We start from the raw sequence: 115,343 nt of genomic DNA on the forward strand, positions 1-115,343 counted from the left end.
CGAAGGTGTCCAAACCCTGATTTTGCTGCACGTCAGCTGCGGCCGCCGCGTTGCTGGGGTCCAAGCCGTTGGCTTCCAGCAGCATGCGATCCAGCGACGGGTCGGATGCCGGTTCGCTCAAGGGCGCCTGCAGGCCAGATGTCAGGGGGTTGCGGCTACCCGACACGTTGGCGGCGATTTCAGCGACACGGCTCTGGTTCTCAACCGTGGTCTGCAGCGCCTCGTTGTCGCGCGTCAGTGCGTCGATCTGCGACTGCATTTCGCGCAGCTTTTCAGCCATCTGCATTGCGTCGGCGTTGCCTTGGCTGATCTGCAGCCAGTCGATTGCCTTCTGGCGCAACTTGCCGCCGCCCATGCCCAAATCCATCAACTGACCATCAGACAGATTTGCCAGCTGTTCGACGGTCAGGATATTCATCAGCTTGAGGGTTTCGGCGGTCGCGCGGTCGATGCTGGGCCATTCGGTCAACGCCGTGCCATCAGGAACCTGTGCGTTCTGCGTCTTGAACGCGCGGTATTGCGGCGCATATGCTTTCTGATCTTCCGGCAACACCTTGCGGCGAATGCTTTGGTTGTTGCTGCCAGCGAACAATAGCAGAACCATTTCCACGTTCTTGTGGATGATGCGGCCCTGTCGGCGGCTGGCGTTGCCGTCAATTTCGGTGCCCATGTAAAACTGCGGGATCACGCCAACCGCTTGGGTCGGTACGCCTGCGTTGCTGCCCAAGAAGGCAGTGCCAGCTTCGGGTGCCTCAAAGTTTTGGCGAAGGGTGTTCATGTCATGCTCTCCAATAAAAGCCCCACCGGCGCGAACCGGAGGGGCTGGTTGATTTCTTGCGATGTGTCGGGGGTTAGCCCTTCACATACACCTCACCGAAGCCAATGCCGTAGGACGGCAGGTTGTCGGGAACCGAAACGGTGTCGGGCACGGTTGCGGTGTCCGACATTGCCACGGCGCCCAGATCCACGGCGCCAGCGGCCATGCCCAGACCCAGATTGCCGGGGGCGTTTTTCAATTCCGTACCGTTGGTGACGCCTGCATCCAGACGCGCGATGGTACGGCCTTCGATGATAATCCAGCCATACAGATCCTTGGTCAGATTGTTGCGCTGGGGATCAACCGAAGCGGTGCAGACGCCGATACGGACGCCGGCATTTGCCCCATCCAGACGGGTAGTGGTGAAGTCGTCACCGTTCAGCGCCAGAAAGTCGCCATACTTTGCGTCAGTCGGCAGTTTCACCAGCATGGCGCGGGCGGAACTGTTGCGGAAGGTGCAGTCGATGATCTGACCCGCGGAGGCCAGATAGCGTTCGTTGATGAAGTCATCCGCATCATGGACGCGGTTCATTGCCGGCAGGCCAGCAACCGTTTCGACGGGATGAAACTTCTCAGTGATCGGGGTGGCAGTCATGATACTGTCCTCTGATTTGAGATTACGATGAGGCGGGGCCGAAGCCCCTACCCCTTAGCTGACGATCCGGCCCTGCAAGATCCGGTTGCTGATGCACATGTTCCCCGCCCAGGTGATCAGCTGAGTTTCAGCGTCCTGATTGATGGAACCGCGCTTATCCAGCGGGGTGAAGTCCCGATCTTTGTGGGTGCAGAAGTAGATGTAGTCGGTGTTCAGGAAGTACATGCCCGGAGGCGCGTATCCCCAGAGGCCGCCGTCGAACATCACATCCGCACCCATGAATTTCAGGCTTTCAAAACCTGCTTGGGCGGTGCCATTTGCAGAGGTGATCCGCTGGATCTGCTGCAGGCTTTCCCAATAATAGGAGTAGTAGGTGTTGTCGCAGACGATCAGGTCGGTGCGATCCGAACCACGGGTGGTGTTCAGATACATCGAGTTCATTGCGGACTGGATGCGGTTCTGACCGGGGGTCACACCGTTTGCCGCAAACGAATACACACCGTTACGCCAGAAGTCCCACACGTTCGCGTCGATGCCGCCTACGTTGTTGAGCGGGTTGTCGGGCACCAGCAGCTGCAAGCCGCCGATCTGCTTGCCACCATCGGCCGTGCCATCCGAATAAATATCGGACGCAATGGCGTTTGTCATGGACTTGATCGCATTGTCGATCCGGCGGCCCCACTGGTTGTAGCGCGCGCTGTCCCCACTGTTGATCAGTCCTTCCAGACCGGACATGGTGACGGCAACAGCCATCTGACGCCACGGGAAGGTCACGGCGGTGAACACTTCGGACGGGCTGATGTCCAGTTGTTGATAGCCAGAGTACCGCTTTACGGTCTGGTTTTCGGCGTATTCGATGTCAAGCTGGATCTCACGGCCACCGTCTTCCTTCATCATGTTGCCCTTGGATTTCAGGCGACGAAGCAGCGCAGCGTGACTGGTCACGTTGTCGTAGATCTTTTTTTTCAGCTTGTTCAGGGTCATTACGGTAGCTTCACCGTAGTTGACGTTTGGCGCAGACATGGCCGTTCTCCTAAACGAGAGTTATCAGCGACCGCCTTGCGCGAAATGCTCAAAGATTTCGGCAGAGGACATGTCGTCAAAATTTGGTGCTGTCGGGGCTGCCGGCTCAGATGAGGCAACGGAGGATGCCGTCTGTGCGCGCGCTGCTGCTTTGCGGGCTGCCTCAAACTCATCGCCCTGCGCTGCAGGGAGGGACGGCGGGGCTTCCGCGATAAGGCTCCGGCCGAGGCAGGCTTTCCGATACAATTCAGAAAGGTCATCGCCCGGATAAACATTCGCAAGTGCTGCCATGTCCTGACGGACCATGTTGAAATGCGGATGTTTCAGAACGCCATTTTCCATAGCATTCTGAAATTCTTGTACCTGCGCAAGGGCTGGATTGTCAACTTGATTAGCCGTATTGGCGAATGACATTTGCTGTTGCGGCTGTTGTGGCGCCGGCTGAGGGGTCGCTTGGGGCTGCTGTGCGGGTGCTGGCGCCTGAGGTGCCGCGGGCGCGTCAACGCCCCAGAAATCATCTGGTTCGTCGCTCTTGGTCTTGCCGCCCAGCCGCTCAATCAGCTTGGTCTTGTCAATATTCAAGTTGTCCAAGATAAAATCGACATAGCCATCAGGGTTATTTGACGCCATTTGATCCAGATCGGTCAGGCGCTTGATGTAGGTGAACGGCGTTGCTCCCATCTGGCGCAGCTGATCCATGTGCGGTTTAAACATGTCCTGCAACGGTTGATAATCGCGGCGCAGATCCGCAATATCCATCGTCTTTTTCTGAAAACCGCGCTCCATATCGGCTTCACGCCGCTTGATGAAATCCACCACTGGCGCCTGCGCCTCAGCGGGCAGCTTTGCCAGCGCCTCGCGCTCCTCGTTATTGAGCGATTTCAGCCCTGCCAGAAGATCATTCTCAGTATTGGCCGGCGTATCTTCGGGTTGCTGCCCCTTATCGGGGTCTGCGGCGGGCGCTTCCTCGGTCTGAGCCGGCGTTTCGGGCGCTTCCTGCGCTGGAACCTCTGCGTCGGGCGCAGGGGTTTCTGCTGGCACCGGATCTGCCGCTTTGGCGGGGGCTGGCTCATTGCCAGCGGCCAGTTCAGCCGCGCTTTCTTCCATCAACTTGGTGGCTTCTTCTGCCATCGACATCTGCGGCTCGTTGTTGCTCTCTGCTTGGGTGTCCATTGTTTCGCTCTCCATAAAAAAAGCGCCCCAAAAGGGCGCGTCATTCATTCAAAAAGGCGCGAACGCCTTATCGGTTCAATTCTGCCACTGACTGCTCAAAGGCGTTCTTTACGTCTTCGGTCGTCACAACCGGCTTGTCCTCGATCACCGGCTGTTCAGGCTTGGCATCCACGATCTCCAGACCATCGCGTTTCAGGTGCTGGTAGTAGGCGGATTTGCTGTCATAAGTCTGGCCGTCGCCTTGGGAGACAATCGGGTCCATTTGGTCGCGGACCAGACGCGGGGCGCCAATTGAACGCGACCGCTTGTCATAGCTGCCACGGGCTTTGCGCGCAGGCGGCGCAGGCACCGGATTGGCGAAGATGCGGCCGAACTTATCTGGATCACACAAGCGGCTCATTGCGGCACCACCATTGCGTTCAGTTGGTTGTCGTGCACGCCGGTGTTGGGGGTTAAGCGATACTCGAAACCCTCCAGCTCAAAACCGTGCGCTGATTTCGCCACGGCGCTCTCGTGCATGATCAGAACTTGACGCCCATCGGGCAGAAAACCACGGTCACGGCCACGCGCCTGCAGGTTGTTGTTCTGCTCCAAGTCACGGCGGGCGCCGTCAATATCAGCTGTTACCACCAGATACAGGGGCATTGCTTCTCTCCTTTTGCTGTTGAGCCTGTGTTGCCATCTGCTCACGTTGGATGTTGATGTCTGCGGCCTTCTCATGGGCGCGCAGCCCTCGCTCCTTGCCGCCCTCCACGGCGCGGATCTGCTCAGCGGCCACCTGCGCAGCGCGTTCTTTGTCGCCCTCTGCTGCTTGGAATTGGTGGTCGCGCGCTTGCTTCAATAGGTCGATCTGACCTTTCAGCTGCTCCAACTGCATCTTCATTTCTGCATCGCTTGGGCCTTGATCCGGCTGCTGCGGTGGCTGCATGTCCTCCAGAACCTGTTCCAGATCCCGCGCTTGGCTAAAGCCGCGGACTGAGAACATGATGATCTCCTTCGCCATATCGAAGGTCATAGCCCCACCGGCGACCACCGCGTTCATGGCCTGCATCAGCTGGACAAAGGCCGTCAGGAACTCAATGCGCTGCTGCTTATCGGCCTGACGGTCCACCTCAATGGTGTCTTCTGTCTCAATACGGATCGCGAAGGATCGGCGGTAATCGTCGCGCAACAGCTGCACCACGTCCTCCCACGTCGGGTCATTCGACATGCGCTGTGCGGCAGCCTGATCCCCAGCCAAAGCCAGACGGGTGATTTCCGCCTGCTTCCGCATCTGATTTTCGGCCATTTCCACACCGGAGATAGCGGCTAAAATATGCGCCTCGAAATGCTCTGCGACCAACTCGCCCATGATCCCGCAAGCCTCTGCGATCATCTGGGCGATGAGGCGCTTGCGTTCATCCAGACGCAGGGTGGCAAACTGGCCCTTGATCCGCTGTGCCGTCGCGGTTTCTGCTGCGTCAGACGCGCCGCGCACCACATCCGAAATACCGGACACCTCATACAGATCCTGCTTTGCGACATCACGGCTCTGCTGCAGCTGGTGCAGCGTTTCCACCATTTCACGGATCGGCGCCCATTCGATGTGGTTGCGCAGGCCGCGCCCCTCCATCATCGACATCCAGTTGTCGATGGGCACCAGTGTGCCGTCCTCTTGGGTCAGGATTTTCGATAGCTTTTCGTGGTGTTGACCTGCAAAAGCACCAACTGCGCGGATCTTGTCCGAAAGCGAATAGATCCGGTTTGTCAGTCGGTTCACCTCGGCCGCCTGATCCTCATACAGCGTGTATTCGGGCACCGGCGTTGCGTCTGTGGATGTCTCGATCACTTGGATTGGCTTGGGGCACGGAAAGAAATTCTCCAACCCGTATGGGTCGTCTTTCTCGTCCAGTGGCCCCATAGTGTAGCCGTCAGTGATCCAGATCACCTTGCGCTCTTCGCGATCCCAGATTTCCCAAACATCCACTTCTTGAAACATCTGGGCGGCTGGGTTGTTCTCATTTTCTGTCTGCGACAGGCGGCTTTGGTTCAAGGAAACCACCTCGCCCTTCTTGCCAAACCGTGCCACCAGCTTTTTGCGGTTCATCCGCGACCGGAACGCAACCCAGCGCTTCTTGCGCCAAACGCCCTCTGGACTGCAGAGAAAATCGTTCCACGCGACATGCTCAAGGCGCACGGTCTGGCTCTTGATGCTGGGCGGCACCGGCTGGGGCGGCTCCTGCCCGCTTAGAATGGCGCTGTAGATCTCCTGTTCGGTAGGCTGGCGCCCCTCATCAACCTTCGCCCGATAGATCACCTTGAGGACGCCCCGACCAGTGATCAAATAGTCGTCGCGGCATGCCTTCACATGACCCTCTGCGTCGTGTTTGTCGGCCATGAATGCAATGCCGCGCTCCAGTACAGTCGAAGCCATGAGCGATACGGCGTCACGCTGTTTCCAGCGGCGCTCCACGGCTGGGTTCGGCATCTTCTGGAACAACGCCGGCTGCAGCGTGGACACATTCGACCAGAACAGGTTCATTTGGTTGCGGCCGCGCTGCTTCTTCTCACCACGGTAACGCTTCACCAGATCAGCGGACTGATTGAACCATTGCGAATGCGCGCGCTTCGCCAGTTCAATCTCTGTTATCCAGTATTTGTGCGTGCTGGCGGCGTCGGTGCCATAGGCATCCTCACGGGTATCAATGCCGGTTTCGCCCGTCGTGACGGCTACGTTCATCTATCCAGATCCTTTTGGGGTGCCTGCCAGCCTTCGGGGGTGCCGAGAGGCGGCGCAATCATAGTTCCGCTTTCGACATGCCCCGCCCGCGGTGCGCGGGGTTTGTCTTGCGGCCGCTTGATGATGATCGGACGGCTCATGCAAGCGTACCGAACCTCGTCCGCGCAATGGTCTTCCATGTCTGTGTTCAGATCCTCCGGCCGGTCCTCATCGTGGATAAGCGCGGGGATTGTGCGGATCGCATGGATATTGTTCTGAAACAAATACAACATCGGGCGCTTCTGCCCGTCGCTGCACATCTGGCCGTTAAGCCTCGCCCGCATCTGATCCCAGCCGCCAGATGGGTTCTGGCCCGTGCCGACACGCGCGTTATTCGCCTTTTTCAGCGACTTGATGCCCTTTCCGCCCTCGTTATAGAGGGTTTCGGCGGGCGGCGGGCCGCTCTGACTGCCCCACATCGCGGGGTCGCACACGGTATAGGCAAACTGTTCGCCCTTGGATCGGGCCAAGATGCCGTCGCGGACCTCCTCCACATCGAGGCGCACACCTTTGTCGTCCTCAAATTTGCCATGCTCATCTGTCTTGATCCCGTACCACTCCCGATACCGGATCAAAGCACCGCGCGGGAACGCGCCGTATCTGCCGTCAGCGATAGCGTACCAGCCCACAGAGAATGGCTTTGCATAGCCCCAGTCCATCGCACGAAAGCGCGTCCATTCCGCCGGAATGCGGAACGGCTTGATCACATGCGTATCTTCATCCCAGCGGTCGAAGAATGCGCCGTCGATCACGTTCCAGTCGCCATCCCGCATAGCCTTCACCAGCGCGTCAGACCCCAAACCAGACAGACGATCCATGTAATTCGGGTCGGCCTTTAACAGTTCCTTGTTGTCGTCCAGACGCGCCGGAATGTACTGGCGCATCATGCCGCCCTCTGACGGGGCCGTGCGGTAGATACGCAGAGGCTCTTGCCCGTCGATGAAGGTCTTCTTCACGAACAAATGCCCGACGTTGCCGGGGTTCGATCCGCACAATATGCGAGGGAAACGCCCCTCGTATTTCTTGGGCAACTTGATGTTTGTCATGCGAACACGGTTGCGTAGGAAGCGGTAGATTTTATCCGTGAACAGCGTCAACTCATCAATCAACAGGACATGTATTTCAGCGCCCTGATATTTGAAGCGGTGCTTTTCCTGCTGACAGTGACACAGGTGGATCTTGCTGCCGTTCCAAAACCGGATTTCCGTTTCGATGATCTCGACCTTGCCGCGCTCGACCCACGGATGCAGCAGGTTTCGGTATCCGGTCGGACCCTCTACGTGGTTCTTCACCAGATCATCGAAGATACGGCGGAACAGATAGATTTGCAGACCTGGGATTTCCATTGCCCAAGCGATTGAGGCCACGCGCATCAGGTGGCTTTTCCCGCCACCAGCGGCCCCCCCATACAAAATCTCTGTTGCCTTTGAATTGAATGCTTGGATTTGCTTTGGTTGTAAGCCCAAGGCAACGGTCTGCATCCTACTCGTCTTCCTCGTCGTCTTGCGTGGCGGCCGCCAGATCCTCGCGATTTTGCAGATCCTCCAGCTCAGCCTGAATGTCGCCGTTCTCGCTGTTGAACAGGGTCAGCACCGGCACATCATCGTCGCCATCACCGCCGGTTTTGTTTCCCTGCAGTGCTGGGTGGGTCAGCGCCAGTTTATTCAGCGCAGCCAGCTTGTCGTGCATCTCAATCGCAAGGCCATACTTGGTCTGCTTGATGCTCTTGATCGACGCCGAAACCTTGGGCGACAACTCGTCGCTGTCGATCAGCTGAAGGTGCGAAACCATCTGTTGATTGCCTGCGTCGTCCACAATCGGCATGCCCTCATCATCCAGTAATTCCTTGGTTTCCCAAGTCGCCACATCGGTGATTTTGGCAAAGGCGATTGCCTCAAACTCATGACGGACACGGCTTTCGCTTGCCATCGACCGCTGGGACAGCAACTCGTTGATACGCGGCTTGACGCCTTTCCGGCGCATCATGTTTTCATGGCGTCGCCCCACGCCGCCGTTGGCATCAAAGAACTCACCCGCGACATTGCTGAAAGCGTGGATATATGCCTTTTTGGCATCCAGCATTTGAGCGTAGGCTTGGCAAAACGCCTCTGCCATCGTGTCGGGGTGCTTACCCATCTGCATCCTCCGCAGGGTGCCCCAGAGCGCCGTCGCGCCCTTCACGGAATGCTTGGCTGATTTCGACCTTGCGCAATCGCTCGTCGTGATCGTGAGACACACGCTTCAATTCCAGAATATCCTCGTGGATAGACTTGAAACCGCGCTCCACGATTTCACGGACGCTGGCGATGTCTGTCTTGATGCCCTTCACAGCGATAGCCACGCCGACGCCCCCGACAATGGCGGTCCCCGCCAGATATGGCAAAAGCTGATCTGTCATTTCTTGGAAGGTCATGCGCGTTCAAACCTCAAATTTCCGGCGTTCACGCGGACAAAATAGTTCGCGCTTGGTGCGGTCGGGGCGCCTACCCCCAGAGTGACCATGTTGCCTGCGGGGATAACCACATCCGCCAGCGTTGGTCCGCCAATGTCGGAGGTGGTTGTGGTGACACTGGTGCGCTGCTTGGACGGGTTCTGATAATCGCGCAGCCCGAAGCCGGTTGAGCATTCATTCAGAAGGAACCCCTGAAACGCCTCGTTGTTGCTGTTGAATGAAAAGCTAGTGTGCCAGATCATCCAGCCCCACGCCTCTGCCAGCCCGTTGGAATTGTCGTGGATTGCATCAACGCCGGTCAGCTTCACATCAAACGGGAAGATCCAGCCCCCCAGAGAGTTTGTCATTCCCGCGCCTATTGCCAGGTTGTTCAGCGCAGTCACGTCGCCCAAGTCGGCCGTCTGGCTCTGATCGTTGGGGCCAAGCACCCCCACACCGTTGACCTCGTTAGGGTCCAGCAAATACTGGCCCGTGAAGTCGCGCAGGTAAGGCGCATGCTGGTTCAGCATGGCCTTAACTGTCTCGGTGTAATAAGTACCGCTATCCCCATCCCCAACTACGCCATTGCGGTTCAGAGATAGGCGATCCTCAAGCTGCCAAGGCATTTATCAGATACCTTACGGCGCCGTGGGGGCGCTCATCCAAGCGGTTTTCTTGACCACAGTGCTGCCGCCAGCGGACGCCAGCGTCACGGTGCCAGCCGCTTGGTTGTCGGTCACACTGTTGATGTAAGAAGACAGGTCAACGGTGATGTCAGCGGTGCCGCCATCGTTGTCGGTCAGTACAAGTTGACCTGCGCCGTTAATGCTGGCGCCATTCACATAGACATCGGTGGTCAGCGCAGACAGATCAATAGTCGTCGGGGCGCCGTTGTGGTCGGTGAAAGTCAGGATATTGGTGCCAGCGTTATAGGCCAGAGTGGCGGCGTCCACGGCCGCCTCAACGGCCGCCTTGTTCAAAAACACGCCATCATCGGTGCCGTTGGTCAGCAGGTTCCCTGCATCCGCGGAAATGGCCGCGATCAGCTTTTTCAGTTCAGTAACGGTTTCGACATAGTAGTCGCCGCTGTCGCCGTCGCCTGGGGTGCCACCACGGTTAAGGGGCAGTCGGTCTGTAAGTTGAAACGCCATCGTTCAGATCCTCACGGTGCAGTTGGTAGAGACATGAACCCAGCCGCCTTGCCGCCCCAGTGAACGCACTTCCAATCAGCGCCAGCACCAAGGACGAACAGCCAAGTTTCGCCAGTAGAGATTTTGAAATTGGGGTTGCCCCCGTTGATCGTGGTGCCACCCGCAGGGGCAACCATCACTACGCCGCCAAATGCTGTGACCAAGACCTCATCAGCACTGGCGGGGGCCGAGGGCAACAGCATGCTGCCCGCCGACATCATTTTGACTCGCTCACCTACCGCAGCATTGGTGCTGCCGAAGGTGACACGGGTGTATTGTGTAACATCCTCTTTCTTGAGGAAATATCGACCATCCGAGCCAGTCGATAGGAGGTTGCCGGCGTCGCTTGAGGGCGGCGCGGGCGCGGTGGAGGCGAGGTTCGCACGAAACTCTTTTCCATCCACCAGCGTCAAGACCAGATGATTGCCATCGACCCTGACGTTTTCGACCTCTGCGCTGTCCTGCATCGGCGGAAATATACTTCCGCCGACGATGTTTTGAGCCACTGCCATCAAATAGATCGCTTACGGCTTGTCGCCAATTGCTGTCCAGTTGAGTTGCGCACTATTCACATCGTCGTCGCGATCAACTTGAAACTGCGTCGTGGTTTTGCTGCCGGATACAATCCAATAGGTGAAGTCTACATCACCTCCAGATGAAATGGCGATGCCGGGGGAGCCTACGCTTTCAAGTGCGAAGCTGAGTGAGTAGTTTGCGTTCGCGAAGGGTTGAGGCAGAGCAATGGTATCCGCGCTGTCGCTACCCGGCTGAATGCCCCACTGGATGCGCTTATTGCCAATATCCAGATAGTTGTTCTGATCATGAACAACGGTTGCTTCGCTTTCTGGGATCACAACTTGCTGGGCGCGTTTTGCCACCATTTTAACCCGAGTAGGTGTGGCCCAATTCCGCAGGTCGATCACTAGGCCGTCGGTTGTCATATCTGCGATGCTGAACGCCGCCTTATAGTCCGCGTTTTGTATGCCGTCTACAGCGTGGAAAAACCCGCCAGTCTTCAAGTCTTCAACTCGAACGCTGACTTCTTGGAAGTAAAATGTGGAGCCGACGTGACCTTCAAAATAGACAGTCACTTCCTGAAATTCGGGCGATAGCGTATTCCAGACTTTGCCCGTCGCGACGGTCCCGCCATTGGCTACATCGGTCCAATCTAGGACAATCTCAGTCACTGCTTGACTGGTGGTGCTGGGCGCCGGATCTGCCGCCTTTTCCGGCTCAAACAGACCTACGGACCATTCACCAACGCCAGCGTCAACAATGATTGCCATGCCGCCTGTCGTAGGAATGTCAAAGGTGCCGTCTGTCACGCCATTCAGCTTCTGGCCGGAAGGCACGGAAATGGTTGTATCTGTGGCTTCGATGGTGGCGCCAGCATTATACTTAAACTCAACAGCAAGCTGCTGCCCGGCAACCGGCGAGCCATTCGGCCCGATAACATCAAATCCGGTGAAGGGTGCTGGGTTTGTGTTTGTGGTCCGCATCTCGAAGATCGGCCCCGTGACTTTCACATACTCAATCACCATCGTGTAGGTCTGACCCTGAACAGTATCCCACTCCCCCGGCGAAGCCCCGCCGCCAAGCGATGATGCAAGGTATCGTGTGCTTCCAAAATTACCGTTGCTGCTTTGCGAAATCAGGGTGCCGCCAGTCCCTTCGCCTTCATAAAGCGATACCTGAAACGTATTGCTGCTGGCACCCGGGCTATTTCCTGCGTCCTCATCACCATAAATCTCCATAGTGATGACGCGACCTGTGTATTCAGCCACGAAAGACTGAATGATCGTCTGACCGTTTGCGTTCAACGTGATGTCGGACGCGGGATCAAATGGCGTTGGCGATCCACTATTAACCGACGCGCCGCCATTCGCGGGGATACCCTCCCCATCACCGGAGGTCACAATTCGCACTTCTTGAGAACCCACAGCATCAGGCAGAGTGATCGAATACGACGCATCGTCGTTGTGGTCGAGCCGGTAAACGCCCTCACGAGCAAGGGTTTCGGATACAGCGGTATTGCCGCGCGGGGTGAGGGAGCGCGTTTCTACACGCGACACGTTGCCGGAGGCGTCCACATGCCATGCGTGCGTCACTGGATCTGTGGCGGTGTCGGTGCCGGTGTAGTATGCCAGCACATCCACTGCCGCGCCAATGGCGGTGATCGCCTCTGCATCTGTTGGCTGTAGGCGAGTGTCGGGGTCAACGGTCGTGTTGCTCAAAAACACGCGGTCTTTTGCGGAGGTGGTCGGCTCCAGAATACGGGTCAATTTCCCGTTGGTTGGATCGGACAGCCACGCATAGGTGGCATCATTGGTACTGTCATCTGTCCCGTTGTAATAGAAAACGCGGTCATAGTTTGCCGCACCACCAGCATTCACAACGGCCTGAGCTTCTGCATCTGTCGGCGCCCCAGACGCGCTGGGGTTCATCCCAGAGTTAGGGATGAAGACGCGGGTTTTCCCTGCGGCCTTGACGTGCGTCAGAGATGTTTGCCAGCCAGCGGGGAGAGGTGGTGTGTCGTAATATTCAAACCAGCGCACCCCATCATCGTAGGCTTCAACATGGATGTCGCCTTCTTTGGCACCAGTTGGCGCATTTGCGGGAACCGCCCCCAAGTTTGATCCCGCTGCATTATGAAAGGTAATTTTGCGGTCTTCCGGCACAAACAACTTGCCGTCAGAACCTTTAACCAGATCATTGTCTGCGTCTACAGAGATCAGGTCATCAGGGTCCAACATGTGCAGGCCGTCTGATCCAGCCTTAAGCAACTGCTCTGCATCGCCAGACGGCGCCTGTGCTGGGTGCTTATGGTCCTCACGGGCATATCGCGCCACGGTGCCCACGGCGCCGGCAGCGTCGTCAGATGCAGGACTAATGCCCGTGGCCGGAGACACTGCCGCCATGCCGGTGAACGACGCGGAAACTGCCCACGAACCATTGGTGCGAGTAAACCAACGCGCGCCATCATCGTAGACCTCAAGGTGGACATCGCCGTCGTCTGGCGATGCAGGTGCCGACAGAGGGGCAAGCCCCATGTCATTTCCTGCCGCATCCGCAACAGTCAGGTTCATGTCCACAGTGGCCGTCGGCACGGGCTGCCAATTGCCGGACGGGTCAACAAAAAACGCGGCGCCGGTGGCAATGTTCACGCCCCATTCAGTACCCGCTGGCGCGGCACCCGTCAGGTTGGTGGTGGATCGTACCACCTCATCTGGGATGGTGACGAAATGCAGGCCGTCAGTGCCCACGGTGATTGCGTTGTTGGCATCGCCAGACGGCGCCTGCGCCGCGTGTTTGTGGTCGGCGTGCGCGGCATTGGTGGATGATCCGCCGGCGCCGGTAGCGTCGTCGGCTGCCGTAGTGGCTGCACCAAAAGTGGTTTGCAGGCCAGACAGATCCACGGTGACATCGCTTGTGTCGTCGCGGGTCAGGGTCAGGGTTACCCCTGTCAGTGAGGCGGAGGTGATGCGCGCCAGATTGGTGTCGTCCATCAACGATGCGACGTTCACGGTAATGACGCTTCCATCGTTGGCGGTCAGCGTCAGCGTGTTGCCCGACAGGGCGCCAGAGGCAAGGCCGGTGGTACCGCCACCTGCCCCGCCCGCCAACGGGTCGGCCTGATCGGGAATGATGTCAACGGGGATGAGGTTAGTGTCAGCCATCGGTAAATCCTCGCTTACTGTTCGCTGCCACGGCGGGCCATCGCCATGTAGACGGCCTCATCAGCGGGGTCTTTGGTGAGAATGCGCAGACGCACGTAGTCGCCCAGTTCGGCCATGACCATGTTTTTGGCGTAGTCGGGGCCGGTGATGGTGGTCAGGACGCGCGCCTGATCGTCGTCCTCATAGGACTGCTTGGTTTCGATCACGACGCTGGAAGCGATAGAGCCTGCGTCACAGCGGTAGTGCGCCACCTCGCGGCTCTGTGCGCTCTGGTCGGTTTCATAGCGCGTTCCGTTGATGGTCGCGCCGTAGACAGCAAAGGTCACTTCGCCGTCGCCAAGGGGCATCCATGCGGTTGCATCACCAGCGGCGTTACCAACAGCCACATCACGCACAACGGGCTTTGCCGAGGTGCCTTTCTTTTCGGACTTGGAATACACCACAGTCATGACAATTCTCCTGAATTTTGGGGGATCAGTACGGGTCGTCCACGATCAGCTGGATGGCATATTGGCCGCTGTTGAGCGACAAGCATTCGACGGCATAGAAGCCGTAGCCGGCCGCCCCGTCGCTTTCATCGACAATTGAGACCAAGCCCTGCGCCATCACAGTGTCATAACGGGCGACTTCGATGCGCTCTGCATCTGTGATGTCTTCCCATCGCTTGAACACCACGGCAAATTCGGCGTCGATGGTGCCGTCTGTGATTAGCTGAACGCGCTTCTTGCTGCCCATTGCTCCGGTCAATCCGGCGACGTCTGCCCACGGACCCCCGATATTGGCGGCAATGATTTTTTCGGATCGCACAATGACGCCCTGACGGATGCGGCGGATACCGACGCGCAGGATCTCATCCTTGCGGTCAGTGCGGGTTCCTGTGGCGAAGCCGTTTTTGCGGGTCACATCCTCACTGATACCGACGCCGACAAATGGCGTCACATCGCCCACGGCGTCGATAACGGCCACCACGCGCTGTGGGCCGGCTTCATAATATTGGACTGTCATGGATGTTCTCCAAAAGAAAACCCCCGCCTACGTTTTCACGCGGGCGGGGGTTCGTTGTAAACCAAAAGAAACCAAATCTTCCGATGATTAACTTCTGCCCAATATGCCGGAAAAAATCAAGCCTTTTGGATCATGTTATTATCTAAATCCGATCCATTATTGTCTTTTGAAGCAAATCAAAAGGCGCCGTTCCTACACGGCATGCGGGCATTACCCCCTCTTGCTCGATCACCAGCGTTGGGATCTCATGGATGTGATTGTGGATTGCGGCAATCGGCTCCCCTGCCAGATCAACGATGTTGAGTTCGATACCGGCTGTGTCCGCGATGCGCTTAACGTTGGTCACGAATGCCTCAATGTCTGGTTCGGAATTGCCGTGCGTGAACAGTTTCAGACTGATGGCCATGCCAAATTATCCCCCGATTGACTTGAACGACTTTTGACACGACTTTTGACACGAAAAATGAAAATTTACCAAATTATATTTAAGACACCATGTCTTTTAAGCGGTTGTTTTAATTGGTCAATTTGTCCATTTTTCGCCAAATCTAAACATCAAGTACGCATCCCTGTCTCTCCGCCATTATCTTTTTATTGATAGAAAACCCCTCTAACACCTTGAATGGTAAGGTGGTTTTTGGTGTTCGAAGTCCGTTTTCACGTGAGTATGAAATCCGATCTGCAAAGGCCAATCGTAGCACGTTCTTACGCCCTAGCAGATTTTCACTTTCCCAGAGTTTCCAAGGGTTTGAGAGGAATTGCATGGCGTGTTCGAACAATTGTTCAAAGGTATGCGCCTTTGCTGGCTGTTTTTCCAGTTTTTCGTCTAAAATCAACTTCGTGCGCTCCATCTTTTCGATGCGTTTTTCATAGGCTGTGATGATTGTAGGACTATCCGCCTCGACGATGCGGTCCATGAACGCTTCAATCTGCTTCGTGAGTTGATCACGTTCATTGCGCAATATGCGCCTGTTCGCTTCGGCCTGTGCCGAGCGTTGAGACCATGCATCTTTGAACATGCCCTTAGCATAGGCAAAGATGCCCTCAGAGGGGGCAAGACCCTGCATCAAAGTCGCAAACTCCCCTTCCAGAACATCGCGACGGATCGACTTGCGGTAGCTTGGACAGCCTTTGGCATGGCAGAGATAATAAGGATGTTTCTTTCCTGATTTGCTGGTGGACCAGCAGGCGGTCAAAGGCGTGCCGCAGTCGTCACAGCAGACAAAACCACGCAAAGGGAAATCGGCATTGATATCCTTGCGTGCGGGCGCTCGTGCGCCTTCCTTGATGCGTTGCTGGATTGTCTCGTAGGTCTCAAGCGAAATCAGCCCTTCATGATGGCCTTTGCGCAAAGACACATCCCAATCGGGAATTTCAATATAGCCTGCAAAGTGAATGCGGGTCATGAGGCGGATCACCCGCTCAAACCGAATGGTGCCATCGTCGAAGTCTTTAGGAAAGATCGGCTGGCTTTCCAGAAACCGTTTCACCTCGGCCTGTGTCTCAAATCTGCGGGAAGCAAAGCCTTCTAAAGCCTCCTGAATAATGGAGGCCATGGGTTCATCGCGCACCAGCATATTCCCGTGTCCAGAAACACGCTGGAATTTATATCCAATCGGGGCGCGGAACACCCAGTACCCGTTGAGCGCACGTCCCCGCATACGGTTTTTCGTCTGCTCACCGTTTTTCTGGCGTTGATGTTGCGATACCGAGGCCAGCAGGTTCTCCACCAAAATGCTGTCGCTGTCCTCGCCAAACTCAATTGACGGGCTTTCCAATTTGCCCCCTGCTTCCGCCAACATGGCACGAAGCTGCCAATGTCCAACAACGTCCCGCGCGAAACGGTTGATGTCATCAATGATCACGACGCTGGTTTCAGATTGCTTAGACAGGAAGTCTAGCAAGGCCATCATGGCTGGGCGGTCTGCATCGCCGCCCGATTTGTTATCTTGAAAGACTTCCACGACCTCATAGCCCTTGAAGCGGGCGTATTCCCGACATCGGCTTTCTTGCGAAGCGAGGCCGTCGCCCTTCTTCAATTGTGCCAGACTGGACACACGCGCATAGATGACTGCTCTTTGGTTTGCTTCCATTATCGACTCCTTTCTTGATGCGCGTCCCCATCTGGACGCGCGGCGTTTTCAAATGTTGTTTTGGTATGGGATGAGTTTACCACATCACCCTTGGGCAATTCAGGCAAACTCACCTCTTGTCCACAGGCTTGCTGGACTGGGTGAATGCCAAATCCCAGATCGACGAAGCTGACCATGATCGTCCACAGCGCCTCAATCAACTCGCGTTTATGTTCTTCTGAAATGTCTTCATTCTCAAAGAACGGCAGATAGGCATCCCAATCAATCGTCAGCGCAGGTGGTGCGGTCTCGGGGTTAAATTCTGGGGGTGTCTCGGTCATAGCCTGTCTCTTTCTGCCGTCTGGCGTTTCTCTGATTTTTAGGTCTCCTTTTAATCCCTCACTACGAGAGAACATAAGTGGAACACTATGGGATATTATTCCCAAGACCCAAAGCTCGAATGTTCTGGCTTCGTGATCTGGATACCCTAGAATAACCGTGTATTGGCCGTAGGTTGCGGGTAAAATCGGGTAGTTTTTAGGCAAGGATTTTGATGTGAATATTAATTGGAAGACAGCCACTAAAGCCGACCGCGCTGCCCTTTACCTCGTGGCTCGCGCGATTGCAGACGCCGCCAACACGAGTGTGGAAGCCATTATGGAGCAAGCCTTCGGACACGAATTGGTGGCCGGAACGGACTATCTATCTAATTTCCGAAGCGGAACAATTGGACGACCCAAGGCCAAGCTCATCCATGCATGGATCGCCGAACATCATCTATCAGCAGCGAACGCGGTCGATCCCAATTTATTTCCTAAACCGCATACGAATGCATGGGATGAACATCTCAACCAAAATGCGATAAGTGGTAGATTGAAGCTGGTGAGGTTTTCACAATCGTCGTTTGGGTTAGTGGAACGTGCCCGCGAGACTACCGCATCAGATGAGACGATTAAGTTAGGTGAACCGTTCTGTTTACAGCTTAGTTGCGTAGATGCTGGATATTCGGCTGCCTTCCAAATCTACGCTGGAAAGTGGCACAGCCTTCCGCTTGTCTCTGATGGCAGCCTGACGATCCAGCTTGAGGCCGGAGACCAACTTCTACCCATCGCTGCAGACGCTAAACCAGACCCGATTGTAGAGCGCCATGACGCTGGGCCACATAAGTTCGTGGTCTTGATCGCACCAGAGCGCGACGCTTTGCCAAAACGAGATGAGGTTCCGTCTGCGTCTGACAATTGTGAATGGCATCTTCTAAGTGTTCAGGTGGATGCTAAGTAATTCGGCAAAAGCGGCAGCAAAAGTTCATTCACAGACTTAAGGCTCGCCCATTCCTGCGCCCCGGATGTTATCAGGGCATCCCATCGCCGCAACTTGGCGTTTGCAATGTCGGCAAAGAACGCTTCAGGCGACCCAAGGTCGGCGGTGATGGCTTCGGCTCCCGCTGCCTTGGCCAGAGAGACTGCATCAAAATATGCAGGCAAGATCACGTCTTTGCTGAACGCTTGTATCTGTTGTTCGGGAGGCAACGGCGCACCGTTCACTTGCGTTGGGATCGCCCACATTTCGCCGACATGACCAAGCAGTTGAAAAATGCGCGTGGCCGCCTTTGGATGGGTGATGAGATCAGCTTCACGACCGGCGCCGGCTTGCTCTATTAGAACAATGGCGGCTGTAATACTGGCGACGAGTTCGCGCAGTTCACTCGCATCCAACTCATCGAATGAACCCAGCATCATTTCCATTGCATCATGATCGGCTTGCAGTTCAAGGCATGGTGCGATCTTTGGCCAATCATCTTGAGGCAGGGTGTTGAGGCATACGGGTTGCGCCTCAGCACGGGCTACGAGATTGAGGGTAGGCACGCCCCGCATCATCTCAAAATGCCCAAGATCAGCGTGATGCAATTCATGTAGGATCAGCCATTGCAGAGCGGTTTCTAGATTGAATGTGACTGATGTCTCAGCTTGCAATTCCTCCAGAGCGGTTAGGCAACCTGTCGAAACCTGCACAACCAAGTCAGGTGTCTGCGTCACCGAAGAAAAGAAACCAACGTGGCCCACGATGTTCAAAACTGGGTCTTGTGCCCAAGGTTGATCAAAACATTCCTGTATTCGAGCCATAGATCTTGTAAAGGCACGCTCAATCACTTGATTTATGATCATTGATGTTGACTGAAGAATTCCTCCACTGAGCCAACAAATGTGTCGTCCAGTGCCTTACTCTTTGAGAACTGCATGGGCACCACGCCGCTACAGATCAAACAAGAAACGATCTCTGGATTTTCTTTGCCACAGAATTTCGCAATTTTTGTAGTATTTTCCTTGGCGAGATTAACGCGATCAAGGTGTTTTCTAAGTTTATCTTTCTTACCTTCGCCTTGATAATCAGAGAGTTGGGCTGCAATCTCGGAATAGTTTCGCGCAGCAGACAAATCCTTGCATTCCATAAGATACACTTTGTTTGCGGTATCATTCCAAGCCAGCACATCTACATCGCCATAGTTTTTGTCCAACTTTGTGTTCAAAATCTCTTCTAGCTTGATCTCTTTGCGAACATGCCATCCTTGGTCAGCAACTTTCTGTGCCACTCCTTCATTGAAGGTATGACCTTCGCTTGCCACACCCCACCAGTCATTTCGCATTTTGGGAGTTTTGAAAAAGTCTTGATCCAAGGAGCCATTGAAAGCCCCATCAAATACATAAGCAAAGCCACGACGCAAAATAGTTGGCGCAATCACAGCCTTTTCAAATCCGTCTACATCCATTCCCAAGATTGGACGTGTAACAATTGACAGCCTTCGGCCATACTTCCAAGGATAGATATCCTTTAAGTGATAACCGTCCGGAGTGGTCTCCCAATTGTCACGAGACGGCAACAAGAAGGCTGACCAAAATGCCCTAGCTACGGCTTCCGATACTTGGCCTGAGACCACGTTCTCAACGAATTCACCTTCAGTTAGCTCCAAAACCAAGCTCCCCTCACTGAGACCAATGTCTTCTAAAGCGCCTATTATGTTTCTGGCTTCATCCAAGTTGAATCCGAATTCGTCTGTCCAAATTTTCCAAAAGTCAGCATCGATCTTGCTCTCAGTTTCAGGGACTATTTCGGCCTCATCGTAGTTTTTGGCTTGCTTCGCTGATGCCGCAACAAAGTTCTCGCCTACGACCCTTTCCAGCATGGGTTCGACCACAAAATTTCCAAAGTCGTCTTCAACTAGAACATCTCCTAGAGGTGAGATTTTCAGCTCTGGTTTCAGAGCGTTGAAGCGTATTGCGTCAGAAAGGCCTCCAAAGCGCACTATCAAAGCAATTTTTGCAATTAGGTGTTCTAGTTCGATGTCTGAGATTTGCTCATCGCCATTCTTGGGGCAAACGCAAATCGCCATCTCAATGAGTATTCGACAGGCGACACTAGCACCGACACATTGCGAATTGTGCTCTACAAATTTTGCTAAAGTGCTGGGAGTATTTCCATTCAGACCAAGTATGGCCGCGGATGTGCGCCTCCATTGTGCGGAACTCTCCTCAGCCTTGAGCGTGTTGTAAAGCAATCGATGAATGAGAGGCCGACGTTCAAATTTTTTTAAGGCACCTTTTACATCTTCAATCAGTTCGTCGACCAATGAGGCAAGGAATTTACAACACTCGCTTACGCCAGAGACATTCCCATCCTGCGAGACACCTTTACCACGCCAGCCAAGACCGATCTTGGTCGCTGCATCAGGAATTTTTTCGATAGTTATGACGTCTTTTGGAAGATCGTGTCGAAGAAAATCACCAAAATTTTGGGCCACGAACAGATGGAAGCAACGAGCATCCTCGTTGGGAACTATTTCATCTAAAAGCTCTCCCAATCGGAGAGGTGAAGCTTGATCACTTGAGTATGAAAGAACCGCATCTAAAATCGTCCTGACAATGGTTGCTTCGGCCACGTTTTCAGATGACCTGAAACCGAGCAGAAATCCACTTCCAAATGTTATTTCGATCTTGTTGTTAGCCTTATCGGAGCTGACTTTTATTAGTGCTTCCAGATCGAGACGACCAGCCTTCAGAGCGGTGTCCTCTGGTGTTTCGGCATCCAAGAATGCCAACGTAATTTCAATATCGTTTTGGTTCTGCCCATCGCTATCCAACGCGGTTCCAATGCGTCCAAGCCACTCGTTGCACATCTCCCATAGCCGGTATTCTAGATCACGGTCCGTAGTGTTTGGGCAATGCACGCCTAACCAGATGTCGTGATGCCCACGATGCACAGACAAGAGTTTTGCCTGCCTTAAGGCTCGCAGTGAGACGTAAACTTTTTCCTTAGTTTCATTGGACCAGTACGAGTTGGCAAAAAATTTCTTTAGGCCATGCAAGTTACCTTGAACGTCAATGGCAACGTGCTCATCGTACAACGTGTCACCTTCAGCCCTTACATCTCTAAGTAGGTTCGAGGGCATCATCAACTGAAGTGGCCTTCGAGGGCTGATGCGATCTCCATCCAAGGATGCATGTGGAACGAGATGCCCATTATTGGATCGAACCCAGCCAATTAGGTTTGCAATCCCGTTAACATTCCATAGGTTTACACCTGCATCCAACAGTGTGCTTTCTGCTGACAAAAGCTGATATAGATACCGCAAGCTAATTTCTGGCAGCCCACTTAGTCTAATGAGGTCCGATGCGGGAAAATGGGCAAGATGCCAACCGTCATGTCGGAAAGTTATGCTTTCGGTTGCCAAACCTGGCCCCCAGCCGCACCCAACGAGGATGACCAACCCACCTTTTGTCCCTTCTTTGGATTTGAATGAGCTGACTGATTTATCAATATCCTCTTGCAGAACCTTTGCGATCTCACCGTCAGTATCTCTGATTACATCTTTGAAGCGCTTTGAATGGTTTAGTTCTATTTTCGGCAGGAAGAGGTGGAACGTGGCGAAATGGCCCTCATCAAATTGCAGACCGAAAGTTGCGATTTTGACCTGTTCGTGATCTCGCCAAAGAATCGGCGCACCTACTGGGCCTCCCAGTAGAGATGTGCTGCTGATTGCATCAGAAAAGGATTTTGCCAACCTAATACCAAGAGTTGGCAGCTGCTCCATTGCATGACAGAAATCTAGTATATAGCGTCGTATTGTTACCGATATGGCTGTTGGCATGGCTACAAGTAGATTTTCCTCATCGAAAACCATTATCGGGTGCGAAATCAGTGAATTGTCATCGATCTCTTGCGTTCCGATATCCAACAGTTTCTCTGGTGGAATAATGAATGGTCCCAGATCATTCGGGGTAATACCTGCCGCATCCAATTGAGATATTGGTATAAGTGTTCGACTGCGCAGTTCACCTTCAGGAGGAAGAAATTTGCTTTCCAACGTTGCAAATTTCTGTTCGGAACCAAGTGTATATCTCTTAATTCCAGAGTTTTTGCACACCAGCTCGGACACAAAGAGTAGTGCGTGAACGGATTTTTTGACCTGAGAAAAGCTTCCCTCATCTGGCATAGTGTCCAGTATGTCAATCATGCGCTGAGTATTGAAACCAGAGGCTTCCCAAAGCCCTTCAAGCAGACGAAAATTCCCTTTGGGGCTTGTGACTTGAGAAACAAATACGTCCTCAGCAGGGTCTTCACCTAAAACGCTTGGCGATTTACCGATCTCGCGAAACCATCGTGCTGCCTGTCCAATTCGCGGGCGTTTTCTCCCTGCACAGTGGATCGCAGCCAACAAGACCAGAGCCTCAAATCTCAGGTTGTGTGACTGGTACATGGGTACTGTAATTAACCCGCTCAATAATGCCACAGTCATTGATCTGTCGTATTTGGCTAGGTCTCTTACTAGAGGTTTGCTTTTGTGACCAATGTCTTGGAGCGTTACATTTAGGTGCGCCCAATCCATTTGCTCTCCCAGCAATTTCTTAAACTCTTCAGGAACTTGGTCTAAAATATCCAAATTAATCTCTTTCAAAGTCGGCCTGCACGAAATTGGACTTCGGCGTAACTATTCATATTCTAGAGAACTATTGTGCCACAGCTTAAGGTTGAATCTATACTAAAATGTGAAAATCAATCGAGTGTCGCAGCATATACCTCTCTTTAACATTTGGAGTTTGTACTGTCCTGCCTATTAGCGCACAGGCTCAACTATGTTCACTGTCTTCACAAGTTCGTAGGCTATAAAAAATAAAGCATCTTATTGAAAACAAAGGCAGACCGTATTCAAAATCAGAAAAACGCTCTTTTCAGCGTTGCCCCCATATTGTATAGTGAAGACAATCTACAACAATATGTAGGTATATTGAAAAACAAAAAACACGAGGGGGCATTGACATTATGCGGGCATTTATTACCTTTAATTCAGAAGCGAAACAGCTAGAGATCAAGAAGATGGCTAAGCGCAAAAAGCCAACACGTGATCTCCTTCAAAAACCTTGTTGGAAACCGTGCTGGTAAATTGAAAAAAGCCCGACTCTTAAGTCGGGCTTTTTTCACGACAAATTCAATCTGCCCTGTTTGCTGAATTCAAGTAAGACACCATCGGAAAACTCCTTAGTAGGGGCAGGAAGGTGGAATGACGGTCTTTTACGTTTTATTAGATCTACAATGATTTTTTTCCCTTCCGATACCATGGCATCATCATTTTTCATTATTCCAATGTGGAATTTATAGAATCCGACTGTTTCCCAAACTTCATACCAAGGAAATGGATTTCCTTCCGATCCAAGGCTTTTGTGTTTACTTAGTTCAAGAAGTTCATCAGATTGTTTGTCCAATTCAGACATGAACACGTCGCTCTCGCATGCTTCGGTAATCACAAACTTTGCCGCGTTGCTGTAAACAAATTGATTTATCAAATGGACGTATGACCTAAACATTAGAGTTTCGCTTTGCAACGTTCGAAGGATTTCCTCTTTAGAGGAACCCAACGGAGCTACGGATCCTATTCCTCGATGTGCCGCATGAATGGCGTTGCTTATTGCATTAAGCGCAGTAGATTTTTCGATCTCAGAAATCTGAAGTCCATCTAGTTTTTTTTGAAGAATACCCTCGTAAGCTACCCACCAAGTGTATGCAAACTCGTTAAATGACCAAGTAATTGTCGTCGCTTTTGCAATTTCAACTTTTTTGTCCAAATTTGTCTCAATTGGACGTATTATTTTTGTTGAAATTGATGCTTTAATTCCGCTGTAAATTCCGATGCCCAAAACAGCGGTAATTGCTGATGTTATAGCCACTATTTGTGTGACAATTTTAGACACCTCAGATTTTATTTGAATTTCGCGTTCTAGCTCAGAAATTGATTTAGCAAGTTCGGATACCGAGGCATTCAAATCTGTGTTTCCGCCCCCACCGTTCGTTGCATTGGCTAAATCTGGAAACAACACGCAAAATGTTGAAATAGCGATCAATGCAACAGAAATAAAATTTCTCAAATCTAAATTTCCTTTCAAAACTAAGATGTTAAATCTGCATAGGTTGAAACAAACAAATTCAGTCGAATCTTAATCGAACTCTTTAAAAAGCAATAGATGAAATCACACCGCCTTTATACATCATCTCGCTAGAGCGCCGCCGTAAAGTTCTACGAAAGCGCCAAAAAAAACTTGATATCATTCTATGTGAACAAAATAGCTAAACTCTATTCCTGCGGCCATCTTACCTTGATTACCCTTCTTCCGATGTGGGTCATGTGACCCGTTTACGCTGCGATCCCTGCGGGCCATCTTACGGTCTAAGGGTGACCGCAAGTTGTGTGCGGTAGTACCGCACAACTTGACAAGGGGGCTGCTGCGCTCCCCCGTTGTATCCCCCAAAGCTAATAGCTGAGATCGGCATTGAACCCATCCCAGCCATGCAAACATATCGTTGTTTGATCACTCGTCGGGGAGAAGCCATCTCTCCCCAACACCCCATAGGTCAACCGTCCGCCGATTGAAGGCCGCCAGCTTGTCGAAGCTGAACCCGACCAAAGGGCGAGATCGCCGCCCCTTGGAACCCGCTCGCTAGACCTGGAGATTTGCTTCTCCACCAGCACCGAACCATGCACAATCCTTTGGTGATTGATCGCCAATCAGGGGCGCTTGCCTGCCCCCCAATACCCCCTTGGCTCTAGGGCTGCTGCCCTCACGCGGATCAAAGGGTGGGTCCTCGCCATGCTCGGTTCACTGTGCTGCACCTGTGCGTGGCTCTGGTCCTGCGGAACGCACCTTTGCCCCTTGCACCCCGGCCCCTCGGCGGGAGCCAGACGGTTGCATGCACAACCCGTCAGGACAAAGAAACATTCAAACCAGTTATAAAAAAACATCAGAACTAAATGAGTTTTCAGCTTAGTCTCTCATATGTACAGTAATAGGTGTTTTATGGGCCATTTCAAATTTAGATATTGAGGTAATTATGACTGAAGTAGACGATACTAATTCGCGAAAAACAGTTTTTGGATGGTTAGCTGAATCTAAGCCGACAGATTGGCTAACCGTGGGCGTTTCTATCGTAACATTGCTGGTGACGCTTAATGTCGTCAAACCTGCCGCTGACCAAGCCAAAGATAGCGCCAATGAGGCTGTGAAGATCGCAACCGAAACTGGGATCGAAGCTGTTACGGTTGAGGGAGTGAAGAAAGAATATGTTGTGCAACTTGCCAGCTACCAACGCCAAAATTGTTCAATTGCACAGGAAGAATTAAATTCTTATGCTTCGCGCTTTGAAACTAGCCCAGCACTTTTCGAAACCGCAGATAATCGCTTCATCGTCATCGGCGTCGAAGCTGAGAACGAACAAGAGGCCATAGCCATACAGGAACTGGCATTTCAACTTTCTGAGCTTCCTGAGTACAGCAAAGAAAGCCTTGATCAAGCACGGCGTCGCCACGATCCCAATTGGAAAAAAGTTAGCTGCTAGAGCAAATTGCCTGTGACTGGTTCTTACGCTGGTAACGAATTCAACAATTGTATGTTGTCAGAGTGTGTGTAGGAAAATTTAGTGTAATGCTGCGGTCACTGAGGTGACCGCATTCTGCATCTATGCCTTAAAAACCCTGCGTGTCCTCGCGAGACCAGTGCGTTAGGTTTTGGAATATCTCAATCGGTGAAATAAACAACAAAATACCAAGGCTTACAAAGCCCACGCCGATTGTGACTACCGCCAACGTTGTTTCCCAGAAGACGATAATGCTGTCACCGTTGCCAAGAGTGGCTGCAACCGCGCTAACGAATACGCCGACAATTGCATAACGCGATAGAGCCGACAGCTTATTTGGATTTTCAAATTTCTTGTTAAGCGCCAAATAAAGACGGCAGCCAACAAAAAAACTGACGGTGACAGCTATAATTGCGATGAGGGACAGAGCAAGAAGCCCTTGAACAACGCTAAGCGGTGGAATGTCCCCAACGAGAACCCCATAACCCCAGAATGCGAGCCAGCCGCAAATCAGGACAACTAGGTTTAAACGAAGCGCCATCTTTTTAAATTGTTGCCAAGTCATATTTGCGCCTTCCCGACCTAAGTTTGGCGCAGTTTCAAAAGGCTTCCCTTTTGATATTATTGTCATAATTGGATTACGGTGTCACTCTGTGATTGGTTATCCACAGTTTTCTTAGCGTTGAAATCGCTTCAATACGTTGATCCGCGCGGGTTCAAAAGGGAACCCTTTTGAAAAGCCCCAATTCCCCTAAATTCAGGGTTTTTCGAAGATTGCGACGAGGCATAATAGGACGATGGAAGACGTTGATTTCGAGGGTGACACAAAAGGTCGCCGCATTGGTTATGTGCGAGTTTCGGACAAGGACCAGAGCCAAGATTTACAGGTAGATGCGTTGAAGCATGCGGGCTGTGACGTGATCTATGGCGATCTGGGTATGTCTGGTGCGGACGTTACGCGGCGCTCGCTTGAGACCTTGCTACGCGATCTAACCAAGGGTGACACACTTGTCGTTTGGAAATTGGATCGCCTTAGTCGTTCAACGCTGCATTTGCTTGAATTACTCGATGATCTGCGAGTGAACGGCGTGGATTTTATTGCGCTCACACAGGGCATCGACACGACCACCGCCGTGGGGCGTATGGTCTTTGGTCACCTTGCTGTTTTTGCCGAGTTTGAACGTGAACAAATCCGCGAACGCACCAAAGCAGGAATGGCCGCCGCCAAAGCGCGGGGCGTGCATATCGGACGGCCGCGCGCGATTTCTGATGACATGGCGAGATTGATCAAACACCGCCTCGCTATCGGTGAGGCGTCTGTATCGCAGCTGGCCGAAGAGTTGGACATCTCGCAACAGACAATTGTCAGAGCGATGAAAAACATCGAATAGGGGAAAGCTATTCAGGCCAATCAAGATGCATTTTATACTATACGATGCGGGTTGATATGCAGCGGCACATCATCGCCCGCGCGATGGCGACGGGCCTCGTCTCTGACCAGCATTTTTTCTACATATCCTGAAAAGGTTATCATATATGGCTGATCAATGTGGCGGTTCACATCGCATTCCATCGTAAATTGGTCCATGTCTGCGCCAATCGATGCAAGCCAATCGAAATGCTTCCAATGAGATTGAGGAAGCCGAATAGGTTCATCAATGCCAAAGGCATTCTTGACGTTTTTCGCTACCCACTCCCCATCTGGCAAAAAGTCTCTATTTAAAATATTCACCCATATATTTTGTCATGACTACTGACTTAAATCTAGTTTTATCGCGACTTTCCCTTGTCCTTTTTGGCGTTAATATCATGTTGGCGTTCGATTTCTTGCTCCTCCTTTTGCCGCTGTTCTTCGAAAAATTCACCGTCGTATTCCTGAACCGCATCCATGACGGCTTGACGTTCTGGGGTCGCCTCAGGTTGCTTTTCCCAATCGCCGTCTTTGAAATGTGCAACCTCCAATTCGTGACCATATTCTCCCTGTGTCACCACAATTTTGTTTAGGTGCCCGCCTTCATAACCATCTTTAGTCGGATGCTCCGCTCGCCATGCCCTGACACGAAACCCATTAAATTCGCCTTCCAATGTATGATTGCCATTGCGCAATGCATGTTGCCATTCATCATCCGAAGGTTGTTTCTCCGTAGTGGCGGGTTGAGATGGTGTTTGCCACTGATCTTGGGAGCGGGGTGGCGGAAAGAAATTTCCCGTCCCTGAAGGAGTCAGGCTTGGATTTTTTACATTTGCAGGGTCGTGTTTTGGATCGGTGTTGCTGCGAAGGGGTTCGTCATCTTCTTCAAGGTCAATATCGGCTTCAAAAACAATCTCAACTTCAGGTTTTTGAGCCGCCACATTGAACGGCTTTTGGGGACGCTTGTCGTTATCTTGGGCCATGCTTAGGCTCTTTCATGAAAAGGAGTGCACGGGCAGCGATTACCGCCCGTGCAATTGTTTAATCGTGTAGGCTGCGGCCAAGTGCTTTGAGTTCGGTATCTTCAAACCATTTCACCTTGGTTGCACGCAGCGGGTGCATGTTTTCAAGGAAGGCAATTTGGTGGGTTTGCGGAAAACGCATTAGTTCATCTGGAAAGGCCAACTTCCGTTGAGCGGGCGTATATGTCGAAGATTCAGAGCTACTATTGCTACCTGCTCCAAAGGTATTCGAAACAGCGCTGCTAAACGACCACACTGTGGTTTCGCCGCACAGGCTTGAGAAATAGTCGGCTGTCATTTTGTCACTCGACCCAAAGTAGTTGATCATACCTGAATTTGAGACAAAGCTCTGCCACCCTTTGTCGTAGATACGGTCTAACTGGTTGAAGTCCTGCACAATGCCCCAAAGCTGCATACCGTAACCCGCCATAAGGCCATAGGCTTGCTCAACCATTGTTAGACGCCCCAGTGCCGCAAACTCATCCAGCAAGAACAGAATTGAATTATCTGGTTTGGTTTCTAGGTTTCGTGCATTCACGGTGATAGCCTGTTGCACCAACAGACGCAGCCAACGACCAAATGTGTTCAATCGATCTGAGGGCAAGACGAGATAGATCGTCATCGGTTTGGTTTTCAGGTCTTCAAACTTGAAGCTTGAAACCTTCATGTTCTTCGCGATGCGATCACTATCCAAGAAGTGAGTATGCGCTTGTGCTGTCGCAATAACACTCGCCTTTAGCTTTTCTTCCTTTTGCAAGCTTCTCGCCCCCGTGCTTTTGACAATCGGGTGCATTGATTTTTTCATCTTTGTGAAAGTCTTATCCAGCTCCGTTACATCTTGAACAAGCAATTCACGCACGCGTGGCAAATGGCGTCCGCCATCTTCTTCGGGGTCTGTCGCAACATGCATAATTAGACCTTGGAGTAAGGCCTTGGAGTAAGGCCTTGGCTTCCTCATCCCAAAACGGGTCTTTGCTATTGCCCTCAACGACCAATGCGGATGCCAACAACATCGCGTTTTCAGGTAGATCAGGATCGGTTGTATCCAACCAATCAAGTGGATTGAAGGACGACACTTGCAAATCATCCAGTGGGGTAATCGCCCACGGATCTACAATCTGAATTTCTTGCCCCATCTGCTGACGGCGTTCTGCCGTTGCAAAAGCGTTTTCTCCCTTTGGATCGATCACTAAGGCTGAACCTCCATAGGTCAAAAGATTTGGAATGATCTGTGTGGTGCCTTTGCCAGCGCGAGTTGGGGCTACCGTTAGCAAATGACGATCACCTTTATAGGAGACCCAATCCATTTCACCCTCAGCATTTTTAAATTTCCCGATGCGAATACCGTCAGTTCCAAAGGCATCTTTACTCGCCACATCTTCATGTGTCGCCCAGCGGCTTGAGCCGAAAGTTGTCGGTTTGTCAAAGAATCCAGAGGCCAATCCACCAAGCCAATACGCAAGGCCAAAGACAAATGCGATAATCGCCAACAAAACAGCGGCATTCCAGCCAAGAAGATTGTTCAGGAATATGGTCGCAAACACGAGCACGCCAACAATGATGTAGAGGGCCATTTTGCGGAAAGAGGCTGATTTTGGGGAGAATAGCCATCCCAATAAAAAGCCAATTCCAAATGATGCGACCACCATGACAATACGCACAATTGTCATGCCGAAATAATAAATTAGTTCATCCATTTCGGAATATTCCTTTTAAAAACTATCTTGAAAAACCTAGATCGCGCCCGCGTCGTTTAACTGTTTGGGGCGATGTCTTGGGGGGATTGAGAGATTGTCGTATTTTTGAAGCCAGCAATCGTCGCTCTTCGGCCTGACTGCGACGTAGCTTTATAAACTCGCGCTGCAATAGGCGACGCTCTTTCATCTGCTCAACGACCATAAAATCGCGCTGATCTTGATCTCGTTTTGCAAATTTCTGAGCTTCAAACTCATTTTGCCGACGAATGGAATTAGCTTTTCCCGTCAGGCGATCAAACAGGCCGCGCAAGCCTTTGTTCAGTCGATCAGAACGAACCTTGGTTTCCACCAGCCAACGCTGCTCTTGCCCGGTTTTGAGTTTCTGGCGCTCCGCGCGATGTGCCGTGTTCATATCCCGTAGTTTGTCGCGCAGCGGATCAAGGTCGCTTCTCTGACGATCTTTAATGTCATTGATATAGCCGCGCATTTGATCCGTAACTTTGGACCGAATGATTGATCGCGTTTCATCAACCGAAGGAAGGCTATCTGGCGATCCAAGTTTAGCGTTCACATCTTTGGTTTTAAGCGCTGCCCATTTGGCAATCGAATAGACTTTGCCATCAGCATCCAAGGCAACGAAGCCACGCCGATCACCACGGGCGAGGAAATAGCCGCGCTCTTCGAGCGCATTCTTGAAACCAATCTGGCTATCACAACGTTTCCAAGCCTGCTGAAACGCTTGTTTAATTTCTCGCGGATCAAGCCCTTGGCGCTTGGCCTGCTGCCATTCATCCAGCGTGAAGTTCAGGGGCGATTTGTTCCCATAGGTCGCAAGACCATCAGGCAATTGCCACCCATGATCCAAGAACAGATCGCGCGATAAGTCCCGCAGCTTGTTTTTGAAGTGGGGCAGATTGATAGCGGTTATGGTTTCCGCATCAATGCGCGACCACACCGCGTGCGCGTGGCGTCGGCCTTCTTTCTCATGCACGACAATCGCACGGGGTTGCCCCTCAAGACCAAGTGCTTTCTCGGCGCGATCAGCCGCTTCCAAGAACTCTTGCTCAGTGGCCACATGGTCTTGTGGCGGGTTCAAACTCAACGAAAACATATACTGCTTACAAAAGGTTGCTTTAGAAATGGCGTGGGCCTCAGACAAAGCCCCGTGCAAATGCTCAGATAAAAATCCACGCAACTCTAAGCAGTTTACATGATCGTTGTCACGATCATTCATCAGGTGATCGGCCAGCGCTTTTGCACCCGCCCGTTGGGAGCCTTTGAGGATCATTGCTTCACCCCCAAAGCTTCCATGATGGTTGCTCTAATCCATGCCACCTCAGCAACGGCACGTTTGAGGTCTTCCTCCAATTCAGGATCGACAATCAACGTGCCTTGGTTCAGATGCTTGGCGATCTGATTGAGATTGTTCGCCTGTCGTGTTTGGCCCAATCGTGCCAATACCTCAGCTAAGAGCTGTTGCTCCGCAACAGGTGGTTTCCGCCGCTTCCGATATTTGGGAGCTTCAGCGGCAAAAACCACGGACTTGATATAAGCCGACAGCGACATACCCCCAGCCTGAGATTCAAGCTGTGATCGTTCCGCAGAGGTTAGGCGCAATGAAAAGGGTGAGAGGCGGCTCATGGGCGAGGCCCTCGCAACTGGTGTTTATGCTCTTCAAGAACCTTGTTCCAGTTCTCCAATTCGTCGAACAAAGTGTTCGAACAAACTGGCTCACTGTCCGCCATTCTCTTCTTTTCGCAAGAAAACCCCTCTAAAACCCTGATTATAAATGTGTTTTTGGGTTTCGAGCTCCTGTTTCTCAGGAGTAGGAAATTCGCACAGCAAACGCCAGCTTAAGGACGGTGCGGCGCAACGTTAGATGACCCGAATCCCATAGTTTTCAAGGATTTGCGAAGAAGGTGCAGGCGAGTTCGCACACTTCGTCAAACCTGGTCTGAGCTGGTAAGCTAGCGGCTTGTTTTTCCTGCAATGCGATCTTATCGCGTTCAAACTGACCAAGGCGCTTTTCATAGGCTTTGATCACGGCTGAGCTGTCGGCATCTTTGCTCCTGCTGATCGGGTTGCATGTCATCTTTCCCTAACCAGTAAACCACAGTGGGCGGTTTGCCGCCATGGGCGCTGTGAGGGCGTTTGTGGTTGTAGAACTCGACCCACTTGGCGCTTCCGGCTCGGGCATCCGATCCGGTTTTCCATGCATGCAGGTAGACACATTCGTATTTCAGGGACCGCCCTATGCCATCCATGGAGATGCGTCTGCCGGATCGGCGTAATCGATCTGCCCATGCGAACAACGTATATTGCGGTCCTTGATCCGTGTTCATAATCTCGGGTTCGCCGTATTTGGCCATCGCCTCGTTCAACACATCGACGCAGAAGTCGGCTTCCCGCGTGTTTGATATCCGCCATGCCAATACTTTACGCGTATACCAGTCAATGATCACAAGCAGATAAAGGAGCCCGCGCCGCATGGGGATGTAGGTGATGTCCGACGCCCAAACCTGGACGCCCAAACCTGATTGGGCAGCGTTACGCGCAAACCCTTTAGCAGATACGGGTAAGTCATGTGTCCTTTTACAGGTTTGTTCGTATTGAGATTTTGATAAATTGGCATGAGGCCGGTCAACCGCATGAGCCAACGGATGCGCTTCTCGTTCACCTGCGGGGGGCCTTCTTTCCACCACGATCAAGGACACCGGATGCCCTTCCAGCAGCGCCCGCTTCAAACTGTGGATCATCGTGGGGTGAACGCCAAACCGGCTCGACAGCTCGACGACCGTGCGTTCACCCTTCAATGCCTCAAGCGCGACTTTGGCCTTAAAATCAGGGCTGCGGTTCTTCCGCTTCTTCATTTTGGATCGTCACTTTCGTCATGCGACCCACCTTATACACTGGTCCGAATTTGCGCCGCCCCCTCTCACCTTACCTTAAATATCGCATTCTGATGCGGCGGTTGGCACTTCGGAGTCTTAGAGTTGATCCATTAAAGACTGTTACGCGTAGAAGACTTCATGAGGTCCCAGCGAACATAGACTGAAAAAACATGAAGTTAGTATTGATACTAGGAGATCAGCTTTCACGCTCAATCGCCTCATTGCGCACGCTTCAGGATGGGGACGTGGTGATGATGGCAGAGGTTTGTGAAGAGGCGACCTATGTACGCCATCACAAAAAGAAGCTCGTCTTTGTGTTTTCTGCAATGCGCCATTTTGCAGAACAACTTGCGACCGAAGGCCTGACGATCCACTACACAAAATATGACGATGCGGATAACCGCGGATCGTTATATGGCGAGATCAAAAAGGCCGCTGACTGTTTCAGTCCAGATGAAGTTGTTGTAACCGCCCCGGGCGAATTTCGCTTGCTCGAAGAAATCCGTGGCTGGTCTAAACAGCTCGGATTACCCGTTTCCATCCTCGAAGATGACCGTTTTCTAGCCAGCCAATCAGAATTTGCCAAATGGGCCGCAGATCGCAAAAGCCTTAGAATGGAATACTTCTATCGGGATATGCGCAAAAAATGGTCTGTTTTAATGGAGCCGCATGGTCCTACAGGGGGGCAGTGGAATTTTGATGCCGACAATCGCAAAGCCCCTGACCCCACCCTGAAAGTACCGCCGACTTATACCTGCGATCCTGATGACATAACCTTAGAGGTCATAAGCTTGGTGGAGCGTGTTTTTCCCAAGCACTTTGGCGACATCCATCCGTTCAACTACGCCGTCACCCGCAGCGGTGCGCTGGACGCTTTAGAGCTGTTTATTCGTGATCGGCTGCCCGGCTTCGGAGACTGGCAAGATGCAATGTTGCAGGGTGAGCCCTGGATGTATCACAGTCATATTGCCCTGTATCTCAACAGCGGGCTACTCGAACCACTAGAATGCATTCAGCGCGCTGAGGCCGCTTATCGCCAAGGGAGTGCGCCCTTGAACGCTGTCGAGGGATTTATCCGTCAGATACTCGGCTGGCGGGAATATGTACGCTGCCTCTATTGGTTAAAAATGCCAGCTTACAAAACCAGTAATTTTCTAGACGCATCTCGCGACCTACCTGACCTCTTCTGGACAGCAGAAACCCGCATGAACTGCATGCGACAATCGGTATTAGAAACACAACAAAACGCCTATGCCCATCACATTCAACGCTTAATGGTTCTGGGCAACTTCGCTCTGTTGGCAGGATTAGATCCTCAGCAAGTTGGTGATTGGTTCTTGCTGGTTTACGCGGACGCCTATGAGTGGGTTGAACTCCCGAATGTCCACGGTATGGCGCTGTTTGCGGACGGTGGCGTTCTGGCATCTAAGCCCTACGCTGCCAGCGGGTCTTACATAAATAAGATGTCGAACTACTGCGCCCAATGTTCCTATAGCGCATCCGTAAAAAACGGGGCCAAAGCGTGTCCGTTCAACTTCCTTTATTGGGATTTCATCGATCGCAACGCCGCGCGGCTACGCAGCAATTCCCGTATGGGTTTCGCCTTTAGGACACTGGAACGCATGTCACCGCAAAAACTTAACGCTGTGCGTGATGATGCCAAACGATTTTTGAGAGCTCTAGAAAATGGCGAGAAAGTCTGATCTCCCCGAAAAACTCTGCCCTGTATGCCAGCGCCCCTTCACCTGGCGCAAGAAATGGGCGCGGGTTTGGGATGACGTGCGCTATTGTTCGGCGCGGTGTCGGTCTGCACGCAACTCAACGACGGTCAGAGGTCAGCATGACAGGGTTTGAACCGACCCGCGCCGCAGCCTTGCACCGTCTGGCGGCCTTTGTCCCTGATGCGGGGCGCAGCTACGGGGTGAAGCGGAACCATGACCTGGCGGGCGGGGCGCCATCAGAACAGCCCGCCGTATCGCAGCTTTCCCCCTATCTGCGACATCGCTTGATCGCGGAGCGCGAGGTGATCGACGCTGTGCTCAGCCGGCACGCCCCGCAAGAGGCGATGCCGTTTCTGCAACAGCTGTTCTGGCGCAGCTACTTCAAGGGGTGGTTGGAACAACATCCCAGCGTCTGGAACAGCTATCAAACGGGTTTAGACACTGCCCGCCAGCAGTCGCACGACGGCTACAATGCTGCGATATCTGGGCGCAGCGGAATCGCCTGCTTTGACCACTGGTGTCGCCAGCTATGCGACACCGGCTATCTGCACAATCACGCGCGCCTTTGGTTTGCCTCGATCTGGATTTTCAGCCTGCGCCTGCCGTGGCAATTGGGGGCGGATCTGTTCCTGCGGCATCTGGCGGATGCCGATCCGGCCTCAAACACGCTCAGCTGGCGCTGGGTCGCGGGCCTGCACACCAAGGGCAAACACTACCTTGCCACTGCGGACAACATCGCCCGTTTCACCGACGGGCGGTTCCATCCCGTAGGGGAGCTGGACGAAACCGCGCCGCCCTTGACGGAAGACGACGACCATACCCTTGCCGCCTGCCCCACGCCCATGGCCACACCCGCGGCACGCACCCTTTGGCTGATCACCGAAGAGGACAGCCTGTCGCCCCCTGCGGGATTGAAGGTCGCGGGGGTTTTAGGGATCGCATCACATGACGCATCCGACTTTGCGCAGCAGGCGGTGCGGAACAGCGCGGCTGCGGCTGGCGGGGTCTACTATCTTGGCCACTGTTGGAGCACGGCAATCCTGCGTGCCGCAGAAACTGCAGGGGTGCGTGATGTCGCCTGCGCCTATCTGCCAGTGGGACCAACCGCCGATGGCTTCGCTGCCACGCACCAACGTCTGGCCGCAGCGGGCCTAAGGCTGCACCTCCACCAACGGACCTATGACCGGCTGGTCTGGCCCCACGCGACCAAGGGCTACTTCAAGCTGAAGAAGCAGATCCCATCGCTGATTGACGGGCTGGCACAATGAGCGAACCGCCCCATATCGTCTGGTTCAAGCGGGATCTGCGCGTGCATGATCATCAACCGCTTTACCAAGCGGCCCAAAGCGGCAGCGCGGTGATCCCGCTGTATATTGTTGAGCCAGAGCTGTGGCAGCAACCCTTCGCCTCCTCCCGCCACTGGCAGTTCGTGCATGATTGCCTGCGCGACCTCAACGACAGTCTAGATGCCCTGGGCCAGCCGTTGATCATCCGCATCGGTGACGCCTGCGAGGTGCTGGCACAGATCGCAGAAAGCACTGGCGCGCGGACCATTTGGGCGCATGAAGAAACTGGCGATGGCTGGACCTATGATCGGGATCTGACCGTGCATCGAATGTGCCGCGACCATAGGCTGGCCTTTCACGAACTGCCCGCTAACGGAGTGGTCCGGCGCCTTGGCAGTCGCGATGATTGGAGTGCGCTGCGCAATCAGCGTATGGCCACGCCCATCACCCCAAAACCCACACCGCTCACGCCAGTGCCACAGTGTCACACGGATGCGCTGCCAGCCAAGGATCACCCGATGTTCGGCGCCCCCCTACCCGCCCCACAGCGCGGCGGACGGCGCGCGGCGGTCGCGGATCTGCGCAGTTTTCTGGAACAACGGGCGACGGGGTATCTGCGCCACATCTCTTCGCCGCTTGGGTCCGAACGCCACTGTTCACGCCTGTCTGCGCATCTGACATGGGGCAGCCTGTCCACCCGTGAGGTGGTGCAGGCGCTGGCACGGCGGCGCGCGCAGCTGAGCCCGATGGAGAGACAGGGTATGGGGCGTGACCTCAGCGCGTTTGGGTCGCGATTGGCGTGGCGCTGTCATTTCATCCAAAAACTCGAAGATCAGCCCACGATCGAAACCCACTGCATGCATGCTGCCTTTGACGGCCTGCGCGAGGGGGATCATGATCCCGCACGCTTTCAGGCCTGGGCGACGGGACAGACCGGATTTCCATTCATCGACGCCTGCATGCGGTCGCTGATACAAACCGGCTGGATCACATTTCGGATGCGGGCGCTGTTGGTCAGTTTTGCCAGCTATCAACTGTGGCTCGACTGGCGGCGCACGGCCCCCTATATGGCGCGGCTGTTTACAGATTATGAACCGGGCATTCATTACAGCCAGTTCCAGATGCAATCAGGCGTCACAGGGATCAACGCCCTGCGCGTCTATAACCCCATCAAGCAAAGCCGTGATCAGGACCCGCAGGGGCGCTTTATCCGCAAATGGGTGCCGGAATTGCGTCAGCTCAGCGATGATCAGATACACTGGCCGTGGGCGGATGATCTGACCCTGTTTCAGGCGGGGCAGACGATGGACTACCCGCCCCCCGTTGTCGATCATGAGACAGCCGCGCGACAGGCCAAAGAGCGGATCGCGGCGGTGCGCAACGGTGCGGGGTTTCGCGATCATTCCAAACAGGTCTATCGCAAACACGGCAGCCGCAAACGCACCGCGCGCAAGGCGCTCAGACATGGTGATGACAAGGGACAGCTGTCCCTGTTTAGCGACTAATCTGCGGCCACCTTTACCCGTATCACCAAGTCCTTAGTCATAGCGCAGCGCCGTCGCTTTCCCACGGAAAATTGTGTAGGACAGCACGCTATAACCCGCGATCACCGGCAGCACGAAGATGGTGCCGACCAGAATGATAAACAGACTTTCCGGCGCGCTGGCGGCCTCATAGATGGTCAGTTGTTCGGGCACCACGTAGGGGTAGAAACTGTAGGACAGCCCGAAAAACGCCAGCGTGAACAGCGCGATGGCTGCGACAAAGGGAAACCAAGCCCAGCGGTCGTTGCGTGTGGGTAACTGACGCAGCCCAAACCACAAAAGCGCGATCAGTAACGCCGACATCAACGGCAGAGGCAGCAACAACACCACCTCGGGGAAGGTGAACCATTTGGCAAAAATCCTCTCGCTCACCAGCGGGGTTGCGATGGAAATCAGCGCAATACCAATGATCAGCCCCCAGATACCCCCCCGCGCCCAAGCGACCGCCTTGCGCTGCAATGCACCGTCGGTTTTCAGGATCAGCCAGCACGCGCCGATAAAGGAATACCCCACCGCCAGAAAAACCGAGGTCATCACCGCAAAAATCCAGATGCCCAGCGTGCTCTCCAGACCCATAATGTATTTGCCCAGCATGAAGCCCTGCGACAGCGCGGTGATCAGGGATCCAACGTAGAAGGCGGCGTTCCAGTAGACCTTGTGGTGCCCCGGCGCCTTTACCCGAAATTCAAACGCCACACCGCGCAGGATCAGACCCACCAGCATGATCGCCACCGGCAGATATAGCGCTGTCAGAATCGCACCATGCGCCGCAGGGAAGGCAACCAGCAACAGCCCGATGGCCAGCACCAGCCACGTTTCATTGGCGTCCCAAAACGGCCCGATGGAGGCGACCATGCGGTCCTTCTCTGCCTCATCAGCGAAGGGAAACAGGATCCCAACGCCCAGATCGAACCCATCTAAGATCACATAGATCAGGATCGACACCCCCATCAGGGTGGCAAAGGCGACGGGCAGCCATTGGGCGGGGTCTCCGAACAGGGTCATCATGGCGCTTACTCCGCAGGAACGGGTTGGGATTTGGGCGCGCTTGGGGCGGGGCCATCGTGGCTGCCCGCCTTGCGCGCCAAATAGAACAGGACGCTGATGTAGGCGATCAGCAATAACACATAGAGGCTGAGGTAGATCGCCAAGGTGCTGGCCACCATCGGCGCAGGCACATCCGCAACCGCCTGTTTGGTGGTCAGCACCCCCTGAACCAGCCACGGCTGGCGGCCAATTTCAGTTGTGTACCAGCCAGACAGCGTTGCCACCCAACCGGAAAAGGCCATCGGCACCAGCGCCAGCTGCATCAGTTTCGGCACCCCCGCGGGGCCACGACCACGGCGCATGAACCACAGTACTGACCAGCTAAGGACCAGCATCGCCATGCCTGTGCCCACCATGATGCGGAAGGACCAGAACACCGGTGCCACGGGCGGGTGCTGGGGCGTGCCATCCTCGGCCACAAAATCGTTCAGACCGGGGACCACGCCCTCTGCCTTATGGGTCAGGATGATCGACGCCACGTTGGGCACCGCCACCTCAAACCTGTTTTCGCGCGCTGCCTCATCCGGCAGGGCAAAGAGCAAGAGCGGCACGTTGGATTGCGTGTCCCAGTTGCCCTCCATCGCGGCGACTTTCTGCGGTTGGTATTTCAGCGTGTTCAGCCCGTGCATGTCCCCCATGTAGATCTGCACAGGGATCAACAAGGCCGCCAGCCATGCACCGGTTTTAAACACCGCGCGCGCATCTGCGCCACGATCGCCGCGCAGCCAGCGAAAGGCCGACAGGCCAAGGATCAGGAAGGCCACGGTCAACCCGCTGGCCATCAGCATATGCGCCAGACGGTAGGGCATCGACGGGTTAAAGATGATCGCCCACCAATCGGTTGCATGGGCCACCCCATCGCGCAGTTCAAACCCTGCGGGGGTGTGCATCCAACTGTTCAGCACCAAGATCCAGAAGGCCGACATCGTGGTCCCGAAGGCCACCAGAAAGGTCGCCAATGAGTGCAGCCAGTTGGGCACCTTGGAAAATCCGAACAGCATGATGCCAAGGAACACCGCCTCTAGGAAAAACGCGGTCAGCACCTCATAGGCCAAAAGCGGCCCTGCGATATTGCCGACGGTTTCCATAAACCCGGGCCAGTTGGTGCCGAACTGAAACGACATGGTGATGCCCGACACAACACCCATGGCAAAGGACAGGGCAAAGACCTTTACCCAGAACCGATAGGCGTCCATCCATTTCACATCACCCGTCGCGTTGAAGCGCAGCTTGAAGAACAACAGAACCCACCCCAGCGCGATGGTGATCGTCGGGAACAAGATGTGGAAAGAGATATTCGCCCCGAACTGAATGCGGGACAGCAGAAGCGTATCCATGGGAACACCTATTGAACCTGTGTGTCAGAACTTATGTCTAAGATATACCTATGATGCCGCGCGCAGTGCATAAGGGGGATGCGACCGTGTAGCGCGCGACATTCTGTGACGTCTTGCGGCGATGACCGACGGGTGAGCCTCCCCAACGGAACTGGTCCGCCCCTATGTTTAGGAAACGGAGGACCCAAAACTGGCAAACAAGCGACCGAAGCCAGAAGAGAGAGTTTCGAAGTTACGGCAAGTAGAGGTGTTGATGGGGCAAGGCATGTCTCGTCTTGATGCGAATAGACAGATCGGTGTTGTTGAACAAACCTATTACCGCTGGCGAAAGAAATGAGCCATTGTAGGCGCCATTGGTTCGAGCCCAATGGGCGACGGCAAAGTCTTTCGCACGCTGAACATTTTTGATGAGCACAGCCGTGAATGCCTGGCAATCAAGGTGCAGCGCAAATTGCGCTCTGCAGATGTCATCGACGCCTTGACGGATCTGTGCATCCTGCGTGGACCACCAGCATTCATTCGGTCGGACAATGGCCCGGAGTTCGCCGCCAAGGCCGTCCGCGATTGGATTGCAGTGGTCAGCGCTAAGACCGCCTACATTGAGCCGGGATCACCTTGGGAGAACAGATACTGCGAAAGCTTCAATGCAAGGCTTCGGGATGAACTGCCGAACGGCGAGGTCTTCTACAGCTTACGGGAAGCGCAAATCCTGATTGAACAATGGAGGAAACACTATAACACGAAACGACCATACAGTGCCTTGGGCTACCGCCCACCGGCCCCGGAAACCATCGTCCCGATGAAACCCAGGCCAATAATGCACGAACATTCAAACTGGACCACTTAGGTGGGGCTGATCAGCATGTTTTTGGATACTAAGCCGTATGCCATCACTTGTTTCATCACAAAAACTGCGCGCAGCACGGGCGCAGGTTCTGTTGAAAAACCGGCAACGCCTGTTGTTGGGCGGCGTCTTATTTTTGCAGATTGCCGCACCCCTGCCAGCATCTGCCGGCACATCCGCGACGGATCAGGAACAGCCCGTGCAGACGGCGGATCATACGGTCCAGATGTGCGTCGGCGGGCACCAGTTTAATGTACCGATCATCCGGTAATTGTCTGTAAGGTCGCTTGAATCTGAGATCAGCCACTGTCTTACTGGCAATCAATGCACTTTCCCTGACGAGCCAGTGCAAACTGGGGCAGCCAACTTTCACCAGTACAAAAACGCCTATGGCACGCCTCTGTTGGTTTCCATTCTGGGGCGCGCATCTGCGTATCAGGTTGACTATCTTTACCTCCGCACCACGCCGCTCAATTCTAGGCCGCTTGATAATGTGACTGCCCCATTCTACCACGTTTCAGGGCCGAATGAGATCACGCTTGTTCCAGACAGTCTTCAATTCATGGGTGCAAACGTCAAAATGCACTGTTTTCGCGGATTGCCTGCATATAGCACAGATGAGAACCGAGCGGTGTGTATTGTCATCGCACAGGCCCCGCCGGAGTTGCGAATACTTTTTTCTTTTGCAGTGGGATCTGACCTTGAGGGGCAATGGGCCATCGACGCCGATGCATGGGACAGACGAGATTGGTCTGTTTGGAAAAAACCCTTGGCCGAGGTTGAGGCGGCCGTTCGGTCAATGAGAAATAGTAGTAAGGAAGTAAATTTATGCAGTTCAGAGCTGATCAAGTAGCGTTTTTGGATGCTGCAATAAACGGTACCCTGAAAGAATTCATTGTCAATGGACCGCATGGCGCTGATTTGATAGGCGTATATGTAACCCTAGAGCTGCACATAGGCGCTCCGATTGGCATCAATTAATACGCCACGGGAGTTGGAGTTCCCCCGGTTTTGTGGACGGTTATGGGCTTAGAGATTTCAGCCCTTCAGCGGTGATCCTTTCGTCGTTGACGGGTGACTTGTAACCCAAAGCCGAATGCCTGCGCGAGGGGGTGTACCAGGCTTCAATGAACTCGAAGCAGGCGATGCGGGCCTCAGCTTTGGTCTTGAACTTCCGTCGAGCCAGCAATTCACATTCGGGCGTGGCGAAGAAGCTCTCGCACATGACGTTGTCATAACAATCACCAACCGATCCCATCGACAGGCGTACCCCCATTTCTTTGCAGCGCAGGCCAAAAGCCATCGGTGTGTACTGCGATCCCTGGTCGCTATGAGGAATGACGCTGTCGGGTTTGCCTTGTGTTACCGCCATGTTCATTGCGTCGATGACAAGCTGCGCCTTCTGGTCATTCCCCATAGCCAGCCAGTGATCCGCCGACTGAAGGCATTCAGGACGACAGCTAGATACAGAAAGCCCGCCCAAGTTGGCGCATACGTTATGTCTGCGACCCACAGCACGTTTGGCGCATCCGCATAGAAGTTCCGGTCCACCAGATCGCTTGCGGGCCGGGCCCATAGATCGCGCTCTGTCGTGACCACGAACTTGCGGCGACTGACAGACCGCAAGCCTTTAGCTTTCATCAATCTCTCAATGCGCTTGCGCCCCACATGGTCGCCTTCGTCAGCGAGTTCAGCGTGAATGCGTGGCGCAGCCTCATGGATGGCGGCAATCCGGTCGCTTAACGCGTCATCGGCAACCTGTCGGACACTGGGCGTGCGGTTGTGATAGGCATAGAAACCGCTGCGGGATACGCCCAAGGTATGCGACATCAACTGGATCGAATACTCGGCCTGATTTGCGGTCATGAACTTGAAGACCTCCGCGATGTCACGTCGCTTTGTGCAAACCAAGCCGCGGCCTTTGATAAGATGTCCCGCTCTTGGCGAAGCTGCCTGACTTCTTTGCGAAGTTGACGCAGCTCCGCCAATTCCGTGCTGGTCAGGCGATCATCGCGTTCACCATCGTCGGCACCAGCCTGCTTGACCCAGTCATGGATCGTTGCGGCGCATGGCTCATACTCCCGCGCAATGCTTTCAACACTGCGACCAGCTCGCACCAGCGCACCCAATTGCTCCCTGAATTCCGTCAGCTACGGGGTCCTCGTTCTCGGCGTGAAAAACACTCTCCTTCATCAGTGAAAAAGTGTCCATCAAACCGGGGGAGCTCCAACTCCAGGCTGAGGTGCTGCGCTTTTTGAGTGCCAAGCCAGATTTTCCACGTGGCAACAACGGTGAGGTCCGCCCGAAGCGCGTGGCGGATATGTTGGTGAACCCGCTTTATGCAAGCTGCATTTGCAGTGAGGTTTATGAGTTGAACTGGCTGCGTGGGCACCACCAGCCGCTGATCTCATTGGAAACCTATGACAAGGTTCAAACCCGCCTGCATGGCACGGCCTATGCGCCAGCACGCAAGAATATCAGCGATGATTTCACTTTGCGCGGTTTTGTGACCTGCGGGGATTGTGGAAAGAAATTGCGCTCGTCGTGGGCAAAAGGGAAGTACAAGCACTACGCTTATTACCTTTGCCAGACCAAGGGCTGTGACAGCTACGGCAAATCCATTCCCCGGGCACGCGTTGAGGATGCCTTTGGGGATGTCGTTAGAACGCTGCAGACCACACCCGGTTTGTTGCAAATGGCTGAAACCATGTTCCGTGATGCGTGGGCGGCGCGGTTGGATCAGGTGAAGGACGTCACAAAATCGGTCCGCCGTCAGATCAGAGGGGGATAAGCAAATCGAATCCCTTTTGGATCGGATCATGAATGCGACCAATGACGCGGTGATTTCAGCTTATGAACAGAAGATCGGCCTGCTCGAAAAAGACAAAACCCGCCTGCACGATACGCTGATTCATCAGGCCCCTGCGCCCAAGCGATATGACGAGGCGCCAGAACTCTCCCTGAGGTTCCTGTCAAGCCCTTGGAAACTCTGGAAAAGCGGCCAGATTTTATTGCACAGAACGCTGCTCAGACTGGCGTTTACAGAAGGATTTTCTGACCATCGCACTGAGGGGGCTAGAACACCAAAAAACCTTATTATTCAAGACTTTAGGGGTGGCTTGAGGTGTTGAATATAAAAGTGGTGCGGGTGAAGGGACTTGAACCCCCACGCCTTGCGGCGCCAGAACCTAAATCTGGTGCGTCTACCAATTCCGCCACACCCGCATCCGATCAATGAAACACGCCGATTCAGCCTGTTTCGCAGAGCCGCTACTTAGCAAACCCTTTCAAGAGATGCGAGAGGAAAATTTCACTAAAAAACAGAAGACAAGTGACGTTATCCACAGTAAGCTGCTTGTATAAAAAAAATACAGGCAGAGCAGTAGGACATAGCCCATGAAACCGAAAACGGTCAGGGCGCGGCGTGGCGGTAACGTCATCGAAGCCCATTCGGAAACGACCTTTGGCATTTTGCCGGGGACGCAAATCCTCACCTTGGACGGCGCATTGCCGATTGAGGTCTTGTCGCCAGGCGACAAAATCATCACCCGCAGCAGTGGTGTTGCGATGCTGAAAGGCATCGAATGCGGTTACAAGACGTGTGAAACGGTGCGTGTGCGCGCTGGTTCGCTGGGTCACGACCGCCCCGGGATGGACACCATCCTTCCTTCTAAACAGAAGATTCTGATCCGCGATTGGCGTGCGCAGGCTCTCTATAATGAACCGCAGAAGCTGATCGAGGCACAGAACCTCATTGACGGCGAATACCTGCGCCTGCAACCTGCGGCGCGTCATATGGTGTTCCGCATGTTCTTTGATGAGCCGCAAGTGGTTTATGCAGACGGGCTTGAGGTGGATTGCGCCACCGCCAGCATCCGCATGATGGCCTAAACAACACCAGAAAAGATGATGAACGGGCCTGCGATTTGCGGGCCCTTTTCTGTTACCTCAAACCTTGAAGAGATCCCGCAGCACGATGGGCAGTTGCTCCGGCAGATCTTCGGCGATCAAACCGGGACCAAAGGTGCGGGCGCATTCCACATGCAGATAGGCAGCGGTCGTGGTGGCCTCATGCGGTGCGAATCCCCGCGCCAAAAGGCCGGTGGTGAAGCCCGCGAACACATCCCCTGCCCCAGCGGTCGCCAACCAAGGCGCGGCGCGGCCGTAATGGGCGGAATGGACACTGGTGCGGCCATCAGGAGTAGCGATGACGGTATCCGCCCCCTTGAATAGCACAGTGCAGCCTGCCCGTTTTGCCGCCGCGCGGGTGGCGTCAACCTTGGAATAGGCCGGGCCTTTGGTCGGCGGCTCTGCCAGTTCGGCAGCGATGTCTGGGAACAGGCGGGCGAATTCACCACCGTGCGGCGTCAGTACACAGGTGTCATGAAGCATGTCGAAAAGCGTCTGAGGGTCATCCGCATAGGCGCTGAGCCCATCTGCATCCAGAACACAAGCCCGTTTTGAGGCGAGCGCAACAGGCACCAGACACCGTGCCCGGTCATGCCCCAGCCCCGGCCCGAGACACAGCGCGTTGAGGCGCGTGTCCTCCAGCACCTTTGCCAACGCATCGCCGTCGCACACACGAGTCAGCATCAAGGCGGTGATTTGCGCCGCCACCTCCATCTGGGCAGACGGCGGCACCCCCACTGTGACCAGCCCCGCCCCGATCCGCAAAGCCCCGCGCGCCGCAAGCCGCGCCGCACCGGTTTTTCCAGAACCGCCAGAAAGGATGAGGGCGTGACCGTGAGAGAATTTATGCGCGCCGTGTTTGTCCAACAGATCTGGCACAGCCTCTACCTTATGAACCACACCGTCCGGCATAGCCGGACAGCCCCCGACCGCCCCCATGGGCGGGGGCTTCACCCCCACCCGCGGTCTGGGGCCATTCTCAATCGCAGTGCCCTGCAATCCAATGCCCTTAATGACAGTCTTGCCGGATAGGTAAGCACCATCCTGAAGGACGTGCCCCAGTTTCATACGGTGAAATGTCACGCTTAAATCTGCGCGTAGCGAAAGGTCACCGCCCAATGATCGCCCACTGTCCGCGCAAAGCCCCGAGGGCAGATCGACAGCAACAATAGGTACCTGTCCTTTATTGAAGATCTCTCGCACGACGGGCAAATCCAAAAACGGGCGCGTCAATCCTGTGCCGAACAGGGCATCCACGACGATATCCGCCTTCGGCAAACCAGAATCTGCCAACGGAAAAACGACCCCACTCTCACACCACCGATCATAATTCACCCGCGCATCCGGCGGCAGTTTTTCGGCATCACCGTATAGATACACCTCCATCGACCAGCCCCTCGCGGCCAGCAGGCGCGCAACGACAAATCCGTCGCCGCCATTATTGCCAGGACCGCACAGAACGACCGCGCGCCCCGGCGCATCCGCCAGTGCGGGCCATTCCTCAAAAATCGCCTCAACCACGCCTGCGCCGGCGCGCTCCATCAGCTCTAACCCGGTGACCTCACCGGACTGAATCGCCGCCTGTTCAATGGCGCGCATTTGTGCGGCTGTTAGCAGTTCCGTCATCTTTGCCTCATGGTAATGTCGCATTTGACCGCTATTGTGACGCTCTCTCCAGCGGGTATCACGCCTTAAAAATCAGCGCTTCAGGTAATTCGCCGGTGCGCAAATTTTCATTTCGCACATTATTTGGGCAGTTAGCACAAAATTTAAACGGCCTCCAAAAAACCGCCCGAATTTTAGGCCCCTCCTACTCTATCCGTTTGAGCCAAGGCAGGGAAAGTGATCTGTCAAATTTCAACGCAATACGGTTGGCGGCGGGGAGGCCTGCCAAGAACCCCAGTTAAGCCCGGTCGCGAGACCCGGTTGGTGAGGAGACACTGGCGATGAAAAAGATCGAAGCGATCATCAAGCCGTTCAAGCTGGACGAGGTGAAGGAAGCCCTGCAAGACGCAGGTATTCAGGGCCTGAGCGTGATCGAAGTTAAAGGTTTCGGTCGTCAGAAGGGCCACACAGAATTGTACCGCGGTGCGGAATATGTGGTCGATTTCCTGCCCAAGGTGAAAATCGAAGTTGTGCTGGACGACGACATGGTCGAAAGCGCGATTGAGGCCATCATCGACGCGGCGAAAACAGACAAAATCGGCGACGGCAAGATCTTTGTCAGCCCCGTCGAGCAAGCCATCCGCATCCGTACCGGCGAATCCGGCTCGGACGCACTGTAATTACCCATTTATCTTAAACGAAGGGACAAGAGCATGAGCGCAGAATCCGTTCTCAAGCTGATCAAAGACGAAGATGCGGCCTACGTCGACATCCGTTTCACCGACACGCGCGGCAAACTGCAGCACGTGACCGTTGATGTGGACCTGGTTGACGAAGACTTCCTCGAAGAAGGCTTCATGTTTGACGGCTCCTCCATCGCTGGCTGGAAATCGATCGAAAACTCGGACATGAAACTGATGCCCGACACCCTGTCGGCCTACATTGATCCGTTCTACGCCGAAAAAACCATCGCGATCCATTGTTCGATCGTTGAGCCCGACACCGGCGAAGCCTACGAGCGTGACCCGCGCGGCACCGCCCAAAAGGCCGAAGCCTACCTGAAATCTTCGGGCATTGGTGATGTTGCTTACATGGGCCCGGAAGCTGAATTCTTCCTGTTCGACAACGTACGTTTCTCTAACTCCATCAACAAAGTATCCTACGAAGTTGATGCGGTAGACGCGTCCTGGAACACCGACACCGAATACGAAATGGGCAACACCGGCCACCGTCCGGGCCTCAAGGGCGGTTACTTCCCGGTCAACCCGATCGACGATGCACAGGAAATCCGTTCCGAGATGCTGTCGACCATGAAGCGCACCGGCATGAAAGTGGACAAGCACCACCACGAGGTTGCGTCCTGTCAGCACGAGCTGGGTCTGATCTTTGACAGCCTGACCAAACAGGCCGACGAGCTGCAGAAGTACAAGTACATCATCCACAACGTTGCCCACGCCTACGGCAAATCGGCCACCTTCATGCCGAAGCCGATCTACGGTGATAACGGCACCGGCATGCACGTAAACATGTCGATCTGGAAAGACGGCAAGCCGCTGTTCGCTGGCGACAAATACGCTGATCTGTCGCAGGAAGCGCTGTATTTCATCGGTGGTGTGCTGAAGCACGCAAAAACCCTGAACGCCTTCACCAACCCGTCGACCAACTCTTACAAGCGTTTGATCCCGGGTTTTGAAGCACCTGTTCTGCGCGCCTACTCGGCACGTAACCGTTCGGGTTGTGTTCGTATCCCATGGACCGAATCGCCGAAAGCGAAACGTGTTGAAGCACGCTTCCCCGATCCTTCGGCCAACCCCTACCTGTGCTTCGCAGCACTGCTGATGGCTGGTCTGGACGGCATCAAGAACAAGATCGATCCCGGCGAAGCCATGGATAAGAACCTGTACGATCTGCCGGCCGAAGAATTGGCTGACATCCCGACCGTATGTGGTTCGCTGCGCGAAGCGCTGGATGCGCTGGCGGCAGACCATGACTTCCTGCTGGCCGGTGACGTGTTCACCAAAGACCAGATCGACGGTTATATCGACCTGAAGATGGAAGAGGTTGAAACCTACGAACACACCCCTCACCCGGTTGAGTTCGGCATGTACTACAGCTGCTAATTCGGGCTCCGAATTAACGGTTTGAATTGGAAGGGCGCTCCTCTGGGGCGCCCTTTTTTCATGGCAGCTTAATCACCACCACCGCGTCCGAACCGAGGGGTGAAAGCGAAGCGCTCGCCCCGTGGGGGCGGTTCGGGTGCTGAAAATCAGAGATTTGGCATAATAGACAAACTCTTAGTGGCGACAACGGTGCTTGCATTGATCAACGGCAGGCACCATTGTGACCTGCGAAACAGAGGCACCTGAGAAAAGACCACCCGCATGAAGATTGATCCGCTCTGGGACTTTGATGATCTGGCCGCCACCAAGGCGCGGTTTGAGGCAGCCTTTGCTGCCGCCACCGCACCGGAGGATCAGATCATCTGCCTCAGCCAGTTGGCGCGCATTGCAGGCCTTGATCAGGATTTCACCCTTGGTGAATCTCTGTTGGGTCAGGCGCGGGCGATCGGGCCGTCACCGGCAACAAACGCGCGGATCACGCTGGAAGCCGCCCGGCTGGCGCAGGCAGAGGGGCGCGCCGCAATGGCGGCAACGCTTTATCATCAGGCCGCCACTCAGGCCCGCGCAGCCGCAGCATTGAACGTAGCACTGGAGGCGCTGAATGAACAGACCAAAGGTGTACCAACAGCGGTGGCCCTCGCGATTGTCGATCAGGCGGAGAACCTGACCCGCAACACGCCTGCGCTACGCCACTATCTGGGACCGCTTTATCAGCAAACCGGCTGGTCTCTGTTTGAAGAGGGTGATCTAAACAGCGCGCTGACGATGTTTCAGCGCGACCACGCCCTGCGCCGTTCGCTGGGACAGGCAGCCGAGCGTCACACGGCCGGACTGCATATCGCACGGACATTACGAATGCTCGGGCGGTTTGCCGAAACGTCGGATCAGTTGCAGAATTTGGTGGTGGAGCTGGGGCCACATGGTCGCGGGTTGGGTGAGGTGTTTGAGGAACGCGCTGAACTGGCCTACGCCACCGATAAACCCGACGAGGCGCGCCAATACGCGCAGGATGCACGCGCACGTTTTGAGGCACGGGGGATGAGCGCGGACACTCACCCCTCCCGCTTTATGCGTCTGGCAATGCTGGCTGGTGAGGCGCCGGACGCGATCTAATCGGCGGTCAATTCACGCCCCAAATCACCGCTCACCATATAAGTATGGATCGAAAACACCGTCGCGCCGGTTTTCGGCAGGCGCAAGATCGCCTGTTTTTCTGAGCGCAGGAACGCCGCATCTTCACGGCTAACATAAGCGCGGGTGTCATATTCAGGGCGGGGGAAGTGTAATTCGCTGGTGTCATACCACAGGATATTAAATCGCCACAAAGGCCGCCCTGCCCGCACCCCGTCAAACAGCCGCTGCACCCGTTTGCCGATGTTGTCATCATAACTGTCTACCGGCACGTGGATCGCCAACAAAGGCTTCCCCAGTTTCTGCGCCAGCGTCCAACTGGACGGAAAACACAAAACAGCCGCCGTCAACACATGCTCATCGCCCTGTTTTTGCAGGATACACAGATCTTCCTGCACCAGCAGGCCAAGCGTTGCCAATGGATCGGCCATATCCAGTCCCACCACACCCCCGTCAGGCCGCAGCACGCTATCGGCCCTTACCTTATAGGCAGGGTTGGCGCGCAACTGATCCAACACCAGCGCTAATAATTCCTGCAAAGGCGCCTCGGCTTCGGGCAATGCGCCAATGACGGCATCGCGTTTGCCCGCAATCAAGGTCGTCCTATAGGCCATCTGGCCTAGAAATGCGTCGTCCACATGTAGCCAATTGGCCATGTCCAGTGGCTGTATACCCGGAAGTGGGCGCTGCGCCCGCAGATCGTAAGGCAATTTTTGTTGTAAAATCTGTACCATAGCCGCCATTAAACAAAATTCGAAAATATTTGAAAAGAGGCCTAACAGACAGATGGCCTAGGCCGTTAGATATACTAAGCCGCCACAGACAAAGAATGGCGGATGGTATGAGGCTTGCACACCCCTATCGCATGCAAGTGGTCAAACGCCCCTCAGCTGGGGCGCGGAAACCTGCGCTTTTGGCGCCTCACTCTGGTGAGCGAATCTGATTCCTTGCCTGAGTCGCATTGGCATGCCTTTTGCACAGCGATCCCGAAATCGGGGGCGCAAAAACTGACATGGGCACGACGGTACCCTGTCTGGTTTTAGGATTTTATTTTCGGCTCTTTCGGCGAAATGCCACCTCCTTTGGGGGGTATCCGACATCGAATAAGTCGGCATTTTCCACATCGCGTGGACTCCCACTGGTCCGAGTCGCAGTTTCTTCTCAGCAAAACTTTTCAGGCAGCTTCCCCGCCTATCGAGCACACCAAAAAACACTCAGGGGACGCGTCAGAAACATCGCTAGACGACAGCAACCACCTTTTCGACAGAAGAGAGGGAACGATAATGATCACTCTGAACGCACATGGCCTTGGCGCCAATGAGTACACTGAAGAACTGTTTGGTGCCAATATCTTAGCCAGCCGTGACCAGATCGGTGCAGACGGGACCTTTGACGAAAAGGTTGCGGCTCTGGGGATTGATCACATCCGTTATCCGGGTGGTTCGTTGACTGAGGACTATTTTGATCTGACCGATCCTGACAAGGCAAGCGCCATTGATCCCGACACCGGTCGCGAGGTCGAACTGCTGCCTTACAGCGAGTTTATGGCTTACGCCGAAGAGAACGATATCGACGTCACGGTCGTACTGCCAACCCGCAACTATCTGAGTGCCGAAGATGACGCCAGTGGCCACCGCACCGCCGAGGTGGATGAGGACGCGTTGCGCACCTTCGTGCGTGACACGCTGAACGGCGAATACGGTGATCCCACCATTCGTGGCTTTGAGATTGGCAACGAGTACTGGGGCAGCGGCGAAATGGACGCGCTGGAATATGGCCGTGTTTCATCACGGATGGCAGAAATCGTAAATGACGAAATCAACAACCATCCCCAGTCGGAGCTGTTTCAAGACATCGACATTCTGGTGCAGAACGGCCAGAACTATGGCTCTTCGCGCCTGTCGGACAGCTATGACCACATCCTCGAAGGCAATGACCAGCTGGCCGCTGTGATGAGCGACTACGGTCTGGATCTGGACCCAGATGTCTTCATGTACAACAATGGTGAAGTCGCCTGGCCCAAAGTGATGAACGAAATCATCATCTCGGAATTTGACACACAGGCTGAAATGGACGCCGTCGACGGTCTGGCCTTTCACATCTATTCCAAGGGCGCAGACAACGTAAACAGCCGCGACTTCGATCTGCGGTCGGCGGAACAGACCTGGGACGAACACTTTGACGGTCTGGAAAAGCACGTCACTGAGTGGAACCTCAAAGCCAGCCGCAGCTGGGAGGTTGAGGAAGAATATGGCCTGAAACAGGCCCATGAAATGCTGAACATGACCGAAGAGTTCACCGAACACGGTGTTGAAAGCGGTTTTGTCTGGGCGGTTCAACAAAACAACCTGACCAACCTTGCTGGCAATGAAGGTGACGAAGGACCGCTGAATGTGCCGGGCGAAATGTTCCGCATGATGAATGAAGTTCTGCCCAACACCACAGCAATTGATCTGAGCCCGGCCGACGGCACCGAACATGAAGTGGTCGAAGAAGATACCGCCGTACACTCGTTTTACAGCGACGACACCTTTGTCACCTTCATCGCCTCAAACAGCGAAGAGCCTCATCAGACACAGATTGATTTCTCGCAGATCCTAGATGCCGGCGGTACCATGCGGGTTGAGGTTCTGGGCGTCGAAGACGGCTATAACCCCACCGACAGCCGCAGCCCGGCCGAAGTGACAGAGCTGGATCCGGCAGATGTATTCAAAGACGGCGTTTTCACCGCTGATCTGGATGCTTATGAAATCATGCGTGTGGTGGTCGACAACCCCAATTACACGGAAGAATTCGAAAGGGCCGTGGCCCCTGAACCGGACGATCCTGATCCGGAGGCCGTGGGCGACAGCGTCCCCGACCCGGGCGACCCGATAATCCCCACGATACCCGACAATAACAGCGACCTTAACTACCCAGACGACACAGAGGAAAATCAACAACTCGCCGACGAAAGCCCAGACGATGACGGCGGGATGGCAGGAGGATTAGGCGGACTACTTGGCCTCCTCCCGCTGCTGGCTCTTCTGGGCGGCTTCTAAGACAAAGACTTGACGACATAGGGTGCTGACCCTGACTTCGGTTAAACACAGAAAACATAGGATCTCTGGATCTCTTCGACGTAACATTCCGAAGATTGAGAAGGTGGATCCCAGCAATACGCGGCCTCACCCCGGCACGCCTCAGCCAAGCTGAAGCAGGATGATCCGGAAGACCGCAGAAAAAAATCCAAACATTCTAAATCTGCGCCGAAGTGTGTCTAAGTGCGACCTATACTTTGGATAGATTTTTACCCCCCTCCGCCTCTTAACTTACCCCCCTCTGCCAGCGCCTTGGTGGCCCAAGGATATCCCCCATGCCCGATCTGATACGCAGGCGCGCGTAGGGGGATATATGCATGTAAAAAGGAAGAAAACGGGCCCATTTAGACAATTCTTTGCTGATGCCTGGGCAAGTCCGGTGACGCCTTGTGGCGCCTTCATGCCACGCGCCAAAACTGCCTTCGAACTCCATAGACACCTTTTGAACAGGTGACATGACCGAAGTCGTATGTGATTGGTAAAAGGTCATTCACAATCTTCGCAGTCGCACGATCATCGTGGGCGCTGATCGGTCACATTAAACGCATGCGGCTCAGGCACAGAAAGTGCAATCAAGGAATGGGTTGCCGAGCTACCGAATATAGCGTGACCGCATCACATAATCCTTGCGCGGGCCCTGCACTGTCCATGTGGCCCGCCAGTCAGGCCAGCGGGTGAAATCCATCACCACGTCATATTGATCAGGGCTGCACCAGTGTGCCGCGGCGGTCTCTCCGTCAGGGCGAAACTGGAAAAAGGCGCGCCCATCAGCGAAGAAGGTCGCGATCGCTGCGCCATCGGGGCGCCAGATATAGCGTTGGCTGCCCTGCATCGGCGGTTGGCCTGCCACCTCCAGCGTCCCCTCTTCGACCAGCATCAGACCGTCCTCATAACGTCGAAAGGTGGCGGTTCCGACCAGCGTCATATCGGGGCCGACCGCGTTTTCCACCAAGCGGGTCAGCTGCCAGACACCTTCAAAGGACCAAAGATCAAGATTTACGGGGGTCTGCGTCACGTTATGCCCTCTCCTACCCTTGTCGTAGAGCTGTCACATCGCTAAGCAATGCGCAAGTTCCAGCAGATCAAGGAAAAGCCGATGATCCCTCGTTATGCCCGCCCCGAAATGACCGCTATCTGGTCGCCGGAAACCAAATTCCGCATCTGGTATGAGATCGAGGCACACGCCTGTGACGCTCAGGCCAAACTGGGGGTGATCCCGCAGGAAAACGCCGACGCCGTTTGGAAAGCCAAGGACGTTGAATTTGACGTCGCCCGCATTGATGAGATTGAGGCCGTCACCAAACACGACGTCATCGCCTTCCTGACCCATCTGGCCGAACATGTCGGTTCCGAGGAAGCGCGTTTTGTGCATCAGGGCATGACCTCCTCGGACGTGCTGGACACCTGCCTGAACGTGCAGCTGGTGCGTGCCGCGGACATCCTGCTGGCCGATATGGATCGCCTGCTGGCGGCGCTGAAAACCCGCGCGCTGGAACACAAGGACACCGTCCGCGTTGGCCGCAGCCACGGCATCCACGCTGAACCCACCACCATGGGTCTGACCTTTGCCCGTTTCTACGCTGAAATGGACCGCAACAAGGCGCGTCTGCAACAAGCGCGTGAAGAGATCGCCACTGGCGCGATTTCCGGCGCGGTTGGTACCTTTGCCAACATTGATCCGGCGGTTGAAGAGCATGTTTGTGCCGAACTGGGCCTGAAACCCGAACCGATCAGCACACAGGTGATCCCCCGCGACCGTCACGCAATGTTCTTTGCCGTGCTGGGCGTAATCGCATCGTCTATCGAAAACGTCGCAATCGAAATCCGCCACATGCAGCGGACCGAGGTTCTGGAAGGTGCCGAGTTTTTCTCGATGGGCCAAAAGGGCTCGTCCGCGATGCCGCACAAGAAGAACCCTGTTCTGACCGAAAACCTGACCGGTCTGGCCCGTCTGGTGCGCATGACCGTGATCCCCGCAATGGAAAACGTCGCGCTGTGGCACGAGCGTGACATTTCGCATTCCTCCGTGGAACGTGGCATTGGACCGGATGCGACCGTGACGCTGGATTTTGCCCTGAACCGTCTGGCTGGCGTGGTCGAGAAAATGCTGATTTTCCCCGATAACATGCTGGACAACATGAACAAATTCCCCGGTCTGGTGATGTCGCAGCGCGTGCTTCTGGCCCTGACCCAAGCGGGTGTCAGCCGTGAAGGTGCCTATTCCATGGTGCAGCGCAACGCCCTGAAAGTTTGGGAAGAGCGTCTGGATTTCCGCGAGCTGCTGCTGGCAGACGAAGAAGTGGTTGCCGCCCTTGGCGTTGATGGCATCAACGAAAAATTCGACATGGGCTATCACACCAAACATGTCGACACGATCTTCAAGCGCGTTTTCGGCGAAAGCTAAGCCCCTGTTGACATGGGATTTAAACCGCCCTCCTGTCGGGGGGCGGTTTTTCTATGTCTGGGGGCGTTTCAGCGCACGACAAAAGGCGCATCATGGATGATCGGATCAATCGGGGTGCCGTCGTTTTCTGCCGCGTGACGATCATAGGTTTTCACGCCCGCAGGCAGAATGGTGTCACTACGCGCTTCTGAGACGAAGATGTGTTTGCTGTTCTCCGCCGTCACCTTGACCCCGTTCGGATCATCCAGCGTCCCAAGGTAAAGGCCGATTTTATCCGGCCAACGGTCAAACCCCAGTGCCAGCTTGGTGCCACAGCGGGCACAGAAATGCACATGCACGTCCTTGCCGCTACCGGCGGAGGGTTGCGAATAGATCTTGGGCGCCACCCCGCTGAAATGGAAGGCGTCCAGATCAAAGATCGGCTCTACCATACCATCCGCCCCTGTTGCCCGTTGGCAAAAGGTGCAGTGGCAGATCGTCACCCAGAGCGGATCTACGTCAATTTCATAGCGTGTATCACCGCAAAGGCAGCCGCCGGTGTGTCTAATGCTCATAAGGCGTTCCTTTCTTAGGTTTCGTCCGCAAGGTCGGGCAGTGGGCAGTCATGCCCTGCAGCCTGCAAATAACGCGCGGCGGCACCCGCCTTGATCGTAGGAATCAGCACATGTTCGCCGTCAAAGGTGCAGACAACAAAGACCCCGATCCCATTGTCAGACAGCGGCGCGATCAGCGATTGCACGATGCCTGCCGCCTCAAACGGGAACGGACCGACTGTGCGCAGACAGGTCCACCCGCCTTCGCTTTGCACCGTATCCGGCACGCGATCCTCAAGACAAATCAATGTGGTTTCGTCGTCTGAACAGACCAGCGCCCTGAAGCCCGACCCCGCAAACCAATCGGGCACTTGCGCATCAGCGGGCAAACGGCTGATCGTATAGCGCCCTGGAACAAAACGGATTTTTAAACGATGTGTCATCACGTCCTCCATGAATTCTTGAAGAAGGACATTCCAGCGATGGCAGGCCAGCCCGCTGGAGCTTCATCTTCCGATGATATGCTGAAAGGCTACACACCAGCCTCCCCTGACGCAAGCCCCCCAGCTCTGCCGCCGTCAGCGAACGCGCCCACTACCGTAAAACCCCCGCGTGACAGCGCCGCTACCTTCGGTTAGGTCGGTGGGCACAGTTTCAAAACCACACAGGCGCCCAATGTCCCAGAACAACAAAGCCATCCTACTGATGATCACGGCGGTGTTCTGTTTCACCGTGATGGATGCCACCGCCAAAGAGTTGGGCCGTCATCTGGGGATCATGCAAGCAATTTGGGCACGTTATGCAGGTCAGGCGCTAATGGTGTTCCTGATAGTACTGCCACGTCTCCAAACCGTGGCGCGGACGCGATATCCGGGACTGCAACTCTTACGCTCTGTGATCCTCCTCGGGGCGACGGGCAGTTTCTTTACAGGTATCAGCTACATTGATTTGGCAGAGGCAACTGCGATCATGAACGTCAATCCGGTACTGATTACGCTGGGGGCTGCGCTTTTCCTGGGCGAAGGGCTGGGCCCCCGCCGCGCGGTTGGCATTGGCGTGGCGCTGATTGGGGCGTTGATCATCATACGCCCCGGCAGTGGCGTGTTCACCGCCTATGCGCTGCTGCCGCTGATGGCCGCCCTATGCTACAGCTGCTACAATCTGGTGACCCGCTATGTGGGCGCGCATGAGGATGCGTGGACCTCCCTCCTCTATACGGCCGCGTTTGGTGCGGTGATCCTCAGCGTGATTGTACCGTTCCATTGGCAGCCGGTGGATGGGCGCGCGTTGGTACTTATGGGGATCTTGGCCGTCGCAGGCACAGTCGCGCAATTGCTGTTGATCAAATCGCTGAGGATTGGCGAGGCCGGTATGCTTGCCCCCTTTGCCTATGTCAGCCTGATCTTTGCCACCCTGTGGGGCCTGCTGTTCTTTGACGAATATCCGGATTTCTGGACAATTGTCGGCGCTCTTGTGATTGTGGCGGCGGGGATTTATGTCTGGCATCGAGAGACCGCGTCTGAGAAAGCCGAAGCGCGCGCGAAACAACGCGCTGAGCAAGGAACCTGACCCCCGCCATGGCCAAATCCACCCCGACCCGTTTGCAAGAAGCCGGCGCCTATCTGGCCAACATGGTGCTGAGTGCGCCATTAAAGCTGGCGCTGGGGCTGCCCTATCACACCCGTGTGCGGTTGATGGGGGCGGTGATGTCGCGGGGACTGGCGCCGCTGCTGGGCTATCGCAAGCGGGTGATCAACAACCTCAATCTGGTTTGGTCCGACCTGCCAGAAGCAGAGAAGAAACGGCTGGCCCGCGCGGTGCCCGATAATTTCGGCCGCACCTTGGTGGAAATTTATTCTGGAAGCGATTTCAAAGAGCATCTGGCCACGACCCAACCCGAAGGTCCGGGCCTGCCTGCCTTGCGACAGGCCCAAGCCGACGGGCGCCCTGTCATTCTGGTGTCGGGCCATTTTGGCAACCATGATGCGGTGCGTGCCACCGTGTCACGGGATTTCTCGCCCGTTGGTGCGCTCTACCGGCCGCTGGACAACAGCTACTTCAACGACCATTGGGAACAGGCAATCGAAGGCATCGCTGCCCCCGCCTTTGCACGTGGCCGTCGCGGGTTGGCACAGATGGTAAAATACCTGCGCGGCGGCGGAATCATCGCGCTCTTGGTCGACCAGCATGTCCGTGACGGCGCGCCGCTGACCTTCTTTGGCCATCCGGCAAAAACCACTTTGTCGACGGCGGAGATGGCGGTGAAATACAACGCACTGGTATTGCCGGTTTTTGGGCTGCGTCAGCCGGATGGCTTCAGCTTTCGCGCGATCATTCAGGAAGAGATTCCCCATGACACGCCAGAAGTGATGGCACAGGCGATGAATGACGCCCTCGAGGCGATGGTGCGTAAACATCCCGAACAATGGTTCTGGGTTCACCGCCGCTGGAAGGGTTAAGAGCGAAAGATAACATGTTGATAAAAAAGAACAGCCAGCGAGTGATCGCTGGCTTTCTGTTTTGTCGCGTCGGGTAACGCTGATCAGCGCAGGCGCGCTGCGGCGACGATGCGACCGGGGCCACGTTCCTGCAGGATCACCACGACGGGATCATCGCCAGACACTTTGGTCTGCAGCGACAGCGGCTTGCGCATGTCCCAGTCGCCCACACGTTCCCACGAGGTGACGATGTTGTGGTATTCAATGCTGCGACCCGCGTTTTCGCCAGACCGGATGTTGACCATTTCCTCGGGCGTGTAGCGCACCAATTGCACAACCAGACGCTCCCGGTCCCCGCCCAATGCTTTGGCAGAGATGGTCAGTTGGTTGCCCGACCGATTCAGGCCCAAGTCAACCTCTGCCGCTTTGGCACCATGCTGGCTGATCAAGGCATTAACATTCTTGGGATGGTTGCCGACCACATGTTCCTGACCCTGCACAATCATCTGCGGGGTATAGACGGTGCGGCGGCCTGCCTCTTGTGCGTAGCTGTGCTGACGCTTGGTGTATTGGGGCGAAGCGAACTGATCCTTCCAGCCGATGTAGTCCCAATAGTCCACATGCAGCGCCAGCGGAATCACATCCGAGCGCATTGCCAACTGCCCCAGAAACGCATCCGCGGGTGGGCAGCTAGAACAACCTTGTGAGGTAAAGAGCTCAACGACAACGGGATGATCAACGCTCTGGGCGGTGGCGGCTTGGCCGCCACTCCAGATGGAGGCAGCAGCGGCAAGGATAGTCAGCATTTTACGCATGTTTCGGCGGATTCCTTAACGTGTCTTTAAGTCTGTAATAAGCGCTCGGGCGGCGTATGACCAATCAATGATTGCTCACAAGTGAGTGAAGAAATGCGACAATCCTAATGCTGCACATGCACCCGGGAAAACACGCGCAGTGCTGCGGCCCGCCCTTAAAAACAAGAGATTTCCCGTCACAAATCCTCTTACTGCGTTGCAGCACTTTGAGCTTCGGCGATGGCTGGCGCTAAAACACCTTCGATCACGCGCTGGGTTACGGGGCCAGCGTGACGCACAACAATACGTCCTTTTCCGTCCACAACGTAGGTTTCCGGCACGCCGTAAACACCCCAATCCAACGCCATCCGACCCTGTGCATCCTGTCCAACAGCCTCATAGGGGTTGCCCAATTCTGCAAGGAAACCTAATGCGTTCTCAGGCTTGTCCTTGTAGTTCACGCCGTAGATTGGCAGGCCACCTTCCGCCAGCTCCTCTAGGTTGGGGTGCTCCACACGACAGGGCGCACACCAGCTGGCCCAGTAGTTGACCAGCTTGACCCGCCCATCCTGCATCGCCGCCAGATCAAACACCGGCAAGTCACCCAGCGGCGTTACGCTAACGCTGGGCACCGCGCGTCCTGCCAGTGCGGTGGGCAGCGCATCGGGATTGTCGCGTTGCATGCCGGTGTAAAACATCACCGCCAGACCGCCGAACAGAACCGGCGGCAGCACCATAAGCCAATTGGTTTTAGCCATGTTTCTTCACCCGTGCCTCAACTTCTTCCAATGCGGTGCGGACGCGGCGCGCCCGCGCCACAGACAGCACCACCAGCGCTAAGATCAGCCCCAGCGACACTGCATAGGACGACAAAACAGCATCCGCGTATTTTCCCAGATCAGGCATCATTGCATCCTTTCACGCGCCAGAAGCGCTCGCATGCGGCGGGCGCGGATTTCGGTTTGGGTGCGCAGGAAAACCAGCGCAATAAACAGCATGACAAATCCCGCCATTGAAATGAACAGCGGCGTGGCAAAGACGTTGCTGACACGCTCTTCGGTATCTCCCATCAGCGCACCGGCTCGCAGGACCGACGAGCCCTGATGCAGGCCCTGATTCCAGAAGTTCACCGCATAGCGGCTGAGGATCGCAAAAACTGATCCCACCAAACACAGGATGGAGGTCAGATCAGCGGCCGTATCATCCTCCTCAATCGCGGACCACAGTGCGATATAGCCGAGGTAGAACAGAAACAGGATCAGGAAAGACGTGAGGCGCGGATCCCATTCCCACCACGTGCCCCACATAGGCTGCCCCCAAATCGCACCGGTGGCCAGCGCAATCACCGTCATCACCGCCCCGATAGGTGCCGCCGCGCGAGCCGCCAGTGCAGACACGTGATGGCGGCGTACGATCCACACCAGCGAAGTGACCAGCATCATCGCCCATGTATTGATCGCCATCATCGCCGCAGGCACGTGGATATAGATGATCTTCACCGTGGATCCCTGGCGGAAATCATCCGGCGTAAAGAAAAAGCCCCAGACCAAACCAACAGCCATCAGCACCACGGCCAAACCAGTCACCCACGGCAACAGGCGGTTGGTGGTTGCAATGAATTTTTTGGGGTTGGCATATTCCCAGATCGAGCTCATGACCCTCTCCTATCCGTCCTGACGCCCATTGCAAGAGCGTGGGTATTCATGTCTTGGTCTCTTGGCCGCATGTTGTCATCCCCTATCTAAGGTTCACCCGCAGCACAGCCGCTGAGGCAAATGGCAGCAGGGCAATGACAGCAAAGGTAATGCCCGCCAGCATTAACAGTGATGTCTGTGCCGTCAGCCCCTCGATCGAACGACGCGCCATTTCGGCGCCGAAGATTAGCGTCGGCACATATAGCGGCAGCACAAGGAGGCTGAGCAGTAGCCCCCCCCGTTTCAGCCCAACTGTCAGCGCCGCACCAAAAGTGCCTATGACACTGAGCGCCGGTGTGCCAATGAGCAGTGATATCACAAGTGGGCCATAGCCAGCCGCAGGCAGATTGAGCAGCACACCGAACACTGGCGCAGCAATCACCAATGGCAGACCTGTGGTCAGCCAATGGGCCAGCGCCTTCACACTGACAATCGCCTCCAACGGCAACGGCGCGGTGGCCAAGAGGTCCAGCGATCCATCCTCCCAATCAAGAGCAAAGATGCGGTCAAGTGACAACAGACAGGCCAGCAGCGCGCCCAGCCACAGGATGCCCGGCGCAATCTTGCTCAAGAGGCTAGAGTTCGGTCCAACCCCGAAAGGCACCAGAACCACCACGATCAGAAAGAACGCCAAGCCAAGGCCAAAGCCACCGCCCGCACGGATCGCAAGGCGCAGGTCACGGAGCAGAAGGGCAATCACAGGAACGCTCCATCAAAGTCGTCGATCGTGGGCGGTTTGGCCTTGAACGGACCAACATCCATCACCCGCGCCTCTGACAGCCCAAGGTCGATATGGGTCGCCAACAACGCCAGACCGCCGCCCGCCAGATGGGCGCGCACGGCTTCGGCGAACATTGCAACCGCGTCGGTGTCCAGCGACACAGTGGGTTCATCCATCACCCACACGGGCCGTCCAGTGACAACCATCCGCGCCAGCCCCAGCCGCCGTTTTTGCCCAGCAGACAGCCCTCCCGCAGGACGAGCCGCCAGTGGGTCCAACTGGAACGCGGCCAGTGCCGCGTCAATGGAGCCGGTGCCAAAGACCGACGCCCAGAAGGTCAGGTTTTCGGCCACCGTTAACGGTGCTTTGATCCCGTCGGCATGACCGGAATAGGCCATCTGTTCGCGGTCCAGGCTGACAGTGCCCAAAAGCGCGGGTTGCAAGCCAGCAATGGTGCGCAACAGCGTGGTTTTGCCGATCCCATTGGGTCCGCGCAACACCAGCGCCGCACCGGCGCTGACGGCGAGGTTGACCCCCTCCAGCACGGCAATGCCGCCACGGGTCACAGTCAGGTCTGAGACTTGCAATTCCATAAGGCGGTCCTACCGCATTGTTCACGCTTCGCAAAGTCGCTTAACGCAGATGTCAGCGGTGCAGTTTGACCTGCATCATGAACTTGGGGATTTCATACATCTTTTGGCCCTGCGTCTACATCAGAGCGGCAGCACCGCCAGCGCCACACGCCGTCCTTCGGACAACAGCACATTGTAGGTCCGGCAGGCGGACGGCGATGACATCACCTCTACCCCCACACCTGTTTCTTCCAGCGCCTCACGCAGGGGGCGCGGCAGATGGGCAATCTCTGCCCCCATGCCAACAAAAATCACATCTGCCTGATCCGCCAGCGCAATCAATGCGGCCTCATCCGGCAGGCCCGCCCAGGTGCGCGCCTGCGCCTCTACCGCAATCATCGCGCCATTAATCACCTCTCCGCCAATGCGAAAAAAGCCCGGCCCGTAGCTGTCTACCGGCACAGCGCCGTCAAAGTTCACTTCGTTCAACTGCATGCGCGGCGTCCTTTCGGTTCGCGGTGTCGTGGTCCCAAAGAGGCAGGCTGCTGAGGCCCACCGCCATCATAACGCCCAGACCGAACATCCGGTAGAGGCGCTGGCGTTCAGGGCGGAACATAGCGGCCCCGGCCAGATTGCCCAGCACATTCGGTACCGCCAGCACAACACCCAGCACCACTGGCACCGCAGACATCTGCCCACTGACCGACAGGATCGCGATAAAGGCCAGATCAATCGCCACCAGATACAGCAGGATATTCGCCCGCGTCATCGCCGCCGTCGCCCCTGACGCCATATACAGCAAGATCACTGGTGGCCCCGGCAGGCCTGCAAAACCACCGACGAAACCCGACATAACACCAGTGCCATATTGCAAAGGGCGCGTGATTGGCCCGGGCAGGCGAACACCGTAGAGGAGTAAGATCGGCAGGATCAGCACCAGCGCACTGACCAGATAGCGAAACACCTCAGGCTCCACCGCCAAGAGGAGGGTAAGGCCCACCGGCATCGCGACAATCGCACCGATCGAAATCCGTGCGACCTGCCCACGGTTCGCGCTGCGCCATGCAGAGGGTAAGAGGGGCAGCGGGCCGAAGATTTCCATCACCACCAGCGTGATCAGTGCCCAAAGCGGCGGCAGGAATTGACCGGCGATGGGCATATAAACAAGGGCGGCGCCGAACCCTGAAAAGCCCCGCACCGCCCCTGCCAGAAACACCCCTGCGATCAGCCATCCCAGCCCCTCAAGGGCCAGGATGTCAGATACGATCTCAGGCATCGATATTGCCGAACTGGTTGCCCTGATTGTTGTCAGGTTTCGACCAGTCGCGTTTGACGCCCAGCATCAGAACCACATTTTTCGCCACGTAAACAGACGAGTAGGTCCCAACGATAACGCCCCAAGTGATCGCAAAAACAAAGCCACGGATCACATCACCGCCCAGCACCAACAGCGCGATCAGCGCCAGCAGTGTGGTGCCAGAGGTCATGATCGTCCGGCTCAGCGTTTCGTTCACCGTGAGGTTCATCAGATCGGTCAGCGCGGTCTTCTTGTACTTGATCAGGTTTTCACGCAGGCGGTCAAAAATCACCACCGTATCGTTGATCGAATAGCCGATGATCGTCAGCAGCGCCGCGATGGTCGCCAGTTCAAACCGGATCTGCAGCAGAGAGAAGATACCGATGGTCAAGATTACGTCATGCGCCAATGCCGCCACCGCGCCGACCGAGAACTGCCATTCAAAGCGCAGCCAGATGTAGAACAGGATCGCCGCCAGTGACGCGGTTACCGCAATAATCGCGGTCTGAATCAGCTCGCCCGACACTTTGGGACCCACGGATTCCACCAACGGGAAGGTGATGGTCGGCTCCACCCCTTGCAGCGCGGCCTCAATGCTGGCGATTGTCGCCTCGTTCACACTTTCCTGCCCGTCCTGAGCCTGAATGCGGATCATCGCCACATGTTCATCCTCGGCAAAAGATGGGTCAAACACCTCTGTGATCGACACATCGCCAAGGTTCAAGGGCGCCAGCGCGTCGCGATAAGCCCCTACATCCACAGCCGTTTCCGCCTGCGTCCGGATGGTGGTGCCGCCCCGGAAATCAATGCCGAAGTTCAGCCCCATTACCAACCACGCCACCAGCGAGGCAACAACAGCCAGCATCGACAGCCCCATCGTCAGCTTGCGCAGGCGGAAGAAGTCATAGCTGGGGACTTCGTTAAACAGTCTCAAACGCATGATAATCAGACCTCGATGGTTTTGGGGCGTTTACGTTCGAACCACATCACGATCAGCAACCGCGTCACAAAGATCGCGGTAAAGACAGATGTGAGGATGCCGAGGCCCAGCGTGATGGCGAACCCTTTGACCGGACCGGAGCCCATGACGAAAAGGATCACAGCAATGATGAATGTGGTGATGTTGGCATCAATGATCGCCGACAGCGCACGGTCATAGCCCAGCTCAATCGCGCGGGCCGGACCACGGGCAGTACGCAACTCCTCGCGGATACGTTCAAACACCAGCACGTTGGCATCCACCGCCATACCGATGGTCAAAACGATGCCCGCAATACCCGGCAGGGTCAGCGTACCGCCAATAACACTCAGCGCACCAAAGATCAGCGCAACGTTGAACAAAAGCGCGATATTGGCAAACAATCCAAAAAGACCGTAGCTGAGCGCCATGAAGATCAAAACGGCCACAAAGGCCACAAGGCAGGCAATCCGCCCCGCCTCGATGCTGTCTGCGCCCAACTCTGGGCCGATTGTGCGTTCTTCAAGGAACTCCAGCCCCGCAGGCAGCGCACCAGCCCGCAGCAGGACCGCCAGATTGGTGCTTTCCTCGACGCTAAAGTTGCCGGTGATGATGCCGGAACCACCCGGAATATGCGATTGGATCACCGGGGCAGAGACAACTTCATCATCCAGCACGATGGCGAAAGGGTTGCCAATGTTTTCAGCGGTGTAATCGCCAAACTTGCGCGCACCCGTGGTGTTGAAGCGGAAGTTCACCGCCGGACGGCCATTCTGGTCAAACGAGGGTTGCGCGTCCACCAGATCCTCACCGGTCACAACAGGGGCTTGTTCCAAAACATAGAACTCACCCTCAGTGTCCAGCGATGGCAGCAACTCGTTCCCTGCACCCGCCGGCATATCGGCATTGGTGGTGCGGGTGACAACAGGCTGAAAAGTAAGCTGCGCGGTGGTGCCGATGATTTCCTTCAGCTCCGATGCGGAGCCAATGCCCGGCACCTGAATAAGGATACGGTCGACGCCCTGACGTTGAATGGTCGGCTCACGCGTGCCTACCTCGTCAATCCGGCGACGGATGATTTCCAGCGATTGTGCAACGGTACGTTCGTCCGTGGCCACACGCTCTGCCTCGGACAGGGTCACCACAATGTCGGCACCATCAACGCTGACGTCAATGTCCGTCGATCCCGCGCCGGTCAGGCTAACAACTGGACGGGCCAGACCACGTACCAACTGTGCTGCCTCTGCCGCGGCCTCAGGGTTCTGGTTCAGACGCACACGCAGCTCTGCCGCATCGCTGTCCTGCAACCGGATGGTGCCGATCGTGTCACGTTCCTGACGCAGCAGGTCGCGCACCTCAGGCCACATGGCCTGCAGGCGGCTCTCATAGACATCGGCAACCTGCACCTCTGCCAGCAAATGCGCACCTCCGCGCAAATCCAGGCCAAGGTTCACAAGGCTGGATGGCAGGAAAGACGGCCACTGCGCCGCCTGCTCTTCCAGCCCGTTGCCAGAGGCCCCCGCCTCCATCGCCTGAACCGCATCATTGCGGGCCTCAACCCGCGCATAAAACCCATTGGGCAGAGAAAACAAAATGCCAAGGGCGCACACCGCCCAAATCAGCACCCGTTTCCACGTATCAATCTGAAGCATCTCGAACCGCTTTCAAAAACAAAAAGGCCCGAGGGAGGTGTCCCACGGGCCGACTTCTTGGGGATGAGGATCAGCCCTCGGCAGGCTCGGTCTTGCTTTTGACCTGCGCGATGGTGGAACGCACAACGCGCACTTTCACGCCTTCGGCCAGCTCTACCTCGATCTCACCTTCGGCGTCTTTCACCTTCACGACCTTACCGATCAGACCACCTTGGGTGATCACCTGATCGCCTTTGCGCAGCGCCTCAACCATGTTCTGGTGCTCTTTCATCTTGCGCTGCTGCGGACGGATCAGCAGGAAATACATGATCGCAAAGATGAGGATAAGGGGAATGAACTGGCCGATGGCTTCCATGTTGTTGTCCTTGGGTAGGTATATGTGAAGGGCGCGAGGCACCCATGATTTGGCAGGAACCTATGTGCGCCGGGGCCGTTTTGCAAGGCAGCTTGGGACGTTAGGTCGCGGGTTTCGGGGAAAGTGGTTTGACCTTTACGAGGATCACGGTGAAGTTGTGGTCACTTTCGCCAAAAAGAGCTTTCAATGCCGCAAAACAACAAACCCGATTTCTGGACATGGATCGGCTGGAACACCCAGCCGAATTTTGAGGAACAGCCCAAATGGCTGGGGAGTTTGATTGGGGTTGCGCTCAAGTGAACCTCCCCAATTGAACGGGTGCGCATTTCATGGCTGTAACCTTTCAGAGGTTGAGCTGACAGCAGAAGATCTCAGCCAAACATTCGGCGATGCTTCTGTGACATTATCCCAATAGCAGGCGCATCACACTTCAAATTGGTCCCCCGATGAACTCACCGACGACCAGTTCAACACCCAATGGCGCCAATGGCAGCGCACTATCGGTTTTCAACCGGGTGAAAATCAGCAATAACGCCTTCATAAACGATTGATTCCGACCAAGGAGCACACCCCATGCATGACATCAAAGCGATCCGCGAAAACCCGGCAGCGTTTGACGCCGCTCTGGCCCGCCGTGGGGCCTCGCCGATGTCCTCTCAGGTGCTGGAACTGGATGAGGCGCGCCGGGCCAAGATCCTCGCAGCAGAAACTGCCCAGTCCGACCAGAAGAAAGCCGCCAAAGAGGTCGGTGCCGCCAAAGCCAGCGGCGATGAGGCCGAATTTGAACGCCTGCGCGCCCTTGTCGGTGACAAAAAGGCCGAAGTGGCCGCCATGCAGGCCGAGGCCAAAGAACTGGACGTGCAGCTCAATGACCTGTTGATGGGTCTGCCGAACCGTCTGCACGACGATGTGCCCGATGGTGAGGATGAAGCCGACAACGTCGAAGTGCGCCACTGGGGCACCCCGCGTGAATTCACCTTTGCCCCGCAAGAGCATTTTGAGCTGGCGGGTGTGAAGCCGGGCATGGATTTTGAGACCGCTGCCAAACTTTCCGGTTCGCGCTTTGTCGTGCTGTCGCAGGGCGTTGCCCGCATTCACCGCGCGCTGGCTCAAATGATGCTGGACACCCACATCGAAGAGCACGATCTGCGTGAAACCTGGACCCCGGTTCTGGTGCGCGAAGAGATGATGTATGGCACCGGTCAGCTGCCGAAATTTGGCGAAGACAGCTACAAAACCGAAGACGGCTGGTGGCTGGTGCCCACGTCCGAGGTGACGCTGACCAACATCGTGAACGGCGAAACCGTGGATGAGGCCGCGCTGCCCATGCGTATGTGCGCCCACACCCAGTGCTTCCGCTCCGAGGCCGGTAGCGCCGGTCGTGACACCTCCGGCATGCTGCGCCAGCACCAGTTCGAAAAGGTCGAAATGGTGTCCATCGTGCATCCCGAGAAATCGATGGAAGAGCACGACCGCATGACACGCTGCGCCGAGGCGATCCTGGAAAAACTGGGCCTGCCCTACCGCACTGTGGTGCTATGCTCGGGCGATATGGGTTTTGGCATGATCAAAACCCACGATCTGGAGGTCTGGCTGCCCGGTCAAAACCAATACCGTGAAATCTCCTCGGTCTCGGTTGCCGGTGATTTTCAGGCCCGCCGCATGAACGCGCGGTTCAAACCTACCGCAGGCGGCAAGCCGGAGTTTGTGCACACTCTGAACGGCTCCGGCCTTGCGGTTGGGCGCGCCCTGATCGCGGTGCTGGAGAACGGTCAGCAGGAAGACGGCTCCGTCACCCTGCCCGAGGCGCTGCATCCTTACTTGGGTGGCAAAACCAAATTGACTGCCGAAGGGGCGCTGGCCTGAGCCTGCAATCCTTGCGACCAATAAAGGGGCCTGCGGGCCCCTTTTTTACGCGCTACGCGCAGCGGGCGCGGGTGGAATTGAGAGATCATTGAAAACGTTTTCACTGTTCCCCCAAAATCCCCGCCAGAGATACAAAATTTATGTCCAACGCCAAAATAAAAGAGCGCCCCTAAGGGCGCCCTTTTTGTCTGTTTCGTGCGATTTAGTGCGAGCCGCGTGGCAAGCCGCGCTTTTTATTCAGGTGCTTGCCAAGCGCACCGGGCTTCTTGTCCCGTTTGTTCTTGTAGGGGTTTTTATCCCCCTGCCCGCGCATTGTCAGACGGATCGGCGTACCGGGCATATTAAAGTCCTCGCGCAAACCATTGATAAGATAACGCGAATAGCTTTCAGGTAGCTTTTCCGGCAGCGAACACATCACCACGAACCCAGGCGGACGGGTTTTGGCCTGCGTCATGTAGCGCAGTTTAATACGGCGGCCAGCTGGTGCGGGCGGCGGATGCTGCTCGGTCATTGCTGTGAGCCAGCGGTTCAACTTCGCGGTCGAGACACGGCGGTTCCATGTTTCATAGGCACGTTCCACCGCTTCCTGCAGACGGTTAAGGCCGCGGCCAGTTTTGGCTGATACAGTGATCAGCGGCGCGCCGCGCAGCTGGGGCAACAGACGGTCGAAGGCTTCTTTCAGCGCTTTCAACTTCTCCTGCTTTTCGTCCTCAACATCCCATTTGTTCACCGCGATGATCACCGCGCGCCCCTCGCGTTCGGCCAGATCGGCAATGCGCAGGTCTTGTTGTTCAAACGGAATGGCCGCATCCAGCAGGACAATCACAACCTCGGCAAACTTCACCGCCCGCAGACCGTCGGACACAGAAAGCTTTTCGACCTTATCCTGCACCTTAGCGCGTTTGCGCATACCGGCAGTGTCCCAGATACGCACCGGCAGACCACCCCAGTCGATGGTCAGCGAAATGGCGTCGCGGGTAATCCCTGCCTCTGGTCCTGTCAGCAGACGGTCCTCGCCCAGGATCTTGTTGATCAGTGTGGACTTACCGGCGTTCGGGCGGCCCACAACGGCGATCTGCATCGGACGCTCAAAGGTGGGCAAACGGTAGGTGATCGGGTTGCCGTGTTCGTCCAGCACCTCTTCTTCGCCGTCGTCATATTCCTCGATATCGACGTCGGTTTCCGGCGCGTGTAACGCTGCCTGCTCTTCAAACTCATCGGAAATGGGCTGCAGGATGTGCATCAACTCGCCCATGCCCTCACCATGTTCACCAGACAGGCGCAGCGGCTCACCAAGACCAAGGCTGTAGGCCTCAATCACACCAGCATCGGCCACTTTGCCCTCTGCCTTGTTGGCGGCCAGAATAACCTTGTCCGATCTTTTGCGCAGAATCTCGGCGAACATCTCATCCGTCGGCGTGATGCCGGTGCGTGCGTCCACCATGAACAGGCAAACGTCGGCCATATCCACCGCGCGTTCGGTCAACCGCCGCATCCGGCCCTGCAGGCTGTCGTCTGTCGCCTCTTCGAGGCCGGCAGTGTCGATCACAGTGAATCGCAGGTGGCCCAACCGCGCATCGCCTTCGCGCAGGTCACGCGTCACCCCCGGCTGGTCATCGACCAGAGCCAGCTTTTTGCCGACCAAACGGTTGAAAAGAGTGGATTTCCCCACGTTGGGGCGGCCCACAATGGCAAGGGTAAAGCTCATGTCTCAGGCTCCGGACGGAAGGCAGTTGCGCGCAAGAACGCATTCCCTGCCAAGGGTAAAGGGCGGATCAAGCCGCCCTGTTATACCAGTTTTGCGTCAACGGAAAGCGTGCAATTGCCCTTTGGTGCCCACAACATAAAGGGTGCCCCCCGCTACAACCGGCGCGGTGGTGGCGCCACCGGGCACATCAACGCTGCGGGTCATCTCACCGGTGGTGGGATCAAAGAAACGCATTTTGCCGTCGTTCGAGGCGACGATCAGCTGACCACCGGCCAGAATGGGGCCGTGATGGGCGTAAACCTCTGCCGCTTTGCGCTGTTTGGGTTTCAACAGGTTCGGCAGTTTCTTCGCCCAGATGGTTGCACCATCACGGGCATCCAACCGCAGCAACTGGTTTTCATCGCTCACCGCATAGACCGACCCGCCGACAGCCACAACCGGACTGATCGCACCTTCGCGCGCAGTCCAGAGGCGATCGCCGCTTTCCAGATCCAGTGCCAGCAGGCGGCCAGCGTGCGAGCCAACGTAGACACGTCCGTCGCTGATTACAGGATCAGCGGTCACGTCATTGATCTTGGCCAATGCGCTGTTGCGACGCTGACCGGACAGAAAGGCCGTCCACGTGCGCAGGCCACCGTTGCGGTAGGTGCCATGCAGCGCGCCGTCGCCAAAGGCGAAGACGGCAAATTTATCCGTCACTGCAGGTGCGGGCCCGCCAAGGACGTTGTTCACATCACCCGGTTGAGTGGTCTGCCAGCGAATGCGCCCCGTTTTGCGTTCCAGCGCCCAGCCGGTGTCATCGCCACCGACAATATAGACCAGATCGCCAAAGACCGTAGGCGCGCCGGAGCCGGTCGACCCCAGATCCTGCTGCCACTGTACGGCACCGGTCGCGGCATCCAGCGCGGTCAGCAGACCGAAGCCAGAGCTGACGAACAGCATGCCACCGGCCGCAGCCAGGCCACCGCCAGTGGCCTCATCCGGGTTATCGCGCGCCGGTGTCAGGTCACGCGACCAGATCTGTGTCCCGTTGGTGCCAGTGGCGGTGACACGTGCCTGCGCATCAAGGGTGAAGATACGATTGTCCACCACCACCGGATCGGCGGTGATGCGGTTGCCACGGCTGTCACCCGCACCGATTTCGGCACTCCATGCCAACCGGGGAGCAGCGGCAAGTGCGGCGTGCAGGGTTCGGGTTTTCGGACTACCGGCGGATTGGGTCCAGCTGGCATTTTGCACGGCTTTGGGCAGACGCACCTCAGTGACGGCGCGGGTCAGCGCGGAGGCAGGCTCCGCAAGAGCGAAACCGTCGCTGAGGATGGCGCGAGGATCTTCGCGCTTGCCGGGCAAAATCTCTTCACGCTCACTACAGCCCGCGAGTACCGCCGCAGCAGCAAGGCCCAGAATAATCGAACTGCTTTTCACCAAACCCGCCCTCTAGTCTATGTCTTTGATCTTGCGGCGGGCTGATATGCCCTGCCATCGTCCTCATGCGCCAGTCCGGTCGCCCCCCAGCGCCACAATCAACTGAGATGCGCGGCGACGCAAGCCTGCAGAGGCCTCTGCGTCCGCGGCAATCCGCTCAAGCCGGGTCAGCGCAGCGTCTGTGTCACCTGTTTCCACCGCGATCAGCGCCAATTGCTCCTCTGCCAGCAGGCGCAGCGGTCCGCCGGATTGCACCAGCCCCTCCAGCGTTGCACTGCGATCTGCGGCAGGGGTTTGTGTGCCTTGCAACAGAACCGATTTGAACGCTGCCATCTGGCGATAGATCGGGGCTACTTCGCCGTTCACGGCCAGACCTTCTAACGCAGCAGCTGCAGCAACAGTATCGCCAGCCGCCTGCAATTCAGATGCGCGCTGCAGAATCACAACCGCCTGCGCGGCAGGCGTTGCAGCGCTCAGCGCGGCGAGTGCTTCTGCGCGATCTGCAGGGGCCTCTGCCTCCAATGCTGCCAGCATATCATCGCCCAGCTTCTCAGCGGCAGCGCGATCCTGCGATTTGTTGTATTCGTTCCACGCGGCGCCCCCGACGATGACAAAAACGCCGGCAACCGCGATCCAGCCGTAGCGACGGAACGCACCATAGAGACGGTCACGACGGACCTCTTCGCTGACTTCTTCGATGAAACTGTCGGTATCGCTCACAGGTCTGCCCCTTGTTCGTTTGCCCCCTCTTACCTGTTTGTAAACTGGCTGCCAAGAGCCGCATGTGCCAACGGGAATTCACAAGCTGCTGACCCAGCGCTGACATGTATTTGTGCTGTTATCGGGGCTGTTGGCGACGAACCGCTTGCCCGCAGGTTAAGAATACGGTTACGATCCCGTAATTGGGCCACAGCTTGTGCCAAAGGCTTGCTTTTGCCGCTATGGCACCCACTTCATTTGGTAGTTGTACCATCTGTTTCAGACAAAGACCCTCAAGGACTTAAAGATGCGCATTGTCCCGTTGCTGACCGCAATCATTGTGACCGTCACCCTCTACGTGCTGATCATGGAGAGGCAGGCGCTTTTGGCCTTTGCCCGCGGTGAACCCGCAGTGACCGAAGCTGACACAACCGCTCTGCCCGCGCCCGATAGCACCGAAATGAAGGCGATCGCGCAGGATCTTGTGCGGGTTGTGGTGCAAACTACCGAAGCACGTGAGATCGACAGCGCCGTTCAGTTGCGCGGCGAAACCGAAGCTGCGCGACAGGTTGATGTGATGGCTGAAACCAGCGCAACAGTGATTTCCGAACCGCTGCGTCGTGGGTCGTTTGTGGAGGCTGGCCAGGCGTTGTGCACATTGGCAGCGGGCACTCGTCCGGCGGTACTGGCGCAAGCAGAGGCAAACCTGCTGAACGCACAGGCCCAGATCCCCCAAACAGAGGCCCGCCTGCGCGAAGCTGAGGCTCGACTGGATGAGGCGCGTATCAATGACAATGTCGCCACCAAACTGTCTGAAACCGGCTATGCCTCAGACACCCGCGTGGCCGCGACGCAGGCAGCTGTGGTTTCGGCGCAAGCTGGTGTAGAGGCTGCGCGGTCCGGTCTGGAAACCACGCAGGCCGGCATTCGCGGAGCAGAGGCTGCCGTGGCCGCCGCACAAAAAGAGATGGAACGGCTGGTAATCACCGCACCTTTCGCAGGCCTGTTGGAGACGGACACCGCCGAACTGGGCAGCTTGATGGCACCCGGCGCAACCTGTGCCACGGTGTTACAGCTGGACCCGATCAAAGTGGTGGGCTACGTCGCCGAAACGCAGGTGAACCGCGTCACTCTGGGCGCGCTGGCCGGTGCGCGGTTGGCAGACGGGCGGGAGGTGCGCGGTCGCGTGACCTTCTTGTCGCGCTCTGCCGATCCGCAAACCCGCACCTTCCGCGTCGATATTGATGTGGCCAACACCGACATGTCGATCCGCGACGGACAAACCGCGGATATCCTCATTGCCTCCGCTGGCAAGCGTGCGCATCTGATCCCTGCCTCTGCTATGACGCTGAATGACGCGGGCGATCTGGGCGTTCGGGTTCTGGGCGCAGAGAACATCGTGACCTTCAAACCTATCACCCTGCTGCGTGACACTACCGACGGCGTCTGGATCACCGGACTGGCCCCGCGCGAAGATCTGATTGTAGTTGGGCAAGAATATGTGATCGACGGGGTCAAGGTGCTGCCCACCTACCGAGAGGCATCGCACACACCAGACGGCAATGACGCCAAGACTTCGGAGATCTCGCAATGACCTCCCTCATCGATTGGGCCGCCAAACGGGCCCGCATGGTTCTGGCCTTTGTGTTGATGTCGCTTTTGGCAGGTGCTTACGCCTACACCAACCTGCCCAAAGAGGGTGAGCCGGACATCGAATTTCCAGCCCTCTTCGTCTCTGTCCCCTTCCCCGGCATTTCCGCCGCAGACGCGGAAACACTGCTGGTCAAACCGATGGAGACGGAGCTTGCCGATCTCGACAACCTGAAAAAACTCTCCAGCATTGCCTCCGAAAGCTACGCCGGTGTCGCGCTGGAGTTTGAATTTGGCTGGGACAAAACCACCGTCATGGCCGATGTGCGCGACGCCATGTCGAAGGCCGAGGCGAAGTTTCCCGAAGGATCTGAAAGCTATTCGATCAACGAAATCAACTTCTCCGAATTTCCGATCCTGATTGTGAATCTCACCGGCGATGTACCTGAACGCACGATGTATCGCATCGCCAAGGATTTGCAGGACCGTCTGGAGGCCCTCGATTCCGTACTGGAGGCCGGGGTGGCTGGCAACCGCGATGAGATGGTCGAGGTGATCATCGATCCCCTGCGCCTGGAAAGCTACAACGTCACCGCCGCTGAACTGATCGGCGTTGTCACCAATAACAACCTGTTGGTCGCAGCCGGTGAGGTAGAAACCGAACAGGGCAGTTTTGCGGTCAAAATCCCGTCCAGCTTTGATGAAGCGCAGGATATCTATTCCCTGCCGGTCAAGATCAACGGTCAGCGAGTGGTGACCCTAGGCGATCTGGCTGACATTCGCCTGACGTTTGAGGACCGCATCGGCACCGCGCGGTTCAATGGCGTGACCACCGTGGCGCTACAGGTGGTAAAACGCAAAGGTTTCAACATCCTGCAAACCACGGATGAAGTACGTCAAACGATTGCGGACGTCACATCGAACTGGCCGCCCGAACTGCAGGCGGCAGTGCAGGTCGGCACGTCGAACGATCAGGGACGCATCGTGGGGTCCATGGTGTCGCAGCTAGAGGGTTCGGTTCTGACCGCGATTGCGCTGGTGATGATTGTTGTACTGGCCTCTCTCGGTTCGCGCGCAGCGCTGCTGGTGGGTTTTGCCATTCCGACCTCCTTCCTTCTGTGCTTCGTACTGCTGGCGCTGATGGAGGTGACGATTTCCAACATCGTGATGTTCGGCCTGATTTTGGCGGTGGGGATGCTGGTGGATGGCGCTATCGTTGTGGTGGAATACGCCGACAAACGCATCAAGGACGGCATCGGCCCGATGCACGCCTATGTGGAGGCTGCCAAGCGGATGTTCTGGCCTGTCGTCAGTTCCACCGCGACGACGCTATGTGCCTTTCTGCCGATGCTGTTCTGGCCCGGAGTGTCGGGACAATTTATGGGCATGCTGCCGGTCACTTTGATCTTCGTTCTGTCAGCGTCACTGGTGGTGGCGCTGATCTACTTGCCAGTGGTTGGCGGTGTGTCCGGCCGGATGAGCCGCAGTTTTGGCCTGATGTCTGAATGGCTGCAACATAAACTGCCGTGGTGGGCGGCGCGCGCAGCACTGGTGCCGCTGGCGCTGATGGTAATGTTCACCGGCGCGATGCAGCTACTGAACCCCACCTATCTCTTTGACCTTTCTGCCAGCCCGATGCGCAATTTGTTGACTGGTGGCGTGATCTTCATACTTGGTGCATTCGCCGCCTCCGTCACCATGGGCGCCGCTGAGATTAAGTGGCGCCGCAACACGGTTCAAGCAGGCCACAAACGCACGCCTTTCGGTCAGGTGATCAACCTGATCGCTGGCAATCCAGTAATGCCGCTGGCGGCCATCGCGGTGGTGATCGGCGTTGTGATTTCTATTGGCATCTACTTCGGTAACAACAGCAAAGGCACTGAATTCTTTGTTGAATCCGAACCCGAAATGGCAATCGCCTATGTCCGCGCCCGTGGCAACCTGTCGCTTGAGGAAAAAGACGAGTTGGTCAAACAGGCCGAGGCGGTGATCATGGCCCATCCCGGTGTTTTGAACGCATTTGCCTTTGCTGGTGAGGGCGGGCTCAACAACAATACTGGTGGCGCACAACCCCCCAGTGACACCGTAGGTCAGGTGCAATTTGAAACCATCCCGTGGGAGGATCGCGCAGATCGTCCCGATCTGGACGGCGATGTGGTGCTGGATGAGCTGACCGAGCAGCTGGATCAGCTGCCGGGGATCAAGATCGAAATCCTCGCCGCCGCCCGCGGCCCTGCTTCGGCAAAACCTGTGCATCTGCGGCTGAAATCCGACAACTGGGAAGATCTGCTGACCGCCACCGAACTGGCCAGCACCCGTTTCAGCGGCACCCCGGGTCTGGAACTGGTTGAGGACACCCTGCCCCTGCCCGGCATCGACTGGGAGATCAACGTCGATGTGGAAAAAGCCGGTCGCTACAGTGCCGATGTAGCCACCGTGGGCGCAATGGTGCAACTTGTGACGCGCGGCATCCTCCTTGGCACCATGCGCGTCGACACATCAGAAGAAGAGATCGAAATCCGCGTCCGCCTGCCCGAAGACGACCGCGTGCTATCCACGCTGGATTCCCTTAAGGTGCGCACGCCCGATGGTCTGGTACCGCTGGCAAACTTCATCAGCCGCAAGCCAGTGGCGAAACTGGCCACCATCAACCGCGTGGAACAGAAACGCTATTTCGATGTGAAAGCCGCCGTCGCCGACGGGCTGGTCAAGGCCAGTCTGAACGGCGAAACGCTGGGCATTCTGCGCGGTGTTGAAGAGGGCGGCACGCTCACCGCCGCTTCCGGCCAGAGCTACACGATCATCGACAGCGCTGATCCCGACGCGCTGGCGCAGGCCTTTGCCGATGACGTTGCGCAGATCACCTTCATCACCCCCGCTGAACGGATCGAGGCGCTGACCACATGGCTCGACACACGCCCCTTTGGGCCGGGAATCGAATGGGAATGGACCGGTGATCAGGAAGACGAGAAAGAATCTCAGGCCTTCCTCTCCAGCGCGTTTATCGCCGCGCTGGCTTTGATGTTCGTGATCCTTCTGGCGCAGTTCAACAGCTTCTATAATTCTGTTCTGGTGCTACTGGCGGTGATTCTGTCGACCACAGGCGTACTGATCGGAATGCTGGTGATGGATCAGACCTTTTCGGTGATCATGACTGGCACTGGCATCGTCGCGCTTGCAGGGATCGTGGTGAACAACAACATCGTACTGATCGACACCTATCAGGAGTACAGTCAGTACATGCCGCGCATCGAGGCCATCGTGCGCACAGCAGAAAGCCGTATTCGGCCTGTTTTGCTGACCACGGTGACCACTATGGCCGGTCTGGCGCCGATGATGTTCGGCCTGTCACTGGATTTTGCCGGTGGTGGCTATACCATCGACAGCCCCACCGCGCTGTGGTGGAAACAGCTGGCAACAGCAGTGGTCTTCGGTCTGGGGGTCGCGACGGTGCTGACGCTGGTCTTCACGCCTGCAATGCTGGCGCTGCGGGTCTGGGCGACGACATATGTCCTGTGGTTGGGCCGGGCGCTGAGCGCGCTTTATCTAGGTCGTGGCAGCAAGGTGGCGCAGGATCTGGCGCTGCGCAGGGCCGCGCGTAAGGTCACAGCCCCCGCCCTGCGCTGGGACACCCCGGCTGTTGCGCCGCCATCGGTGGCAGAAACGCCGGACAAACCCGCCGCAGCAGCAGAATGAAGAAAAGGCCGGCGCGTATCAGCACTGGCCTTTTCAACACCGGCCTTTTCAACACTGGCCTTTTCCATTCCATGTCAACCGGCCAATAGCGCCTCTGCCTGACGCGGCTGGTTGGCACGGCTGAGGCGCATAGTGCCCAACAGATTGCCCGCCCCCCCGTTGTTCGACAACACGCCGAAGGCTGTTCCAGTTTCAGGGCAAATATAAAGAGCGGAGCTGGAACCAGCCGTCCCCCCGTTATGAAATAGCATGCGCGGCGCGCCTTTGGCAGATTGCAACGTCACCCCGCCACAGCATTGGGCCGCAGGCTGCATGCCCCCGCGTCGCCCTAAGCCCAAAACCGGCTCGACAGAACGTTGCATGGCCCGCCCCAGCGGATCCTCCCCCCATCAAGTGCCGCCAGCACATGGCCCGCAAACCGCGCCATATCCGCCGCACTGGATCGCAGACAACCCGCACCGGCCAAGGCCTGAAACCGCCACGGCAGAACCGCTGTTCCTTTCGGCAAACGCGGGCTGACGAACCGAGCTTGCTGCGCCTCCGTCAGATCCTTGGACAGATGGTGCAGCGGCGCGTCGGGATCCACCTTGCCCTCTTGCTCCATCAGGCACAGAAGGATGGCGGTAAACACCTTGGTGATCGAACCGATTTCAAACATCAGATCCTGCGGCGCCACATCTGCGGAGGCACACCCGACATCTGATATCACGTCTGCCCCAGACACCGCTGAAAAGCCACCACACAATGTCGCGCCCCTGCATAAGGCCGCATCATCGCCTGCAATCCACCATCCATGACATGGCCTCCACACCACATCAAATGGGTGGTGTTTTTATTTCATGCAATACCTTGGGGTGTATGAACTTCATTGTACACCAAATACTCTGAGTGAATTTTGTCATTCAAGATAATCGAAGAGGGTAAAACCCTCCTCGCTTACATCCACAACAAAATGCTACTTGCCAACCGCACGCAGATCACCAGCATCGGGCGCGGCGTGTGTCTGCTCATTCGCCTGACGGTGCCACAGCTGAGCATAGCGCCCGTCCTGTGCCAGCAGGTCAATGTGACTGCCGCGCTCGACAATCTCACCTTTTTCCAGCACCACGATCTGATCCGCATCGGCAATGGTGGACAGACGGTGGGCGATTGTGATCACCGTACGTCCATGACCGGCGCGGGTCAGCGCGTCCTGAATGCCCTGTTCGGTTTCCGTGTCCAGCGCAGATGTCGCCTCATCCAGCAACAAGATCGGCGGGTTCTTCAACAACGTACGTGCGATACCCACACGCTGCTTCTCACCGCCCGACAGTTTCAAGCCGCGTTCGCCAACGGCGGTTTCATAACCTTCTGGCAGCGTCATGATGAAATCGTGAATTTGCGCGGCCTTCGCCGCCTCAACAATTTCTTCCTCCGTAGCGCCGTCACGGCCGTAGGCGATGTTGTAGCGGATGGTGTCGTTAAACAGCACAGTATCCTGCGGCACCACGCCGATCTGGGCGTGCAGGCTCTCCTGTGTAATATCGCGCACGTCATGCCCGTCAATCAGCAGCGCACCGGATTGGACATCATAGAATCTGAACAACAGCCGCCCGATGGTCGATTTACCAGAACCGGAGGACCCGACAATAGCCACTGTTTTACCCGGTTCAATATCCATCGACACGCCCTTTAGGATGGGCCGTTCGGCATCATATCCAAAGGCCACGTCGCGCAATTCTACATGGCCGCCATTCACCCCCAGATCGCCGGCATCGGGTTTATCCAACACCTCAGCAGGTTGTTCCAACAGATCAAACATCTCCCCCATATCCACCAAAGCCTGACGGATTTCACGGTACACAGTGCCAAGGAAATTGAGCGGCATGGTGATCTGGATCATATAGGCGTTGACCATGACGAAATCGCCCACGGTCAGATCGCCCCGCTCCACCCCGATTGCGGCCATCACCATGACGGCAACCAGACCGCCGGTGATCAGAAACGCCTGACCAAAGTTGAGGAAGGCCAGCGAGTAGGACGTCTTCAACGCCGCCTGCTCATAGCCCGCCATCGCCGCGTCATAACGTGCCGCCTCGCGCCGTTCAGCACCGAAATACTTGACCGTTTCAAAATTCAACAGGCTGTCGATCGCCTTTTGGTTCGCATCGGTATCCTGATCGTTCATCACCTTGCGCAGTTTTACCCGCCATTCCGTTACGGCGAAGGTAAACCAGACATAAAGCGCGATGGTCAGCACCACGACCGCCAGATACCAGACATCAAAGAGGACAAACAAAACCCCCGCGATCATCACCAGTTCCAGCACCAAGGGACCTATGGAAAACAGCAGGAAGCGTAAAAGGAATTCTACCCCCTTCACACCGCGTTCAATAATCCGGCTGAGACCGCCAGTTTTGCGGGTGATGTGATAGCGCATCGACAGGCGGTGAATGTGGGTAAACGTTTCCAGCGCCAATTGCCGCAGCGCGCGCTGACCCACGGCGGCAAAGATCGCATCGCGCAGCTGCTGGAACCCGTTCGACATCAGGCGTGCACCGCCATAGGCCACCGTCAGGCCTATGGCGCCCATGGCCAGATCAGTGATGCCTGCGCCTGCCAGCGCATCCACCGCTTTCTTGTATAAATACGGTGTCCAGACAGCGACAACCTTCGCCGCCAAGAGCGCCAGCATGGCAAAGACCACGCGATATTTCACCCACGTCAGTTCTGAATCATTGGGCCACAGGTAGGGTGCCACACGGCGGATGGTACGCCAGCCTGAGATCTGGTCATCGTTGAGATTGCTGGCGGTATGTTGCAGGCGTCGCATAGCTGGCTCTTTCTCTGGGTCCGCAGTGTAAGAAGGCAATGCTGCCTGCGGTTAAGGGGATCACATAGTTGTGTGTCCGTGCCACGGCTAGGGCAAAGACGTAAAAAGCCGCGCACAGCGGGATGCGCGGCTTTGAACATGCCTTGGTCGATGCGCCTTATTCGGGCATGATTTATTCTGGAACAGAGAAGATCTGCCCAGGGTAGATCAGGTCCGGATTGCGGATCAAACTACGGTTGGCCTCAAACACCCGCACATAGAGGATGCCATCCCCGTAAGCGTCTCGCGCAATCGCCCACAGGGTGTTTCCTGGCTGTACGGTGACAACACGCACCGGCGCATTGTTTTGAACAGCACCCACAGCGCCATCCGTTGCGCCCGCTGCGGCAACAGCGCTGGCATCTTCGCGTTTGAACGGGGTTTCAACGCGGGCGGTCACTGCCCCGTCCTGACCCAGCTGATCAATGCGCAGAGTATAGGTGCCCGGCGCCACATCCGCCAGCATCAGCGACCAACGTGTATCCTGACCAACCGTACCCTCAGCCACCACAGCATTGTCGAGGTAAACGCGCAGCAAAGCACCGGCAATGCCGCGCCCCGCCAGTTCAACCTCGCCCGCGCTGCCATAGCTTATTGCATCCAGCATCAGACCACCCTCAGGCGCCTCGGCAGCGGGTTGGATCACCCGGACACCGTCCTGACCTGCAATAATCACCGCCGGAGCGCTGGGCGCTTCGGCGGGGGCTGGGGTCGCATCCTCTTTGGTGGAGCTTTCGCCTGCGGTTTCATCACCTACGATGGCCCCCTCGGTCCCTGCAGCGTCAGCGACGGCGATCTCTTTGGCCGCGCTTTCTTCCGTGGCAGCGCCCGTGGCAGCCCCCGTATCAGCGTCGCGGCCCTGTGCTTCTTGGTCACCTTCCAATGCAATGCTGTCGGTTGCGTCAGTCTCGGCGGTCTCTTCGTCGGCGTCCGCCACCACCAAAGGTGCCGCAATCGGCGCGATGATCACCTGATCAGCGGAACGCGTGACCGTATCCCCCTGCCGCAGTTGCAGCGTCATGGCACTGGGTTGATCAGAAGGCGGCAGATTCAGGAAAGCGGCAAATTTTCCATCATCGCCAACAATCAAAGAGTGGATCACTGTATCGCCCAACAGCACCTCCAGTGTGCTGCCTGCGGCGGCCTCACCCGCGATCTGCATGTTGCCGTCAGTCTCAACCCGCACCACGTCGAAACTGGGTGGGGTCTGCGCATCTGTCGCCTCGTCGGCGGTGGCCTCCGGTGCCATATCAGCGGTGGCCTCTGCCCCCTCTTCCGCCGTCGTTTCTGTCGCAGTGTCTGCTGTATCGGCTGCCGCGCTGTCTGCGGCCTCTGCATCCGCGTCTTTTGTTTCTTCGGCTGCGTCCGCTTGTCCCTGCGCAGCAGCATCGGTTGCGGGCTGCTGATCCGCACCGGCTGCGGCCCCCGCCTCAACGGTTTCATCCGCGGCGATGGCCGTGGCATCACCGCTTTCAACACTCTGTTCTGCAGTTACCTCTGGTGTGGTTTCCGCGACATCCTGCGCTGCATTTTGCACGCTGTCTTCAGTCGTCTCTTCGCCGTCAAACACACCCAGTCCAAAAAGGGCGATCAACACCACAATCACCACACCCGCACCATAGGCCAGCGTCTGACCTGTGCTTGTCGCGCCAGCGGCGGCTCCGGTTTCTTTGGTCATTGGTTTTCCTTCCCCAATTTTTGCACTGAACGCTTTCATCAGCGGCCATAGTGAGCCGTCCCCTCGGCCCAACCGCATCCAAGCGCCATAGTCTCTATGCGCCATATCAACAAGCCACACGGCGCATCGAAAAATCGCTGCTGCCAGTGGTTGAGCCACCCTAAAATCAAGGGTATCACAGGTCACAAGCACGATTAGCCAAGGAAAATCAAGATGATTAGCCCCTCCGTCTGTGTCTTTTGTGGTGCGCGTTCTGGGAATGACACGTCCTATCGTGAGGCCGCCCAAACAGTGGGCACAGCCTTGGCCCTGCATAAGTGGCGGCTGGTCTACGGCGCCGGAGACGTGGGGCTGATGGGCACAGTGGCCCGCGCCGCGCAGGATGCGGGCGGCGAGACCTTTGGCGTCATCCCGACACACCTGATGAAGGCCGAAGTCGGCAAGACCGACCTGTCCACTTTTGTGATCACCGAAAACATGCATGAACGCAAGAAGGTGATGTTCATGAACTGCGACGCCATTGTGGTTCTGCCCGGTGGGGCCGGATCGCTGGATGAGTTTTTTGAGGTGCTGACATGGCGCCAGCTACAACTACACCAAAAACCTATTTTCCTATTGAACACCAACGGGTTCTGGGACCCTCTTCTGGCGCTTTTGCAACATGTGATCGACAATGGATTTGCCGATCAGACACTGCGTGAGATGGTCCGCGTGGTGCCTGACACAGATGCCTTGGTCGCGGGGCTCACCAGCGCCCTGCCCAAAGTCGGCTGACTGCGTAAGCGCGTCCTAGCGCAGCTACAGGTGCCCGTTTTTCAATTGTCAGGATGCGCTTGCACGACGTGCACGCCAAAGGCTGGCCCCGCTGTAAAGCGCCAGTGCCAGCCAGATCAGCGGAAACGCCACCGCATGCCAGACCCCGAAAGGTTCGGCAAAAACCAACGTGGCCACCAGAAATTGCAGTGTCGGGTTCAGGTATTGCACCAGCCCCACAGTGGCCAGCTGCACCCGTTTGGTGGCGTAGGAAAACAGAATCAGCGGTGTCGCGGTCAGCGGCCCCGAGATCATCAGCAAAACCAGATCCCCCGCGCCGTCGCCCAGCGGCACCCGCCCCTCCTGCCACGCGATCAACAACACCGCGATGGCCACGGGGCTCAACAACAGCACCTCAACCATGACCGACAGAACAGGGCCAATGGTCAGGCGTTTCTTGATCACCCCATAGAGGCCAAAGGTCAGCGCGATGATCAGCGAAACCCAAGGGGCCACACCAAGGCCAATGGTCAGCACGACCACCGCAACTGCAGCCAGCGCCACCGCGATGCCCTGCAGGCGCCCCAAACGTTCGCGGAAGAACACCACACCCAAGAGAACCGACACCAGCGGGAAGATATAATAGCCCAGCGACGCCTCCGTCGCCTTGCCCACCTGAACCGAGTAGATGAACAAAAACCAGTTCGCCGCGATCATCAGTGCAGCCACAGCCAACACCAATACCTGACGCGGTTGCCGCAGCACCGCAGGCAGTTGCGACAGCCGTCCCTGCACCGCCAGCACAAGCGCGAAAAACACACAAGACCACAGCGTCCGGTGCGCCAGAACCTGCAACGGCGGCACATGATCCAGCAACTTGTAAAACAGTCCCGACAGGCCCCAGACCACACAGGCGGTGATCAGCGCCAGAACCCCTGATTTTGCCTCTGACATCCAGCGCCCCCCTGCCTGCGTCTGTTCGACCGCGCCACCATCACCGGCCTGCCGCAGGAGCGCAAGTAGGATTGTAGCGGCCCAGTAATCACCGCAGAGCAGCGTCTATGCGGTCGTTACAGGCGGCTTCAGGCAGGCAGCGGTTTGGCTTGATCGCTGGCACTGTCCTGCGCTTTGTCGGATTTGTGCTGATCCTCGGTCCGGCCAGAACGCCAGTAACTTGACAGGTAGAGTTGGTCGCGGGCAACACCACGGTCATTTCGATAATAGCTGCGCAAAGCCCGCATGCTGTCAAATTCGCAAGCCGTCCAGACAAAGGGCTGACCGGCGCGCCAAGGCAGCGCTTTGATCGCCGCCACCAAAGCGCCGTTCAACTGATCGGCATCGGGGTTCACCACCCAGTGCACCGTCATCCCAGCAGGCAGATCCATCGGCTGTTTGTCAGCCTCACTGTTGACCTCAACCACCACGTCGCCCTTCGCGGTTTCGGGCAGACGTTCGATGTTGCACATCAGCGCGGGGATGGCGGTCATGTCGCCCGCGATCAAGTACCAATCTGGGGCGGGATCGGCGGCGGGATCAACCATTTTGATCGTCCCCGGCCCACCTAATGCGATGGTGTCACCGGCGCGGGCATTCAGCGCCCAGTCCGTTGCCAGACCACCTTTGTCCCCATGCAGAGCGAAATCAACGCTGATCTCGCCTCTGACTGCATCATGCGCACGAACCGAATAGGTGCGCATCACCGCACGATCAGGATTGCTGCGCGGAGCTTCTGGAAAAATCAGTTTCACATAGCCACCTTCGCGCCCAACAGGGAAATCCGCCAGCCCTGCCCCGCCAAAGATGATACGATACATATTAGGGCTCACATGTGAAACAGAGCGGACAGTCGCCAATCGAGGGGCATTAGATTTCGGAGAGGTGGCCATAAAACAATCCTGTTTGCTGCGTCTAAGAATACCCATATTTGTTCTTGAGTGAATTAATCAAGTTTACATTTTCGCACAGCAGGTTCGCGCGGCAACCGAGGGACAAAAAAACCTGCGACACCAAGGGCGCCGCAGGTTTGTATGTTTGATGACCGCAATTGGTCATCCGTGACACATCGCTCAGGGCTTAGCCCAGACGCGAAGCAACGTTTTCCCAGTTCACCAGCTTGTTCAGGAAGTTGTCCAGATACGCAGGGCGCTTGTTGCGGAAATCGATGTAGTAGGAGTGTTCCCATACGTCGCAACCCAGCAGAGCGGTCTGGCCAAAGCACAGCGGGTTCACGCCGTTTTCGGTTTTGGTCACTTTCAGGCCACCATCGGTGTCCTTGACCAGCCAGCACCAGCCGGAGCCGAACTGACCTGCGCCAGCGGCAGCAAACTCGGATTTGAATGCGTCAACCGAGCCAAAGCTTTCAACGATCGCTTTTTCCAGTTCACCGGGCATGGCGTTGCCCTGCGGGCCCATCATTTCCCAAAACTGGTTGTGGTTCCACAGCTGCGAGATGTTGTTGAAGATACCGTTCTGGGCAACCGCGTTCGCGTCGTAGGTGCCGGTGATGATCTCTTCCATCGATTTGTCGGCCCACTCGGTGCCTTCAATCAGCTTGTTGCCGTTCACAACATAGGCGTTGTGGTGCAGGTCGTGGTGGTATTCCATCGTCTCTGCCGACATGCCGAGATCGGCCAGCGCGTCATGAGCGTAAGGAAGGTCGGGAAGTTCGAATGCCATGGGGATGCTCCCTGTTCTAATGCAGTTTCCGTTGCAGATAGATGTGACAACTGTGAGCAAAAGGTCAAGCGTCTGGCAGGGCTTTTTTCACCGCAGAAGAAATGGGATCAATAAGTTAAGCACCAAAGAGTAAACACAGAGGGGACTTCACGGTTCGGCCTGAGTATCTGACCTTTGCTTCCGGGCGCTGCGCCCTTGGTCTGACGGCCAATTCCCACCGGTGCATTTTTTGCATATTAAATAGAAAGCCCGCGCGTTTTCAGCGCGGGCTTTCTATTGTCTCATAAGGCTCAGGCTTAGCCCAGATGGCCAACCTCGCCGCCGCTCTCGGATGAGATACGCAGCAGGTCAAAGGCATATTGCGCGACCGAGCGGAAGCAGATCACCTGCATCACACCGGGTTCGGGCGACCAGAAGGCACCCGCCACCTGCGCCAGACGCGAACGGCGGATGTCGCCCTGACCAAAGGCGGCGGGGCTGAGGTCAACCGGCGCAACCTTGGCCATCACGTCACGCACAGCACCATCATCGCCCGACAGGCGGAAGAAGGCGCGTGCATCGGACACGTTGGCGACCAGAGCGTGTTCCTCTGCCAGTGCCTCGTTCAGGGCGGCGACGGTGGCGTCAACAGTAGCGTAGTCTACCAGAACCAGCAGTTCGTCAGGCGACATCCACGCAACGGTGGCCTGATCACCCGCGACCACTTTGCGCAGTGCAGGCAGGGCCAGACCGGTGACCTTCTCGACGCCGGCGGCAAAGCCTGCGCTGTTGAAATCGCCGCGCAGGGTAATCATCCCCTGCACACCCAGTTCCTCTACCCGGACGAACCCGTTCGAGCTGGCGCCGTTAAGCGCAGTTTGCAGCAAGGCCTCAGACATTCTGCTTCTCCCCGTCCTTGTCGTAGAAGACCGGATCACAGATCCGCGCCTTGTAGGTTTTGCCATCGGTGCCGGGGATCTCCAGCACCTCGCCCATGCGGTCCGGGCCGTTGTGCACCAGCGCCATTGCGATGCCTTTGCCCAGCGTCGGCGAATGGTATGTCGATGTCACGCGACCTTGGGTGTTGCGCTGACCGTTGGCGTTGGTGCCACCGGCAGGCACATAGGCACCATCAGGCAGGACCGACCCGTCGACGGTTTCCAGACCCACCAATTTCCAGCGGTTCGGGTCCGCCATATGGGCACGGGTCTGTGCACGTTTGCCGAGGAAGTCCTCTTTCTTCTTCGAGATCGCCCACTGCATGTTCAGATCCTGCGGGATCACGGTGCCGTCGGTTTCATCACCAATCATGATGAAGCCTTTTTCAGCCCGCATCACGTGCAGTGCCTCAGTACCGTAGGGCATGACGTTGAACTCAGCACCCGCTTCCAAGAGCTTGTCCCACAGCGCGCGCCCCAGCGACGCCGGAACTGCGATTTCGTAGGACAATTCGCCAGAGAAAGAGATCCGGTAGGCCCGCACAGGGATACCCGCCAGTTCGCCATCCGCCCATTCCATGAACTTCAGGCCGTCTTTGGACACGTCCATACCGCCGAGTTTTTCCAGAACGTCGCGGGCTTTCGGGCCAACGACAGCGATCTGGGCGTACTCTTCGGTGACGTTTGCAGTGTAGACTTTCCAGTCCCACCACTCGGTCTGCAGCCATTCTTCCATATGGCCGTGGATACGATCCGCACCGCCGGTGGTGGTGTGGCACAGGAAGGTGTCTTCGTCGATGCGCGCAACAACACCGTCATCCACGAGGAAACCGTTTTCGTTACACATCAGACCGTAGCGGCATTTGCCCGGCTTCAGCGTCGACATCATGTTGGTGTAGAGCATGTCGAGGAATTTGCCCGCATCGGGGCCCTTGACGATGATCTTACCCAGAGTGGAGGCATCGAGCAGACCCAGAGCTTCACGGGTCTGGTTGATCTCACGGCTGACGGCCTGCGCATGGGTTTCGCCATTGCGCGGGAAGCAGTAAGGACGACGCCAGTGACCGACAGGCTCAAAGAAGGCACCCTGCTCTTCGTGCCACTCGTGGATCGGCGTGCGACGCAGCGGCTGGAAAATCTCGTCGCGCGCTTCACCGGCGATCGCGCCCAGCGAGATCGGGGTGTAAGGCGGACGGAAGGTGGTGGTGCCCACCTGCGGGATGTCCACGTTCAACGAATGTGCCAGCGTGGCCAGACCGTTGATGTTGGACAGTTTCCCCTGATCGGTTGCCATGCCCAGCGTGGTGTAACGCTTGGTATGTTCAACGCTTTCATAACCTTCCTGCGCGGCCAGCATGACGTCAGAAACTTTGACGTCGTTCTGATAGTCAAGGAAGGCCTTCATGCGCAGTGCTGGACCAGCGCCTTGCGGCATCAGCCAGACGGCGGCAGGATTTGCCTCTGCTTCGCTTTCGGCGGCGGGTGCGGCCACTTTGGTCGCGGCGGTGATGCCTGCGGCCTCTGCAGCGGCGATGCCGACGGCGGTAGCGTCTGCCATGATGGCGTTCAGGCCAAATTCGCCGTTGGCGGCACCGGCCACCTTGACGAAGCCCTGACCGTCAGCACCCAGCGGCGGGCGGCTGTTGTCGGGACGGAAATGCGCCTGTGCGTCATCCCAGGTCAGTTTACCACCGCAATGCGACCACAGGTGCACAACGGGGGACCAACCACCGGACATGGCGACGGCGTCTGCTTCGATCTCTTCCAGAACGGAGCCTTCGCCGGATTGGGCGCAGATCGCCACGCCAGTGACGCGCTTGCCGCCTTTCACCTTGCAGATCGCTTTGCCGTTTTCAACGCGAATGCCAGCGGCGCGGGCTTCGTTTGCCAGCTCGCCTGCACCTTCCGGACGGGCGTCCAGCAGAACCGGAACCTCAAGGCCGTGTTCCTTCAGCACCAGCGCGGTGCGGTAGGCGTCGTCGTTGTTGGTCACAACAACCACACGGTCACCCGCGGACACGCCGTAGTTCACCACGTAGTCGCGCAGCGCACCGGCCAGCATGACACCGGGGATGTCGTTGCCAGCAAAAGACAGCGGACGTTCGATGGCACCAGTTGCGGTTACAATCTGTTTCGCACGGATGCGCCACAGGCGGTGACGCGGGCCAGCCACATCAGGGGTGTGATCGGTCAGACGCTCATAGCCCAGCATATAGCCGTGATCGTAAACGCCAGACCCCATCATACGGGTGCGCAGAGTGACGTTTTCCATACCCTTCAGTTCGGCAAGTGCAGCGGCGATGAAATCATCAACCGGTGCGCCATCGATGGAGCCACCGTCAACCGGTGCGCGGCCACCCCAATGGGCGGTCTGTTCCATCAGCAGAACCTTGGCGCCTGCTTTGGCTGCAGCCAATGCGGACTGCAGACCAGCAACACCGCCACCAATGACCACAACGTCAAAGAAGGCATAGTAATGCTCATAACGGTCCGCATCGCGATCCTTGGGCGCAGCGCCCAGACCTGCGGACTGACGTACGATGGGTTCAAACAAATGCTTCCACGCCGCCCGGGGGGCCATGAAGGTTTTGTAGTAGAAACCTGCCGGCAGGAAGCGCGCCATCTTGTTGTTGATCGCACCAACGTCGAACTCAAGGCTCGGCCAGTGGTTCTGCGAGGTGCAGTTCAAACCGTCAAACAGTTCGGTCGTGGTGGCGCGTTGGTTCGGCTCAAACTTGGACCCCATACCCAGACCGACCAGCGCGTTCGGCTCTTCGGCGCCAGAAGCGACGATGCCACGCGGACGGTGGTATTTGAACGAACGGCCGACCAGCATCTGGTCGTTGGCCAAGAGGGCAGAGGCCAGCGTGTCGCCCTCAAACCCCTGAAGCTGTTTTCCGTTAAAGGCAAAGCTGATCTGCTTGCCCTTGTTCAGAAGGCGGCCGCCTGATGAAAGACGAGTGCTCATGTCAAAGCCTCCTTGGCCGCGCAATGGGCCGAAATGTCGAAGTTTTCAGAAACGGTAAAGCACATCTCAGCCTTCACCTTTCAGATCGCGCCAGGTCCAGCCGGGACGTTTGGCGCTGATTTTGTCTTGCAGGTCCTTCGGCGGCTCCAACGTCTGAGCGCTGTAGGTGCCAAACACCTCCAGCGTTGCCGTGCAGCGGGCCGCGTGGAAGTATTTGCCGCAGCCGTTCACGTGCCGCCAGCGTTCAAAGTGAACACCTTTGGGGTTTTCACGGCGGAACATATAGCCTTCGAAATCGTCATCCGAGGAGCCGGGGCCAAAGCGCTTCAGGTGCGCTTCGCCATCGGCGTGCAGTTCGGTTTCTTCGGCCTCAACGCCGCAGTAGGGGCATTCAAGAATAAGCATGATCCAGACCTTTCTTAGTGGGCCACGCCGGCCGCGACGCTTTCGTCGATGAAGCGGCCTTCGGTGAAACGGTTGAGGCCAAACTCGTCAGCCAGCGGCGAATGGCCTTTGGCCATCAGCTCTGCCATTGCCCAGCCAGAGCCGGGGATTGCCTTGAAGCCACCGGTGCCCCAGCCACAGTTGACGAAGATGCCGTCAATCGGGGCTTTCGACAGGATGGGCGAACGGTCGCCGGTCATATCCACGATACCGCCCCACTGGCGCAGCATCTTCAGGCGGCTGACCATCGGGAATGTTTCCACGAGGGCACGCACGGTTTCCTCGATGTGGTGGTAAGAGCCACGCTGGGTGTAGTTGTTGAACCCGTCGGTGCCGCCGCCGATGACCATTTCGCCCTTGTCGGACTGGCTCATGTAACCGTGCACAGTGTTGGCCATGACAACCACGTCCATGCAGGGTTTGATCGGTTCAGACACCAGCGCCTGCAGCGCCAGCGATTCAATCGGCAGACGGAAGCCAGACCTTTCAGCCAGAACACCGGCGTTACCAGCCACAACCATGCCCAGTTTATCACAATCGATGGGGCCTTGGGTGGTTTCAACACCAACAACCTTGCCACCTTCGTTGCGCACGCTGGTCACTTCGCATTTCTGGATGATGTCCATGCCCATTTGCGAACAGGCGCGGGCATAGCCCCAGGCAACAGCGTCGTGACGCGCAGTGCCGCCACGGGCCTGCCACAGACCACCCAGAACCGGGTAACGCGGACCATCGAGGTTGATGATCGGCACCAGTTCCTTGACCTTCTGGGGGCTGATGAATTCAGTCGTCACGCCTTGCAGGGCGTTTGCGTGGGCGGTTCGCTGGTAGCCGCGCACCTCGTGCTCGGTCTGCGCCAGCATGATCACACCACGGGGGGAGAACATAACGTTGTAGTTCAGGTCCTGAGACATGGTCTCATAGAGCGAACGCGCCTTTTCATAGATCGCCGCCGAAGGATCCTGCAGATAGTTCGACCGGATGATGGTGGTGTTCCGGCCGGTGTTCCCGCCACCCAACCAACCTTTTTCAAGGACGGCGACATTGGTGATGCCGAAATTTTTACCCAGATAATACGCCGTGGCCAGACCGTGCCCACCGGCACCGACGATGATCACATCGTATTTCTTCTTGGGTTTGGGCGAGGCCCAGGCGCGTTCCCAACCCGTATGGTAGCGGGCGGCTTCGCGGGCGATAGCAAAGGCGGAATATCGTTTCATGGGGCGTCTTTCGCGTCGATTCCGGGGATTAAACTCTGTCATTATTCATGACGACTCTGTGACCCTGCCCCCCGTTTCCAAGCGTCATTTTTCCGTCCGGTTGCGACATGAGCGTCGCAAAGTGCATTTTTCCCAATAAAATCGGGGGTCGGCGCGTGCATTTTCCCTCTTCACAGTTGCGACAACTGCGCACTCTGCGGCGTTTTTGCCGTATTTAGCCTTTTGCAGGCGGGGTGGCGGCGTTACATCACATCCAATTGCAGCTGGAGGCCACATGTCGTTCTGGATCATCACCGCAGCCCTTGCTTTGGGCGTGTCCTTATTGATGGCGATCGCCCTGTTGCGTGGCCGCACCGGTGCCGCACCGCCCGCCGCCTATGACCTGAAGGTCTACCGCGCCCAGTTGGTCGAGGTGGACAAAGACATGGCGCGCGGCGTGATCAACGCCGAAGATGGCGCACGCACCAAGGCCGAAATTGCACGCCGTATCCTGGCCGCCGACGCCCAACTGCGGACAGGTGGTGAAACCGGCGGCCAGCCTGCAGCGGCCGGTAAACTGCTGGCGGTGGCGACCTCCGTTTTTATCGTTGGCGGCGCTTTCATACTTTATAACCACCTTGGCGCCCCGCATGTGCCGGATCTGGCACTGAAGGATCGTCTGGCGCTGGCCGATGACATCCGGCGCAACCGCCCCAGTCAGGAAGAGGTGGAGGCGCGCACCGCCACCGCTGCACCAGATGCCGAAATCAGTGAAGAGTACAAGCAGTTGATGACCCAACTGCGCGCCGCTGTGGTGGAGCGTCCGAATGACCTGCAGGGTCAACGACTGCTGGCCCGGAATGAAGCAGCATTGGGCAACTTCGTCGCTGCCCGCAAAGCACAGACTGAAATCGTGCGCATCTTGGGCGATGCGGTGCGGATGGAGGATCTGGTTGATCTGGCCGATCTGATGGTCCTGTCTGCTGGCGGTTTTGTTTCGCCAGAAACGGAACGCGTGCTGGGTCAGATCCTGCAACGCGACGGCCAGAACCCGATTGCGCGCTATTACATGGGGCTGATGTTTGCCCAAGTGGGCCGTCCTGACGGTGCCTTCCGCACATGGTCGGCGCTGCTGCAAGAAGGTCCGGCAGACGCACCGTGGATCACCCCGATCCGTGGTCAGATCGAAACTGCCGCCCGTCAGGCTGGTATTCGCTATGAACTGCCGCCATTGAACGATGCCCCCGGTCCAGACGCCGATCAGGTTCGCGCCGCCCAAGACCTGAGCGCCGAAGAGCGCACCGAAATGATCCGCGGCATGGTCGCTGGTCTGGCCGATCGTCTGGCCACCGACGGCGGCACACCCGAAGAATGGGCCCGTCTGATCAATGCCTACGGTGTATTGGAAGAGGTTGCGCAGGCCCAAGCGATCTATAAAGAGGCGCTGCAGGTTTTTGCCGCCTCTCCCGAGGCGCTGCGCCTGATCGAAGCCGCCGCAGAAAACGCAGGATTGCGCCAATGATCCACGACACCGAACAAGAAATGGCCGCCGCCCTGCCCCCGATGCAGCCGCTGATGGGTCTTGATCTGGGCACCAAGACAATCGGCGTTGCTGTGTCCGACGTCCTGCGCTCTGTCGCGACGCCAGTAGAAACGGTGAAGCGCAAGAAGTTCGGCGTTGATGCCGCGCGCCTTTTGGAGATTTGCAAAGACCGTCAGGTCGGCGGCATCCTCCTTGGGCTGCCGCGCAACATGGACGGATCCGAAGGCCCGCGCGCCCAGTCCACCCGCGCCTTTGCCCGCAACCTCAGCCAGCTGACAGACCTGCCGATCGGCTACTGGGACGAACGCCTGTCCACCGTTGCTGCCGAACGCGCCTTGATCGAGGCGGACACGTCGCGCGCCAAACGAGCCGAAAAAATCGACAATGTGGCGGCCTCATTTATCCTTCAGGGCTTCCTTGATCGGTTGCGCAATCTATAACATCTGAAATCCTTGAGGGCCGCGCCCTCATGCCTCCGCCGCCGCAAGAAGGATCCCACATGAGCGACGACGTCTGGAAACGAAACGAGATCGAGAGCCCCTGTGTGAAGCTCTGCGCGATCCATCCCAAGGCCAAAATCTGCACCGGCTGCCACCGCAGTCTGGATGAGATTGGCAACTGGTCCAACATGACGCCAGAAGCGCGGCGCGAGGTGATGGCAGACCTGCCAAACCGCGCCAGCCTGCTGAAACAACGGCGCGGCGGCCGCAGCGCGAGGCTGCGCGACATCTGATACCCACCTGAACGCCAAACAGAAAAGCCGCCCCAAATCATCTGGGACGGCTTTGATGCTTTGCCACTCAACCCTGTTAGGGTGCCGGATCTGCCTCTGGTGCGTCCAGCCAATTTGGAAGCGCAGACAAAACCACATCATTCACCGTCAACGTACCAAAGGCACCCGAAACCGTGGCAATCACATCACCATCAATCAGGATCTGCGCATCGCCGGAGCTGTCTGGATCCTCTTGCAGCGTCACAACAGGTGGCGTGGTGTCTGCCGCGTTATAGTTCAGCAAGATCACATCCTGACCGCGCACGTAATCACGGATCAGCACCTCTTGATCAATCCAAGTGCCAAGACCGAACACATCGGCCCCGTCACCACCGCGCAGTTCATCCCCGCTGCCAGCCAGAAGGGTATCGTTGCCTTCTCCGCCAAACAGGGTATCAGGGTCCAGAACATCACTGTTGCGGAAACCGGTATCGGTCAGATCCGCAGGCAGGTAACCCAGCAATGAATCATCGCCCGCATCACCCGAAATCTGGTCGCTACCAGCCCCACCTGTGATCACGTCATTGCCTGCACCGCCGGAAATCGCATCGATATCCGCGCCGCCGTCAATCGTGTCGTTGCCATCCCCACCCTGCAGCGTGTCCGCGCCAGCGCCACCCAGCAGGACGTCATTACCCGCTTCGCCCTGCACCTCATCCGCACCGTCACCGCCATCCAAAGCGTCATTGCCTGCACCACCAAAGAGTGTATCAACACCCGCCTCACCCAGCAGGACATCATCGCCTGCCTCGCCGGTAAGGAAATCGTTGCCAAGACCGCCGTTCAGCGCATCCATGCCAGCGCCTCCCGCCAGATCATCGGCGCCATCCTGACCCAACAGGGTGTCGTCGCCGTCATCGCCAACCAACCGGTCATCGCCCGTGCCGCCGGTCATAGAGTCATCCCCGGAACCACCACGCAGATCGTCATTACCGTCGCCGCCATCGATCACATCCAGACCAATACCACCGCGCACCAGATCAACACCGGGACCAGCATTGATGGTGTCATCGCCTGCGCGTCCAAGGATGTTGTCAGCACCTGTGGTGCCCAGAAACCGCTCATCCCCCTCACCGCCTTCGGCAGAGCCGGTGAAATCGGGCGTCAGATTATCGCTATCGTTTTCGTTGTCAGCGCCGTCCTCTTCAAACAGCGTGTAGACACCGTAAACACTTGCAAGACTGAGCAAAGTCATGATTGCAAACATAATGAGTAATCCCCTCAAATACGCTCGAAAGTTTACACGTCACTCCTTTTGGTTGCAAGCCGCATGGAATTTTGTCGCGTTTCCAGAAACAGTTTTAACGTGCACAACGCACTACAGCAGCCCGCGCAACAAAACGGGGGCCAAAGCCCCCGTAAAATCACTGGCAACGCGCCATAGCATTGCCACAAAGACGTCTCAGCAACGAATCGGCTGCGCTAGTACCCGAAAGCTTTGCGCAGCATGTTGAGCGCGGCCAGCGTCAGGAACACGGCAAACACACGCTTCAGTGGTTTGGGATCCATCGCATGGGCCAGCTTCACCCCCAGTGGTGCTGTCAACAGGGTCATGGCGATTGTGACGGCAAAGGCTGGCAGATTGACCGCGCCAATGGTCAGCGGCGGACGCTGCGCAGGATCAATGGCGACGAACAGGAAGCCGATCACCGCAGGCACAGCGATGATGACCCCGAAACCCGCAGCGGTTGCAACCGCACGGTGAATAGGCGTCGCAAAAAGCGTCATCAAAGGCACCCCGAAGCTCCCCCCGCCAATGCCCATCAACACCGACAGGAAGCCCACGATAGGTGACATGATCGCGCGCGCAATTCCGACAGGCATCTGCGCGCCCAGCCGCCACTCACTACGACCTAATCCCATATAAGCGCCGATAAACAGCCCCAGAAACCCGAAGATCCCCTGCAGGGTCGCCGACCGCAGCGAGGCCGCGACCATGACACCAATCACCGCACCAACCACGATGCCCGGCCCCCAGCCGCGCAGGATCGACCATTCCACCGCACCCTTTTTGTTGTGACTGTGAACAGAGCGCAACGAGGTCACGATGATCGTCGCCAGCGAGGTCGCCAGACACATCTGCATCAACTGCGGCCCATCATAGCCAAGGGTCTGAAACGCATAGAAGTAGGACGGCACCAAGACGATACCACCGCCAACCCCCAGCAGCCCCGCCAGCACGCCAGCAAGAGCGCCGATCGCCATCAATAGCGCCAGCATCATTATCAACAGTTCAATGTCAGGCATCCCCATCCCCTTGATCCTTCTGCGCTTCGGCGCAGCACATTGGCCGCCAAAATAGCGCCGCTGGCTATAATGACCAGTGGGAAACAGCTGGAATTTCTATGTGCAAGCGCAGGAGTTAGCCCACCTGACGTGCCGACGCCACAGGCGCATTTGTGACAGCAGCCAGCGCCTCTCCCACCAAATCCGGTCCAGCCCCGGGTTTATGCGCATTCTCTGACAGAATGCGCCGCCACTGCCGCGCACCGGGCTTGCCCGCAAAAAGCCCCAGCATATGGCGCGTCACCTGCCCCAGCTTGCCACCGTTGGTCACATGCGCCTCGATATAGGGCAGCATCTGATGAACCACCGCAACGGGATCTGTGATCTCGCCGGTGCCGTAGATCTCTGGATCAGCGGCGCAAAGGATATCCGCAGGTTGATGATAGGCAGACCGCCCGACCATCACGCCGTCCAGCCCCTTGTCCAGATGCGCCCGCGCCTCTGCCAGTGACGTCACACCACCGTTGAGCGATAGGTGTAGCTGCGGGAACCGTGCCTTCATTGCATAGACCAGATCATAATCCAGCGGTGGAATATCGCGGTTTTCCTTTGGGCTCAGGCCCTGAAGCCACGCCTTACGTGCGTGAATAGTAAAACGATTACAGCCTGTTGCCGCCACGTCCTCAAGGAACGCGGGCAGCACCTCATGCGGATCCTGATCATCCACACCAATGCGGCATTTCACCGTGACCTCAACAGACACTGCATCCTGCATCGCCTTCACACAATCGGCCACCAAACTGGACTGACGCATCAAAACAGCCCCGAATGTCCCCGATTGCACCCGATCACTGGGACAGCCGCAGTTGAGGTTCACCTCATCATATCCACGCGCCTCTGCCATCTTCGCTGCCTGCGCCAGCTCCACCGGATCAGATCCGCCAAGCTGCAGTGCAACGGGATGCTCTTCCTCATTGAAATCCAGCAAATGCAGCGCCCCACCCCGCACCAAAGCGGGCGAAGTGACCATTTCGGTGTAAAGCAGCGTCTCACGCGACAACAACCGATGCAGATAGCGACAGTGGCGGTCTGTCCAATCCATCATCGGGGCAATGGAGAGACGGGCAGCTGTGTCCAACGGGGTCTTCAAAGCGATGCTCCTTCAACTCGAACGGGCGATCAATCAGGGATTCGGAAGCGGCTGTGTAGCACAGATTGACCCAAGGCACAGTCTCTGCGCTCTGTCTGGCCGCCTTTGGAACTGCCGCCTTGGGAACTGCCGATTGGAGCAGGCTGGCCGATCGCTGCACCCATCGAACAGCCGCAGCACGGTGATCGCGTCGAACCTGCAAATCGCGCAGCGAGTGCTCGAACAGGCGATTCAGGGTTTGCCCGCATTCAGGTTCTCGACACCGACATGCTGCATAAACACTGCCCCGTGCCGCTGATGCGGTGGCGGTGGCATGGCTCGAAGAGGCCTTCCTCAAGTTTTTAAAGCGTGTGTCCTTGCTCAGATAGTACTGAGAATGCGCACAAAGTTTTGCCTCTTGATGTGCAGCAAATGCAAGCGCCACCTCCTAAGTAAATAGGTTTCGATTGGTGAGTGACGTTACCAGATTGGCTCAACCACAGCGGACGCTCAAGAATGACAGTGGAAATGTCTGAGCTGAGGGACAAAGTGCGAGTTCGCTGCATTTGCGCCAACGTCTGCTTTTGACAATTCTCAACGTCACAAACCGTTCTTTTCCAGTGTCGAAAACGGTTGAGCTTCGGCATTTTTGTATCCTGCCTTCAAGGTTGGATACATCTTGGCACGCTGTCCAGCTTTGCCGGACCACTTGAGGCAAAGGAGGACAAGAGATTCAGGTCTGAATTTCCCAAAATAACGCGGCGTATGTCCTTGACCCAAGAGCCCGCCGCGCTATTTGGTAGATCCTCCACCGAGGAGACGTAAGACCCCACCCGAGGCCATTTGGCCTAACAGCCACCCTGCATCGGCAGGGTGGCTGTTTTCGTTACAGATACGCACTTATTCCGCTGCCAGCTTGCCAATATCTGTAGGTTGATAGTTCAACACTGGTGCCAGCCAACGCTCTGCCTCTGCCAGGTCCATGCCCTTGCGCATAGCGTAGTCTTCGACCTGATCCCGTTCGACTTTTGCGACGCCGAAGTAATAGCTATCAGGATGCGCAAGATAGAGGCCAGAGACAGAGGCCCCCGGCCACATCGCATAACTATCCGTCAGCGCCACACCTGTTGCGGCCTCTGCATCAAGCAGATCAAACAACGTGGCCTTTTCCGTATGGTCAGGCTGTGCCGGATAGCCCGGTGCAGGGCGGATGCCGGGGTATACTTCGCGGATCAGATCCGCGTTTGACAGATCTTCCGCCGCCGCGTAGCCCCAAAGCTCGCGCCGGACCTTTTCGTGCAGTCGTTCGGCGAAAGCTTCGGCCAGACGATCGGCCAATGCCTTGACCATGATGGAGGAATAATCATCGTTCGCCTCCTCAAATGCTTTGGCGATCTGATCCTCCTCTGCACCAGAAGTGACGACAAACCCACCCACATAATCCGGCACCCCGGCGGGGCCGACAAAATCGGACAACGCCACATTCGGCCGCCCAGCGCGTTTGGCGCTTTGCTGGCGCAGGGTGTGCAAGGTCGCCAATGACGTGGTGCGGGTATCGTCGGTGAACAGCTGAATATCATCGCCCAGCGCATTGGCGGGCCAAAAGCCAACGACAGCCTTGGGGGTAAACCACTTCTCTGCCACGATACGCTTCAACATGGCCTGTGCGTCGGCAAAAAGCTGACGTGCGGCCTGCCCTTGTTTTTCATCGTCCAAAATCTTCGGATAAACCCCGCGCATCTCCCATGTCTGAAAGAACGGCGTCCAGTCGATATAGCGCGCCAGTTCGCCCAGATCCCAGTCATCAAACGCGCGGGTGCCAAGGAAAGAGGGGCATGTGGGCTGATAGCCTTCCCAGTCACAGCGATAAGCGTTCTCACGGGCGGTCTCTACGCTGATCCGCTTCTTCGCCAGTTCGGCGCGGGCATATTTCTGCGCCACCTCGGCATACTCCTTACGCACGTCGTCGATATAGGTGACTTTCTGTGTCTCACTCAGCAGGCTAGACACCACCCCCACCGCGCGAGAGGCATCGGTGACATAGATCGCCTGCGCGCTATCAAGGCTCGGATGGATCTTCACCGCCGTATGCACCTTGGAGGTGGTCGCCCCACCAATAAGCAACGGCTGGGTCATGCCAGCGCGTTGCATCTCGCCTGCAACATATACCATTTCATCCAGCGACGGCGTGATCAGGCCAGAGAGACCGATGATGTCCACCTTTTCCTCCCGTGCGACTTGTAGAATCTTCTCCGCCGGGACCATCACGCCAAGATCGATAATCTCATAGTTGTTACAGGCCAGCACCACACCGACGATGTTCTTGCCAATATCGTGCACGTCGCCTTTGACCGTGGCCATCAGAACCTTGCCAGCACTTTCGGCAGCGCCGTCCTTCTCGGCGTCCATATAGGGCAACAGCACGGCAACCGCCTGTTTCATCACCCGTGCGGATTTGACCACCTGCGGCAGGAACATCTTCCCAGCGCCAAACAGATCGCCCACCACATTCATCCCCGCCATCAGCGGTCCTTCGATCACATTCAGCGGACGCTCGGCACTTTGACGCGCCTCCTCTGTGTCCTCCTCAATGAAATCGGTGATCCCGTTCACCAGCGCATGTTCCAGACGTTTGGCCACATCCCATGTGCGCCATGTCATATCCTTTTCAGCGCCTTTGCGACCGCCCTGCCCTTTGAACCGTTCTGCCAGATCCAGCAGACGTTCAGTGGCGTCCGCGCGGCGGTTCATCACCACATCCTCACAGGCATCACGCAGTTCAGCGTCAATCTGATCATACACCGCCAACTGACCGGCATTGACGATCCCCATATCCACCCCCGCCTGAATACCATGGTAGAGGAAGACAGAATGCATTGCCTCCCTCACCGCCTCATTGCCGCGGAAGCTAAACGACAGGTTAGAGATCCCGCCAGACACATGCACATGCGGCAGATCACGAGTGATGCGGCGCGTGGCTTCGATAAAATCGACACCGTAATTATCATGTTCCTCTATCCCGGTGGCGACAGCAAAGACGTTGGGATCAAAGATGATATCTTCGGGCGCAAAGCCGACCTGTGTCGTGAGGATGTTATAGGCCCGCGCACAAATCTCGACCTTGCGCTCCTCTGTGTCGGCCTGTCCTGTCTCATCAAAGGCCATGACAACCACAGCCGCCCCATAGCGGTGACACAGACGGGCGTGATGCAGGAACGCTTCCTCCCCCTCTTTCAGCGAGATGGAGTTTACGATCGCCTTGCCCTGCACACATTGCAGGCCCGCCTCGATCACCTCCCACTTGGAGCTGTCGATCATCAGCGGCACACGGGCGATATCGGGTTCCGACGCGATGAGATTGAGGAACTCCACCATAGCCGCCTGACTGTCGATCAACCCTTCGTCCATGTTGACGTCAATGATCTGCGCGCCGTTTTCCACCTGCTGACGTGCCACCTCCAACGCGCTGGCATAATCGCCATTGGTGATCAGCTTGCGAAACCGGGCGGAGCCTGTGACGTTTGTCCGCTCGCCGACGTTGACGAAGGGGATGTCTTTGCTCAGCGTGAACGGTTCCAGCCCTGACAGGCGCATCAACGGCGGCAGTTTAGGCAAAGTACGTGGCGCAATCCCCTCAACCGCTGCAGCAATGGCGCGGATATGGTCGTAGGTCGATCCACAGCATCCTCCCACCACGTTCACCAGACCCTCGCGGGCAAATCCGGCGATCTGACGCGCCATCTCTTCGGGGCTTTCATCATATTCGCCCATCTCATTAGGCAGGCCCGCGTTTGGATAGGCGCAGGTCAGCGTCTCAGCGACACCCGCAATCTCTGCCATATGCGCCCGCATGGCATCCGCGCCCAGCGCACAGTTCAGACCGACAGTCAGCGGTGCTGCATGGCGGATCGAATGCCAGAAGGCCGTGGGCGTCTGTCCCGACAGGGTGCGCCCCGACAGATCGGTGATCGTCCCGGAAATCATCACCGGATAGCGCAACCCGCGTTCTTCAAAAACCTCCTCGCAGGCAAAAATCGCCGCCTTAGCATTGAGCGTGTCAAAGATTGTCTCAACCAGCAAAAGATCCGCGCCACCGTCCAGCAGTCCGCGCACCTGTTGGGCATAGGCCATACGCAACTGCTCAAACGTCACCGCGCGGTAGCCGGGGTTGTTCACATCCGGACTGATTGAAGCGGTCCGGTTGGTCGGCCCGATAGCGCCGGCCACATAGCGTTTGCGGCCATCTTCTGCCTCAGCACGGTCCATTGCACAGCGCGCCAGACGGGCGCCTTCGATGTTGATCGCATCCACCAGCGCCTCTTGGCCGTAATCTGCTTGTGCAATGGTGGTGGCTGAAAACGTGTTGGTTTCAACAATATCAGCACCAGCAAGGGCGTATTGGTAGTGAATATCCTCCACCACATCCGGTCGCGTCAGATTAAGCAAGTCGTTGTTGCCGATTAAAGGCGTGTCACTGTGGATATGCGCGTGACAGGCACAGCCTGCGCCATGCCCCGCGTGATCCCCATTAAAATCGCCCTCCACCAGACCAAGTTTCTGGATCTGCGTCCCCATCGCCCCATCCATCACCAGAATACGGCGGGCGGCAGCGCCTAAAATTGCATCAAAGGTGGGTGAGCGCGGCAGATCAGCGGACATCAGGCGAGCCTTGGCTAGGAAATAACAGTTTCGCCTGTCTATCCGCCGCCCACACTTAAACATACTTCATAATAATAAACTCAAACATGAGCCCTCCTCATATTCAATCACCGTATGACCCACATTTTGAGAACCATTCGCAAAAACCTGCCTCCCCTCTCTTGAGAATGGTTCGCAATTGCATTAGTTGCCTCTCAACGCCCCTTCTCTGACCGGAGCTTTCGAATGACCAAGTCCCTTTTCACCTCTGTCGCCCTTGCCGCTCTGATCGCCAGCCCTGCAATGGCTGACAAGATGAAGGTTGTGACCACCTTCACCGTCCTGTCCGACATGGCTCAGAACGTCGCAGGTGACGCAGCAGAGGTGGTATCCATCACCAAACCGGGCGCCGAGATCCACGGCTATCAACCCACCCCCCAAGACATCGTGCGCGCCTATGACGCCGATCTGGTGCTTTGGAACGGCCTTAATCTGGAACTGTGGTTTGAACAGTTCATCGCCAATCTGGGCGACAAGCCTTCGGTCACACTGACCGACGGGATCGACCCGATTTCGATCGCCAGTGGATCCTATGAGGGCAAGGCAAACCCTCATGCGTGGATGGGTCTGGATAACGCAATCGTCTACATCGACAACATCGCCACCGCCTTTGGCGAACATGATCCGGCCAACGCCGAAGTGTATCAGGCAAATGCCGAAGCTTACAAAACCCAGCTGCGCGCGACCATTGAGCCGCTGAAAGACCAGATCGCCGCCGTGCCAGAGGACAAGCGCTGGCTGGTCTCTTGTGAGGGGGCGTTCAGCTATCTGGCTAAGGATCTTGGTCTGAAAGAGCTGTACCTGTGGCCCATGAACGCCGATCAGACCGGTACACCGCAACAGGTGCGCAAGGTGATCGATGGGGTACGTGACAACAACATCGGTGCGGTGTTCTGTGAAAGCACGGTCAACACGGACCCAGCAAAACAGGTGGCGCGTGAAACCGGGGCCAGCTACGGTGGGGTGCTTTATGTTGACAGCCTCTCCGCAGCGGACGGGCCGGTTCCTACCTATCTGGATCTGCTGCGCGTCACATCCGAAACCATTGCATCTGGCCTGACTTCTGACCTGACCGCAGACATGAACTGAGCCGGACAGTAGATTGATATGAAAGACGATATGCCCCTGACGCACGCCGCCGAGATGACGAATTTCACAGGCTCCGCAGACGCCGCCGGGGGCATTTCCGCCCGTGACGTCACCGTCACCTATCGCAACGGCCACACCGCCCTGCATGATGCGACCTTCGCCATTCCACGCGGCACTGTAACCGCGCTGGTGGGCGTGAACGGCGCGGGCAAATCCACTTTGTTCAAGGCGATCATGGGCTTCGTTCCCGCTGCCAAGGGTGAAATCCGCCTGCTGAACCGCAGCGTCAAACAGGCGCTGAAGGAAAATCTGGTCGCCTATGTGCCCCAATCCGAAGAGGTCGACTGGGCTTTTCCTGTCCTGGTGGAGGATGTGGTGATGATGGGGCGTTATGGCCATATGGGCCTGCTGCGCCGCCCCCGCCCCGCCGATCACGCCGCCGTCGATCAGGCGCTACAACGCGTCAACATGCAGGACTTTCGCAAGCGCCAGATTGGCGAGTTGTCCGGCGGTCAACGCAAACGGGTGTTTCTCGCCCGTGCCTTGGCGCAGGACGGTCAGGTCATCCTGCTGGATGAGCCCTTTACTGGCGTGGACGTAAAAACCGAAGACCAGATCATCGCCCTATTGCGTGAGCTGCGCGATGAGGGGCGGGTGATGCTGGTATCTACCCACAACCTCGGCTCCGTCCCTGAGTTCTGCGACCGCACTGTGCTGGTCAAAGGCACTGTGCTGGATTATGGCCCGACGGAAACCACCTTTACCCGCGACAACCTGAAACGCGCCTTTGGCGGTGTGCTGCGTCAGTTCACACTGGGTGGCCAAGAGCTGCACGATGATGACGATCCACGCCAGCTCTCTATCCTGACCGATGATGAACGGCCCTTCGTACAATACGGCGAGCGTACCCATAAATCGGCTGAGCAAACGGATCCCAAGGAATGAACATCCTGCTGGAGCCCTTCACCTACGGCTATATGGTCAATGCGATGTGGGTTTCCGCCCTTGTTGGTGGCGTCTGCGCGTTTCTGTCCAGTTACCTGATGCTGAAAGGCTGGTCGCTGATCGGCGACGCGCTGTCCCATTCTGTTGTGCCCGGTGTGGTTGGTGCCTACGCCTTGGGTCTGCCCTTTGCACTGGGTGCGTTTATATCCGGCGGCTTGGCGGCGGGGGCGATGTTGTTTCTGTCTGACCGTTCGGGATTGAAGATTGACGTAATCATTGGCCTCATCTTCACCAGCTTCTTTGGCCTCGGCCTGTTCCTCGTATCGCTGAATCCGGCGTCGATCAATGTGCAGACGATCACCATGGGCAATATTCTGGCGATCACGCCAGAGGACACGCTGCAACTGGCAATCATCGGTTTTGTCAGCCTCGCCGTCTTGCTGGCGAAATGGAAAGATCTGATGGTCACATTCTTCGACGAAAACCATGCGCGCTCCATCGGGTTGAACCCAGACCTGCTGAAACTGGTATTTTTTGCCCTGCTCTCCGCCTCTATCGTAGCGGCGATGCAAACCGTGGGGGCATTTCTGGTTATTGCCATGGTGGTGACACCGGGGGCGACGGCTTATCTGCTGTGCGACCGTTTCCCGCGATTGATCATGACATCGGTGGCGATTGGCGTGCTGTCCAGCTTCATCGGCGCCTATGCCAGTTATTTCCTTGATGGCGCGACGGGCGCGGTGATTGTGACCCTGCAAACGCTGGTGTTCCTTGCGGCCTTCATCTGGGCACCGAAACATGGCCTGCTGGCCGCACGGGCCAAGGCACGCGCCGCGCTAAACCGTCCGGCGGAGGAATCTATCTGATGGATCAACTGCTGTTTCCCTTCATGTTCCCATTTATGCAGAACGCCTTCTGGATCTGCGCAATTGTAGCCGTGCCAACCGCGCTGCTGAGTTGCTTTCTGGTTCTCAAAGGCTGGGCGCTGATGGGGGACGCGATCAGCCATGCGGTTCTGCCTGGCATCGTGCTGGCCTACATCCTTGGCCTGCCGCTGATCCTTGGGGCCTTTGTGGCGGGCATGGGCTGTGCGGTGGCGACGGGCTATCTGGCGGAAAACAGTCGGGTCAAACAGGACACGGTGATGGGCGTGGTCTTTTCCGGCATGTTCGGGGTTGGCCTCCTCCTCTATACGTCGATTGAAACCAACGCGCATCTGGATCACATCCTCTTTGGCAACATCCTAGGCGTTGGCGCGCAGGATCTTTGGACCGCGGGCATCATTGCGGTTCTGACCAGCGTTGCGATGGTGGTGACGTGGAAAGATCTAATGCTGCACGCCTTTGATCCAGCCCAAGCGCGAGCGGCGGGGCTGAACGTGAACGTGCTGCACTATGGGTTGCTGACTGTCCTCAGCCTTGTCATCGTTGCCACCCTCAGCGCGACCGGTCTGATCCTTGCCATTGGTCTTCTGATCGCGCCCGGCGCCATCGCGTTTCTGATCGTACGGCGGTTTGGCTGGATGCTGATGGTGTCTGTGGTCGTCAATCTGGTGGCGATGCTGGGCGGCACTTACATCAGTTTCTTCATCGACAGCGCACCTGCGCCAACGATCATTCTAGTACTAACAGCGATGTTCTTGATCGCGCTGATCTGGCGGCGCCTCAGTGATCAGCACAAACAACAGCAGATGATCTGAACACGAGCTGCGGCCTGCCTGCGCCACTCAACCACAAACAGAGCTGCAAAAAACGAATCATCCACTTGGACAAAATCCCAGCCCACGACGCTTAGTGCTAGACACGCGTGCAGATTCTCGCAAGACTGGTGTGACACGAGGTCGCCAGGCGATCTGCATCTGTACTGTCAGACGCTTGACTGAACGGCAAAATGCAGACCCCAAAACCCTAAAGGCTGTTTGAAGTGATTAGCTAATCACTTTAAACCAAACACTTTTGAGGCAAAACGTTGCGTCTGCGAACAGACATAAACGACAACTTTCCAAATGTCGGAGGAGAAGCAGACCGTCCGCTGATCCGTGCGATGCTACAGGAACCGCAGGTCTCCGCCACACGGGCGCGTCTGGACCAGAATTTCCCTCTTCTTTTTCTGGTTTTGGTTGGGTTTACCGCGTTGATGTGTTTCATCAATTGCGACAAACGCACATTGGTTTCGACGCTGGATTTTACGCTAGTGCGCAACCTGCCCCATCCGGCAACGATTCTGCTGCTGGTGGGGTTCACCCTGTTTTCCCCCAACAAACGCGGCTACTTTGCCGCCAGTTTTGTTCTGGTCCATCTGGGATCGTGTTATTGGGGCTTTCAGCAGGGCACATTTCAAACTGCCGCCTTTGATCCGCTGGAATTCACCCTGATCAGCCTGATCATTAACGCCATCTTCGGCATCGCCACCAGCGCCCTTGTACGCCGGTTGGAACCGTTATTGTCACGCGGGCGCTTTAAGCCGGCGCTGGATGTGTCGCTCTCTGCGACCATGTTCCTGACTCTGCTGGGGGTGGGTACACTTTATGCCGGTGTGCTGGGATGGGTTGCGATTGATCAATTCGGTTATGGCACCTCGTCGATCACAGATATCGCACTTCTGGGGCTGAGCCAGGCCATTATGGTTGCGATTTTCACACCCATGTTGCTGGTGCTGTCAATCTATCCGCTGAAAATGCCTGATCTGCCGAAACTGCTACCAGTTCTGGCAATGTTTCTACTGCTGGGTCTGCTGGATAAATCGCTGGGCTGGCAGACCGAACGGGTCTTTACGGTAATGTTTGCGATCTTGTTGCGGTTCCTGCTGCCGGTGACGACAGCGCTGCAGATGACACTGGCTGGTTTCATCCTGCAACGATTGGCCCTGCCGGATGAGACGCTGAATGCGGCAGAGGATTACCTGATCTTTGCCACGTTTCTGGCACTGCTGACGCTGTTTGACCTGATCCTGTTCAATCAGCGAGCCCGGGTGTTGCGCAGTCGAGCCTTGCGTCACAAACTATGGAATTCATATGAATTTTCTAAATTCGGACGCTTTCTCTTCAACGCCCGCCTGCAGCGGTTTTGGATGGATGACATCATCCAGATGGCACCGCAACGCACCTTCAATGCCACCCTTGAAGAAACCCTGCGGCGCATGCCCCGCAAGGACGCAGAGCGTTTGCATCAAATTCTGTCGAACCACTCTCCCGAGCCGCAGGCCGCAATCATCCGCATTGCAGACGGCCCGCAATGGAGCGAAAGTGCGCCGTATCACGTTTACCGGCTGCACTGTGTGTCTGAAACCTCTTGGCAATACGGGCTGGTCACCATCGGCACCCTGACCGACATCACCGAATTGCACACGACCAGCACCACCCTGCGCGAAACCCTGCGCCAACTGGAAGCCAACAAAGAGCGCCAGCACCGACTCTTTGCCCTGATCAGCCATGAACTGCGCACCCCTGCAGCGCTGCTGAAAATGCTGGCCGAACAGATGAATGACACGCAGGACTGGGACAATCTGGGACCGCGATTTGATAGCGTATTGCAACAATTCCTCAGCCTGATGGACGATATGGGCAGCGTGGTACGCGATGAAGAGTTGCTGCCCGCCAGCGAGGGACGGTTCAACCCCGCCGAAGTGCTGCAACATCTGAGTGAGGTTTACCGTTGCACCGCAGAAGCATCTTCTATCAGCATCCGCATCGCCTGTGATCTGGAGGACGAACAGGACCGCATTCTGGACGTCGGGCGCCTGCATCAGGTGTTGGGCAACCTGATCCGCAACGCCATTCTACATTCCGAGGCGCATACGCTCACCATCAGCTATAGCGAAGAGGACAACGGCGGTCAGTTGCAAGGCCGCTGGGTGATCGAGGATGACGGCAAAGGCATTCCGCCAGCGCTGCTGCCCGGCCTGTTCAGCCCCTTCAACCGCAAAACCCACGGCGTGCATTCCGAGGCAGAAGGCAGCGGCATGGGCACTTATATCGTCAAACTGTTTGTCGACAAAATGGGCGGTCGCGTCAGTTATTGCCCCGCGCAGGGGGGCGGCGCACGGTTTGAGGTGAAACTCCCCATACAAAAGGCCGCCCCAGCAGCACCAGTGGCACCCAAACCCGCAGAACTGGAAAAAATCGCCAAAACCATCCTGCTGGTAGAAGACAACCCCTTGGTGGCGGAAATTACTCAATCCCAGCTGCTACGCCGGTTTGAGACCGTACACCATCTGGCCAGCGCCGAAGCGGCGCTACAGCGCCTCCACGACCTGGCACCGGATATGATCCTGACGGATGTGGAATTGCCGGGAATGGACGGGGTTGCCCTGTCTCAGGCATTGCGTCAGGCGGGATTTGACGGGCCTCTCTTTGGCCTCACCGCTGGTGCCACCAGCCGTGATGACATCCTGACCCGCGGCGCCAACGGCATTCTGGCCAAACCTTTATCGATCCGCCACCTTCTTTATGAACTGTCGTCTTTTGAGGGCTGGCAGGCCGCGCAGGATCAACTGGCGGCAGACCCCATACAGATCAGCAAAAGCGCCTGAGGCCTGCTCTGGCAGGCGGCGGCACCGGATGGCCACCAGATGAGGTTCGCCGCGCGGTGCCTCCTCAGCCAAAACGTAAATTGAACAGCGGCAGACGCGACAGGAAAGCGCGCGCTTCATTCGCAAAATGCGCTTCATGGATAGAGGTGTCTGCCCCATCACGCAGCGCCTGTTCCAGCGATGTCGCGGCCAACGCCAAATCCTTTTCACCGATCTGACCGGCCTCTGCCACCACACGATGCGCCATAGCCATGCGATCGCTACGGGATTGCCCATCTTGCAGCATCGCATTCAGACGGTCACTTAGCCGACCCAGAAATTTCTGCACCCAGGCCTTGCCCATCATCTCCACCATCTGCTCCACCTCGGCAAAGCTGTGCCCTGTACGCCGTGCTGCCGCACGTTCACCGTGTTGCACTCCAGCGGCAGTCAGAACGCCACTAATGGCTGCGACCAGATCGGTGATCTGGAACGGCTTGGCAATAAATGCATTGGCCCCAGCAGCGAGCATCTGTTCGATCTCTGATGTCATTGACGTGGCAGAAAAGGCAATCACCGGCACATCACAAAACGGCGCAGGCAGGGCACGAATTTTGCGGGTCAGCTCCACACCGCTCAACTCAGGCATCTGCATATCGCAAAGGATCACGTCTGGATGATACTGCATGACCTGCGCCAGAGCGTTCAGCGGGTTGGTCACCAGTTCGACATGAATGCCCTCGCGCCCCATGATGCGTTGCACCAGTTCGCCAGTATCAGCACTGTCATCCACCAGCATCATCCGTTCCGCCGCCGCATTCAGCACCGACAGTTCCGGCACCGCAACCGGCAGTTCAGTACGGGCATCAGCAACAGGCAGATCAAGGTAGAACCAGAAGGTCGCGCCCTGCCCCGGCGTGCTATGCACCTGCAGCTGACCGCCCATTTCCTGCACCAAACCCTGAGAGATCGCCAATCCCAGACCCGTGCCGCCATTGTTTTGTGCCTCTAGCCCATCGGCGGCTTGTGCGTAACGGTCAAACAGCCGCGCCTGATCTTCGGGTGCGATACCGATACCACTGTCCTGCACCTCGATGCGCAAACGGGCGTGTTCATCATAGAGGCGCACATCCGCCCTCAACGTGACCGAACCTTCTGCGGTGAATTTGATCGCGTTATTCAGGAGGTTTAGCAGAACCTGCGACAAGCGCAGGCTATCGCCCACCAGTGCGCGCGGCATTTTTGCCGAAACCTCACTCGTCAGAACCAACCCCTTCGCCTGTGAATGCACGGAGACAAGGTCGATGGTTTCGCGGAACAGCTCATTGGGTGAAAACGCCTCTGCGCGCAGATCCAGCCCGCCCTCTTCGATCCGCGACAGATCCAGCACATCATCAACGATCCGGCTGAGGGTACGGCCGGCGCTGTTGAGCCGTGAAACCTGTTGCTTCTGATCCGCGCTCAGCGGTTCGCGGCCCAACAGTTCGGAAAACCCAAGGATCGCGTTCAGAGGCGTGCGAATTTCATGGGTCACGGTGGACAGGAACCGTGTTTTGGCTTTGTTGACCTGATCAACCTCTGCCATGGCAGCGTGCAATTCACGCTCAATTTCCTGACGGCGGGCCATTTCACGCAGGCCAGAGACGAGGACACTGGATAACATAAACACCGTTCCCGCAAGCGCCAGAACCATCAACAGCACGCGTTGACGGGTATCCATCGCCAACGCCTCCAGATGCTGTTGTGCAAGCCCTTGCGCCTGCGTGTTCATGGAAACTTGCAAGGCGGCGAAATCAGCGGCCTGCTGCTGGAGCGCCACAAGACCGGTTTCCCCTGGGCCCTGCACTGTGCGGGCGGTCAGCGACGCCTCTGCCAGCAGCTGATCGGCGGCGCGTTGCAGCACAGCCAATTGACCACCCGTGGGCAGGTGAGCGGAGAGGTCTGCAACCGTATCGCGGGTGCCATCAAGGATCATCTGACGCTGTGCCAGCGCCTGCTGTGCATCACGCGGGGCACGGGTGGTGATCAGATCAAGCAAACCGTCGCCCTGATGCGAAATTGTGGCAAAAACCCCAGCTCCACGACTGGCATTAGCGATCTGTTGCGTCCCATTGGCGACGCTTTGCACCAGCATATAAAGCTGAAACACCGCTGCGGTTGCCAGCAGCGCGGCGAAACACAGCTTGGTCACCGAACTGCGTAACTTACGGTCCAGTTTGGCACCGACAGATACCCCTGCGTCAGAGGCATCCGTCTGGGTGTCGACCGGTTCAAACCCGTGAGACGCCCCGGCAGCATTTGGGGCAGACAAGTCTGGCGCGGAAAATGGTTTCATACCTTATCCCCCTTGTAACAACGGGGCCCCAACAGCCACGGCCGAGGTGCGATTGGACACCCCCAGCTTGGAAAACAATGCAGTGACATGCACCTTGACGGTACCGATCCCCAGGTTCATTTCGCGCGCAATCTCCTTGTTGGACATGCCTTTGATCAACAGTTCCAGCACATGGCGCTGACGCGGTGACAGGTCAGACAGGGTGCATTCCTGTGGCGCGACATCATCGGTACATTCTGCCGACGCAAGACCTGTAGGTTGAACATGGTCAGGCACGTAGCGCGCAGCCTCGGCCAGATCGGCGGCCTCCTCGCCCAGTGCCACCGCCTCGCCGCTGGCAAAGCTCAGCACCACCGAAGGCGCGCCATGCGCAACCTCTTCCAGCACGTCCTCAGGCGGTTCATGCAGCAACGCGGGCGCATAGATGCGACCCTGCAGGATCTGCGACAGCGCCATTTTCAATTCGCCGACACCCTCAGCCTTGGAGACATAACCGTAAGTGCCCGCCGCCAGCGCCTGCAAAACATCGTTGCGGTCCTGACTGGCAGAGACAACCGCCATTTTGCGCACCACCGGAAAGGACTGTCGCAGCTGCGCCAATGATGCAGCCCCGTCCATCCCCGGCATACGCAGATCAAACAGCGCCAGATCAACACGGTCACAGCCGGCGATCAGCTGTTCGGCCTGTTCCAGATTACTGGCCTCATACACGTCATGAAACCCAAATTTTTCCAATAGGATCGTCGCCAGTGCCATACGAAAATATTCGTCATCATCCGCGACAACCGCCACCGTATCGCTGAGCGAGATCAACGGCTGATCCTGTGCCCCTGCAACACCCGTCTGTTCCAGCAGGCAACCGGCGAGGGTCGCGTCAATGAACATCTTGCCCTCAGCCACCATGCGCAGCGGTGTGTCCAGCACCGCAACCGGTGCGGGATGTAGAATGATACCATTGGCGCCTTTACGCAGCGCCAGCCGCGCCAGCACCGGATCAATATCTTCTGCCACCAGTGCAATGTGCAGATCAGGAGCCTGTTTGAATGCCTTGTCGAAATGATCACCTTCCAGCGTTTCTTCGCCAAAACTTTCCAGAGCCAACACGTCGATATGTTCGGCCGCAAGCACCTGAAAGACATCAAACCAACTGTGCGCCAGGCGTAGTGAAATAGGCCCGTCCGGTGTGATGGTCATCGCCGCTTCTGCCCCGTCACACAAAACCAGAACACGCAGACCCGCATGCTGCGTTCCGGACGCAGGCGCGGCGTGGAAATCGTTGGGCATATCGGTCATGTCAGGGTCCGTCACTTGATCGGGTTTAGGCTGCGATGTGCATCGCGTCACGAATCTTCCCCATCACAGTAGCGCAAAGCACCCCGACATACGCCAGCGCATAGGTCTGACGGACGGCTCCATTCGGCAGTGGCCTACATACTTTTTAGCAGCCTCCCCGCCTTAATCCCGCACAGAATAGACAGCGCAGTTAGGCCAGCCGGATGAATTGCGAGCGACGCCATCTTCGAACAAACTTGCGGCAGCGCAATCCGCATTTGCGCTTGTTCCATTGCTTGTTGTCCCAGCGTTTGAGGTTATCCATGTTCGGCAAAAGAACCGGTTCCGCCCCCAAAAAGACCAGCCGTCCGGCCCCTGCCCCAGAACAACCGCGCCCCGCGCCGCGCCCTGCCGCAGAAGCGCCCGCTCAACCAGCCCCAGTGGCGCAGAAACCTGACACCAAGGTAATCCCCAAAGGCAAGGCCGACGCCCGATCACCGCAACCTTCTGAGGCGGATAGTGCGCGCTACAAGCTGAAGGCAGAGATCATGGAAACCCTGATCTCTATGCTGGACATCAACCAACTGGCACAGATGGGCGAAGGTGAGGAACGACGTGAGATTGCAAACTACGTCACCGACATTCTGGCGGTGAAGAAAGAGGTAATCTCCGAGAGCGAGCAGAAGCATTTGATCGCCGACATCACCAACGATATTCTGGGCTACGGACCACTTGAACCGCTACTGGCACGCGATGATATTGCCGATATCATGGTCAACGGCACCGACCCGATCTATATCGAAGTCGCCGGCAAAATGGAGCGCACACCGATCCGGTTTCAGGACAATCGGCAGCTGCTGAACGTCTGCCAACGCATCGTGTCACAGGTGGGTCGTCGCGTCGATGAAAGCAGCCCGATCTGTGACGCACGCCTGCCAGATGGCAGCCGGGTGAACGTGATTGCAGGCCCGCTGGCCGTTGATGGAACAGCCCTGACCATTCGTAAGTTTCGCAAAGATTCCCTGACCCTAGAAGATCTGGTTAACTTTGGTTCCATCACCCCTGAAGGCGCCGAAATCCTGAAAATCATTGGCCGCGTGCGCTGCAACATTCTGGTGTCCGGCGGTACAGGTTCGGGCAAGACGACGCTGCTGAACTGTCTGGCCGGTTTCATTGAAACCACCGAACGCATCGTCACCTGCGAAGACGCGGCGGAGCTGCAATTGCAACAGCCCCATGTTGTGCGTCTGGAAACCCGTCCGCCATCGCTGGAGGGCACCGGCGAGGTCACCATGCGTGATCTGGTGAAAAACTGTCTGCGGATGCGCCCTGAACGTATCATCGTGGGTGAGGTACGGGGGCCAGAGGCTTTCGACCTGTTGCAGGCGATGAACACTGGCCATGATGGATCTATGGGCACGGTCCACGCCAACACGCCCCGTGATGCCATGTCGCGGATGGAGGCAATGATCACCATGGGCGGATCGCGCCTGCCGGTGCGCACCTTGCGCGAAATTATCGCGTCATCCGTCGATGTGATCGTACAGGCGCAGCGTCTGCGCGACGGGTCGCGCCGGATCACTCATATCACTGAGGTGCTGGGGATGGAGGGTGATGTACTGACCACGCAGGATCTGTTCCTCTACAAAATCCTTGGCGAAGATGAGAACGGCAAAATTATCGGCGTCCACCAAAGTTGCGGCATCAGCCGTCCGAAATGCTGGGACCGTGCGCGTTACTTCGGTTGCGCGGATGATCTGACCAACGCTCTGCGCGCGGCCGAGGCGAAGGACGGCGGGATGGAGGACATGCATCATGTTTGATTTCCTACAGACCAATCAGGCCCTCCTGCTGGAGGCAGCAATTTTCCTCTCCGTCTTTGTGCTGGTGGTTGCACTTATGCTGGGGTCATCAGAAACCGCCAATGACACCCGCCTGAAGAAGCGGATCAACCGTGTCAGCGGCGGCAATGGCCGCGCTGCGCCCGGCACCGATGCTATCGATGCCGAATTGCGCCGCCGTCAGATCCGATCCGCGATGAAAGACGGAAACAAGGCCAAAGCAACCTTCCAGACGCAGCTGAAACAAGCGGGGCTTGATTGGTCAAAGCGAAAGTTTGTCCTGGTCTGCATGGTCACCGCCCTCGGTCTCTTTGCGGCACTGGCGATGGGGATGCAGGTCAATCCGGTGATTGCTGCAGCGGCGTCTGCAGTGTTGGGGTTGTCACTGCCCTATTTCTATGTGGTGCGCGCCACCAAGGTGCGGCTCAAAAGGTTTTCGGACGAATTTCCTGCCGCGCTGGATATCATCGTGCGCGGGGTCAGCGCCGGTCTGCCGCTGAATGAATGTCTGAAGACGATCGCAAATGAGACCAAGGAGCCCGTGCGCAGCGAATTCCAGATGCTGCTGAACGATCAATCCGTCGGCATGCCGCTGGATAAGGCAGCCCACCGGCTGGCGGTCCGTGTGCCGCTGCCGGAAACCTCTTTCTTTGCCATTGTGCTGGCCGTGCAAAGTCGTTCTGGCGGGTCGCTGAGTGAGATCCTCAACAACCTGTCGCTGGTGGTGCGGGGGCGCAAAATGCTGGACGCGCAGATCAAAACCATGTCGTCCGAGGCCAAGATGTCAGGTCAGATGATCGGCGCAATGCCGATGCTGGTGGCGGCAGCACTGTTTTACCTCAGCCCTGAATATATCAACGTCCTTTTGGGAACCCGTATGGGCCAATTGATCCTTGCGGGCTGTGCGCTGTGGATGTTCACCGGCATTATGGTGATGAAAAAAATGATCAACTTCGACGTATAAAGGGTTGATTACTATGAATATCGCAAACCTCTCTCCCCAACTTATGGCGATCCTCCTGTTGTCTTTTGCCGGATTTCTGGTGGTTCTGGGACTGGCCCTGCCGTTGTTGAAAAAGGAAAACCTGCAACGCCGTCTTGCCAAAGTTGCCATTGAACATGGCGGCACCCAGACGATGCAGCAAAAGAAATCGCTAATGGCGTCCTTTGGGCTGACAAACGGCAAACGCACCAGCCAGCAGGTCAATGTCTTTGCCAAACTGGCCGGCACGCAATCTACCGCTATCCTCAAGAAACTGCGGATGGCTGGGCTGCGCAGCAACAACGCGCTGGGGATCTACGTGATGATCTCTATCGTGATGCCGATCGCGATGGCTGCGGTGGTTCTGTTCTACGGTGTGGTAATCTTTGAAAAGGAATGGACGCTGCCCAATATCGCCATGCTAGGCGGTGGTGGTGTGGTGCTGGGCGTTTTGCTGCCGCGGATGTACGTCAGCAACCGGATCACCAAACGCCAGCTGTCAATTCAACGCGCCTGGCCGGACGCGCTGGATCTGTTGTTGATCTGTGTTGAATCGGGCTACGGCATTGACGCCGCACTGATCCGTTTGAGCGAAGAGATCGGCATGCAGTCCAAAGAACTGGCTGAGGAAATTTCACTAACCGCACTGGAACTTTCATACCTTCAGGATCGAACGCAAGCACTTGATAATCTTGTAGAACGAACCGGAATGGATCCTGTGCGTCAGGTGGTCGGCTCCCTGAAACAAACAGAAAAATATGGCACCGATCTGGGTCGTGCCCTTAGGGTGCATGCACAGGAAAGCCGCGATCTGCGACTGGAGCGCGCCAAAGAAAAGGCTGCAGCATTGCCGCCGAAACTAACCGTGCCAATGATCGTGTTTTTCCTGCCGATCCTATTCGTCATCATCATTGCACCTGCGATCATCCAGATCATTCAGGGCTAAGCGCCCCATCAGCCACTCACAGCGCCCCGGACAATGGTTCGGGGCGTTTTTCTATGCCCGCACCTCTGACAATCCAACCGTGACCATACGGCTCCGTATCTCACCTATTCCCCCCTTTCGGGAGGGCCCAAACGGGTGATTCTGCTGTGAGATTCGTCGCGATTCCGACCGGACTTTTCCCACTGACCTAGGTGTAGGTCGAGTCGTCCGCCAGTTGATCGAGATCATTTTTTCAGATTAAAAACAGCGATCTATGCGACCCTTTGCAGGCGGGATATCGGCTAAAGTATAGGGGTATAGCGACTTTGGCATCTCAGCCACCTCCCCCAATTCTGGCGACGTCCTAGGGTATCCGGCTGAATTTCGCGAACACTGTTTATCGGGCATTCTCATCTTCAACGGACGGTCACTCGAGCAGTCTCGGACCTACCCAGTCTGAGGACCGTCCGTAACCCATAAACGCCAATGAGCGACACCATATTCTGTCCCCCCGGTTACGAGTTACCGGAAACCTTGAAAGGAAAGTCCCATGAAAAAGTTCCTGACCAAATTCGCCAAAGGTGAATCCGGCGCGACCGCAATTGAATACGCGCTGATCGCTGGCCTGATTTCCGTGGTTGCCATCACTGCCCTGACCACCCTGGGGGGAAACTTGGACACCACTTTCACGACCATCTCCGACTCGCTGTCGGCGGATGAATCCTAAACGATCATCCAACGGTTTCTGATGTCCCGGGGGTGGCTGTTTCCGGCTCCCCCAACCCCAGTAAGGAGACAGGCATGTATTTATCCAACCTTGCTCTCGTTTCCTTGGTCGGTTTCGTCGCCCTAGCAGCAATCGCTGCGTTCCGGGACATCAGAACGATGACCATCCCAAATTCGCT

At 56.6% G+C, this 115,343-nt stretch carries 101 protein-coding genes, 1 tRNA gene and 3 pseudogenes (2 of these 105 only partly in view); 35 read left to right on the forward strand and 70 right to left on the reverse strand.

The window, feature by feature from the left end; genetic code table 11:
* The 19 genes from MHM86_RS02820 to MHM86_RS02910 form a co-directional block, all read right to left on the reverse strand.
* A protein-coding gene (locus MHM86_RS02820) for a hypothetical protein (RefSeq protein ID WP_239195491.1) crosses the window boundary here: on the reverse strand, positions 1–778 show its 5' portion. It extends 56 nt beyond the left edge of the window; only the first 778 of its 834 coding nucleotides appear in the window; the start codon lies at positions 776–778; its stop codon lies off the left edge, out of view.
* A 73-nt stretch (positions 779–851) separates the two neighbouring features.
* A complete protein-coding gene (locus MHM86_RS02825) occupies positions 852–1,412 on the reverse strand; it encodes a hypothetical protein (protein WP_239195493.1) in 561 nt (186 codons plus the stop codon).
* 54 nt (positions 1,413–1,466) lie between these two features.
* A complete protein-coding gene (locus tag MHM86_RS02830) occupies positions 1,467–2,435 on the reverse strand; it encodes a phage major capsid protein (protein WP_239195494.1) in 969 nt (322 codons plus the stop codon).
* A gap of 24 nt (positions 2,436–2,459) precedes the next feature.
* Positions 2,460–3,623 (reverse strand): hypothetical protein, encoded by a 1,164-nt coding sequence (locus MHM86_RS02835; RefSeq protein WP_239195495.1) that lies wholly within the window; start codon positions 3,621–3,623, stop codon positions 2,460–2,462.
* A 52-nt stretch (positions 3,624–3,675) separates the two neighbouring features.
* Entirely contained in the window at positions 3,676–4,008 is a 333-nt protein-coding gene (locus MHM86_RS02840) for a hypothetical protein (protein ID WP_239195497.1), read from the reverse strand.
* Positions 4,005–4,253, reverse strand: a complete 249-nt coding sequence (locus MHM86_RS02845; RefSeq protein ID WP_239195499.1) for a hypothetical protein — start codon at positions 4,251–4,253, stop codon at positions 4,005–4,007. Before MHM86_RS02845 ends, MHM86_RS02840 begins: the two co-directional genes overlap by 4 nt.
* Positions 4,225–6,327, reverse strand: coding sequence for a hypothetical protein (locus MHM86_RS02850; RefSeq protein ID WP_239195500.1), 2,103 nt, complete (start codon positions 6,325–6,327; stop codon positions 4,225–4,227). Before MHM86_RS02850 ends, MHM86_RS02845 begins: the two co-directional genes overlap by 29 nt.
* Positions 6,324–7,739, reverse strand: coding sequence for a hypothetical protein (locus MHM86_RS02855; RefSeq protein ID WP_239195501.1), 1,416 nt, complete (start codon positions 7,737–7,739; stop codon positions 6,324–6,326). Before MHM86_RS02855 ends, MHM86_RS02850 begins: the two co-directional genes overlap by 4 nt.
* 109 nt (positions 7,740–7,848) lie before the next feature.
* Positions 7,849–8,502, reverse strand: a complete 654-nt coding sequence (locus MHM86_RS02860) for a terminase small subunit (RefSeq protein ID WP_239195502.1) — start codon at positions 8,500–8,502, stop codon at positions 7,849–7,851.
* Entirely contained in the window at positions 8,495–8,779 is a 285-nt protein-coding gene (locus MHM86_RS02865) for a hypothetical protein (RefSeq protein WP_239195503.1), read from the reverse strand. The genes MHM86_RS02860 and MHM86_RS02865 overlap by 8 nt, the downstream gene beginning before the upstream one ends.
* Positions 8,776–9,423, reverse strand: a complete 648-nt coding sequence (locus MHM86_RS02870; protein WP_239195505.1) for a hypothetical protein — start codon at positions 9,421–9,423, stop codon at positions 8,776–8,778. The genes MHM86_RS02865 and MHM86_RS02870 overlap by 4 nt, the downstream gene beginning before the upstream one ends.
* 12 nt (positions 9,424–9,435) lie before the next feature.
* Complete coding sequence (locus MHM86_RS02875) at positions 9,436–9,948, reverse strand: hypothetical protein (protein ID WP_239195507.1); 513 nt, start codon at positions 9,946–9,948, stop codon at positions 9,436–9,438.
* Between the two features lie 11 nt (positions 9,949–9,959).
* The gene (locus MHM86_RS02880; RefSeq protein ID WP_239195509.1) at positions 9,960–10,499 is read right to left on the reverse strand and encodes a hypothetical protein; all 540 of its coding nucleotides are present in this window, start codon (positions 10,497–10,499) and stop codon (positions 9,960–9,962) included.
* Between the two features lie 12 nt (positions 10,500–10,511).
* A complete protein-coding gene (locus MHM86_RS02885) occupies positions 10,512–13,664 on the reverse strand; it encodes a hypothetical protein (protein ID WP_239195510.1) in 3,153 nt (1,050 codons plus the stop codon).
* 14 nt (positions 13,665–13,678) lie between these two features.
* Positions 13,679–14,113: a hypothetical protein gene (locus MHM86_RS02890; protein ID WP_239195512.1), complete on the reverse strand. Its 435-nt coding sequence runs from the start codon at positions 14,111–14,113 to the stop codon at positions 13,679–13,681.
* Positions 14,114–14,138: 25 nt separating this feature from the next.
* A complete protein-coding gene (locus tag MHM86_RS02895) occupies positions 14,139–14,669 on the reverse strand; it encodes a hypothetical protein (protein WP_239195514.1) in 531 nt (176 codons plus the stop codon).
* A 142-nt stretch (positions 14,670–14,811) separates the two neighbouring features.
* The gene (locus MHM86_RS02900; protein ID WP_239195516.1) at positions 14,812–15,075 is read right to left on the reverse strand and encodes a hypothetical protein; all 264 of its coding nucleotides are present in this window, start codon (positions 15,073–15,075) and stop codon (positions 14,812–14,814) included.
* Positions 15,076–15,217: 142 nt separating this feature from the next.
* Positions 15,218–16,762: a recombinase family protein gene (locus tag MHM86_RS02905; RefSeq protein ID WP_239195518.1), complete on the reverse strand. Its 1,545-nt coding sequence runs from the start codon at positions 16,760–16,762 to the stop codon at positions 15,218–15,220.
* Positions 16,762–17,082, reverse strand: a complete 321-nt coding sequence (locus tag MHM86_RS02910; RefSeq protein WP_239195520.1) for a hypothetical protein — start codon at positions 17,080–17,082, stop codon at positions 16,762–16,764. The genes MHM86_RS02905 and MHM86_RS02910 overlap by 1 nt, the downstream gene beginning before the upstream one ends.
* 214 nt (positions 17,083–17,296) lie before the next feature.
* On the opposite strand from MHM86_RS02910, the gene MHM86_RS02915 reads away from it, so the two are divergent.
* Positions 17,297–18,022: a hypothetical protein gene (locus MHM86_RS02915; protein WP_239195522.1), complete on the forward strand. Its 726-nt coding sequence runs from the start codon at positions 17,297–17,299 to the stop codon at positions 18,020–18,022.
* On the opposite strand, the gene MHM86_RS02920 is transcribed toward MHM86_RS02915, so the two are convergent.
* From MHM86_RS02920 to MHM86_RS02930, 3 genes are all read right to left on the reverse strand, one after another.
* Positions 18,004–18,813, reverse strand: a complete 810-nt coding sequence (locus tag MHM86_RS02920; RefSeq protein ID WP_239195524.1) for a hypothetical protein — start codon at positions 18,811–18,813, stop codon at positions 18,004–18,006. The genes MHM86_RS02915 and MHM86_RS02920 overlap by 19 nt on opposite strands.
* A gap of 89 nt (positions 18,814–18,902) precedes the next feature.
* Positions 18,903–22,676 (reverse strand): hypothetical protein, encoded by a 3,774-nt coding sequence (locus tag MHM86_RS02925; RefSeq protein WP_239195526.1) that lies wholly within the window; start codon positions 22,674–22,676, stop codon positions 18,903–18,905.
* 535 nt (positions 22,677–23,211) lie between these two features.
* Positions 23,212–24,156, reverse strand: a complete 945-nt coding sequence (locus MHM86_RS02930) for a hypothetical protein (RefSeq protein WP_239195527.1) — start codon at positions 24,154–24,156, stop codon at positions 23,212–23,214.
* 961 nt (positions 24,157–25,117) lie between these two features.
* Between MHM86_RS02930 and MHM86_RS02935 the strand changes: the two genes are divergently transcribed.
* Positions 25,118–25,621, forward strand: coding sequence for a hypothetical protein (locus MHM86_RS02935; protein ID WP_239195528.1), 504 nt, complete (start codon positions 25,118–25,120; stop codon positions 25,619–25,621).
* A gap of 127 nt (positions 25,622–25,748) precedes the next feature.
* Here MHM86_RS02935 and MHM86_RS02940 read toward each other — a convergent pair whose 3' ends face one another.
* Complete coding sequence (locus tag MHM86_RS02940) at positions 25,749–26,204, reverse strand: hypothetical protein (protein ID WP_239195529.1); 456 nt, start codon at positions 26,202–26,204, stop codon at positions 25,749–25,751.
* A gap of 232 nt (positions 26,205–26,436) precedes the next feature.
* Here MHM86_RS02940 and MHM86_RS02945 point away from each other — a divergent pair, with 232 nt between their 5' ends.
* Positions 26,437–27,030, forward strand: a complete 594-nt coding sequence (locus tag MHM86_RS02945; RefSeq protein WP_239195530.1) for a recombinase family protein — start codon at positions 26,437–26,439, stop codon at positions 27,028–27,030.
* Between the two features lie 32 nt (positions 27,031–27,062).
* Here the strand turns inward: MHM86_RS02945 and MHM86_RS02950 are convergent, their stop codons facing one another.
* The 7 genes and pseudogenes from MHM86_RS02950 to MHM86_RS02980 all read right to left on the reverse strand — a co-directional run bounded on the left by MHM86_RS02950 (position 27,063) and on the right by MHM86_RS02980 (position 32,639).
* Entirely contained in the window at positions 27,063–27,371 is a 309-nt protein-coding gene (locus MHM86_RS02950; protein WP_239195534.1) for a hypothetical protein, read from the reverse strand.
* Between the two features lie 38 nt (positions 27,372–27,409).
* A complete protein-coding gene (locus MHM86_RS02955; protein ID WP_239195536.1) occupies positions 27,410–28,033 on the reverse strand; it encodes a hypothetical protein in 624 nt (207 codons plus the stop codon).
* Positions 28,034–28,091: 58 nt separating this feature from the next.
* Entirely contained in the window at positions 28,092–28,982 is an 891-nt protein-coding gene (locus MHM86_RS02960; RefSeq protein ID WP_239195540.1) for a type IV secretory system conjugative DNA transfer family protein, read from the reverse strand.
* Positions 28,924–29,769, reverse strand: coding sequence for a type IV secretory system conjugative DNA transfer family protein (locus MHM86_RS02965; RefSeq protein ID WP_239195542.1), 846 nt, complete (start codon positions 29,767–29,769; stop codon positions 28,924–28,926). The genes MHM86_RS02960 and MHM86_RS02965 overlap by 59 nt, the downstream gene beginning before the upstream one ends.
* A 22-nt stretch (positions 29,770–29,791) precedes the next feature.
* Positions 29,792–31,057: a relaxase/mobilization nuclease domain-containing protein gene (locus MHM86_RS02970; protein WP_239195548.1), complete on the reverse strand. Its 1,266-nt coding sequence runs from the start codon at positions 31,055–31,057 to the stop codon at positions 29,792–29,794.
* Positions 31,054–31,410, reverse strand: a complete 357-nt coding sequence (gene mobC, locus MHM86_RS02975) for a plasmid mobilization relaxosome protein MobC (protein WP_239195551.1) — start codon at positions 31,408–31,410, stop codon at positions 31,054–31,056. Before mobC ends, MHM86_RS02970 begins: the two co-directional genes overlap by 4 nt.
* A gap of 386 nt (positions 31,411–31,796) precedes the next feature.
* Positions 31,797–32,639: pseudogene (locus tag MHM86_RS02980) on the reverse strand (DDE-type integrase/transposase/recombinase).
* Between the two features lie 191 nt (positions 32,640–32,830).
* Between MHM86_RS02980 and MHM86_RS02985 the strand changes: the two are divergent.
* Genes MHM86_RS02985 through MHM86_RS03000 form a run of 4 tightly spaced genes read left to right on the forward strand, consistent with a single transcriptional unit; the run spans position 32,831 to position 37,172 of the window.
* A complete protein-coding gene (locus MHM86_RS02985) occupies positions 32,831–34,363 on the forward strand; it encodes a cryptochrome/photolyase family protein (protein ID WP_239195553.1) in 1,533 nt (510 codons plus the stop codon).
* Positions 34,347–34,514, forward strand: a complete 168-nt coding sequence (locus tag MHM86_RS02990; RefSeq protein ID WP_239195559.1) for a DUF2256 domain-containing protein — start codon at positions 34,347–34,349, stop codon at positions 34,512–34,514. The genes MHM86_RS02985 and MHM86_RS02990 overlap by 17 nt, the downstream gene beginning before the upstream one ends.
* Complete coding sequence (locus MHM86_RS02995) at positions 34,501–35,649, forward strand: FAD-binding domain-containing protein (RefSeq protein ID WP_239195562.1); 1,149 nt, start codon at positions 34,501–34,503, stop codon at positions 35,647–35,649. The genes MHM86_RS02990 and MHM86_RS02995 overlap by 14 nt, the downstream gene beginning before the upstream one ends.
* The gene (locus MHM86_RS03000; RefSeq protein WP_239195563.1) at positions 35,646–37,172 is read left to right on the forward strand and encodes a deoxyribodipyrimidine photo-lyase; all 1,527 of its coding nucleotides are present in this window, start codon (positions 35,646–35,648) and stop codon (positions 37,170–37,172) included. The genes MHM86_RS02995 and MHM86_RS03000 overlap by 4 nt, the downstream gene beginning before the upstream one ends.
* 33 nt (positions 37,173–37,205) lie before the next feature.
* On the opposite strand, the gene MHM86_RS03005 is transcribed toward MHM86_RS03000, so the two are convergent.
* The gene (locus MHM86_RS03005; RefSeq protein ID WP_239195565.1) at positions 37,206–38,216 is read right to left on the reverse strand and encodes a cytochrome d ubiquinol oxidase subunit II; all 1,011 of its coding nucleotides are present in this window, start codon (positions 38,214–38,216) and stop codon (positions 37,206–37,208) included.
* An 8-nt stretch (positions 38,217–38,224) separates the two neighbouring features.
* Positions 38,225–39,595: a cytochrome ubiquinol oxidase subunit I gene (locus tag MHM86_RS03010; RefSeq protein ID WP_239195566.1), complete on the reverse strand. Its 1,371-nt coding sequence runs from the start codon at positions 39,593–39,595 to the stop codon at positions 38,225–38,227.
* Positions 39,596–39,968: 373 nt separating this feature from the next.
* Between MHM86_RS03010 and MHM86_RS03015 the strand changes: the two are divergent.
* Positions 39,969–40,442, forward strand: a pseudogene (locus MHM86_RS03015) (integrase core domain-containing protein); the annotation flags it as partial.
* Between the two features lie 1,018 nt (positions 40,443–41,460).
* On the opposite strand, the pseudogene MHM86_RS03020 reads toward MHM86_RS03015, so the two are convergent.
* Positions 41,461–42,589: pseudogene (locus tag MHM86_RS03020) on the reverse strand (IS3 family transposase).
* A gap of 104 nt (positions 42,590–42,693) precedes the next feature.
* Here MHM86_RS03020 and MHM86_RS03025 point away from each other — a divergent pair.
* Together MHM86_RS03025 and MHM86_RS03030 are read left to right on the forward strand one after the other, a co-directional pair.
* Positions 42,694–43,230 (forward strand): recombinase zinc beta ribbon domain-containing protein, encoded by a 537-nt coding sequence (locus MHM86_RS03025; protein WP_239195567.1) that lies wholly within the window; start codon positions 42,694–42,696, stop codon positions 43,228–43,230.
* Between the two features lie 28 nt (positions 43,231–43,258).
* The gene (locus tag MHM86_RS03030) at positions 43,259–43,570 is read left to right on the forward strand and encodes a hypothetical protein (protein WP_239195568.1); all 312 of its coding nucleotides are present in this window, start codon (positions 43,259–43,261) and stop codon (positions 43,568–43,570) included.
* 9 nt (positions 43,571–43,579) lie between these two features.
* Here the strand turns inward: MHM86_RS03030 and MHM86_RS03035 are convergent.
* Positions 43,580–43,664, reverse strand: a tRNA-Leu gene (locus MHM86_RS03035).
* A gap of 171 nt (positions 43,665–43,835) precedes the next feature.
* Here MHM86_RS03035 and MHM86_RS03040 point away from each other — a divergent pair.
* Positions 43,836–44,330, forward strand: a complete 495-nt coding sequence (locus MHM86_RS03040; protein WP_239195569.1) for a Hint domain-containing protein — start codon at positions 43,836–43,838, stop codon at positions 44,328–44,330.
* 57 nt (positions 44,331–44,387) lie between these two features.
* Here the strand turns inward: MHM86_RS03040 and MHM86_RS03045 are convergent, their stop codons facing one another.
* Complete coding sequence (locus tag MHM86_RS03045; RefSeq protein ID WP_239195571.1) at positions 44,388–45,974, reverse strand: NAD(P)H-hydrate dehydratase; 1,587 nt, start codon at positions 45,972–45,974, stop codon at positions 44,388–44,390.
* Positions 45,975–46,294: 320 nt separating this feature from the next.
* On the opposite strand from MHM86_RS03045, the gene MHM86_RS03050 reads away from it, so the two are divergent.
* The 3 genes from MHM86_RS03050 to MHM86_RS03060 all read left to right on the forward strand — a co-directional run bounded on the left by MHM86_RS03050 (position 46,295) and on the right by MHM86_RS03060 (position 49,186).
* Entirely contained in the window at positions 46,295–46,633 is a 339-nt protein-coding gene (locus MHM86_RS03050) for a P-II family nitrogen regulator (RefSeq protein ID WP_239195572.1), read from the forward strand.
* A gap of 33 nt (positions 46,634–46,666) precedes the next feature.
* Complete coding sequence (gene glnA / locus MHM86_RS03055; protein WP_239195574.1) at positions 46,667–48,073, forward strand: type I glutamate--ammonia ligase; 1,407 nt, start codon at positions 46,667–46,669, stop codon at positions 48,071–48,073.
* 261 nt (positions 48,074–48,334) lie between these two features.
* A complete protein-coding gene (locus MHM86_RS03060) occupies positions 48,335–49,186 on the forward strand; it encodes a hypothetical protein (RefSeq protein WP_239195576.1) in 852 nt (283 codons plus the stop codon).
* On the opposite strand, the gene MHM86_RS03065 is transcribed toward MHM86_RS03060, so the two are convergent.
* Positions 49,183–49,947 (reverse strand): DUF3445 domain-containing protein, encoded by a 765-nt coding sequence (locus MHM86_RS03065; protein WP_370644005.1) that lies wholly within the window; start codon positions 49,945–49,947, stop codon positions 49,183–49,185. The genes MHM86_RS03060 and MHM86_RS03065 overlap by 4 nt on opposite strands.
* Before the next feature lie 540 nt (positions 49,948–50,487).
* Here MHM86_RS03065 and MHM86_RS03070 point away from each other — a divergent pair.
* Positions 50,488–52,245, forward strand: a complete 1,758-nt coding sequence (locus tag MHM86_RS03070; RefSeq protein WP_239195579.1) for a type I secretion protein — start codon at positions 50,488–50,490, stop codon at positions 52,243–52,245.
* 631 nt (positions 52,246–52,876) lie between these two features.
* On the opposite strand, the gene MHM86_RS03075 is transcribed toward MHM86_RS03070, so the two are convergent.
* Positions 52,877–53,299, reverse strand: coding sequence for a DUF6314 family protein (locus tag MHM86_RS03075; RefSeq protein ID WP_239195590.1), 423 nt, complete (start codon positions 53,297–53,299; stop codon positions 52,877–52,879).
* Positions 53,300–53,380: 81 nt separating this feature from the next.
* Here MHM86_RS03075 and purB point away from each other — a divergent pair, with 81 nt between their 5' ends.
* A complete protein-coding gene (purB, locus tag MHM86_RS03080; RefSeq protein WP_239195596.1) occupies positions 53,381–54,688 on the forward strand; it encodes an adenylosuccinate lyase in 1,308 nt (435 codons plus the stop codon).
* 68 nt (positions 54,689–54,756) lie between these two features.
* On the opposite strand, the gene MHM86_RS03085 is transcribed toward purB, so the two are convergent.
* Both MHM86_RS03085 and MHM86_RS03090 read right to left on the reverse strand, forming a co-directional pair.
* Positions 54,757–55,242 (reverse strand): GFA family protein, encoded by a 486-nt coding sequence (locus tag MHM86_RS03085; protein ID WP_239195598.1) that lies wholly within the window; start codon positions 55,240–55,242, stop codon positions 54,757–54,759.
* Positions 55,243–55,256: 14 nt separating this feature from the next.
* On the reverse strand, positions 55,257–55,664 hold the full coding sequence (locus MHM86_RS03090; protein WP_239195599.1) for an ACT domain-containing protein: 408 nt from the start codon (positions 55,662–55,664) through the stop codon (positions 55,257–55,259).
* A gap of 232 nt (positions 55,665–55,896) precedes the next feature.
* Between MHM86_RS03090 and MHM86_RS03095 the strand changes: the two genes are divergently transcribed.
* Positions 55,897–56,790, forward strand: a complete 894-nt coding sequence (locus tag MHM86_RS03095) for a DMT family transporter (protein ID WP_239195603.1) — start codon at positions 55,897–55,899, stop codon at positions 56,788–56,790.
* Positions 56,791–56,798: 8 nt separating this feature from the next.
* Positions 56,799–57,680, forward strand: a complete 882-nt coding sequence (locus tag MHM86_RS03100; protein ID WP_239195605.1) for a lysophospholipid acyltransferase family protein — start codon at positions 56,799–56,801, stop codon at positions 57,678–57,680.
* An 83-nt stretch (positions 57,681–57,763) separates the two neighbouring features.
* Here the strand turns inward: MHM86_RS03100 and MHM86_RS03105 are convergent, their stop codons facing one another.
* The 11 genes from MHM86_RS03105 to yajC all read right to left on the reverse strand — a co-directional run bounded on the left by MHM86_RS03105 (position 57,764) and on the right by yajC (position 65,702).
* Complete coding sequence (locus tag MHM86_RS03105; RefSeq protein WP_370644055.1) at positions 57,764–58,465, reverse strand: DUF1223 domain-containing protein; 702 nt, start codon at positions 58,463–58,465, stop codon at positions 57,764–57,766.
* A gap of 197 nt (positions 58,466–58,662) precedes the next feature.
* On the reverse strand, positions 58,663–59,211 hold the full coding sequence (locus tag MHM86_RS03110) for a DsbE family thiol:disulfide interchange protein (RefSeq protein ID WP_239195609.1): 549 nt from the start codon (positions 59,209–59,211) through the stop codon (positions 58,663–58,665).
* Positions 59,204–59,362 carry a heme exporter protein CcmD gene (ccmD, locus tag MHM86_RS03115; RefSeq protein WP_239195611.1) on the reverse strand — a complete coding sequence of 53 codons (159 nt, stop codon included), beginning with the start codon at positions 59,360–59,362 and terminating at the stop codon, positions 59,204–59,206. Before ccmD ends, MHM86_RS03110 begins: the two co-directional genes overlap by 8 nt.
* Complete coding sequence (locus tag MHM86_RS03120) at positions 59,359–60,108, reverse strand: heme ABC transporter permease (RefSeq protein ID WP_239195618.1); 750 nt, start codon at positions 60,106–60,108, stop codon at positions 59,359–59,361. The genes ccmD and MHM86_RS03120 overlap by 4 nt, the downstream gene beginning before the upstream one ends.
* A gap of 82 nt (positions 60,109–60,190) precedes the next feature.
* Positions 60,191–60,847 (reverse strand): heme exporter protein CcmB, encoded by a 657-nt coding sequence (gene ccmB, locus MHM86_RS03125; RefSeq protein WP_239195619.1) that lies wholly within the window; start codon positions 60,845–60,847, stop codon positions 60,191–60,193.
* Complete coding sequence (ccmA, locus tag MHM86_RS03130) at positions 60,844–61,461, reverse strand: heme ABC exporter ATP-binding protein CcmA (RefSeq protein WP_239195620.1); 618 nt, start codon at positions 61,459–61,461, stop codon at positions 60,844–60,846. The genes ccmB and ccmA overlap by 4 nt, the downstream gene beginning before the upstream one ends.
* 120 nt (positions 61,462–61,581) lie before the next feature.
* On the reverse strand, positions 61,582–61,935 hold the full coding sequence (locus MHM86_RS03135) for an Mth938-like domain-containing protein (protein WP_239195622.1): 354 nt from the start codon (positions 61,933–61,935) through the stop codon (positions 61,582–61,584).
* On the reverse strand, positions 61,910–62,716 hold the full coding sequence (locus MHM86_RS03140) for a sulfite exporter TauE/SafE family protein (RefSeq protein ID WP_239195623.1): 807 nt from the start codon (positions 62,714–62,716) through the stop codon (positions 61,910–61,912). The genes MHM86_RS03135 and MHM86_RS03140 overlap by 26 nt, the downstream gene beginning before the upstream one ends.
* Positions 62,709–63,677, reverse strand: a complete 969-nt coding sequence (gene secF / locus MHM86_RS03145; protein ID WP_239195625.1) for a protein translocase subunit SecF — start codon at positions 63,675–63,677, stop codon at positions 62,709–62,711. The genes MHM86_RS03140 and secF overlap by 8 nt, the downstream gene beginning before the upstream one ends.
* A 5-nt stretch (positions 63,678–63,682) precedes the next feature.
* Positions 63,683–65,347, reverse strand: a complete 1,665-nt coding sequence (secD, locus tag MHM86_RS03150; protein WP_239195627.1) for a protein translocase subunit SecD — start codon at positions 65,345–65,347, stop codon at positions 63,683–63,685.
* A gap of 70 nt (positions 65,348–65,417) precedes the next feature.
* Positions 65,418–65,702, reverse strand: a complete 285-nt coding sequence (yajC, locus tag MHM86_RS03155) for a preprotein translocase subunit YajC (RefSeq protein ID WP_239195629.1) — start codon at positions 65,700–65,702, stop codon at positions 65,418–65,420.
* A 573-nt stretch (positions 65,703–66,275) separates the two neighbouring features.
* On the opposite strand from yajC, the gene serS reads away from it, so the two are divergent.
* Positions 66,276–67,568: a serine--tRNA ligase gene (gene serS, locus MHM86_RS03160; RefSeq protein WP_239195631.1), complete on the forward strand. Its 1,293-nt coding sequence runs from the start codon at positions 66,276–66,278 to the stop codon at positions 67,566–67,568.
* Positions 67,569–67,770: 202 nt separating this feature from the next.
* Here the strand turns inward: serS and der are convergent, their stop codons facing one another.
* The 3 genes from der to MHM86_RS03175 all read right to left on the reverse strand — a co-directional run bounded on the left by der (position 67,771) and on the right by MHM86_RS03175 (position 71,421).
* Positions 67,771–69,276 carry a ribosome biogenesis GTPase Der gene (der, locus tag MHM86_RS03165; protein ID WP_239195634.1) on the reverse strand — a complete coding sequence of 502 codons (1,506 nt, stop codon included), beginning with the start codon at positions 69,274–69,276 and terminating at the stop codon, positions 67,771–67,773.
* Between the two features lie 96 nt (positions 69,277–69,372).
* The gene (locus MHM86_RS03170; RefSeq protein ID WP_239195636.1) at positions 69,373–70,701 is read right to left on the reverse strand and encodes a PQQ-like beta-propeller repeat protein; all 1,329 of its coding nucleotides are present in this window, start codon (positions 70,699–70,701) and stop codon (positions 69,373–69,375) included.
* 63 nt (positions 70,702–70,764) lie between these two features.
* On the reverse strand, positions 70,765–71,421 hold the full coding sequence (locus tag MHM86_RS03175) for a hypothetical protein (protein ID WP_239195638.1): 657 nt from the start codon (positions 71,419–71,421) through the stop codon (positions 70,765–70,767).
* A 286-nt stretch (positions 71,422–71,707) separates the two neighbouring features.
* Between MHM86_RS03175 and MHM86_RS03180 the strand changes: the two genes are divergently transcribed.
* Positions 71,708–72,994, forward strand: coding sequence for an efflux RND transporter periplasmic adaptor subunit (locus MHM86_RS03180; protein ID WP_239195640.1), 1,287 nt, complete (start codon positions 71,708–71,710; stop codon positions 72,992–72,994).
* Complete coding sequence (locus MHM86_RS03185; protein WP_239195642.1) at positions 72,991–76,686, forward strand: efflux RND transporter permease subunit; 3,696 nt, start codon at positions 72,991–72,993, stop codon at positions 76,684–76,686. The genes MHM86_RS03180 and MHM86_RS03185 overlap by 4 nt, the downstream gene beginning before the upstream one ends.
* A 74-nt stretch (positions 76,687–76,760) precedes the next feature.
* On the opposite strand, the gene MHM86_RS03190 is transcribed toward MHM86_RS03185, so the two are convergent.
* The 4 genes from MHM86_RS03190 to MHM86_RS03205 all read right to left on the reverse strand — a co-directional run bounded on the left by MHM86_RS03190 (position 76,761) and on the right by MHM86_RS03205 (position 81,215).
* Positions 76,761–76,937 (reverse strand): hypothetical protein, encoded by a 177-nt coding sequence (locus MHM86_RS03190; RefSeq protein ID WP_239195645.1) that lies wholly within the window; start codon positions 76,935–76,937, stop codon positions 76,761–76,763.
* 77 nt (positions 76,938–77,014) lie between these two features.
* A complete protein-coding gene (locus MHM86_RS03195; RefSeq protein WP_239195646.1) occupies positions 77,015–77,344 on the reverse strand; it encodes a serine hydrolase in 330 nt (109 codons plus the stop codon).
* A gap of 297 nt (positions 77,345–77,641) precedes the next feature.
* Positions 77,642–79,498 carry an ABC transporter ATP-binding protein/permease gene (locus tag MHM86_RS03200; protein ID WP_239195647.1) on the reverse strand — a complete coding sequence of 619 codons (1,857 nt, stop codon included), beginning with the start codon at positions 79,496–79,498 and terminating at the stop codon, positions 77,642–77,644.
* A gap of 172 nt (positions 79,499–79,670) precedes the next feature.
* The gene (locus tag MHM86_RS03205; RefSeq protein ID WP_239195648.1) at positions 79,671–81,215 is read right to left on the reverse strand and encodes a LysM peptidoglycan-binding domain-containing protein; all 1,545 of its coding nucleotides are present in this window, start codon (positions 81,213–81,215) and stop codon (positions 79,671–79,673) included.
* A 213-nt stretch (positions 81,216–81,428) separates the two neighbouring features.
* On the opposite strand from MHM86_RS03205, the gene MHM86_RS03210 reads away from it, so the two are divergent.
* Positions 81,429–81,989, forward strand: a complete 561-nt coding sequence (locus MHM86_RS03210; RefSeq protein ID WP_239195652.1) for a TIGR00730 family Rossman fold protein — start codon at positions 81,429–81,431, stop codon at positions 81,987–81,989.
* Between the two features lie 48 nt (positions 81,990–82,037).
* On the opposite strand, the gene rarD is transcribed toward MHM86_RS03210, so the two are convergent.
* The 7 genes from rarD to MHM86_RS03245 all read right to left on the reverse strand — a co-directional run bounded on the left by rarD (position 82,038) and on the right by MHM86_RS03245 (position 90,193).
* A complete protein-coding gene (rarD, locus tag MHM86_RS03215; protein WP_239195655.1) occupies positions 82,038–82,922 on the reverse strand; it encodes an EamA family transporter RarD in 885 nt (294 codons plus the stop codon).
* Between the two features lie 128 nt (positions 82,923–83,050).
* Entirely contained in the window at positions 83,051–83,890 is an 840-nt protein-coding gene (locus MHM86_RS03220) for a siderophore-interacting protein (protein ID WP_370644008.1), read from the reverse strand.
* Between the two features lie 151 nt (positions 83,891–84,041).
* The gene (locus tag MHM86_RS03225) at positions 84,042–84,644 is read right to left on the reverse strand and encodes a superoxide dismutase (protein WP_239195659.1); all 603 of its coding nucleotides are present in this window, start codon (positions 84,642–84,644) and stop codon (positions 84,042–84,044) included.
* 296 nt (positions 84,645–84,940) lie between these two features.
* Positions 84,941–85,522 carry a sarcosine oxidase subunit gamma gene (locus tag MHM86_RS03230; RefSeq protein ID WP_239195660.1) on the reverse strand — a complete coding sequence of 194 codons (582 nt, stop codon included), beginning with the start codon at positions 85,520–85,522 and terminating at the stop codon, positions 84,941–84,943.
* Positions 85,515–88,529: a sarcosine oxidase subunit alpha family protein gene (locus MHM86_RS03235; protein WP_239195662.1), complete on the reverse strand. Its 3,015-nt coding sequence runs from the start codon at positions 88,527–88,529 to the stop codon at positions 85,515–85,517. The genes MHM86_RS03230 and MHM86_RS03235 overlap by 8 nt, the downstream gene beginning before the upstream one ends.
* A 66-nt stretch (positions 88,530–88,595) precedes the next feature.
* Entirely contained in the window at positions 88,596–88,934 is a 339-nt protein-coding gene (locus MHM86_RS03240) for a sarcosine oxidase subunit delta (protein ID WP_239195664.1), read from the reverse strand.
* Between the two features lie 14 nt (positions 88,935–88,948).
* Entirely contained in the window at positions 88,949–90,193 is a 1,245-nt protein-coding gene (locus MHM86_RS03245; RefSeq protein ID WP_239195666.1) for a sarcosine oxidase subunit beta family protein, read from the reverse strand.
* A 274-nt stretch (positions 90,194–90,467) separates the two neighbouring features.
* Between MHM86_RS03245 and ccmI the strand changes: the two genes are divergently transcribed.
* From ccmI to MHM86_RS03260, 3 genes are read left to right on the forward strand one after another with little or no spacing between them, the layout of a single operon-like run.
* Positions 90,468–91,694, forward strand: a complete 1,227-nt coding sequence (gene ccmI / locus MHM86_RS03250; protein WP_239195668.1) for a c-type cytochrome biogenesis protein CcmI — start codon at positions 90,468–90,470, stop codon at positions 91,692–91,694.
* Positions 91,691–92,155: a Holliday junction resolvase RuvX gene (ruvX, locus tag MHM86_RS03255; protein ID WP_239195669.1), complete on the forward strand. Its 465-nt coding sequence runs from the start codon at positions 91,691–91,693 to the stop codon at positions 92,153–92,155. Before ccmI ends, ruvX begins: the two co-directional genes overlap by 4 nt.
* A gap of 59 nt (positions 92,156–92,214) precedes the next feature.
* Positions 92,215–92,448: a DUF1289 domain-containing protein gene (locus MHM86_RS03260; protein WP_239195671.1), complete on the forward strand. Its 234-nt coding sequence runs from the start codon at positions 92,215–92,217 to the stop codon at positions 92,446–92,448.
* 76 nt (positions 92,449–92,524) lie between these two features.
* Here MHM86_RS03260 and MHM86_RS03265 read toward each other — a convergent pair whose 3' ends face one another.
* The 4 genes from MHM86_RS03265 to metH form a co-directional block, all read right to left on the reverse strand.
* Positions 92,525–93,694 carry a calcium-binding protein gene (locus tag MHM86_RS03265; protein WP_239195675.1) on the reverse strand — a complete coding sequence of 390 codons (1,170 nt, stop codon included), beginning with the start codon at positions 93,692–93,694 and terminating at the stop codon, positions 92,525–92,527.
* A 215-nt stretch (positions 93,695–93,909) separates the two neighbouring features.
* A complete protein-coding gene (locus tag MHM86_RS03270; protein WP_239195677.1) occupies positions 93,910–94,734 on the reverse strand; it encodes a sulfite exporter TauE/SafE family protein in 825 nt (274 codons plus the stop codon).
* A gap of 115 nt (positions 94,735–94,849) precedes the next feature.
* On the reverse strand, positions 94,850–95,863 hold the full coding sequence (gene dusA / locus MHM86_RS03275) for a tRNA dihydrouridine(20/20a) synthase DusA (protein ID WP_255723000.1): 1,014 nt from the start codon (positions 95,861–95,863) through the stop codon (positions 94,850–94,852).
* Between the two features lie 879 nt (positions 95,864–96,742).
* A complete protein-coding gene (gene metH, locus MHM86_RS03280; RefSeq protein ID WP_239195681.1) occupies positions 96,743–100,501 on the reverse strand; it encodes a methionine synthase in 3,759 nt (1,252 codons plus the stop codon).
* A gap of 225 nt (positions 100,502–100,726) precedes the next feature.
* On the opposite strand from metH, the gene MHM86_RS03285 reads away from it, so the two are divergent.
* From MHM86_RS03285 to MHM86_RS03305, 5 genes are all read left to right on the forward strand, one after another.
* Positions 100,727–101,629 carry a metal ABC transporter substrate-binding protein gene (locus tag MHM86_RS03285; RefSeq protein WP_239195682.1) on the forward strand — a complete coding sequence of 301 codons (903 nt, stop codon included), beginning with the start codon at positions 100,727–100,729 and terminating at the stop codon, positions 101,627–101,629.
* A gap of 30 nt (positions 101,630–101,659) precedes the next feature.
* A complete protein-coding gene (locus MHM86_RS03290) occupies positions 101,660–102,574 on the forward strand; it encodes a manganese/iron ABC transporter ATP-binding protein (RefSeq protein ID WP_304651006.1) in 915 nt (304 codons plus the stop codon).
* Positions 102,571–103,440: a metal ABC transporter permease gene (locus tag MHM86_RS03295; RefSeq protein WP_239195683.1), complete on the forward strand. Its 870-nt coding sequence runs from the start codon at positions 102,571–102,573 to the stop codon at positions 103,438–103,440. The genes MHM86_RS03290 and MHM86_RS03295 overlap by 4 nt, the downstream gene beginning before the upstream one ends.
* Entirely contained in the window at positions 103,437–104,273 is an 837-nt protein-coding gene (locus MHM86_RS03300; protein WP_304651010.1) for a metal ABC transporter permease, read from the forward strand. Before MHM86_RS03295 ends, MHM86_RS03300 begins: the two co-directional genes overlap by 4 nt.
* A 269-nt stretch (positions 104,274–104,542) precedes the next feature.
* Positions 104,543–107,104, forward strand: coding sequence for a hybrid sensor histidine kinase/response regulator (locus tag MHM86_RS03305; protein ID WP_239195685.1), 2,562 nt, complete (start codon positions 104,543–104,545; stop codon positions 107,102–107,104).
* 64 nt (positions 107,105–107,168) lie between these two features.
* Here the strand turns inward: MHM86_RS03305 and MHM86_RS03310 are convergent, their stop codons facing one another.
* A complete protein-coding gene (locus MHM86_RS03310; protein ID WP_239195687.1) occupies positions 107,169–109,418 on the reverse strand; it encodes an ATP-binding protein in 2,250 nt (749 codons plus the stop codon).
* A gap of 3 nt (positions 109,419–109,421) precedes the next feature.
* Entirely contained in the window at positions 109,422–110,711 is a 1,290-nt protein-coding gene (locus MHM86_RS03315) for a response regulator (protein ID WP_239195689.1), read from the reverse strand.
* Positions 110,712–111,013: 302 nt separating this feature from the next.
* On the opposite strand from MHM86_RS03315, the gene MHM86_RS03320 reads away from it, so the two are divergent.
* From MHM86_RS03320 to MHM86_RS03340, 5 genes are all read left to right on the forward strand, one after another.
* Positions 111,014–112,513 (forward strand): CpaF family protein, encoded by a 1,500-nt coding sequence (locus MHM86_RS03320; protein ID WP_239195691.1) that lies wholly within the window; start codon positions 111,014–111,016, stop codon positions 112,511–112,513.
* Positions 112,506–113,495: a type II secretion system F family protein gene (locus MHM86_RS03325; RefSeq protein WP_239195694.1), complete on the forward strand. Its 990-nt coding sequence runs from the start codon at positions 112,506–112,508 to the stop codon at positions 113,493–113,495. Before MHM86_RS03320 ends, MHM86_RS03325 begins: the two co-directional genes overlap by 8 nt.
* A gap of 13 nt (positions 113,496–113,508) precedes the next feature.
* On the forward strand, positions 113,509–114,459 hold the full coding sequence (locus MHM86_RS03330; protein ID WP_239195698.1) for a type II secretion system F family protein: 951 nt from the start codon (positions 113,509–113,511) through the stop codon (positions 114,457–114,459).
* A gap of 529 nt (positions 114,460–114,988) precedes the next feature.
* Positions 114,989–115,165 carry a Flp family type IVb pilin gene (locus MHM86_RS03335; RefSeq protein WP_239195699.1) on the forward strand — a complete coding sequence of 59 codons (177 nt, stop codon included), beginning with the start codon at positions 114,989–114,991 and terminating at the stop codon, positions 115,163–115,165.
* 74 nt (positions 115,166–115,239) lie between these two features.
* On the forward strand, positions 115,240–115,343 hold the start of the coding sequence (locus tag MHM86_RS03340; RefSeq protein ID WP_239195701.1) for a prepilin peptidase. Its footprint extends 418 nt past the window's final position; 104 of the gene's 522 nt are visible here — the first part of the coding sequence; it begins with the start codon at positions 115,240–115,242; its stop codon lies beyond the right edge, outside the window.

This window comes from Thalassobius sp. Cn5-15 (assembly GCF_022347685.1).
Lineage (GTDB): Bacteria > Pseudomonadota > Alphaproteobacteria > Rhodobacterales > Rhodobacteraceae > Thalassobius.

Coding starts and splice junctions, on each gene's coding strand:
- MHM86_RS02825 (WP_239195493.1), bottom strand. CDS start 1,412: ATGACTGCCACCCCGATCACTGAGAAGTTTCATCCCGTCGAAACGGTT.
- MHM86_RS02830 (WP_239195494.1), bottom strand. CDS start 2,435: ATGTCTGCGCCAAACGTCAACTACGGTGAAGCTACCGTAATGACCCTG.
- MHM86_RS02835 (WP_239195495.1), bottom strand. CDS start 3,623: ATGGAGAGCGAAACAATGGACACCCAAGCAGAGAGCAACAACGAGCCG.
- MHM86_RS02840 (WP_239195497.1), bottom strand. CDS start 4,008: ATGAGCCGCTTGTGTGATCCAGATAAGTTCGGCCGCATCTTCGCCAAT.
- MHM86_RS02845 (WP_239195499.1), bottom strand. CDS start 4,253: ATGCCCCTGTATCTGGTGGTAACAGCTGATATTGACGGCGCCCGCCGT.
- MHM86_RS02850 (WP_239195500.1), bottom strand. CDS start 6,327: ATGAACGTAGCCGTCACGACGGGCGAAACCGGCATTGATACCCGTGAG.
- MHM86_RS02855 (WP_239195501.1), bottom strand. CDS start 7,739: ATGCGCGTGGCCTCAATCGCTTGGGCAATGGAAATCCCAGGTCTGCAA.
- MHM86_RS02860 (WP_239195502.1), bottom strand. CDS start 8,502: ATGGGTAAGCACCCCGACACGATGGCAGAGGCGTTTTGCCAAGCCTAC.
- MHM86_RS02865 (WP_239195503.1), bottom strand. CDS start 8,779: ATGACCTTCCAAGAAATGACAGATCAGCTTTTGCCATATCTGGCGGGG.
- MHM86_RS02870 (WP_239195505.1), bottom strand. CDS start 9,423: ATGCCTTGGCAGCTTGAGGATCGCCTATCTCTGAACCGCAATGGCGTA.
- MHM86_RS02875 (WP_239195507.1), bottom strand. CDS start 9,948: ATGGCGTTTCAACTTACAGACCGACTGCCCCTTAACCGTGGTGGCACC.
- MHM86_RS02880 (WP_239195509.1), bottom strand. CDS start 10,499: ATGGCAGTGGCTCAAAACATCGTCGGCGGAAGTATATTTCCGCCGATG.
- MHM86_RS02885 (WP_239195510.1), bottom strand. CDS start 13,664: ATGGCTGACACTAACCTCATCCCCGTTGACATCATTCCCGATCAGGCC.
- MHM86_RS02890 (WP_239195512.1), bottom strand. CDS start 14,113: ATGACTGTGGTGTATTCCAAGTCCGAAAAGAAAGGCACCTCGGCAAAG.
- MHM86_RS02895 (WP_239195514.1), bottom strand. CDS start 14,669: ATGACAGTCCAATATTATGAAGCCGGCCCACAGCGCGTGGTGGCCGTT.
- MHM86_RS02900 (WP_239195516.1), bottom strand. CDS start 15,075: ATGGCCATCAGTCTGAAACTGTTCACGCACGGCAATTCCGAACCAGAC.
- MHM86_RS02905 (WP_239195518.1), bottom strand. CDS start 16,762: ATGGAAGCAAACCAAAGAGCAGTCATCTATGCGCGTGTGTCCAGTCTG.
- MHM86_RS02910 (WP_239195520.1), bottom strand. CDS start 17,082: ATGACCGAGACACCCCCAGAATTTAACCCCGAGACCGCACCACCTGCG.
- MHM86_RS02935 (WP_239195528.1), top strand. CDS start 25,118: ATGACTGAAGTAGACGATACTAATTCGCGAAAAACAGTTTTTGGATGG.
- MHM86_RS02940 (WP_239195529.1), bottom strand. CDS start 26,204: ATGACTTGGCAACAATTTAAAAAGATGGCGCTTCGTTTAAACCTAGTT.
- MHM86_RS02945 (WP_239195530.1), top strand. CDS start 26,437: ATGGAAGACGTTGATTTCGAGGGTGACACAAAAGGTCGCCGCATTGGT.
- MHM86_RS02955 (WP_239195536.1), bottom strand. CDS start 28,033: ATGGCCCAAGATAACGACAAGCGTCCCCAAAAGCCGTTCAATGTGGCG.
- MHM86_RS02960 (WP_239195540.1), bottom strand. CDS start 28,982: ATGCATGTTGCGACAGACCCCGAAGAAGATGGCGGACGCCATTTGCCA.
- MHM86_RS02965 (WP_239195542.1), bottom strand. CDS start 29,769: ATGGATGAACTAATTTATTATTTCGGCATGACAATTGTGCGTATTGTC.
- MHM86_RS02970 (WP_239195548.1), bottom strand. CDS start 31,057: ATGATCCTCAAAGGCTCCCAACGGGCGGGTGCAAAAGCGCTGGCCGAT.
- mobC (WP_239195551.1), bottom strand. CDS start 31,410: ATGAGCCGCCTCTCACCCTTTTCATTGCGCCTAACCTCTGCGGAACGA.
- MHM86_RS02985 (WP_239195553.1), top strand. CDS start 32,831: ATGAAGTTAGTATTGATACTAGGAGATCAGCTTTCACGCTCAATCGCC.
- MHM86_RS02990 (WP_239195559.1), top strand. CDS start 34,347: ATGGCGAGAAAGTCTGATCTCCCCGAAAAACTCTGCCCTGTATGCCAG.
- MHM86_RS02995 (WP_239195562.1), top strand. CDS start 34,501: ATGACAGGGTTTGAACCGACCCGCGCCGCAGCCTTGCACCGTCTGGCG.
- MHM86_RS03000 (WP_239195563.1), top strand. CDS start 35,646: ATGAGCGAACCGCCCCATATCGTCTGGTTCAAGCGGGATCTGCGCGTG.
- MHM86_RS03005 (WP_239195565.1), bottom strand. CDS start 38,216: ATGACCCTGTTCGGAGACCCCGCCCAATGGCTGCCCGTCGCCTTTGCC.
- MHM86_RS03010 (WP_239195566.1), bottom strand. CDS start 39,595: ATGGATACGCTTCTGCTGTCCCGCATTCAGTTCGGGGCGAATATCTCT.
- MHM86_RS03030 (WP_239195568.1), top strand. CDS start 43,259: ATGAATGCGACCAATGACGCGGTGATTTCAGCTTATGAACAGAAGATC.
- MHM86_RS03040 (WP_239195569.1), top strand. CDS start 43,836: ATGAAACCGAAAACGGTCAGGGCGCGGCGTGGCGGTAACGTCATCGAA.
- MHM86_RS03045 (WP_239195571.1), bottom strand. CDS start 45,974: ATGACGGAACTGCTAACAGCCGCACAAATGCGCGCCATTGAACAGGCG.
- MHM86_RS03050 (WP_239195572.1), top strand. CDS start 46,295: ATGAAAAAGATCGAAGCGATCATCAAGCCGTTCAAGCTGGACGAGGTG.
- glnA (WP_239195574.1), top strand. CDS start 46,667: ATGAGCGCAGAATCCGTTCTCAAGCTGATCAAAGACGAAGATGCGGCC.
- MHM86_RS03060 (WP_239195576.1), top strand. CDS start 48,335: ATGAAGATTGATCCGCTCTGGGACTTTGATGATCTGGCCGCCACCAAG.
- MHM86_RS03065 (WP_370644005.1), bottom strand. CDS start 49,947: ATGGCGGCTATGGTACAGATTTTACAACAAAAATTGCCTTACGATCTG.
- MHM86_RS03070 (WP_239195579.1), top strand. CDS start 50,488: ATGATCACTCTGAACGCACATGGCCTTGGCGCCAATGAGTACACTGAA.
- purB (WP_239195596.1), top strand. CDS start 53,381: ATGATCCCTCGTTATGCCCGCCCCGAAATGACCGCTATCTGGTCGCCG.
- MHM86_RS03085 (WP_239195598.1), bottom strand. CDS start 55,242: ATGAGCATTAGACACACCGGCGGCTGCCTTTGCGGTGATACACGCTAT.
- MHM86_RS03090 (WP_239195599.1), bottom strand. CDS start 55,664: ATGACACATCGTTTAAAAATCCGTTTTGTTCCAGGGCGCTATACGATC.
- MHM86_RS03095 (WP_239195603.1), top strand. CDS start 55,897: ATGTCCCAGAACAACAAAGCCATCCTACTGATGATCACGGCGGTGTTC.
- MHM86_RS03100 (WP_239195605.1), top strand. CDS start 56,799: ATGGCCAAATCCACCCCGACCCGTTTGCAAGAAGCCGGCGCCTATCTG.
- MHM86_RS03105 (WP_370644055.1), bottom strand. CDS start 58,465: ATGCTGACTATCCTTGCCGCTGCTGCCTCCATCTGGAGTGGCGGCCAA.
- MHM86_RS03110 (WP_239195609.1), bottom strand. CDS start 59,211: ATGGCTAAAACCAATTGGCTTATGGTGCTGCCGCCGGTTCTGTTCGGC.
- ccmD (WP_239195611.1), bottom strand. CDS start 59,362: ATGATGCCTGATCTGGGAAAATACGCGGATGCTGTTTTGTCGTCCTAT.
- MHM86_RS03120 (WP_239195618.1), bottom strand. CDS start 60,108: ATGAGCTCGATCTGGGAATATGCCAACCCCAAAAAATTCATTGCAACC.
- ccmA (WP_239195620.1), bottom strand. CDS start 61,461: ATGGAATTGCAAGTCTCAGACCTGACTGTGACCCGTGGCGGCATTGCC.
- MHM86_RS03135 (WP_239195622.1), bottom strand. CDS start 61,935: ATGCAGTTGAACGAAGTGAACTTTGACGGCGCTGTGCCGGTAGACAGC.
- MHM86_RS03140 (WP_239195623.1), bottom strand. CDS start 62,716: ATGCCTGAGATCGTATCTGACATCCTGGCCCTTGAGGGGCTGGGATGG.
- secF (WP_239195625.1), bottom strand. CDS start 63,677: ATGCGTTTGAGACTGTTTAACGAAGTCCCCAGCTATGACTTCTTCCGC.
- secD (WP_239195627.1), bottom strand. CDS start 65,347: ATGCTTCAGATTGATACGTGGAAACGGGTGCTGATTTGGGCGGTGTGC.
- yajC (WP_239195629.1), bottom strand. CDS start 65,702: ATGGAAGCCATCGGCCAGTTCATTCCCCTTATCCTCATCTTTGCGATC.
- serS (WP_239195631.1), top strand. CDS start 66,276: ATGCATGACATCAAAGCGATCCGCGAAAACCCGGCAGCGTTTGACGCC.
- der (WP_239195634.1), bottom strand. CDS start 69,276: ATGAGCTTTACCCTTGCCATTGTGGGCCGCCCCAACGTGGGGAAATCC.
- MHM86_RS03180 (WP_239195640.1), top strand. CDS start 71,708: ATGCGCATTGTCCCGTTGCTGACCGCAATCATTGTGACCGTCACCCTC.
- MHM86_RS03185 (WP_239195642.1), top strand. CDS start 72,991: ATGACCTCCCTCATCGATTGGGCCGCCAAACGGGCCCGCATGGTTCTG.
- MHM86_RS03190 (WP_239195645.1), bottom strand. CDS start 76,937: ATGCTATTTCATAACGGGGGGACGGCTGGTTCCAGCTCCGCTCTTTAT.
- MHM86_RS03195 (WP_239195646.1), bottom strand. CDS start 77,344: ATGTTTGAAATCGGTTCGATCACCAAGGTGTTTACCGCCATCCTTCTG.
- MHM86_RS03200 (WP_239195647.1), bottom strand. CDS start 79,498: ATGCGACGCCTGCAACATACCGCCAGCAATCTCAACGATGACCAGATC.
- MHM86_RS03205 (WP_239195648.1), bottom strand. CDS start 81,215: ATGACCAAAGAAACCGGAGCCGCCGCTGGCGCGACAAGCACAGGTCAG.
- MHM86_RS03210 (WP_239195652.1), top strand. CDS start 81,429: ATGATTAGCCCCTCCGTCTGTGTCTTTTGTGGTGCGCGTTCTGGGAAT.
- rarD (WP_239195655.1), bottom strand. CDS start 82,922: ATGTCAGAGGCAAAATCAGGGGTTCTGGCGCTGATCACCGCCTGTGTG.
- MHM86_RS03220 (WP_370644008.1), bottom strand. CDS start 83,890: ATGGGTATTCTTAGACGCAGCAAACAGGATTGTTTTATGGCCACCTCT.
- MHM86_RS03225 (WP_239195659.1), bottom strand. CDS start 84,644: ATGGCATTCGAACTTCCCGACCTTCCTTACGCTCATGACGCGCTGGCC.
- MHM86_RS03230 (WP_239195660.1), bottom strand. CDS start 85,522: ATGTCTGAGGCCTTGCTGCAAACTGCGCTTAACGGCGCCAGCTCGAAC.
- MHM86_RS03235 (WP_239195662.1), bottom strand. CDS start 88,529: ATGAGCACTCGTCTTTCATCAGGCGGCCGCCTTCTGAACAAGGGCAAG.
- MHM86_RS03240 (WP_239195664.1), bottom strand. CDS start 88,934: ATGCTTATTCTTGAATGCCCCTACTGCGGCGTTGAGGCCGAAGAAACC.
- MHM86_RS03245 (WP_239195666.1), bottom strand. CDS start 90,193: ATGAAACGATATTCCGCCTTTGCTATCGCCCGCGAAGCCGCCCGCTAC.
- ccmI (WP_239195668.1), top strand. CDS start 90,468: ATGTCGTTCTGGATCATCACCGCAGCCCTTGCTTTGGGCGTGTCCTTA.
- ruvX (WP_239195669.1), top strand. CDS start 91,691: ATGATCCACGACACCGAACAAGAAATGGCCGCCGCCCTGCCCCCGATG.
- MHM86_RS03260 (WP_239195671.1), top strand. CDS start 92,215: ATGAGCGACGACGTCTGGAAACGAAACGAGATCGAGAGCCCCTGTGTG.
- MHM86_RS03265 (WP_239195675.1), bottom strand. CDS start 93,694: ATGTTTGCAATCATGACTTTGCTCAGTCTTGCAAGTGTTTACGGTGTC.
- MHM86_RS03270 (WP_239195677.1), bottom strand. CDS start 94,734: ATGCCTGACATTGAACTGTTGATAATGATGCTGGCGCTATTGATGGCG.
- metH (WP_239195681.1), bottom strand. CDS start 100,501: ATGTCCGCTGATCTGCCGCGCTCACCCACCTTTGATGCAATTTTAGGC.
- MHM86_RS03285 (WP_239195682.1), top strand. CDS start 100,727: ATGACCAAGTCCCTTTTCACCTCTGTCGCCCTTGCCGCTCTGATCGCC.
- MHM86_RS03290 (WP_304651006.1), top strand. CDS start 101,660: ATGCCCCTGACGCACGCCGCCGAGATGACGAATTTCACAGGCTCCGCA.
- MHM86_RS03295 (WP_239195683.1), top strand. CDS start 102,571: ATGAACATCCTGCTGGAGCCCTTCACCTACGGCTATATGGTCAATGCG.
- MHM86_RS03310 (WP_239195687.1), bottom strand. CDS start 109,418: ATGAAACCATTTTCCGCGCCAGACTTGTCTGCCCCAAATGCTGCCGGG.
- MHM86_RS03315 (WP_239195689.1), bottom strand. CDS start 110,711: ATGACCGATATGCCCAACGATTTCCACGCCGCGCCTGCGTCCGGAACG.
- MHM86_RS03320 (WP_239195691.1), top strand. CDS start 111,014: ATGTTCGGCAAAAGAACCGGTTCCGCCCCCAAAAAGACCAGCCGTCCG.
- MHM86_RS03325 (WP_239195694.1), top strand. CDS start 112,506: ATGTTTGATTTCCTACAGACCAATCAGGCCCTCCTGCTGGAGGCAGCA.
- MHM86_RS03330 (WP_239195698.1), top strand. CDS start 113,509: ATGAATATCGCAAACCTCTCTCCCCAACTTATGGCGATCCTCCTGTTG.
- MHM86_RS03335 (WP_239195699.1), top strand. CDS start 114,989: ATGAAAAAGTTCCTGACCAAATTCGCCAAAGGTGAATCCGGCGCGACC.